The organism is Rubellimicrobium arenae (assembly GCF_017916275.1).
Lineage (GTDB): Bacteria > Pseudomonadota > Alphaproteobacteria > Rhodobacterales > Rhodobacteraceae > Rubellimicrobium > Rubellimicrobium arenae.
Genome location: NZ_JAFMST010000008.1, coordinates 108773 through 217797 on the forward strand (window position 1 = coordinate 108773; position 109025 = coordinate 217797).

General features: G+C 70.5%; 117 protein-coding genes (2 of these 117 running past the window's edge). 46 read left to right on the plus strand and 71 right to left on the minus strand.

Annotated features, from left to right (window positions below; translation table 11 throughout):
• The 3 genes from J3P31_RS14070 to J3P31_RS14080 form a co-directional block, all read right to left on the minus strand.
• A protein-coding gene (locus tag J3P31_RS14070; protein WP_210529112.1) for a tellurite resistance TerB family protein crosses the window boundary here: on the minus strand, positions 1 to 539 show its 5' portion. It extends 136 nt beyond the left edge of the window; the window shows 539 of its 675 coding nt (coding positions 1–539); it begins with the start codon at positions 537 to 539; the stop codon falls past the left edge of the window.
• Positions 540 to 692: 153 nt separating this feature from the next.
• Positions 693 to 1868, minus strand: coding sequence for an elongation factor Tu (tuf, locus tag J3P31_RS14075; RefSeq protein WP_210529113.1), 1176 nt, complete (start codon positions 1866 to 1868; stop codon positions 693 to 695).
• Positions 1869 to 2053: 185 nt separating this feature from the next.
• Positions 2054 to 4396, minus strand: a complete 2343-nt coding sequence (locus J3P31_RS14080; protein WP_210529114.1) for a DNA topoisomerase IV subunit A — start codon at positions 4394 to 4396, stop codon at positions 2054 to 2056.
• A 141-nt stretch (positions 4397 to 4537) separates the two neighbouring features.
• Between J3P31_RS14080 and J3P31_RS14085 the strand changes: the two genes are divergently transcribed.
• Complete coding sequence (locus J3P31_RS14085; protein WP_210529115.1) at positions 4538 to 5137, plus strand: SH3 domain-containing protein; 600 nt, start codon at positions 4538 to 4540, stop codon at positions 5135 to 5137.
• 66 nt (positions 5138 to 5203) lie between these two features.
• Complete coding sequence (locus J3P31_RS14090) at positions 5204 to 6058, plus strand: SDR family NAD(P)-dependent oxidoreductase (RefSeq protein WP_210529116.1); 855 nt, start codon at positions 5204 to 5206, stop codon at positions 6056 to 6058.
• A gap of 3 nt (positions 6059 to 6061) precedes the next feature.
• Here J3P31_RS14090 and J3P31_RS14095 read toward each other — a convergent pair whose 3' ends face one another.
• Positions 6062 to 6817: an O-methyltransferase gene (locus J3P31_RS14095; RefSeq protein ID WP_210529117.1), complete on the minus strand. Its 756-nt coding sequence runs from the start codon at positions 6815 to 6817 to the stop codon at positions 6062 to 6064.
• A 148-nt stretch (positions 6818 to 6965) separates the two neighbouring features.
• Here J3P31_RS14095 and J3P31_RS14100 point away from each other — a divergent pair, with 148 nt between their 5' ends.
• Together J3P31_RS14100 and J3P31_RS14105 are read left to right on the plus strand one after the other, a co-directional pair.
• Entirely contained in the window at positions 6966 to 7175 is a 210-nt protein-coding gene (locus J3P31_RS14100; RefSeq protein WP_210529118.1) for a twin transmembrane helix small protein, read from the plus strand.
• Positions 7176 to 7177: 2 nt separating this feature from the next.
• The gene (locus J3P31_RS14105) at positions 7178 to 7741 is read left to right on the plus strand and encodes a cob(I)yrinic acid a,c-diamide adenosyltransferase (protein ID WP_210529119.1); all 564 of its coding nucleotides are present in this window, start codon (positions 7178 to 7180) and stop codon (positions 7739 to 7741) included.
• A gap of 22 nt (positions 7742 to 7763) precedes the next feature.
• Here the strand turns inward: J3P31_RS14105 and J3P31_RS14110 are convergent, their stop codons facing one another.
• The 15 genes from J3P31_RS14110 to folK all read right to left on the minus strand — a co-directional run bounded on the left by J3P31_RS14110 (position 7764) and on the right by folK (position 20141).
• Entirely contained in the window at positions 7764 to 8945 is a 1182-nt protein-coding gene (locus J3P31_RS14110) for an MFS transporter (RefSeq protein WP_210529120.1), read from the minus strand.
• 86 nt (positions 8946 to 9031) lie between these two features.
• Positions 9032 to 9751 carry a DNA repair protein RecO gene (gene recO / locus J3P31_RS14115; protein ID WP_210529312.1) on the minus strand — a complete coding sequence of 240 codons (720 nt, stop codon included), beginning with the start codon at positions 9749 to 9751 and terminating at the stop codon, positions 9032 to 9034.
• A gap of 108 nt (positions 9752 to 9859) precedes the next feature.
• Complete coding sequence (locus J3P31_RS14120) at positions 9860 to 10195, minus strand: DUF1491 family protein (RefSeq protein WP_210529121.1); 336 nt, start codon at positions 10193 to 10195, stop codon at positions 9860 to 9862.
• Positions 10196 to 10209: 14 nt separating this feature from the next.
• Positions 10210 to 11142 carry a GTPase Era gene (era, locus tag J3P31_RS14125; RefSeq protein ID WP_210529122.1) on the minus strand — a complete coding sequence of 311 codons (933 nt, stop codon included), beginning with the start codon at positions 11140 to 11142 and terminating at the stop codon, positions 10210 to 10212.
• The gene (gene rnc, locus J3P31_RS14130) at positions 11139 to 11813 is read right to left on the minus strand and encodes a ribonuclease III (RefSeq protein ID WP_210529123.1); all 675 of its coding nucleotides are present in this window, start codon (positions 11811 to 11813) and stop codon (positions 11139 to 11141) included. Before rnc ends, era begins: the two co-directional genes overlap by 4 nt.
• On the minus strand, positions 11810 to 12868 hold the full coding sequence (gene lepB, locus J3P31_RS14135) for a signal peptidase I (protein ID WP_210529124.1): 1059 nt from the start codon (positions 12866 to 12868) through the stop codon (positions 11810 to 11812). The genes rnc and lepB (J3P31_RS14135) overlap by 4 nt, the downstream gene beginning before the upstream one ends.
• Before the next feature lie 11 nt (positions 12869 to 12879).
• Positions 12880 to 13776 carry a signal peptidase I gene (gene lepB, locus J3P31_RS14140; protein ID WP_210529125.1) on the minus strand — a complete coding sequence of 299 codons (897 nt, stop codon included), beginning with the start codon at positions 13774 to 13776 and terminating at the stop codon, positions 12880 to 12882.
• Between the two features lie 91 nt (positions 13777 to 13867).
• Positions 13868 to 14275 (minus strand): holo-ACP synthase, encoded by a 408-nt coding sequence (acpS, locus tag J3P31_RS14145; protein ID WP_210529126.1) that lies wholly within the window; start codon positions 14273 to 14275, stop codon positions 13868 to 13870.
• A gap of 107 nt (positions 14276 to 14382) precedes the next feature.
• Complete coding sequence (locus J3P31_RS14150) at positions 14383 to 14877, minus strand: hypothetical protein (RefSeq protein WP_210529127.1); 495 nt, start codon at positions 14875 to 14877, stop codon at positions 14383 to 14385.
• Entirely contained in the window at positions 14858 to 15352 is a 495-nt protein-coding gene (locus tag J3P31_RS14155) for a nucleoside deaminase (protein WP_210529128.1), read from the minus strand. The genes J3P31_RS14150 and J3P31_RS14155 overlap by 20 nt, the downstream gene beginning before the upstream one ends.
• Before the next feature lie 61 nt (positions 15353 to 15413).
• Positions 15414 to 16163 carry a pyridoxine 5'-phosphate synthase gene (locus tag J3P31_RS14160; protein WP_210529129.1) on the minus strand — a complete coding sequence of 250 codons (750 nt, stop codon included), beginning with the start codon at positions 16161 to 16163 and terminating at the stop codon, positions 15414 to 15416.
• Between the two features lie 33 nt (positions 16164 to 16196).
• Entirely contained in the window at positions 16197 to 16802 is a 606-nt protein-coding gene (locus J3P31_RS14165) for a DUF2062 domain-containing protein (RefSeq protein WP_368373086.1), read from the minus strand.
• Between the two features lie 38 nt (positions 16803 to 16840).
• Positions 16841 to 19021: a RelA/SpoT family protein gene (locus J3P31_RS14170; RefSeq protein WP_246849520.1), complete on the minus strand. Its 2181-nt coding sequence runs from the start codon at positions 19019 to 19021 to the stop codon at positions 16841 to 16843.
• 34 nt (positions 19022 to 19055) lie between these two features.
• Positions 19056 to 19409, minus strand: coding sequence for a DNA-directed RNA polymerase subunit omega (gene rpoZ / locus J3P31_RS14175; protein WP_210529131.1), 354 nt, complete (start codon positions 19407 to 19409; stop codon positions 19056 to 19058).
• 123 nt (positions 19410 to 19532) lie between these two features.
• Entirely contained in the window at positions 19533 to 20141 is a 609-nt protein-coding gene (gene folK / locus J3P31_RS14180; protein WP_210529132.1) for a 2-amino-4-hydroxy-6-hydroxymethyldihydropteridine diphosphokinase, read from the minus strand.
• Positions 20142 to 20192: 51 nt separating this feature from the next.
• Here folK and J3P31_RS14185 point away from each other — a divergent pair, with 51 nt between their 5' ends.
• From J3P31_RS14185 to rnhA, 5 genes are all read left to right on the plus strand, one after another.
• Complete coding sequence (locus J3P31_RS14185) at positions 20193 to 20798, plus strand: LabA-like NYN domain-containing protein (protein ID WP_210529133.1); 606 nt, start codon at positions 20193 to 20195, stop codon at positions 20796 to 20798.
• Positions 20795 to 21748 (plus strand): 4-hydroxy-3-methylbut-2-enyl diphosphate reductase, encoded by a 954-nt coding sequence (gene ispH / locus J3P31_RS14190; protein ID WP_210529134.1) that lies wholly within the window; start codon positions 20795 to 20797, stop codon positions 21746 to 21748. The genes J3P31_RS14185 and ispH overlap by 4 nt, the downstream gene beginning before the upstream one ends.
• The gene (locus J3P31_RS14195; protein WP_210529135.1) at positions 21745 to 22179 is read left to right on the plus strand and encodes a DUF3429 domain-containing protein; all 435 of its coding nucleotides are present in this window, start codon (positions 21745 to 21747) and stop codon (positions 22177 to 22179) included. The genes ispH and J3P31_RS14195 overlap by 4 nt, the downstream gene beginning before the upstream one ends.
• A gap of 86 nt (positions 22180 to 22265) precedes the next feature.
• Positions 22266 to 22529 carry a hypothetical protein gene (locus J3P31_RS14200; protein ID WP_210529136.1) on the plus strand — a complete coding sequence of 88 codons (264 nt, stop codon included), beginning with the start codon at positions 22266 to 22268 and terminating at the stop codon, positions 22527 to 22529.
• A gap of 66 nt (positions 22530 to 22595) precedes the next feature.
• Entirely contained in the window at positions 22596 to 23075 is a 480-nt protein-coding gene (rnhA, locus tag J3P31_RS14205) for a ribonuclease HI (protein ID WP_210529137.1), read from the plus strand.
• Positions 23076 to 23111: 36 nt separating this feature from the next.
• Here the strand turns inward: rnhA and J3P31_RS14210 are convergent, their stop codons facing one another.
• Complete coding sequence (locus J3P31_RS14210; RefSeq protein WP_210529138.1) at positions 23112 to 23411, minus strand: AzlD family protein; 300 nt, start codon at positions 23409 to 23411, stop codon at positions 23112 to 23114.
• Positions 23408 to 24136: an AzlC family ABC transporter permease gene (locus J3P31_RS14215; RefSeq protein ID WP_210529139.1), complete on the minus strand. Its 729-nt coding sequence runs from the start codon at positions 24134 to 24136 to the stop codon at positions 23408 to 23410. Before J3P31_RS14215 ends, J3P31_RS14210 begins: the two co-directional genes overlap by 4 nt.
• A 290-nt stretch (positions 24137 to 24426) precedes the next feature.
• Between J3P31_RS14215 and J3P31_RS14220 the strand changes: the two genes are divergently transcribed.
• Positions 24427 to 25038, plus strand: coding sequence for a hypothetical protein (locus J3P31_RS14220; RefSeq protein ID WP_210529140.1), 612 nt, complete (start codon positions 24427 to 24429; stop codon positions 25036 to 25038).
• On the plus strand, positions 25022 to 26047 hold the full coding sequence (locus J3P31_RS14225) for a phytase (protein ID WP_210529141.1): 1026 nt from the start codon (positions 25022 to 25024) through the stop codon (positions 26045 to 26047). The genes J3P31_RS14220 and J3P31_RS14225 overlap by 17 nt, the downstream gene beginning before the upstream one ends.
• Here the strand turns inward: J3P31_RS14225 and fmt are convergent.
• Genes fmt through def (J3P31_RS14245) form a run of 4 tightly spaced genes read right to left on the minus strand, consistent with a single transcriptional unit; the run spans position 26044 to position 28440 of the window.
• Positions 26044 to 26943: a methionyl-tRNA formyltransferase gene (gene fmt, locus J3P31_RS14230; protein ID WP_210529142.1), complete on the minus strand. Its 900-nt coding sequence runs from the start codon at positions 26941 to 26943 to the stop codon at positions 26044 to 26046. The genes J3P31_RS14225 and fmt overlap by 4 nt on opposite strands.
• The gene (def, locus tag J3P31_RS14235; protein ID WP_210529143.1) at positions 26940 to 27428 is read right to left on the minus strand and encodes a peptide deformylase; all 489 of its coding nucleotides are present in this window, start codon (positions 27426 to 27428) and stop codon (positions 26940 to 26942) included. The genes fmt and def (J3P31_RS14235) overlap by 4 nt, the downstream gene beginning before the upstream one ends.
• Positions 27425 to 27886: a peptide deformylase gene (def, locus tag J3P31_RS14240; protein ID WP_246849521.1), complete on the minus strand. Its 462-nt coding sequence runs from the start codon at positions 27884 to 27886 to the stop codon at positions 27425 to 27427. The genes def (J3P31_RS14235) and def (J3P31_RS14240) overlap by 4 nt, the downstream gene beginning before the upstream one ends.
• Positions 27883 to 28440, minus strand: a complete 558-nt coding sequence (gene def, locus J3P31_RS14245) for a peptide deformylase (RefSeq protein WP_210529144.1) — start codon at positions 28438 to 28440, stop codon at positions 27883 to 27885. Before def (J3P31_RS14245) ends, def (J3P31_RS14240) begins: the two co-directional genes overlap by 4 nt.
• A gap of 99 nt (positions 28441 to 28539) precedes the next feature.
• Here def (J3P31_RS14245) and J3P31_RS14250 point away from each other — a divergent pair, with 99 nt between their 5' ends.
• Positions 28540 to 29709: a MalY/PatB family protein gene (locus J3P31_RS14250; RefSeq protein ID WP_210529145.1), complete on the plus strand. Its 1170-nt coding sequence runs from the start codon at positions 28540 to 28542 to the stop codon at positions 29707 to 29709.
• Positions 29710 to 29713: 4 nt separating this feature from the next.
• Positions 29714 to 30217, plus strand: a complete 504-nt coding sequence (locus J3P31_RS14255; RefSeq protein ID WP_210529146.1) for a L,D-transpeptidase family protein — start codon at positions 29714 to 29716, stop codon at positions 30215 to 30217.
• Here J3P31_RS14255 and J3P31_RS14260 read toward each other — a convergent pair.
• The 8 genes from J3P31_RS14260 to J3P31_RS14295 form a co-directional block, all read right to left on the minus strand.
• On the minus strand, positions 30214 to 30570 hold the full coding sequence (locus J3P31_RS14260) for a hypothetical protein (protein WP_210529147.1): 357 nt from the start codon (positions 30568 to 30570) through the stop codon (positions 30214 to 30216). The genes J3P31_RS14255 and J3P31_RS14260 overlap by 4 nt on opposite strands.
• A gap of 123 nt (positions 30571 to 30693) precedes the next feature.
• Positions 30694 to 31476 (minus strand): precorrin-4 C(11)-methyltransferase, encoded by a 783-nt coding sequence (gene cobM / locus J3P31_RS14265; RefSeq protein ID WP_210529148.1) that lies wholly within the window; start codon positions 31474 to 31476, stop codon positions 30694 to 30696.
• Complete coding sequence (gene cobJ, locus J3P31_RS14270; protein WP_210529149.1) at positions 31473 to 33263, minus strand: precorrin-3B C(17)-methyltransferase; 1791 nt, start codon at positions 33261 to 33263, stop codon at positions 31473 to 31475. Before cobJ ends, cobM begins: the two co-directional genes overlap by 4 nt.
• Positions 33254 to 34000: a precorrin-2 C(20)-methyltransferase gene (gene cobI / locus J3P31_RS14275; protein WP_210529150.1), complete on the minus strand. Its 747-nt coding sequence runs from the start codon at positions 33998 to 34000 to the stop codon at positions 33254 to 33256. Before cobI ends, cobJ begins: the two co-directional genes overlap by 10 nt.
• Positions 33997 to 35190, minus strand: coding sequence for a precorrin-6y C5,15-methyltransferase (decarboxylating) subunit CbiE (cbiE, locus tag J3P31_RS14280; protein WP_210529151.1), 1194 nt, complete (start codon positions 35188 to 35190; stop codon positions 33997 to 33999). Before cbiE ends, cobI begins: the two co-directional genes overlap by 4 nt.
• Positions 35187 to 35813: a precorrin-8X methylmutase gene (locus J3P31_RS14285; RefSeq protein ID WP_210529152.1), complete on the minus strand. Its 627-nt coding sequence runs from the start codon at positions 35811 to 35813 to the stop codon at positions 35187 to 35189. Before J3P31_RS14285 ends, cbiE begins: the two co-directional genes overlap by 4 nt.
• Positions 35814 to 35879: 66 nt before the next feature.
• Positions 35880 to 37109: a sirohydrochlorin chelatase gene (locus J3P31_RS21765; protein ID WP_210529153.1), complete on the minus strand. Its 1230-nt coding sequence runs from the start codon at positions 37107 to 37109 to the stop codon at positions 35880 to 35882.
• Positions 37106 to 37327 carry a DUF6732 family protein gene (locus J3P31_RS14295; protein WP_210529154.1) on the minus strand — a complete coding sequence of 74 codons (222 nt, stop codon included), beginning with the start codon at positions 37325 to 37327 and terminating at the stop codon, positions 37106 to 37108. The genes J3P31_RS21765 and J3P31_RS14295 overlap by 4 nt, the downstream gene beginning before the upstream one ends.
• 302 nt (positions 37328 to 37629) lie before the next feature.
• On the opposite strand from J3P31_RS14295, the gene J3P31_RS14300 reads away from it, so the two are divergent.
• The 4 genes from J3P31_RS14300 (at position 37630) to cbiB (ending at position 40953) form a co-directional block, all read left to right on the plus strand.
• Positions 37630 to 38625, plus strand: coding sequence for a glutathione S-transferase family protein (locus tag J3P31_RS14300; RefSeq protein ID WP_210529155.1), 996 nt, complete (start codon positions 37630 to 37632; stop codon positions 38623 to 38625).
• A 125-nt stretch (positions 38626 to 38750) separates the two neighbouring features.
• Positions 38751 to 39125: a DUF1636 family protein gene (locus J3P31_RS14305; protein WP_210529156.1), complete on the plus strand. Its 375-nt coding sequence runs from the start codon at positions 38751 to 38753 to the stop codon at positions 39123 to 39125.
• Positions 39122 to 40063 carry an aminotransferase class I/II-fold pyridoxal phosphate-dependent enzyme gene (locus J3P31_RS14310; protein WP_210529157.1) on the plus strand — a complete coding sequence of 314 codons (942 nt, stop codon included), beginning with the start codon at positions 39122 to 39124 and terminating at the stop codon, positions 40061 to 40063. Before J3P31_RS14305 ends, J3P31_RS14310 begins: the two co-directional genes overlap by 4 nt.
• Positions 40060 to 40953, plus strand: coding sequence for an adenosylcobinamide-phosphate synthase CbiB (cbiB, locus tag J3P31_RS14315; protein ID WP_210529158.1), 894 nt, complete (start codon positions 40060 to 40062; stop codon positions 40951 to 40953). The genes J3P31_RS14310 and cbiB overlap by 4 nt, the downstream gene beginning before the upstream one ends.
• Here the strand turns inward: cbiB and J3P31_RS14320 are convergent.
• The 5 genes from J3P31_RS14320 to J3P31_RS14340 form a co-directional block, all read right to left on the minus strand.
• The gene (locus J3P31_RS14320; RefSeq protein ID WP_210529159.1) at positions 40950 to 41945 is read right to left on the minus strand and encodes an LLM class flavin-dependent oxidoreductase; all 996 of its coding nucleotides are present in this window, start codon (positions 41943 to 41945) and stop codon (positions 40950 to 40952) included. The two genes, cbiB and J3P31_RS14320, sit on opposite strands and share 4 nt — an antisense overlap.
• A 76-nt stretch (positions 41946 to 42021) precedes the next feature.
• Complete coding sequence (locus tag J3P31_RS14325; RefSeq protein WP_210529160.1) at positions 42022 to 42570, minus strand: hypothetical protein; 549 nt, start codon at positions 42568 to 42570, stop codon at positions 42022 to 42024.
• On the minus strand, positions 42567 to 43868 hold the full coding sequence (gene preA, locus J3P31_RS14330) for an NAD-dependent dihydropyrimidine dehydrogenase subunit PreA (RefSeq protein WP_210529161.1): 1302 nt from the start codon (positions 43866 to 43868) through the stop codon (positions 42567 to 42569). Before preA ends, J3P31_RS14325 begins: the two co-directional genes overlap by 4 nt.
• A 3-nt stretch (positions 43869 to 43871) precedes the next feature.
• Positions 43872 to 45197 (minus strand): NAD(P)-dependent oxidoreductase, encoded by a 1326-nt coding sequence (locus tag J3P31_RS14335; protein ID WP_210529162.1) that lies wholly within the window; start codon positions 45195 to 45197, stop codon positions 43872 to 43874.
• A gap of 71 nt (positions 45198 to 45268) precedes the next feature.
• Positions 45269 to 46639: a 1-acyl-sn-glycerol-3-phosphate acyltransferase gene (locus J3P31_RS14340; protein ID WP_210529163.1), complete on the minus strand. Its 1371-nt coding sequence runs from the start codon at positions 46637 to 46639 to the stop codon at positions 45269 to 45271.
• Between the two features lie 212 nt (positions 46640 to 46851).
• Here J3P31_RS14340 and J3P31_RS14345 point away from each other — a divergent pair, with 212 nt between their 5' ends.
• Positions 46852 to 47190: an H-NS histone family protein gene (locus tag J3P31_RS14345; protein ID WP_210529164.1), complete on the plus strand. Its 339-nt coding sequence runs from the start codon at positions 46852 to 46854 to the stop codon at positions 47188 to 47190.
• Positions 47191 to 47220: 30 nt separating this feature from the next.
• On the opposite strand, the gene J3P31_RS14350 is transcribed toward J3P31_RS14345, so the two are convergent.
• Positions 47221 to 47742, minus strand: a complete 522-nt coding sequence (locus J3P31_RS14350) for a DUF4329 domain-containing protein (RefSeq protein ID WP_210529165.1) — start codon at positions 47740 to 47742, stop codon at positions 47221 to 47223.
• Positions 47743 to 47941: 199 nt separating this feature from the next.
• On the opposite strand from J3P31_RS14350, the gene J3P31_RS14355 reads away from it, so the two are divergent.
• From J3P31_RS14355 to J3P31_RS14365, 3 genes are all read left to right on the plus strand, one after another.
• Positions 47942 to 48676: an SDR family oxidoreductase gene (locus J3P31_RS14355; RefSeq protein WP_210529166.1), complete on the plus strand. Its 735-nt coding sequence runs from the start codon at positions 47942 to 47944 to the stop codon at positions 48674 to 48676.
• 49 nt (positions 48677 to 48725) lie between these two features.
• On the plus strand, positions 48726 to 49430 hold the full coding sequence (gene deoD, locus J3P31_RS14360) for a purine-nucleoside phosphorylase (RefSeq protein ID WP_210529167.1): 705 nt from the start codon (positions 48726 to 48728) through the stop codon (positions 49428 to 49430).
• A 165-nt stretch (positions 49431 to 49595) separates the two neighbouring features.
• Positions 49596 to 49952, plus strand: coding sequence for a hypothetical protein (locus J3P31_RS14365; protein WP_210529168.1), 357 nt, complete (start codon positions 49596 to 49598; stop codon positions 49950 to 49952).
• Between the two features lie 19 nt (positions 49953 to 49971).
• Here J3P31_RS14365 and J3P31_RS14370 read toward each other — a convergent pair whose 3' ends face one another.
• The 13 genes from J3P31_RS14370 to chvE all read right to left on the minus strand — a co-directional run bounded on the left by J3P31_RS14370 (position 49972) and on the right by chvE (position 62978).
• Positions 49972 to 50811: a DUF429 domain-containing protein gene (locus tag J3P31_RS14370; RefSeq protein ID WP_210529169.1), complete on the minus strand. Its 840-nt coding sequence runs from the start codon at positions 50809 to 50811 to the stop codon at positions 49972 to 49974.
• A 7-nt stretch (positions 50812 to 50818) separates the two neighbouring features.
• The gene (locus tag J3P31_RS14375) at positions 50819 to 51598 is read right to left on the minus strand and encodes a succinate dehydrogenase iron-sulfur subunit (RefSeq protein WP_210529170.1); all 780 of its coding nucleotides are present in this window, start codon (positions 51596 to 51598) and stop codon (positions 50819 to 50821) included.
• A 52-nt stretch (positions 51599 to 51650) separates the two neighbouring features.
• Positions 51651 to 51944, minus strand: a complete 294-nt coding sequence (locus tag J3P31_RS14380) for a hypothetical protein (RefSeq protein WP_210529171.1) — start codon at positions 51942 to 51944, stop codon at positions 51651 to 51653.
• Positions 51945 to 51956: 12 nt separating this feature from the next.
• Positions 51957 to 52253 (minus strand): hypothetical protein, encoded by a 297-nt coding sequence (locus J3P31_RS14385; protein WP_210529172.1) that lies wholly within the window; start codon positions 52251 to 52253, stop codon positions 51957 to 51959.
• Positions 52253 to 54058, minus strand: a complete 1806-nt coding sequence (gene sdhA / locus J3P31_RS14390) for a succinate dehydrogenase flavoprotein subunit (RefSeq protein WP_210529173.1) — start codon at positions 54056 to 54058, stop codon at positions 52253 to 52255. The genes J3P31_RS14385 and sdhA overlap by 1 nt, the downstream gene beginning before the upstream one ends.
• Positions 54059 to 54069: 11 nt before the next feature.
• Positions 54070 to 54444 (minus strand): succinate dehydrogenase, hydrophobic membrane anchor protein, encoded by a 375-nt coding sequence (gene sdhD, locus J3P31_RS14395; protein WP_210529174.1) that lies wholly within the window; start codon positions 54442 to 54444, stop codon positions 54070 to 54072.
• A 4-nt stretch (positions 54445 to 54448) separates the two neighbouring features.
• Positions 54449 to 54847, minus strand: a complete 399-nt coding sequence (gene sdhC, locus J3P31_RS14400; RefSeq protein ID WP_210529175.1) for a succinate dehydrogenase, cytochrome b556 subunit — start codon at positions 54845 to 54847, stop codon at positions 54449 to 54451.
• Between the two features lie 531 nt (positions 54848 to 55378).
• Positions 55379 to 56293: a Gfo/Idh/MocA family protein gene (locus J3P31_RS14405; RefSeq protein WP_210529176.1), complete on the minus strand. Its 915-nt coding sequence runs from the start codon at positions 56291 to 56293 to the stop codon at positions 55379 to 55381.
• Positions 56293 to 58035, minus strand: coding sequence for an L-arabinonate dehydratase (araD, locus tag J3P31_RS14410; protein WP_210529177.1), 1743 nt, complete (start codon positions 58033 to 58035; stop codon positions 56293 to 56295). Before araD ends, J3P31_RS14405 begins: the two co-directional genes overlap by 1 nt.
• 9 nt (positions 58036 to 58044) lie before the next feature.
• Positions 58045 to 59028, minus strand: coding sequence for an AraD1 family protein (araD1, locus tag J3P31_RS14415; RefSeq protein ID WP_210529178.1), 984 nt, complete (start codon positions 59026 to 59028; stop codon positions 58045 to 58047).
• A gap of 7 nt (positions 59029 to 59035) precedes the next feature.
• Positions 59036 to 60289 carry a multiple monosaccharide ABC transporter permease gene (gene mmsB / locus J3P31_RS14420; protein WP_210529179.1) on the minus strand — a complete coding sequence of 418 codons (1254 nt, stop codon included), beginning with the start codon at positions 60287 to 60289 and terminating at the stop codon, positions 59036 to 59038.
• Positions 60282 to 61844, minus strand: a complete 1563-nt coding sequence (mmsA, locus tag J3P31_RS14425; RefSeq protein ID WP_210529180.1) for a multiple monosaccharide ABC transporter ATP-binding protein — start codon at positions 61842 to 61844, stop codon at positions 60282 to 60284. The genes mmsB and mmsA overlap by 8 nt, the downstream gene beginning before the upstream one ends.
• Positions 61845 to 61913: 69 nt before the next feature.
• Entirely contained in the window at positions 61914 to 62978 is a 1065-nt protein-coding gene (gene chvE, locus J3P31_RS14430; RefSeq protein WP_210529181.1) for a multiple monosaccharide ABC transporter substrate-binding protein, read from the minus strand.
• A gap of 156 nt (positions 62979 to 63134) precedes the next feature.
• Here chvE and J3P31_RS14435 point away from each other — a divergent pair, with 156 nt between their 5' ends.
• On the plus strand, positions 63135 to 64064 hold the full coding sequence (locus tag J3P31_RS14435; protein WP_210529182.1) for a LysR family transcriptional regulator: 930 nt from the start codon (positions 63135 to 63137) through the stop codon (positions 64062 to 64064).
• On the opposite strand, the gene J3P31_RS14440 is transcribed toward J3P31_RS14435, so the two are convergent.
• The 3 genes from J3P31_RS14440 to J3P31_RS14450 all read right to left on the minus strand — a co-directional run bounded on the left by J3P31_RS14440 (position 64061) and on the right by J3P31_RS14450 (position 67252).
• Positions 64061 to 65293, minus strand: a complete 1233-nt coding sequence (locus J3P31_RS14440) for an ABC transporter permease (protein WP_438270301.1) — start codon at positions 65291 to 65293, stop codon at positions 64061 to 64063. The genes J3P31_RS14435 and J3P31_RS14440 overlap by 4 nt on opposite strands.
• A 92-nt stretch (positions 65294 to 65385) precedes the next feature.
• On the minus strand, positions 65386 to 66201 hold the full coding sequence (locus tag J3P31_RS14445) for a taurine ABC transporter ATP-binding protein (RefSeq protein ID WP_210529183.1): 816 nt from the start codon (positions 66199 to 66201) through the stop codon (positions 65386 to 65388).
• A gap of 46 nt (positions 66202 to 66247) precedes the next feature.
• Positions 66248 to 67252 (minus strand): taurine ABC transporter substrate-binding protein, encoded by a 1005-nt coding sequence (locus J3P31_RS14450; protein ID WP_210529184.1) that lies wholly within the window; start codon positions 67250 to 67252, stop codon positions 66248 to 66250.
• 191 nt (positions 67253 to 67443) lie between these two features.
• Here J3P31_RS14450 and J3P31_RS14455 point away from each other — a divergent pair, with 191 nt between their 5' ends.
• Positions 67444 to 68838 (plus strand): aminotransferase family protein, encoded by a 1395-nt coding sequence (locus J3P31_RS14455; RefSeq protein WP_210529185.1) that lies wholly within the window; start codon positions 67444 to 67446, stop codon positions 68836 to 68838.
• A gap of 74 nt (positions 68839 to 68912) precedes the next feature.
• On the opposite strand, the gene J3P31_RS14460 is transcribed toward J3P31_RS14455, so the two are convergent.
• Positions 68913 to 69863: a lytic transglycosylase domain-containing protein gene (locus J3P31_RS14460; RefSeq protein WP_210529186.1), complete on the minus strand. Its 951-nt coding sequence runs from the start codon at positions 69861 to 69863 to the stop codon at positions 68913 to 68915.
• Positions 69864 to 70010: 147 nt separating this feature from the next.
• On the opposite strand from J3P31_RS14460, the gene xsc reads away from it, so the two are divergent.
• Genes xsc through J3P31_RS14490 form a run of 6 tightly spaced genes read left to right on the plus strand, consistent with a single transcriptional unit; the run spans position 70011 to position 77001 of the window.
• Positions 70011 to 71768 (plus strand): sulfoacetaldehyde acetyltransferase, encoded by a 1758-nt coding sequence (gene xsc / locus J3P31_RS14465; protein ID WP_210529187.1) that lies wholly within the window; start codon positions 70011 to 70013, stop codon positions 71766 to 71768.
• Position 71769: 1 nt separating this feature from the next.
• Positions 71770 to 72510, plus strand: a complete 741-nt coding sequence (locus J3P31_RS14470; RefSeq protein ID WP_210529188.1) for a TSUP family transporter — start codon at positions 71770 to 71772, stop codon at positions 72508 to 72510.
• A gap of 28 nt (positions 72511 to 72538) precedes the next feature.
• Positions 72539 to 73504, plus strand: coding sequence for a phosphate acyltransferase (locus tag J3P31_RS14475; protein ID WP_210529189.1), 966 nt, complete (start codon positions 72539 to 72541; stop codon positions 73502 to 73504).
• A complete protein-coding gene (locus J3P31_RS14480) occupies positions 73501 to 74565 on the plus strand; it encodes an acetate/propionate family kinase (protein ID WP_210529190.1) in 1065 nt (354 codons plus the stop codon). Before J3P31_RS14475 ends, J3P31_RS14480 begins: the two co-directional genes overlap by 4 nt.
• 41 nt (positions 74566 to 74606) lie before the next feature.
• Positions 74607 to 75692 carry a cell division protein ZapE gene (gene zapE, locus J3P31_RS14485; protein WP_210529191.1) on the plus strand — a complete coding sequence of 362 codons (1086 nt, stop codon included), beginning with the start codon at positions 74607 to 74609 and terminating at the stop codon, positions 75690 to 75692.
• A 31-nt stretch (positions 75693 to 75723) separates the two neighbouring features.
• Positions 75724 to 77001, plus strand: coding sequence for a 4-aminobutyrate--2-oxoglutarate transaminase (locus J3P31_RS14490; RefSeq protein ID WP_210529192.1), 1278 nt, complete (start codon positions 75724 to 75726; stop codon positions 76999 to 77001).
• 47 nt (positions 77002 to 77048) lie between these two features.
• Here the strand turns inward: J3P31_RS14490 and J3P31_RS14495 are convergent, their stop codons facing one another.
• The 4 genes from J3P31_RS14495 to accD form a co-directional block, all read right to left on the minus strand.
• On the minus strand, positions 77049 to 77303 hold the full coding sequence (locus tag J3P31_RS14495) for a DUF2798 domain-containing protein (protein ID WP_210529193.1): 255 nt from the start codon (positions 77301 to 77303) through the stop codon (positions 77049 to 77051).
• Positions 77304 to 77917: 614 nt separating this feature from the next.
• A complete protein-coding gene (locus J3P31_RS14500; protein WP_210529194.1) occupies positions 77918 to 78442 on the minus strand; it encodes a hypothetical protein in 525 nt (174 codons plus the stop codon).
• The gene (locus tag J3P31_RS14505) at positions 78439 to 79710 is read right to left on the minus strand and encodes a bifunctional folylpolyglutamate synthase/dihydrofolate synthase (RefSeq protein ID WP_210529195.1); all 1272 of its coding nucleotides are present in this window, start codon (positions 79708 to 79710) and stop codon (positions 78439 to 78441) included. Before J3P31_RS14505 ends, J3P31_RS14500 begins: the two co-directional genes overlap by 4 nt.
• The gene (gene accD / locus J3P31_RS14510) at positions 79707 to 80633 is read right to left on the minus strand and encodes an acetyl-CoA carboxylase, carboxyltransferase subunit beta (protein WP_210529196.1); all 927 of its coding nucleotides are present in this window, start codon (positions 80631 to 80633) and stop codon (positions 79707 to 79709) included. The genes J3P31_RS14505 and accD overlap by 4 nt, the downstream gene beginning before the upstream one ends.
• Positions 80634 to 80791: 158 nt before the next feature.
• Here accD and J3P31_RS14515 point away from each other — a divergent pair, with 158 nt between their 5' ends.
• The 5 genes from J3P31_RS14515 to J3P31_RS14535 all read left to right on the plus strand — a co-directional run bounded on the left by J3P31_RS14515 (position 80792) and on the right by J3P31_RS14535 (position 87269).
• Positions 80792 to 81604 (plus strand): cytochrome b/b6 domain-containing protein, encoded by an 813-nt coding sequence (locus tag J3P31_RS14515; protein WP_210529197.1) that lies wholly within the window; start codon positions 80792 to 80794, stop codon positions 81602 to 81604.
• Positions 81594 to 82352, plus strand: coding sequence for a molybdopterin-dependent oxidoreductase (locus J3P31_RS14520; protein WP_210529198.1), 759 nt, complete (start codon positions 81594 to 81596; stop codon positions 82350 to 82352). The genes J3P31_RS14515 and J3P31_RS14520 overlap by 11 nt, the downstream gene beginning before the upstream one ends.
• Positions 82353 to 82404: 52 nt before the next feature.
• Complete coding sequence (ilvD, locus tag J3P31_RS14525) at positions 82405 to 84141, plus strand: dihydroxy-acid dehydratase (RefSeq protein ID WP_210529199.1); 1737 nt, start codon at positions 82405 to 82407, stop codon at positions 84139 to 84141.
• A 90-nt stretch (positions 84142 to 84231) separates the two neighbouring features.
• The gene (locus tag J3P31_RS14530) at positions 84232 to 86247 is read left to right on the plus strand and encodes an NADPH-dependent 2,4-dienoyl-CoA reductase (protein ID WP_210529200.1); all 2016 of its coding nucleotides are present in this window, start codon (positions 84232 to 84234) and stop codon (positions 86245 to 86247) included.
• Between the two features lie 116 nt (positions 86248 to 86363).
• Positions 86364 to 87269 carry a LysR family transcriptional regulator gene (locus J3P31_RS14535; RefSeq protein ID WP_210529201.1) on the plus strand — a complete coding sequence of 302 codons (906 nt, stop codon included), beginning with the start codon at positions 86364 to 86366 and terminating at the stop codon, positions 87267 to 87269.
• A 46-nt stretch (positions 87270 to 87315) separates the two neighbouring features.
• Here J3P31_RS14535 and J3P31_RS14540 read toward each other — a convergent pair whose 3' ends face one another.
• Together J3P31_RS14540 and J3P31_RS14545 are read right to left on the minus strand one after the other, a co-directional pair.
• The gene (locus J3P31_RS14540; protein WP_246849522.1) at positions 87316 to 88233 is read right to left on the minus strand and encodes an OmpA family protein; all 918 of its coding nucleotides are present in this window, start codon (positions 88231 to 88233) and stop codon (positions 87316 to 87318) included.
• Positions 88230 to 88949 (minus strand): competence/damage-inducible protein A, encoded by a 720-nt coding sequence (locus J3P31_RS14545; protein WP_210529202.1) that lies wholly within the window; start codon positions 88947 to 88949, stop codon positions 88230 to 88232. Before J3P31_RS14545 ends, J3P31_RS14540 begins: the two co-directional genes overlap by 4 nt.
• Positions 88950 to 89072: 123 nt before the next feature.
• Between J3P31_RS14545 and map the strand changes: the two genes are divergently transcribed.
• Positions 89073 to 89882, plus strand: a complete 810-nt coding sequence (gene map, locus J3P31_RS14550; RefSeq protein WP_210529203.1) for a type I methionyl aminopeptidase — start codon at positions 89073 to 89075, stop codon at positions 89880 to 89882.
• Here the strand turns inward: map and J3P31_RS14555 are convergent.
• From J3P31_RS14555 to puuE, 3 genes are read right to left on the minus strand one after another with little or no spacing between them, the layout of a single operon-like run.
• Entirely contained in the window at positions 89879 to 90361 is a 483-nt protein-coding gene (locus tag J3P31_RS14555; RefSeq protein ID WP_210529204.1) for an ureidoglycolate lyase, read from the minus strand. The genes map and J3P31_RS14555 overlap by 4 nt on opposite strands.
• A 4-nt stretch (positions 90362 to 90365) precedes the next feature.
• Complete coding sequence (locus J3P31_RS14560) at positions 90366 to 91175, minus strand: bifunctional allantoicase/(S)-ureidoglycine aminohydrolase (protein WP_210529205.1); 810 nt, start codon at positions 91173 to 91175, stop codon at positions 90366 to 90368.
• On the minus strand, positions 91172 to 92572 hold the full coding sequence (puuE, locus tag J3P31_RS14565) for an allantoinase PuuE (protein WP_210529206.1): 1401 nt from the start codon (positions 92570 to 92572) through the stop codon (positions 91172 to 91174). Before puuE ends, J3P31_RS14560 begins: the two co-directional genes overlap by 4 nt.
• A gap of 94 nt (positions 92573 to 92666) precedes the next feature.
• On the opposite strand from puuE, the gene uraH reads away from it, so the two are divergent.
• Entirely contained in the window at positions 92667 to 93020 is a 354-nt protein-coding gene (gene uraH, locus J3P31_RS14570) for a hydroxyisourate hydrolase (RefSeq protein WP_210529207.1), read from the plus strand.
• Positions 93021 to 94244 (plus strand): urate hydroxylase PuuD, encoded by a 1224-nt coding sequence (locus tag J3P31_RS14575; RefSeq protein WP_210529208.1) that lies wholly within the window; start codon positions 93021 to 93023, stop codon positions 94242 to 94244.
• On the opposite strand, the gene J3P31_RS14580 is transcribed toward J3P31_RS14575, so the two are convergent.
• Positions 94229 to 95416 carry a winged helix-turn-helix domain-containing protein gene (locus tag J3P31_RS14580; protein ID WP_210529209.1) on the minus strand — a complete coding sequence of 396 codons (1188 nt, stop codon included), beginning with the start codon at positions 95414 to 95416 and terminating at the stop codon, positions 94229 to 94231. The genes J3P31_RS14575 and J3P31_RS14580 overlap by 16 nt on opposite strands.
• A gap of 50 nt (positions 95417 to 95466) precedes the next feature.
• Here J3P31_RS14580 and smpB point away from each other — a divergent pair, with 50 nt between their 5' ends.
• From smpB to J3P31_RS14595, 3 genes are all read left to right on the plus strand, one after another.
• Positions 95467 to 95940 carry an SsrA-binding protein SmpB gene (gene smpB, locus J3P31_RS14585; protein WP_210529210.1) on the plus strand — a complete coding sequence of 158 codons (474 nt, stop codon included), beginning with the start codon at positions 95467 to 95469 and terminating at the stop codon, positions 95938 to 95940.
• A 163-nt stretch (positions 95941 to 96103) separates the two neighbouring features.
• Positions 96104 to 96949, plus strand: a complete 846-nt coding sequence (sseA, locus tag J3P31_RS14590; RefSeq protein ID WP_210529211.1) for a 3-mercaptopyruvate sulfurtransferase — start codon at positions 96104 to 96106, stop codon at positions 96947 to 96949.
• Positions 96950 to 96959: 10 nt separating this feature from the next.
• Positions 96960 to 98141 (plus strand): amino acid aminotransferase, encoded by a 1182-nt coding sequence (locus tag J3P31_RS14595; protein WP_210529212.1) that lies wholly within the window; start codon positions 96960 to 96962, stop codon positions 98139 to 98141.
• A gap of 150 nt (positions 98142 to 98291) precedes the next feature.
• Here J3P31_RS14595 and J3P31_RS14600 read toward each other — a convergent pair whose 3' ends face one another.
• Both J3P31_RS14600 and J3P31_RS14605 read right to left on the minus strand, forming a co-directional pair.
• A complete protein-coding gene (locus J3P31_RS14600; RefSeq protein ID WP_210529213.1) occupies positions 98292 to 99653 on the minus strand; it encodes an ammonium transporter in 1362 nt (453 codons plus the stop codon).
• Between the two features lie 32 nt (positions 99654 to 99685).
• Positions 99686 to 100024: a P-II family nitrogen regulator gene (locus tag J3P31_RS14605; RefSeq protein WP_210529214.1), complete on the minus strand. Its 339-nt coding sequence runs from the start codon at positions 100022 to 100024 to the stop codon at positions 99686 to 99688.
• A gap of 264 nt (positions 100025 to 100288) precedes the next feature.
• Between J3P31_RS14605 and J3P31_RS14610 the strand changes: the two genes are divergently transcribed.
• Positions 100289 to 102523: a transglycosylase domain-containing protein gene (locus J3P31_RS14610; protein ID WP_210529215.1), complete on the plus strand. Its 2235-nt coding sequence runs from the start codon at positions 100289 to 100291 to the stop codon at positions 102521 to 102523.
• A 4-nt stretch (positions 102524 to 102527) separates the two neighbouring features.
• On the opposite strand, the gene J3P31_RS14615 is transcribed toward J3P31_RS14610, so the two are convergent.
• From J3P31_RS14615 to J3P31_RS14625, 3 genes are all read right to left on the minus strand, one after another.
• Positions 102528 to 102953 carry a hypothetical protein gene (locus J3P31_RS14615; RefSeq protein ID WP_210529216.1) on the minus strand — a complete coding sequence of 142 codons (426 nt, stop codon included), beginning with the start codon at positions 102951 to 102953 and terminating at the stop codon, positions 102528 to 102530.
• Between the two features lie 68 nt (positions 102954 to 103021).
• Positions 103022 to 103624, minus strand: a complete 603-nt coding sequence (locus J3P31_RS14620; RefSeq protein WP_210529217.1) for an MlaC/ttg2D family ABC transporter substrate-binding protein — start codon at positions 103622 to 103624, stop codon at positions 103022 to 103024.
• Positions 103621 to 104355: an MlaA family lipoprotein gene (locus tag J3P31_RS14625; RefSeq protein WP_210529218.1), complete on the minus strand. Its 735-nt coding sequence runs from the start codon at positions 104353 to 104355 to the stop codon at positions 103621 to 103623. The genes J3P31_RS14620 and J3P31_RS14625 overlap by 4 nt, the downstream gene beginning before the upstream one ends.
• A gap of 126 nt (positions 104356 to 104481) precedes the next feature.
• Here J3P31_RS14625 and J3P31_RS14630 point away from each other — a divergent pair, with 126 nt between their 5' ends.
• The 5 genes in view from J3P31_RS14630 to J3P31_RS14650 are tightly spaced (at most 55 nt apart) and all read left to right on the plus strand, a layout consistent with a single transcriptional unit that may run on beyond the window.
• The gene (locus J3P31_RS14630; protein ID WP_210529219.1) at positions 104482 to 106221 is read left to right on the plus strand and encodes a type I secretion system permease/ATPase; all 1740 of its coding nucleotides are present in this window, start codon (positions 104482 to 104484) and stop codon (positions 106219 to 106221) included.
• A complete protein-coding gene (locus J3P31_RS14635; protein ID WP_210529220.1) occupies positions 106218 to 107522 on the plus strand; it encodes an HlyD family type I secretion periplasmic adaptor subunit in 1305 nt (434 codons plus the stop codon). Before J3P31_RS14630 ends, J3P31_RS14635 begins: the two co-directional genes overlap by 4 nt.
• Positions 107523 to 107577: 55 nt before the next feature.
• Positions 107578 to 108039, plus strand: coding sequence for a RidA family protein (locus J3P31_RS14640; protein WP_210529221.1), 462 nt, complete (start codon positions 107578 to 107580; stop codon positions 108037 to 108039).
• Positions 108036 to 108788, plus strand: coding sequence for a glycerophosphodiester phosphodiesterase family protein (locus tag J3P31_RS14645; RefSeq protein ID WP_210529222.1), 753 nt, complete (start codon positions 108036 to 108038; stop codon positions 108786 to 108788). The genes J3P31_RS14640 and J3P31_RS14645 overlap by 4 nt, the downstream gene beginning before the upstream one ends.
• A protein-coding gene (locus tag J3P31_RS14650; RefSeq protein ID WP_210529223.1) for a GNAT family N-acetyltransferase crosses the window boundary here: on the plus strand, positions 108785 to 109025 show its start. 941 nt of this gene lie beyond the right edge of the window; only the first 241 of its 1182 coding nucleotides appear in the window; the start codon lies at positions 108785 to 108787; the stop codon falls past the right edge of the window. Before J3P31_RS14645 ends, J3P31_RS14650 begins: the two co-directional genes overlap by 4 nt.

Here is a 109025-nt window from a genome sequence, read left to right on the forward strand (position 1 = left end):
ACTTCCCGCGCCTCGTGGCCGTTGCGGACGCGGGTCGCCACAACCTCGGGGTTCGACGGCGCGGCGATGGCCTCGCCCAGGAAACCCTTCACGGCCTCGGGCAGGTCCTCGAGTTCGGCGTGGATGGCGCTCTGCTCCTCGTCGTCGATATGGCCGTCGGCCTTCGCTGCGGACACCATGGCGAAGAGAAGCGTCTTGGCGTGCGTCTCGGCGGCGTCCTCGTCCAGGTCCGTTACGCTGCGGCCCGAGGCGCCGCCCTGCGCGCTCCAGGCGTCCATGGCGACCTTGCCCAAGGCGCCGATGCCGCCGATCAGGAGCGCGTTGCGCGGAAGGCTGCCGCGCCGCCGCTGCCCCAGGAGCAGCCCGAGGAGCCCCAGGGCCGCCCCCCCCGCCAGCCCCGTCTGGCGAAGCCGCGCCCGGGCCGATGGATCGTCTCCGATCCCCAGTCGCTGGGCGGCCAGATCCTCGCCGCGCTGAGCGACGGCGCGACCTTCGGTCAGGAGCCGGTCGAGGAAGCTGCGGACGCTGGTGTTTTCCATCTCTGGCCTCACAAGGATCATTTCACCTCAGATAGGGTCCGCTCGGCTGGGCTCCAAGGCTGCGGGCCGGGGATCGGCGGGAGATGGACCGGGCCGAAAACGAAACGGCCGCCCCGAGGGACGGCCGTTCCAGCTTGCGCGGGGCGCGAAGGATCAGGCGATGATCTTCGACACGACGCCGGCGCCGACGGTGCGGCCGCCTTCACGGATGGCGAAGCGCAGGCCGTCTTCCATGGCGATGGGGGCAATCAGTTCGACGTTGAACTTCAGGTTGTCGCCCGGCATCACCATCTCGGTGCCCTCGGGCAGCTGCACGGTGCCGGTGACGTCGGTGGTGCGGAAGTAGAACTGCGGCCGGTAGTTGGCGAAGAACGGCGTGTGCCGCCCGCCCTCTTCCTTGGTCAGGATGTAGGCCTCGGCCTCGAACTTGGTGTGCGGCTTGACCGAGCCCGGCTTGCAGAGCACCTGGCCCCGCTCCACGCCCTCGCGGTCGATCCCGCGCAGCAGCGCGCCGATGTTGTCGCCCGCCTCGCCGCGGTCCAGCAGCTTGCGGAACATCTCCACGCCCGTGCAGGTCGACTTGCGGGTGTCGCGGATGCCCACGATCTCCACCTCGTCGCCCACGTTGATCACGCCCCGCTCCACGCGGCCCGTCACCACCGTGCCCCGGCCCGAGATCGAGAACACGTCCTCGATGGGCATCAGGAAGGGCNGGTCCACCGCCCGCACCGGCGTCGGGATGTACTCGTCCACCGCCGCCATCAGCGCGCGGATCGAGTCCTCGCCGATCTCCTTGGACTCGCCGATCATCGCCTGGTGGGCCGAGCCCTTGATGATCGGGATGTCGTCGCCGGGGAACTCATAGGAGGACAGAAGCTCGCGCAGCTCCATCTCGACGAGCTCGATCAGCTCCTCGTCGTCCACCAGGTCGACCTTGTTCATGTACACGACCAGAGCGGGCACGCCCACCTGGCGGGCCAGCAGGATGTGCTCGCGCGTTTGCGGCATCGGGCCGTCGGAGGCCGCGCAGACCAGGATCGCGCCGTCCATCTGCGCCGCGCCCGTGATCATGTTCTTCACGTAGTCGGCGTGGCCGGGGCAGTCCACGTGCGCGTAGTGCCGGTTCGGCGTCTCGTACTCCACGTGCGCCGTCGAGATCGTGATCCCACGGGCCCGCTCCTCGGGCGCCGCGTCGATCTGGTCGTACGCCTTGAAGTCGCCGAAGTACCGCGTGATCGCCGCCGTCAGCGTCGTCTTGCCATGGTCCACGTGACCAATGGTCCCAATGTTCACGTGCGGTTTGTTCCGCTCGAACTTCGCCTTCGCCATGTTCCCGTCATCCTGTTAGGGCGAAGCCCGAAACGGGCTCCGCGCGTCCGCGCGCCATTTATGGAATTGGCCGGTTGAAGGCAAGAGGGGCGCAATCATGGCCCCCGGTGGCCATTGTCGCCACGCCAGCCCGGCCATTGCAGGGCGGGCCGGCCGTCCGCCCCGCCGAAAGGTGCCGCCCCGGCTCAGGCCGGGGTCACGGGCGCGGCGAACCTGTTGTCCCGCGGGAAGCCGCGCGGAGCCATGCGGCCGGCCTGGCCACGTTTGCCGAGCCATTCGCCCAGGTCCGGCTCGCGACGCGTCTTGCCGCCGTCCAGCAGCCAGGTCAGCCCATCGGCCAAGTTCAGCGTCGTGACATCCGACAGGCCGCCGTCCTTGAAGGCCTGCAGCCGCACGCCCTTGCCGCGCCCCATCTCGGGCAGCTCGGAGACCGGGAAGACCAGCATCTTGCGGTTCTGGCCGATCGCGGCCACGTGGTCCCCTTCCACCGGCACGAGGTGCGCCGCCCTCGCCCCTTCGGGCAGGTTCAGAACCACGCGCCCGGCGCGGGTCTGGGCCAGCGCCTCATCCTCGGACAGGATGAAGCCATCGCCCTGGTCCGAGGCGACGATCAGCTTGCCCCCCGGCCGGTGCAGCCGGACCGCCACCACGGGCGCGTCGAGGTCGATCATCAGGCGCAGCGGCTCGCCCATGCCACGGCCGCCCGGCAGGTTCACCGCCGGCACCGTGAAGATCCGCCCGTTCGCGCCCAGCACGAGAAGCTTGTCGGTGGTCTCGGCCCGCAGAAGGAAGCGCGCCTTGTCGCCGTCCTTGTAGCGGATGCCCTCGCCCTCGACGTGGCCCTTCATGGCGCGGACCCAGCCCATCTCGGACAGGACGACCGTGACCGGCTCCCGCTCGATCATGGATTCGGGCGCGATGTCCGCCGTCTCGGCGGCGATGTCGAGCGTGGTCCTGCGCGCCCCGTTCGGAGCCTTGGCGCCGAACTGCTTGCGGGATTCCTTGAGGGCGCTGGCGATGGCTTTCCACTGGAGAGCCTCGTCGTCCAGAAGGGCCAGCAGGTCGCCCCGCTCGGCCAGGAGGGCGTCGCGCTCGGCGATGAGCTGCATCTCCTCCAGCCGCCGCAGGGACCGCAGCCGCATGTTGAGGATGGCCTCGGCCTGCACCTCGGTCATGCCGACGCCGGGCGGGATCACCGCCTGCCCCTTGGCGGGCAGCGGCGAGACGTAATCGGCTTCGGACCGGGCGCGGGCGCGGGGCTTGTCCCAGTCCTCGGCCTGCAGCGCGGCCTTGGGATCGTCGTCGTAGCGGATGATGTCGATCACCCGGTCGAGGTTCAGGAAGGCGATGAGCAGGCCGCCCAGCACCTCGAGCCGCCGGTCGATCTTGTCCAGCCGGTGGCGCGAACGGCGCAGCAGCACGTCCCGCCGGTGGTCGAGGAAGGCCCGCAGCACCTCGCGGAGCGAGCAGACCTTGGGCGTGAGCCCGTCGATCAGCACGTTCATGTTCAGGGGCACCCGGACCTCCAGGTCCGACTGCCGGAACAGCATGCCCATCAGCATCTCGGGATCGACCGACCGCGACTTGGGCTCGAGCACGATGCGCACGTCGTCGGCGCTCTCGTCCCGGACGTCGGCCAGCGCGGGGATTTTCTTGGTCTGGACGATCTCGGCCAGCTTCTCGATCAGCTTGGACTTCTGGACCTGGTAGGGGATCTCGGTGACGACGATCTGCCGCACGCCGCGGCCGAGCTCCTCAACGGTCCATCGCGCCCGCAGCCGGAAGCTGCCGCGTCCCGTCCGGTAGGCCTGCGCGATCCCCTCGGGCGGCTCCACGAGGATGCCGCCGGTCGGGAAGTCCGGGCCCGGGATCAGCTCCAGCAGCTTCTCGTCCGGCAGGTCGGGCTTCTTGATCAGCTCCAGGCAGGCGCCGATGAGTTCATCGAGGTTGTGCGGCGGGATCGAGGTCGCCATCCCCACGGCGATCCCCGAGGCCCCATTCGCCAGAAGGTGCGGCACGGGCGCGGGCAGCACGACAGGTTCGAGCAGCGTGCCGTCGTAGTTCGGCCGCATGTCGACCGCATCCTCGTCGAGGCCCTCCATCAGGGCCTCGCCCAGGGCGGACAGCCGCGCCTCGGTGTAGCGGGCGGCGGCGGGGTTGTCCCCGTCGATGTTGCCGAAGTTCCCCTGCCCTTCGACCAGCGGGTAGCGGACGTTGAAGTCCTGCGCGAGACGGGCCATCGCGTCGTAGATCGCGGCGTCCCCGTGCGGGTGGTAGTTCCCCATCACGTCGCCCGAGATCTTGGCGCTCTTGCGGAAGCCGCCCGTGGGCACCAGCCGCAGCTCCCGCATGGCGTAAAGGATGCGGCGATGCACCGGCTTGAGGCCGTCCCGCGCATCCGGGAGCGCCCGGTGCATGATGGTGGAGAGCGCATAGGTCAGGTAGCGCTCGCCGATGGCGCGGCGCAGCGGCTCCGTCACGAGGAGAGAAGGGTCGTCGCCTTCGGGGATCAACGCGTCATCGGTCATGGACGCGATGTAAAGGGCGGCGGCCGGTCGCACAAGTCGCGGAACAAAGCGCTAACGCGAACGTTTTCGCCTGCGTTGCGCGGCGGCCTGGTGTAACATGGCCCGGGTCCCCGCACCGGATGGATGCTCGTGGAGGCGGTCGTGAGAATCTTCATCCTGCTGTCCTTTGCGCTTATGGCGCTGGCCTACTGGGCCTTGTCGGGCGGGTCCGACTTCCGGCCCGAAACGCGGGCCGAGGCCACGACGGCGCCAGCCCCGGAGACCGCCGCCGAAGCGGAGCCCTCCCCGGCCGGGCCGGCCCTGGACACCCCGGAGGAGGCGTCCGGCACCCGGATGGCCGACGCGGGCGGGCCTGCGGACATCCAGCTCGACGAGGTGACCGGCGTGACCGCCCTGGCCGCCGAGACGCCATCCGAGGCGGAGGTCGAACCCGGTCCCGACCCCGATGCCGCGCTGGGTCCCGTCGAGGCCCTGGCGGCGATTGCGCCGGAGCTGACCACCCCGCGCGAGGAGGTCGTGGACGTCGCGTCGGCCGACGCGGCAGGCGCCTTGCGCCGGGTCACCGGCGACCGCGTCAACGTGCGGCTCGGCCCGGGGGTCGAGTTCGACGTCGTGGGCCAGGTCGATGCCGGCGACATGGCCGAGGTGGTGGACCGCGACGGCGGCTGGGTCCGCGTCCGCATGCCGTCAGGGGAGCTGGGCTGGATGTCCGCACGATTTCTTGCAGACGCCGAGGGCTGACCCCTCCTTCCGGCCTGCCGGGGGCCGGGCTAAGCAGGCCGGACCTGTCCAGACCGGGAGCTTCCGATGTCCGCCGCCCACGCCCCCGCTGCCGCCCCGCGCCGCAGCATCCTCATCACCGGCTGCTCCTCCGGGATCGGGGCCAATGCCGCCCTTGGCCTCCGGGCGCACGGCTGGCGCGTCTTCGCCGCCTGTCGCAAGGAGGAGGACTGCCAGCGGCTCCGCGCCGAAGGGTTCGAAAGCCCGCGCCTCGACTACACCGATCCGGCGTCGATGGACTCCGCGCTGGCCGAGGTCCTCGCGGCCACGGGGGGCACTCTCGATGCGCTGTTCAACAACGGCGCCATCGCGCTGCCGGGGGCCGTGGAGGACCTGCCCACCGACGGCCTTCGCGCAATCTTCGAGACCAACCTTTTCGGCTGGCACGAGCTGACCCGCCGCGTGATCCCCATCATGCGGGCGCAGGGCCACGGTCATATCGTCAACTGCTCCTCGGTGCTGGGCCTCGTGGGGGTGAAGTGGCGCGGCGCCTATTCCGCGACCAAGTTCGCCCTTGAAGGCCTGTCCGAGGTGCTGCGGCTCGAGATGGCCCCGGCCGGCATCCATGTGTCCCTGATCGAGCCCGGTCCCGTGGCCTCGCGGCTCCGCCAGAACGCGATCCCCCATTTCGAGCGGTGGATCGACTGGGCGTCCTCGCCCCGGAAGGACGAATACCAGACGGTGCTGCATCGCCTCTACGGCCCGGCCGGGCAGGACCGCTGGGAGCTCCCGCCCACTGCTGTGACCGAGCGGCTGGTCCAGATCCTGGATTCCCCCCGTCCGGCGGCGCGCTACTACGTCACGGCGCCGACCCATGCGGTGGGCCTGATGCGGCGGCTCCTGCCCTCGCGCGCCATGGACTGGGTGCTCCGCCGGGCCTGAGGGTCAGGCCAGCTCGACGATGCCCAGGCGGGCGCCCACGGTCGCGCTCGCCCTCAGGTCGGGACGGCGGGCGATGGCGGCCCAGCAGGCCTCCATGTCCGGCGAGAAGTTGATGTCGTCGAACAGGACGAGCGCACCGGGGGCGGCATGCTGCCGGATGACCCCGAACTGGGCGTCGACGAAGGTGCTGGCGTGGATCCCGTCCACGAAGGCGATGTCCACCCCCTGCCCCGGAGCGAGCCTCCGGCCGATCTCCTCCTCGAAAAGGCCGATCGTCGAGTCGAAGGCCGGATGCACGCAGGCGAGGTTCGCACGCGCAAGGGCCGCCCAGTCCCGGTTGGGATCGAAGGTCAGCAGCCTGCCCGACCCGGCGGCCTTGATCCCGGCCAGCCAGTACATGCCCGACACGCCGAAGGCCGTTCCGAACTCGGCGACGATGCCGGGGCGGCGGGTGGCGGCCAGCCAGAAGAAGAAGCACCCCAGCGTCACGCTCGACCGCACCTCGTCCGGGCTCCGCACCCAGCGCAGCTGATTCGCGTAACCGCGCCAGAGCGGCTGGGGGCCCAGGGCCTGGGTGGCGGCGGCCCGCCCCTCGATCAGCCGCAGCTCCGGGGGCCGGGGCGGATGGAACCGCCCTTCGGGCAGGTGCGTGGCCAGCCAGCCGCCCGCGCGATGGACATAGCGGACACGCAGCCCGAGGCCGGCCTCGACCCAAGGCGGCAACCGCCGCCGGAGCATCGCCTTGATCCCTCCGGCCATGAGGACCCCGACCCCGGCCCCGGACCGTCCGGGACGCCTGCCAGACTGAAGGATGTCCCGGATCTGCGCCAGGGGGACCCCGGTGCGGATGGGCTTTCCTTCCGCAACGGCTCAGCTAAACCCTTCCTGACACTGACCGGAGCGGTTCATGGATTTCAGCGATCCCCTGTTCTACCTTGTCGTCGCCGCGGTGCTGATCGTCCTGGGCATCCTGCTCTTCGGCGTGGGCACCTTCGGACGCGGCGGCGACTTCAACCGGCGCAACGCCAACCGGATCATGCGCTGGCGCATCTACGCCCAAGGGATCGCGATCGCCCTGATCGTCCTTTATGTCTTCCTCAGAAGCCGGGGAACCTGAGCATGGTCGTTCTGAGCCGCATCTACACGAAATCCGGGGACGCCGGGGACACTGCCCTGGGCGACGGCACCCGCGTCCGCAAGCACGCGCTTCGGGTCGAGGCCTATGGCACCGTGGACGAGGTCAATGCCACGGTCGGAATGGCCCGCCTTCATGCGCAGGGCGACATCGGCGCCGAACTTGCCGCCATCCAGAACGACCTCTTCGACCTGGGGGCCGACCTGTGCCGCCCCGAAGGCGGGGAGCAGGCCCATGTGCCGCTTCGCATGACCGAGGCGCAGGTGGAGCGGCTCGAGGCCGGGATCGACGCGATGACCGCGCAGCTCGAGCCGTTGCGGAGCTTCGTGCTGCCGGGGGGGTCGGCGCTGGCCGCCCATCTTCACCTGTGCCGCACCGTGGCCCGGCGGGCCGAACGCCTGACCGTCGCCCTTTCCGAGCAGCATGCGGTGAACGGCGCGGCGCTGCGTTACCTCAACCGCCTGTCGGACTGGTTCTTCGTGGCGGCCCGGATGGCGAACGACGGCGGCAAGGCGGACGTGCTCTGGGTGCCCGGCGCGAACCGCTGAGGTCGGTGACGGCGTCGTCCGGCTAGGCCGCCGCCCGGCGCGTGCGGCCCAGCCGGGGATGGACACGTCCCGCGACCGCCCAGGCAGCCGCCATTCCCGCCCCGCACACGGCGAAGGTCGACGCCAGGGGCGCCACGAGCAGCACGAGACCGCCCACGGCGGGGCTGACGATGCCCGACACGTCCCGGAAGCTCGAGTAGATCGCCGACATCTCCGTCCGTTCCGAGGGCTTCACCGCCATGAGGAACGGCAGGGACCCGCAGACGTCCAGCATCACGAGCCCCCCGGCGGCCAGGACCAGGCATCCCACCGTCGCCCAGGGCCAGGGGGAGAGCAGCGCCGACAGCAGGAAGAGCGCCGCGCAATACCCGAAGGTGCCGCGCACCGCCGTCCGGACGGACATCCGGCGGACCAGCCGGAGCATCAGCGGCGTGGCGAACAGAAGCGCGCTCGCCAGTGACACCGCCGCCCCGCCGATCGTCTCGTCCAGGCCGTTCTGGGCGCAGAAGATCGGCAGGTAGACGATGTAGACCCACCAGCCCGCGCTTCGGATCGTCGCAAAGGTCCAGCCCGCGACCAGGCGGGGCCGCCGCAGGAACCGCCCCACGAAGGCCAGGGGATTTCCGTCCACGGCTCCGACGGCCTTGCCGTCGCCGAGCCTCAGCCGCAGGAAGGCTGCCGTGGTCAGGGCCGCGAAGGTGCCCGCGACCAGGAAGGGCGCAGGCCGCCACCAGTCCAGCAGCAGCACCCCCGCATAGGGTCCGACCGTCCAGGCGAGCGCGCCGTACAGGAGCCTCATGGACTCGTTCCGGGGCAGGTCCTCGCGCGGGATGTGGTCGAGCACATAGGCCGAGAGGCAGACCCAGAAGGTCACGGTGGCCACCGCGTTCACCAGCAGGGCCGGCGGCGTGAGCCAGGGGAGTCCGGTCAGCAGAAGCGTCATGCCCGTCAGGTAAAGCATCCCAGACAGGACCATCATCCGCCGCCGGCCCAGCCGGCGCGCGGCCCAGGGGACCAGCAGCCCCGCCAGCAGCGAGCAGACCCCCACCCCCAGATAGAAGCCCGACACCACCGTGCCTTCGCCCCAGGCCCGGTACATGACCAGGGGCATCGCCGACAGGAGCACCCCGCGCACGGCCGATTCGAGACCGAACAGGAGGGCGAAATCCTCGACGCGGGGACGACGGGACGGCAGAGGGGGCATGAGGGCACTCGTGGGCTGCCTGCGCATTCACCGCATCCGCCGCGTCGAGGTCTGTGCCGCCCGCGACGCGGGACGGCCGCTTCGCGTCAGTCCTGTCGCGCCAGCGTCGAAAGCAGCCGGTCGCGGGCCGCCGGAAGCTCCCGGCCCTCGGGCAGGAGCCGCTCCTTGAGGAAATGTTCCGTGACCTGCAGCGCCTCGCCGATGGCCGCCGCGTCGGCCTCTCCTTCGCCCCGCAGCACCGGGGGCAACGGCAGGAGGCGCGGGGCATAGGTCCCGGCCCCGTCCCGGCTCACGGCCCGACCCGTCCGGGGCGAGACATAGGCCAGACCCTCCTTCGCGCCCGTCACCGCGCAGGCGGACAGGTCGAGTCCGAACCCCAGCTCCTCCAGCAGCGCCATCTCCCATTGGAGATAGGCCAAGGGCCACACGTCGCCCTGCCCCAGCAGGTCGAGCAGCGCGTTGGTCTGGTCATAGAACCGGGGATGCGGGGCGCGTTCGGGCAGCACCGCCGACAGCAGCGCGGTCACCGCCCCGATCCCGGCCAGCGACAGCCGGTCGCCCAGCGCCACCGCCGCGCGGTTCCGGATCGGCTCCACGGTGTAGTGGCCCAGATGTTCATCGATGCGCGCGCGCCAGCCAAGCTGGGCAAGAACCCCGGGCTGCAGGAACGGCCGCATCCGGCGCGACACGCCGCCCAGCACGACGCCCGCATGGCGTCCATGCTCCGCACAGAAGGCCTCGACGATGGCCGAGGTCTCCCCATGCGGGCGGACGGCCAGAAGGATGCCCTCGTCGCGCCATTCGATCATGTGCCAGAGTTGGGGCACCGCGAGGGAGAGGGCAAGGGATGGCGGGCCTGCCGCCCGGGCCTTCGACGACCGGAGCGCCGACCCCACCGGAATGTCGGTGGCCAGCTACTCGAGCCCGTCCTCGCCAAGCAGATGCCGGCCGCTCCGGTCCTCGACCTCGATGACCCAAAGGTCCGGGTCATAGCGCCGCTGGCGGGTCACCGCCGAGTCGACCTCGGCCTCGTCGCCTTCGGCCAGGGTCATCCAGGTGCGCGCGCCCGTCATGGGATCGAAGCTCCGCTGGAAGGCCTTGGCCTTGCCGTCCAGCGTGGCGCATTTCACCAGAACCGCGCCTGCGGTCTCGTCCCCTCGCCCGACCAAGAAGGCCGGGATCGCCTCGGCCCGGAGCCGCGCGAGATAGGCCGCCACCCAGACGCCGGCGCGAAGCCGTGGCTCAGTCACGTCGCGGGCCCTGCTCAGGCGCCGTCACGGAAGTCGAGCCCCATCTCGCCATAGCGCTCGGGGTCCTCGAGCCAGTTCTCCTTGACCTTCACGGTCAGGAACAGGTGGACCTTGCGGCCCATGAACTCCTCCAGGTCCTGCCGCGCCGCCTGGCCCACGGCCTTGATGGTCTCCCCACCCTTGCCCAGCACGATCCCCCGATGCCCTTCACGGGCGACGTAGATGATCTGGTCCACGCGGGCGCTGCCGTCCGGACGCTCTTCCCAGGCTTCCGTCTCCACGGTCAGCTCGTAGGGCAGTTCCTGATGCAGCCGCAGGGTCAGCTTCTCGCGGGTCATCTCGGCCGCGATCATCCGCATCGGCAGGTCGGCGATCTGGTCCTCGGGGTAAAGCCACGGCCCCTCGGGCACCATGGAGGCGAGCCAGGCCTTGAGGTCCTCGGTCCCGTAGCCCCGCTCGGCCGAGATCATGAAGGTCCTCTCGAACGGGAACGCCTCATTCATCTCCTGGGACAGGGCGAGCAGGTTCTCGGCCTTGACCCGGTCGATCTTGTTGATGGCCAGGGCGACCGGGCGCTTGCCGATCCGTTCGCGCAGGTTCTCGAGGATGGCGTCCACGCCGGGGGTCTTGCCCCGGTGCGCCTCGATCAGCAGGACGACCACGTCGGCGTCCGCCGCCCCGCCCCAGGCCGCCGCGACCATCGCGCGGTCGAGTCGGCGGCGCGGCCGGAACAGGCCGGGTGTGTCGACGAAGACGATCTGGGCGTCGTCGGCCATGGCCACGCCCCTGATCCGGGCACGGGTGGTCTGCACCTTGTGCGTCACGATCGACACCTTGGCGCCGACCATGCGGTTCAGCAGGGTCGACTTGCCTGCATTGGGCTCTCCGATCAGCGCGACGAAGCCGGCGCGCGTCGGTCCCTTCGGGGTATGGGTCTCGTCCGTCATCCGTCCAGCTTTCCTAGCAATGCCGCCGCCGCCGCATGTTCGGCCGCGCGTTTGGTCGCACCTTCGGCCCGTTCCGTTTCTCCGGTCGGCAGCCGCGCCTCGATCACGAAACGGGGGGCGTGGTCCGGCCCCTCGCGCAGGATGAGGATGTAGTCCGGCGGCGTCAGTCCGCGAGCCTGCGCCCATTCCTGCAACGCGCTCTTGGCGTCGCGCGCATCCTTGGGCGCCGAGGCGATGCGTTCGCCCCAGAGCCGCAGGATCATGCCGCGCGCCGCCTCGAGGCCCGCATCCAGATAGACCGCGGCGATCACCGCCTCCATGGCGTCGGCCAGCAGGGCCTCTTTCTTGCGCCCGCCGCCGATCATCTCGGAGCGGCCCAGCTTGAGCCCGGACCCGAGGTCGACCTCCCGCGCCACCTCGGCACAGGTTTCCCGCCGCACGAGCGCGTTGAACCTGGGGGCGATCCGCCCCTCGTCGGCGGCGGGGTCGGCGTCGAGCAACGCTTCGGCCATGACGAGGCCCAGCACGCGGTCGCCCAGGAACTCGAGCCGCTGGTTGTCCGCCGCGCCGCCCCGGGAACCATGCGTGAGCGCGCGCAGGAGCAGCGCCGGATCCCGAAATTCGTGGCCAAGGCGTTCGGTCAGCAGCTTCATCGATCCTGACAGCTTCACCGCACGATCCTTCCGATCCGTTCCAGGCGCCAGCCCCGGGGGTCCCAGGGGAACCGCGCTTCCGAGGAGGCGATCACGACGTCCACCCGACCGATCACCCGGTCCAGAGCCACGAGCCCCAGCCCGCGCACGCCCACCGCCAGACGGCTGTCCTGCGCCGCGTCGCGGTCGTCCCCCAGAAGATACAGCATCCCCGGCGGCACGGCGACCTCCTCGGCCCGGTCCAGGGGGCGAGGCCCCACGTCCAGGATCGGATAGGCGCGCCCCTGCGGCAGAGTCTCGCGGTGCTGGTGGGTCCTGCACTCGGCCCCGAGCCCCACGGTGCCGTTGCCGCAGACGGGCATGACGCCGAGCGGCCCCTGGCGTCCGAAGGTTTCGGTAAAGAACCCGTCCTCGGACCGCGAGGCCGGCGCCCCGTCGATCACCGGCACGCCGCCCTCGACCGCCACCCTCTCCCCTCCGAGCGAGATGATCCGGCCCAGGCGCGGCGTCTTGCTTCCGGCCACGAGGACGGCGACCACGTCGCCCCGTTCCAGGGCCACCGGCGCACGCCGCACGAGGACGAGGTCACCGGGGAGCAGCGTGGGCCGCATCCCCTGCGCGAGCACGGGCGCGGTCGTCCACAGGAGGCTGCCCGCCACGACAAGCGCCGCGCCGCCGGAGACCCCCAGCCCGAGCACCCGCCATCGGCTGTGGGAGGGCCGTCGCCGCTGCGACGACGGGGCCAGGACCAGGACCGCCAGAAGCGCCCATCGCGCCCAGGGCAGCGCCAGGACCCAGGCCCACCACCCGGACCATCCCATGTCGTTCAGCCGGCGCATCGCATGGCCGGTGCCCGGCACCAGCCCGATCGCAAGGGCAAGGGCGGCGAGAGCCTCGCGCCCGCGGCCCCAGCTGTCGAACAGCAAGGGGCCGAACGACCATGTCGCCCAAAGCACGCCGACCGCCCCAAGGACGATGCCGAACGCCCCGGGCCGCGTCCGGCCCGAGGGATCGAAGCCGTTCAGGAAGAGGCGCGCGGGCGAGAGCGGCTCCGGCGCGGAAGATCGGGCCATGTAGCGGGCCCTTAGTCGATCGCCTTGAAGAAGCGGTCGGGACGCCAGGTCCAGAAGGCCAGCATGGAGCGCCCGGCCGAGGAGAACATCACCCGGTCCGCCCGGCCCACGAGGTTCTCGAGCGGGACGAAGCCCACGCCGCGGGCCGACTGCGGGAACCGCGAATCCGTGGAGTTGTCGCGGTTGTCGCCCATGAAGAAGAAGTAGCCTTCGGGCACCGTGAAGACGCCGGTGTTGTCCTGCGGCAGGTCCCCGATGTCGAGGATGCTGTGGGTCACGCCGGCCGAGACGGTGCCGTCGGGCTGGGGCGTGCCGGGCAGGGTTTCCATGTAGCGGTACGACATGCAGTCGTCGCCCAGCGCCTTGGCTCCCCCGACGCAGGAGGGGGCGAGGCCCTGCGGCCCCTGCGGCTCGTAGACTTCGTGGAACTCGCCTTCGGAGAAGACGGTCACAGGCTCATCGTTGATGTAAAGAAGGCCGTCCTTCATCTGGATGCGGTCGCCGGGCAGGCCGATCAGCCGCTTGATGAAGTCGGTGCCGGTGACGGGGTGACGGAACACCACGACGTCGCCCCGCTGGGGCATATGCCCGAGCAGGCGGGTGTTGTCGCCGTCCATCCAGCCGCAGATGTCCTCGGCGCCGATGTCGAGCCCGATGACCCCGAGCGGGATCGAGGGACAGGAGGCGTAGGAGTAGCCATAGGCCATCTTGTTGACGAACAGGAAGTCGCCGATCAGCAGCGTGTCCTTCATGGAGCCCGAAGGGATCCAGAACGGCTGGAAGAACAGCGTCCGGAAGACGCCCGCGATCAGCAGGGCCCAGAAGATCGTCTTGACCGTCTCCCAGATGCTGGCGACGACGCCCCGATCCTCATCCGCCGCCACGCGGCGGTCACGTCCAAATGCCATGCTGGTCCCCGCCTTCCGCGACGCGCGTTTCCTGACGCTACGGCGGTCTCAAGTCAACCCGCGGCCGCGAGCCCGCCCCATCCCGACCCCATCACGAGAGCGCCAGCGGGAGAGCCTCGATCACGACGAAGGCCTGCGCCCAGGGGTGGTCGTCGGTCAGCGTCACGTGAATGACCGCGCGGTGGCCCGGAGGCGTCATCTCGGCCAGCCGCTCGGCCGCCCAGCCGGTCAGCGCCATGACGGGCTGCCCGGTGGGCAGGTTGGTCACCGCCATGTCGCGCCAGGCTATGCCCATGCGGAGGCCCGTGCCCAGAGCCTTGGAGCAGGCCTCCTTGGCGGCCCAGCGCTTGGCCAGGGTCGCGGCCTCATGGGCCCTCGACCGGGCCTTGCGGAGTTCGACCTCGGTGTAGACCCGGTCCCGGAAACGGTCGCCGAACCGGGCAAGCGTGCCCTCGATCCTCTCGATGTTGCAAAGGTCCGTTCCGATGCCAAGGATCATCGGGCGTCACGCGGCGGGCGGATGGATGGGATGCGGAAGGTCATGGATGCCCCGGACCTAGCGCATCAGGCCAGGGCTGGCGAGAGGGTCCGCACCCGGCCCGCCCCTCAGTCCAGGTCAGCGACAAGGGAGTCGTCCGTCACCCCGAAGGTCAGCGTGAGCGTCCGCTCCTCGAGCTGCGTCGATTCGGGAATGAAGCCCAGCGCCGGGATGGCGGCGGTCAGCGTCGCGGCCTCCGCATCCTCGTCCGTCTCGATCGCCCCGATGTCGAGACCGGCAAATCCCAGCCCGCCTTCCGTCACCAGCCGGCATCGCGGCACCGGGGGCGGAGGAGGCGGTCCCTCGGACGTGGCCGCGGCACCGTCGTCCTCGCCGCCCGGCTCGGGCGGCGGCAGGGTGAGCACGAGAAGGGTCACGCCCTCGTCCTGCGTCCCGTGCAGGAGCGCGAGCCGGATCGCGCCGGCTCCGATGGACAGGCTGGTCTCCTCCCAGGGCTCCACGAGGGACGTGACAGGCGGGATCTCGTCGCAGTCCTGCACCTGCTGGGCCAGGGCGGGACCGGCGAGGGTCGCGGCGAGAAGACTACTCCTGACCATCGGCATAAAGATCGATCACCTCCTCTTCGAGGATGCCGCCCAGATGCACGAAGCCCCGGTCGGCGGCCGCGTGGAAGTCGGCCAGCGTCAGGCCGCCGAACTGGAAGTACTTGGGATGGACGGCCTCCTGCCTCGCTGCGAACACCAGACGGGAGATGCCCGCCCAGCGCATCGCGGCCAGGCACATCTCACAGGGCTGGAGCGTGGTGACGAGCGTGGCGCCGCTCAGGTCCACCCGGTCCAGGGCCTGCGCCGCGGCCGCCATGGCCACGATCTCGGCATGGCGGCTGGGGTCCCCGGATTCCTCGACCTGGTTCGGCCGCATGGCGATGACGCGGCCGCCGGACAGCACCGCGGCGACGATTCCCATGCCACCCGTTTCGGCCACGGCGCGCGCCTGGGCTATGGCGTCGCGCAGGGCCGCGGTCTCGGCCTCGGTCGGGCGCGGGTCGGAGGGCGGCGGGCCAAGAGGGTCGGGCATCGTGACTCCGGAGCAGCGGCACAAGCCCAACGACCGGCCGGCGCTGCCGTTCCCGGATCCGTCAGGCGATTCCCCGAGCCACGTCCATCCGCCGCCGCATTTCGGCGATGGCGGGCGCGAGGCCCAGCATGATGGCTTCGCCGATGAGGAAATGCCCGATGTTGAGCTCGCGCATCGCAGGGATGGCAGCGATGGGTTCGACCGTCTCGTAGGTCAGGCCGTGGCCCGCGTGGACCTCCAGCCCCAAGGATCGCGCAAGGTCGGCGGCCTCGCGGATGCGGGCCAGCTCGGCATCTCTCTCGTCCGGGTGTCCGTCGTGATGCGCGTCGCAATAGGCGCCGGTGTGGATCTCGACCACCGCGGCCCCCACCCGCGCCGATGCTTCGATCTGGCGCGGGTCCGCCCCGATGAAGAGCGAGACCCGCGCGCCCATGTCGCGCAACGGTGCGATGAAGGCGGCGATCCGATCCTCGTCCCGGGCGACGTCCAGCCCGCCTTCGGTCGTCCGTTCCTCGCGCCGCTCGGGCACCACGCAGATGGCGTGGGGGCGGTGGCGGAGCGCGATGGCCCGCATCTCCTCGGTGGCGGCCATCTCGAAGTTCAGGGGCTTCGTCAGCGCCTCCATGAGCCGCTCGATGTCCCGGTCCGAGATGTGGCGCCGGTCCTCGCGCAGGTGGGCGGTGATGCCGTCCGCGCCGGCCGCTTCGGCGATGAGAGCGGCGCGCACCGGATCGGGAAAGGCCGTGCCCCGCGCATTCCTGACCGTTGCCACATGGTCGATGTTGACCCCGAGCCTCAGCCGATCGGTCATCCTCTGCCCTTTCCTGGTCCTTGCCGCCCCAGCCTAGCGTCCCGCCGGACCTGCGCCAGGGGGCTTGCGCAGCTGCGCGAGCTTCTCCTCGAGAGCCTTGCGCCGGGCGGCCTGGTAGGCGGCGACCAGCCGCACGGTGATCCAGTAGAACAGCAGGGAGGCCAGCACGCCCGGGATGAGTCCGCCCACGAAGTACGGCACGAAGACCCGCCGGAAGAAGACGGCCAGACCCGACCATTCCATCTCGGACGAGGTGAACAGGGCCAGGGCGTTGTGCCACAGGTCCGAGCCCGCCTGGCCGAACTGGTGCCCCAGTTCGTGCACGAGCCCCGCGTCCGGCGTCATGCCGAGCATCCAGTAGCCCAGCCCCACCGCCATCGCGCTGATCGGGACCAGGGTCAGGAAGTTGTTGACGAAGGTTCCGATGACGGACGCCAGCAGATTGCCCCGGAGCAGCTTGGCGATCAGCAGCCCGCCGATGAAATGGAACCCGTAAAGCGGCGTGAAGCTGATGAAAACGCCCGCCGCCATGCCGCGCCCGATCTTCTCGGGGCTGTCCGGCAGGCGGCGCAGGCGGTGCTTGATGTATTCCAGCGACCGGCGCCAGCCGCCGCGCGGATAGACGGCTTCGGCCGCCAACCGCCAAGGACTGCGCCTGTCCCGCCTCCGGAAAACCATCAGGCCCTGGGCGGGGTCAGCGTCGCCCGATTGGGGTCGCGGTGGCGCGCGACCGCCGAGACGTTGGTCTCGGCCTCGAGGGCGGTCATGACCCGGTGCAGATGCTCGGCGTTGCGGAGATCCACGTCCACCAGCAGGCGGTAGTAGTCCGGCTTGCGGTCGGTGAACTGGAGGTCCGAGATGTTGGCCGACTGCTCCCCGATCAGGGTGCAGACCCGACCCAGCACGCCCGGGCCGTTGGAGATGGTGAGCTCCAGCGTGACGGTGTTGACCGGCCGGTGGTTGCCCTCCTGCCAGCGGAGGTCGAGCCAGCGGTCGGGCTGTTCCTCGTAGTCGGCCAGGGCGGGGCAGTCGATCGCATGGACCACGACCCCCTGCCCCCGATGGGTGATGCCCACGATCCGTTCGCCCGGGACCGGCTGGCAGCAGAGCGCGCGGCGATAGGCCTGGCCGGGCCCCAGCCCGACCACGGCCCGCTTCTCGTCGACCTCCTCGCCGGGGCGGCGGGCGAGATCGGGGTAGAGCACGCGCACGACCTCGCGGGCGGTCAGCTCGGCCGAGCCGAGGCGGGCCAGCAGGTCCTCCTCGTCCTCGAAGCCGAGCGCCTTGGCGGCGGTCTTGAGAGCCTTGTCGGTGGCCTTCTTGCCCACGTTCTCGAAGGCGACGCGGGCCAGCTCGGCCCCGAGCTTGATGAACCGTTCGCGGTCCTCCTCGCGGAGCGCCCGGCGGATGGCCGCCTTGGCCCGGCCCGTGACGGCGATGCCGATCCAGGTGGCCTGCGGGGTCTGCCCCTCGGCGGTGATGATCTCGACCGACTGGCCGTTGCGGAGCCGCGTGTAAAGCGGCACCCGCACGCCATCCACTTTGGCGCCCACGCAGGCATGGCCGATGCGCGTGTGGATGGCATAGGCGAAGTCGATCGGCGTCGCCCCCTTGGGCAAGGGAATGACGTGCCCCTTGGGGGTGAAGCAGAACACCTGGTCCTGGTACATCTCGAGCTTCACGGCCTCGAGGAACTCGTCGTGGTCCTCGCCGCCCTCGAACCGCTCGGTCATCTGGGCGATCCAGCGCACGGGGTCCACGGCAAAGCGGTTCTCGCTCCGGACGCCGTCCTTGTAGGACCAATGCGCAGCCACGCCGGATTCGGCCACCTCGTGCATCTCGAGGGTGCGGATCTGCACCTCGACCTGCTTGCCGTCCCGGCCCGAAACCGTGGTGTGGATCGACCGGTAGCCGTTCGACTTGGGTTGGCTGATGTAATCCTTGAAGCGCCCCGGCACGGCGCGCCACTTCTGGTGGACGGCGCCCAGGATGCGGTAGCAGTCGGCCGCCGTGCGGCAGATGATGCGGAAGCCGTAGATGTCCGACAGCCGCGAGAAGGCGTGCTCCTTGGTCTGGAGCTTGCGCCAGATCGAATAGGGCTTCTTGGCGCGCCCCGTGACCTCGGCCTCGATCCCTTCCTTGCGGAGCAGGTCGCGGATGTCCTCCACGATCTTCTGGATGACGTTGTCGGCCTCGTCCTGAAGAGTCAGGAAACGGCGGATGACCGATTGCCGCGCCTCGGGCATGAGGACCTTGAAGGACAGGTCCTCCAGCTCCTCGCGCATCCACTGCATCCCCATGCGGCCAGCCAGGGGGGCGTAGATATCCATCGTCTCCCGGGCCTTCTGGGCCTGCTTCTCGGGGGACATGGACTTGATGGTCCGCATGTTGTGCAAGCGGTCGGCCAGCTTGACCAGCGTTACCCGCAGATCGCGCGAGGTCGCCATGAACAGCTTGCGGAAGTTCTCGGCCTGACGGGTTTCGTCGGACCGGATCTGCATCTTGGTGAGGTTGGTGACGCCCTCGACCAGTTCGGCGATCTCGGGGCCGAACTCCTTTTCCACCAGCGCGCGGGAGGCCTTGGTGTCCTCCACGGTGTCATGGAGGAGCGCCGTCACGATCGTGGCGTCGTCCATCTGCTGGTCCGCCAGGATGCGGGCCACCGCGACCGGATGGGTGAAATAGGGCTCTCCGCTCTTGCGGAGCTGGCCCTCGTGCATCTTCTCGCCGAAAGCCCAGGCGCGACGGATCAGCGCCTCGTTGCTGCGGGGGTTGTAGGCCTTGACGAGAGTGACGAGCTCGTCGGGCGTGGCGGTGGTCGCCGCGCCCGGAGCCATTACGATGGCGTGGTCCTGCATGTCGTCCCCCCGCCGCGGGCCGGGGCCCGCGGGCTCAGCGTTGGCCCTGCGCCTCCATGAGCGCGCGAAGCATCCGCTCCTCGCTCATGTCGTCCTGCACGGGACGGTCCATCTCGGCTCCCATGAGGAGCGCCATGGCGTCTTCCTCGGGCTCGTCCACCTCGATCTGGGTCTGGTGAGCGGCGATCATCCGTTCGCGCAGGTCTTCGGCCTGCTGGGTTTCCTCGGCGATCTCGCGCAGCGCCACGACGGGGTTCTTGTCATCGTCGCGGGCGAGGGTCAGGGGGGCGCCGGAGGCGAGCTCGCGCGCACGATGGGCGGCGAGCATGACGAGCTCGAAGCGGTTGGGAACCTTGTCGACGCAGTCTTCGACGGTGACGCGGGCCATGGACACACTCCCGGAAAGGCGGTGGGGCCGGGCGCACGGATTCATCCGGCGGTCCGGCCTCGGAAGCCCTCTAGCTAAACAGTTGCCGCCCGATTGACAAGCGCCAATCAGGTCCTAGCGCGGTCACAGGGGCACGACCCCGTCCAGCGCGCCGGGGGGAAGGTCCCCCAGCATCTCCCGGACCGTCCGCCCGATCAAGGGGTGCCGCCAGTCGGGCGCCGCCTCCGCCAGCGGAGCGAGCACGAAGCCCCGGTCCTGCATGCGGGGATGGGGCAGGATCAGGCGGTCGGGCGCTTCCCGGCCCTGCCGGTCGGGATCGAGTCCGCGCCAGAGCGCCTGCGTCGCCCCGTCGGGCCGGACCGCATCGCCCCAGGCGACCAGATCAAGGTCCAGGGTCCGCGCGCCCCAGCGGAGATCCCGGGTGCGACCGAAAGTCGCCTCGATCCCGTGAAGACGCGCCAGCACCTCCTCGGGGGAGAGGGCCGTCTCGACCATCGCGGCGGCATTCACGTAATCGGGACCGCCCGGGGGCCAAGACGGGCTCTTCCAGAGCCGGCTCGGCCTAGCGGCGCGGCCCAGGTCCGCCAGCAAGGCCATGGCGGCCGCGACCGTTTCGGCCGGCCCTCCGCGCGGCGAGGCCAGGTTGGACCCGAGCGCGACCAAGGTAGGTACAAAGGTCGCAGTTCCCGCACTTGCGCCTTGCGCGCGCGTACTTATGTTCGTGGCATTCATGCTGACCGGTTCGGTTCGGTTGGCTTTTTGAGACATAATGAAAGGCATTTCATGTTTTATCGCGACGACCGGCTGGCTCTCTTCATCGACGGCTCGAACCTTTACGCGGCGGCCAAGGCGCTGGGGTTCGACATCGACTACAAGCTCCTTCGGGCCGAATTCATGCGCCGGGGCAAGCTGGTCCGCGCCTTCTACTACACCGCCCTTCTCGAGAACGATGAATATTCGCCGATCCGTCCCCTCGTGGACTGGCTGAACTACAACGGCTTCACCATGCGCACCAAGCCCGCAAAGGAGTATACCGACTCCCTCGGCCGCCGGAAGGTGAAGGGCAACATGGACGTGGAGCTTTGCGTCGACGCCCTGGAGCTTGCCCCGCACATCGACCATGCCGTGATCTTTTCCGGCGACGGCGACTTCAAGCCGCTGGTCGAGGCCCTGCAGCGCAAGGGCGTGCGCGTGTCGGTCTGCTCCACGATCCGCAGCCAACCCCCCATGATCTCGGACGACCTGCGCCGGCAGGCCGACAACTTCATCGACCTCGAGGACCTGCGCGAGGTCGTGGGACGCCCCCCGCGCGAGCCGCGCCCCGAGGGCACCCGCCCCTGGCCTCGCGAAACCTCCGAGCCCAGCACCCCGGTCGCGGCCGAGGAATGACCCCCCGCCCCGCCCTCGTGCTGCATCTCGCGGCTCCGCGCGGCTTCTGCGCCGGGGTGGACCGCGCGATCCGCATCGTCGAGCTCGCCCTCGAGAAGTGGGGCGCCCCGGTCTTCGTCCGGCACGAGATCGTCCATAACCGGACGGTCGTGGACGCGCTCCGCGCCAAGGGGGCCGTCTTCGTCGAGGAGGTCGCCGACGCGCCCGCGGATCGCCCGATCGTCTTCTCGGCCCATGGCGTCGCCAAGTCGGTCCCGGCCGAGGCCGCGGAACGCGACATGATCCAGGTGGACGCCACCTGCCCCCTGGTGACCAAGGTCCATATCGAGGCCGCCCGGCACCACGAGAACGGGCTCCAGCTCATCATGATCGGCCACGCCGGCCACCCCGAGACGGTCGGGACCATGGGCCAGCTCCCGCCCGGCGAGGTGCTGCTGGTCGAGGATGTGGCCGACGTTGCCACCCTTGGGGTGCGCGATCCCGACCGCCTGGCCTTCGTGACGCAGACGACGCTGTCGGTGGACGACACGGCGGACATCGTGGCCGCGCTTCAGGCCCGCTTTCCGGCCATCCGGGGCCCGGCGCGGGAGGACATCTGCTACGCCACCACCAACCGCCAGATGGCGGTCAAGGCCATGGCTCCGTCCTGCGAGGCGATCCTGGTCGTGGGCGCGCCCAACTCCTCGAACTCCCGCCGGCTCGTGGAGGTCGCGAAGAAGGCGGGCTGCCCCTATGCGCAGCTGATCCAGACCGCGGCCGAGATCGACTGGCGGGCCATCGAGGGCGTGAGCAGCATCGGCCTGACCGCCGGCGCCTCTGCGCCCGAAGAGCTGGTCAACGAGGTCATCGAGGCCCTTCGCGGCCGCTATGACGTCACGGTCCGCCCGGTCGTGACCGCCGAGGAGGACGTGGAGTTCAAGGTGCCGCGCATCCTGCGGGAACCCGCGTGAGGCGAATCCCCCCCGCGCCCCTGATGCTGGGCCTCGCGGGGGTCCTGCCCTTCGCATGGGGCGCGCTCGGTGTCCTGGTTCCGGCCCTGGGCGACTGGAGCCTCGACCTGCTCGGCCCGCGCTTCACGGGGCGCACGCTGCTCCTGCTCTATGGCACGATCATCCTGAGCTTCATGTCCGGGGTCGTGTGGGGGTTCGCGCCCCGCGCCGAGGGACGGCACGCGGCCATCTTGTACGCGCTGTCCACGGTCCCGGCGCTATGGGCCTTTGCCCTGGGCTTTTCGGCGCTGGCGCTGGCCGTGGGATTCGCCGGGCTGCTCGGCCTGGACCTGCACGCCCAGAGAACGGGGCTTGCGCCGTCCTGGTGGATGCGTCTGCGGCTCCTGCTCACCAGCCTCGTGGTGATCTGTCTCCTGACGGCACTGCCCTGACCCCCAACCCCTCCGGGGGTTGACGCAGGTCAAGGACGCCGACCGATTCCCATGCGGGAGTGGGCCATCACTACGGGAGACCCACCATGAACCACAGCCATCGCAAGGTCCTGCACAGCCTCTTTGCCCATCCTATCCCCAGCAACCTCCATCTGAACGACGTGGAGAACGTGCTGCGGGACCTCGGGGCCGAAGTGGGCCACACGGGCCATGGCCGCTTCAGCGCGACGCTGGCAGGCCAGCATGTGACCTTGCACGGCGGCAATCACGGATTGTCCAAGGATGAGGTCGCCCAGGTCCGCAAGGCGCTCGAGGCCGCCGGGGTCGCACCCGCCGACTACCCGGTCTGACCCGGGCGGTTGCACCGCAGGTCCGGGCGGGCTAGGCCACGGCTTCCAGATACAGGAGCCCGCGCCATGCCCGCCCTTTTTGCCTACACCGACGGCGCCTGTTCCGGAAATCCCGGACCGGGCGGCTGGGGCGCCCTCCTCATCGCGTGGGAGGGCGACCAGGTTCTCCGCGAGCGGGAGCTGTCGGGCGGCGAAGCCATGACCACCAACAACAGGATGGAGCTCCTGGCCGCGATCAACGCGCTCGAGGCGCTGGAACGTCCGTCCGTTCTCACGGTCGTGACCGACAGCGCCTATGTGAAGGGCGGGATCACCGAATGGCTCCGTGGGTGGAAGGCGCGCGGCTGGCGCACCTCCTCCAACGAGCCCGTCAAGAACGAGGATCTCTGGCGTCGGCTCGAGGAGGCCGCCGCCCGCCACAAGGTGACCTGGCGCTGGATCAAGGGCCACGCTGGCCACGCCGAGAACGAGCGTGCCGACGCCCTCGCCCGCGCTGGCATGGCGCCTTTCAAGACCAAGGTCCGGCAGGGCGCCAGCCGGCCCTGAGCCGCGCCGGGCGTGAACGCCGGGCCGCCGTCCACCTCAGCCCAGCAGGTGCCGCAACCCTGCCGCGGCCACGATGCCGATCAGCACCGTCGGCAGGAGCGACAGGCGCGTGGCCGCGACCAGCGTGATCGCCAGCGCGGCCAGGTCCGCCGGACGGTCCGACACGAAATGCGGGGCGATGACCGAGATCAGGACGCAACCCGGCGTCGCCTCGAGCACGGCGGCGGCACGCGGGCCCAGGGTGGCGTTGCGCAGCCACAGGTAACCGCCGATCCGCGTCAGATAGGTCGCCAGGGCCATCAGCACGATGGTCAGGAGGGTGGTGGGGTCGATCATCGGGATGCGTCCTCGGCCCAGAACCAGGCGGCCACCAGCCCGGACAGCGCACCGGCCGCGACATACCAGGCCCCCGGCACGAACAGATAGGTCGCCCCCGCGACGAGGAGGCTCACGAGCCACGGACGAGCGGCCCGGGCGCCCTTCCACATGCCCCGGAGCAGCACCAGGAACACCGCCGGAAAGGCCATGTCGAAGCCATAGACCGTCACGTCGCCCATCACGGGCCCGAGCCCGGCCCCCAGGGCGGTGAAGGCGACCCAGGTGGCATAAAGCCCCAGGGACGCGCCCATGTAATAGGGCAGGCTGAAGGACGCCCGCCTTTGCGCGTCCGCAAGGCCCAGGGCCCAGCTTTCGTCGCACATGAGGAACAGCGCGGGCAGGGTGCGGCGCCTGGGCAGATCCCGCAGATAGGGCGCCAGGACGGCCCCCATGAGCAGGTGGCGGCAGTTCACCAGGAGCGCGACCGCCACGATCAGCAGCACGTGGGGCGGCGAACTCCAGAGGCCCACGGCCGCGAACTCCGACCCTCCGCCGAAGTTCAGGCCGGTCATCAGGGGCACCTCGGCGAGGTGGAAGCCCTTCTGCGCCGCCTGCGCGCCCAGGAGAAGGGCGAAAGGCACGAAGCCCAGCATCACGGGAAGCGCATCGGCCAGGCCGCGGACCACCTCGCGCCGGCGCCGGACGAGGGCATCGGCCGGCGTGCAAGGATCCAGGGTGGTCATGCGGCTCTCCTTCCGGCCCGTCGGGGGAGGCGGCGCGCCCAGTTGCGATCAGGGTCCACCCCATCGGGCAGAGCGCCTCGCCTCAGGATCCGGCCGGTCCCATTCCGCCCAGCCCGAGCGATTACCGCATCCTGCGGGCCGCGCAACCGGCCAAGTGGCGACGCCCGTCGTCAGGTGCCGTGCCGGCCGTCACTTCACCGATTCCCGGAGCCCTCATCCGGCCCGTGCCGTCACGGCCCCGTCACATGTGGCTTGCAGAATGAGTCCACCACCACCCCGGAAGAACCGTGATGCGTCACCTCCTCGTCCTATGCCTCCTCCCGCTGCCTGCCTTTGCGCAGGATGGCAGCGCTGCCCTGTCCGGGCCGCCCGCCGCATGGCTCGGCCCCGAGCCGCACCTCGTGCTGATGGGCCAGTTGGCCGGCCACCCGGTGAACATACAGATCCTGGACCTGTCCGCCGCCCCGGACGTCGTCGCCTTTGAGGGCAAGCGCGAATATCTTCCCGGCGCGGCCGGCTGGCGGTTCGGCGATTTCGAGGTTTCGATCCAGGCCGTCATCGACGGGGTGGAAAAGAGCTTCGAGATCGAGGTGGAGAACGACGACTTCGCCCGGCAGCGTCCCCTGCCCGCGAGCTTCGCGCTCGGCCCCGAGAACTTCCCCCAGGGCGCCAAGGCCTTCCTGGAAGCCGCGGCCGAGTGGGAGACCGAGGCTGGTTCAGTCAACGAGGAGATCGGGGGCTGGAGCGGGACGCTGACGCTGTCCGAGGACAAGGGCACGCCGGACGCCGAAGGCCTGATGCCCGATGGCACGATCGGGGGCCACATGGTCGCCGAGAACGGGGCCGACCGCCTTGTCATGTCCTTCACGGTGCCGGTGGTCGAATATGAAAAGGACGACTGACGCGCTCCTGCCGCTGTTCCTCCTGGCGGCGCCCGTCATGGCGGAGCCGCTGGCCATCGCCGTCCCGGCCACGGCCGAAACGGAAGGAACTCGGGGCGACGCCGACGATCCCGCCATCTGGGTCGATCCCGGCGATCCGGCCGACAGCCTGATCCTTGGGACGGACAAGACGGCGGGGCTCTATGTCTACGGTCTGGACGGCGCGGTCCGGGATTTCCTGCCCGGCGGGCATCTCAACAACGTCGATGTCCGCCCCTTTCGGATCGGAGATCGGGAGGTCGGCCTGGCGGGCGCCACGCGGCGCGACGACGACACCCTGGTCTTCTACGTCATCGACGAGGGCGGGGTGCGCCCCGCCACGCCCTGGCAACATGCGGCCATCCCGCCGGGGATCGGGGCCGACGACATCTACGGCTTTGCCATGGGACAGGACTCGGGCGGCACCTACGCCATCGTCAACTTCAAATCCGGCCATGTCGTGCAATGGCGCATTCATGAAAGCCAGGGCACGCTCCGGCTCGAGCCCGCACGCACGCTGCGGGTGGGCAGCCAGCCCGAGGGGATGGTGGTCGACGACCGGGCCGGGCACCTCTACGTGGGCGAGGAGGACAAAGGCATCTGGCGCTTTCCACTCTCGCCCGCAGGCGGGACGGACGGCACCCGGATCGCCGCGATCCCATCGGACTGCCTGCCACGCGATGACGTGGAGGGCCTCGCGATCCTGGATGGGCCTGTCCGATACCTCGTGGCCTCGGCGCAGGGCGTGCATCGCGCGGCCCTGTTCCGGCTCGAGGGCGAGGCCGCGCCCGCCTGCGAGGCGATGGTCGAGATCGCTCCCGGCGCCGTGGATGGCGTGACCGAGACGGACGGCCTCGACGTGACCGCCAAACCCGTGGGACCCGACTTTCCGGGCGGCCTCCTCGTGATGATGGACGACCAGAACGCGGGCTTCACGACCAACTTCAAGCTGATCGCCTGGGATGCGATCCTGGCGCAGTTGCCGAACTAGGCCAGGCGGTCGCCGGGATTCCAGCCACGCAGCGCGTCGGCGGCGGCCAGAGCCCGCGCCCCGGCGCGCTGCACCTCCAGCACCTCTACGGCCCCCTCTCCGCAGGCCACGACCAGATCCCGGAGCACCTGCCCGGGTTCCCCCTGCCCGCCCGCCACGCGCGAACGGAGCAGCTTGATCCGCTCGCCCCCGGCCTCGGTCCAGGCGCCGGGAAAGGGGGCCAGGCCGCGGATCAGGCGGTCCACCTCGGCTGCGGGACGCGTCCAGTCGATCCGCGCCTCGCCCTTGTCGATCTTCCGGGCGTAGGTCACGCCTTCGTCCGGCTGAGACTGCGGCACCAGGTCCGCGATCCGCGCCAGAGCCTCGACCGCCAGCCGCGCGCCAAGCCCGCTCAGCCGGTCGTGCAGGTCCCCGGTCGTGTCCGTCGGGCCGATCGGAAGGGCCTCGCGCAGCAGCACCGGCCCGGTGTCGAGCCCCGCTTCCATCCGCATGATGCAGACGCCCGTCTCGGCGTCTCCGGCCATGATCGCGCGGTGGATCGGCGCCGCGCCCCGCCAGCGGGGCAGGAGCGAGGCATGGATGTTCAGGCAGCCCTGCCGGGGCGCGTCCAGCACCGCCTGCGGCAGGATCAGGCCATAGGCCACGACCACCGCGACGTCGACGTCGAGAGCCGCGAACTCCGCCTGCGCCTCGGGAGTCCGGAGCGAGGTCGGATAGCGCACGGGCAGGCCCCGCCGCTCGGCCTCGGCCTGCACGGGCGAGGGACGCGCCTTCTGCCCCCGGCCAGCGGGGCGGGGTGGCTGGCAGTAGACGCAGGCGATCTCGTGCCCGGCCAGGGTCAGCGCCCGCAGCGGCGCGACCGAGAAGTCGGGCGTGCCCATGAAGGCGATCCTCATCCCTTGCGGGCCTTGCGGATCAGCATGTCGCGCTTCACGCGGGACAGCCGGTCGAAGTACATCCGGCCGGCCAGATGGTCGATCTGATGCTGCACGCTGGTGGCCCAAAGGCCGACGAAGTCGCGGTCCTCGACCTCGCCCCGGTCGTTCAGGAACCGCACGGTGACGGCGCGGGGCCGCGAGACGACCGCCGATACCCCCGGCAGGTTCGGAGAGGCTTCCTCATGGTCGCGCAGTTGCACGCTGGCATGGAGCACCTCGGGATTGGCCATCCGGACGGCCTGGCCCCGCGCCTCCGAGGCGTCCACGACGGCCAGGGCCAGGGACACCCCGATCTGGGGCGCGGCCAGGCCGACCCCGGGCATGGCCTCCATGACCTCGATCATCTCGTTCCAAAGGACGCGAATCTCGTCGGTGACGACGGGCACCGGCTCGGCGGGCCGCCGCAGGATCGGGTGCGGCCAAGGGAGGACGGGACGTGTCATGCGGAGGGCTCCTCCCGGTCGGTGCAAAGGACGCCGTCCAGGTGATCGATCTCGTGCTGGATGCAGGTCGCCGCGACGCCGGAGAAGCGCCCGTCCCGCGCCTCCCCATCGAGGTTCTGCCAGCGCAGGGCGACCTCGGACGGCCGGGACACGCGCGAGGTGCGGCCTGGGATCGAGAGGCATCCCTCCTCGCGCGTCACGCGGTCCTCGGAGACCTCGAGGATCTCGGGATTGACGAAGACCTGCGGCTCGGGCGCGCCATCCTTCCAGGCCACGTCCATGACGAAGAGCCGGATCGGCAGCCCGATCTGCGGCGCGGCCAGCCCCCGGCCCGGCGCGTCGTACATCGTGGCCAGCATGTCGTCGGCCAGGTCGCGCAGGGACGCGTCGAAGGCCTCGACGGGCGCGCAGGACTGGCGAAGGACGGGGTCCGGGATCTGGACGATGGACCGGATCAAAGCCGCGCGGCCTCGTGGCCCTTCTGGGGATGCCCGTCACGGGCGAGGTCGCGCTTCAGCTTCTCCATCTTGCGGGTGATGACCCCGCGCTTGATGGGACCGAGATAGTCGATGAACAGCTTGCCGTTCAGGTGGTCGATCTCGTGCTGCACGCAGACCGCCCAAAGGCCCGCGAACCGCTCCTGCTGGTCGTGGCCGTCGAGGTCGGTCCATTTCACCTCGACCTCGCGCGGACGCACGACATCGGCGAAATGCTCGGGGATCGAAAGGCAGCCTTCCTCGTAGGGGGCGGTCTCCTCGGATCTCCAGAGGATCTCGGGGTTGACGAGAACCAGGGGACGCGGCGGCTCCTGGTCGTCCTTGACGCAATCCATGACGATCAGGCGGCTCAGCACGCCCACCTGCGGGGCGGCCAGGCCGATGCCCGGGGCGTCGTACATCGTGTCCAGCATGTCCTTGGCCAGGCGCCGGACGGCCTCGTCGATGACGGCCACGGGCTTGGCCACCGTCTTGAGACGCGGATCGGGATGCAGAAGGATGGGACGGATGCTCATGGAGCGGATTTAGGCGAGACGGCGCAATCGCGCAACCGCCTGCCCTTGCGGCGCGCCGTTCCGGCTGGCACCCCTTGGCGCGCAGACGGGAGACCCTCCATGACCTTCGACGACCCCATCGACCGGCGCGGCACCCATTGCGTGAAGTGGGACATGATGGAACCGCTCTACGGCGTCTCGCCCCAGGATGGCCTGGCCATGTGGGTCGCGGACATGGACTTCCGCCCGCCCGCCTGCATCCAGCGCGAGCTGGCGGCCATGCTGGACCACGGAATCTACGGTTATTTCGGCGACGACCGGCCCTACATCGCCGCCATCCGGTGGTGGATGCAGACGCGGCACGGCTGGGATCCGGCGCCCGAGGCCATCCACACGACCCACGGCCTCGTGAACGGAGTGGGGCTGGCCGTCGAGGCCTGGACCGCGCCGGGCGATGCCGTGGTGCTGTTCACGCCGGTCTACCATGCCTTCGCGCGGGTCATCCGGTCGGCCGGGCGGGAGGTGACCGAATGTCCGCTCGTCGTCCGGGACGGGCGCTATGCCATGGACTTCGACGGCTACGATGCCCTGCTCACCGGGCGCGAGCGGATGGTCATCCTCTGCTCGCCTCACAACCCCGGCGGCCGCGTCTGGACGCCTGACGAACTGGAGCAGGTGGCCGACTTCGCCCGTCGTCACGACCTCGTCCTCGTGTCCGACGAGATCCACTGCGACCTCGTGATGCCGGGCCAGCGGCACACGCCCATGGCCCTGATCCCGGGGATCGAGGACCGTCTGGTGATGATGACGGCCACCACCAAGACCTTCAACATCGCCGGGGCGCATATCGGCAACGTCATCGTGCCCGACGCCAGCCTGCGTGCGCCCTTTGCCCAGAAGGTCGCGGCGCTCGGCATCTCGCCCAACTCCTTCGGGATGCGGATGGCGACGGCCGCCTATTCCCCCGAAGGAGCGGACTGGGTGGACGCGCTCTGCGCCTATCTGGACGGCAACCGCAGGCTCTTCGACGACGGGGTGAACGCCATCCCGGGCGTCCGATCCATGCCGCTCGAGGCCACCTACCTCGCCTGGGTGGACTTCCGCGGCCTCGGGATGCCGCCCGAGGAGATCACCCGACGCATCGCGCAGGAGGCGCGCATCGCCGTCAACGCCGGGCCGAGCTTCGGAACCGGAGGCGAAGGGTTCGCGCGGGTCAACATCGCCGCCCCCCGCGCCGTGGTGGCCGAGGCGGTGGCCCGGCTCCAGCGCGCCTTCGCGGACGTGCAGTAAAGGGATGCACGGGCTCCTCGCCACCGTCCTGGCCATCGGGCTGGCGCTCTGGCACCTCGTTGCGCCCCAGCCCCCGGCCCCGCTCAGGGGCGAGGTGGACCGCATCCTGGTGGACAAGTCCGCCCGGACGCTTTCGCTGATCCAGGACGGGCGGACCGTCCGCCTCTACCCGATCGGGCTGGGCTTCGCGCCCGACGGCGACAAGCAGCGGCAGGGGGACGGGCGGACGCCCGAGGGCATCTTCCGCATCGACCGACGGAACGACCGGAGCCGCTTTCACCTGTCGCTCGGCCTCGACTACCCGCAGGCCGACGATATCGAACGGGCGGCCCGGGGCGGCTACTCCCCGGGTGGCGACATCTTCATCCACGGCCAGCCCCCCGGTATCCAAGGGCGCCGGCGCCTGGCCGGCGACTGGACCGATGGATGCATCGCCGTCACCAACGCCAACATCGAGGAAATCTGGCGCGTGACCCCGGCGGGCACCGAGGTCGAGATCGTTCCCTAGAACGCGTTGGGGATCAGTGCGGCAGGGGCCGTCTCGGTGCGCTCGAAGTCGGCGGGGGGCGCATCGATGACCGGCATCTGGATCTTGAACTCGTAGACCCGCTCGCCGCTCCCCTCCTCGGGGAGGGCGACGATCAGGCAGGACGACAGGTGCCGGGGTCCGTCGTACAGGTCCACGTAGCCCCGCAAGGGCGGGGCGTCCGAGGCGGCAAGGGCGAAGCCCCCCTCCCACATCCGAAGGACGCGGTGCACCTTGCCCTGGTCGTGGATGCACAAACGGTTGGAACGCTTCATGGCGGCCGCGCGGGCGGCTTCCAGGCCAAGGCGAACAGCTTCCGGCAGGTCTTCGGTCATGGAGTCGGGGCCTCCTCCCCTCAAGCGAAGAATGAAGGAAGCCCGGCTGAAATCAAGTGATTGGATGGACTAGCCCGGCCAGACAGCGGGCCGGGTCGCGCGGGCCACGGTCCCGCCGGGCCGCTAGTCCGAGACGCTGGCCGACCGGGCCCGCGGGCGCAGGACATGCGGGCGCGCAGGGTCGTAAAGCGCGCTGTCCGGAAAGTCCGCCGATTCGCCCAGCGCGGGCCCCACGAGGATTAGCGCCGTGCGGGTCACCTTGGCCTCGCGCACCTTGGCGTGGATGTCGGCAAGCGTCCCGCGCAGGATCATCTGGTCCGGCCAGCCCACGCGCACGCAGATCGCCACCGGGCAGTCCTCCCCGTAGAAGGGGCCGAGGCGGCGCACGATGTCCCGCAGCGCCCGGACCCCCAGATGGATCGCCAGGGTCGCGCCCGAGGCCGCGAAGGCTTCCAGCGTCTCGCCCGGCGGCATCGCGGTGCTTTGCATCGACATGCGGGTCAGGACGATGCTTTGTGCGATGCTGGGCACGGTCAGTTCCTGCCCCAGCGCGGCGGCGGCGGCGGCATAGGCCGGCACCCCCGGCGTGATGTCGTAGGGAATTCCGTCCGTCCTCAGCCGCCGGATCTGCTCGGCGATGGCGCCATAAAGGGACGGGTCCCCGGAATGCACCCGCGCCACATCCTGGCCCCTGGCATGGGCCTCCAGAATCAGGGCGTGCGTCTCGTCCAGCGTCAGCGGCGCGGTGTCGAGCACGAGCGCCCCCTCCGGCGCCCCCGCGACCACCGCCTCGGGCACGAGGCTCCCGGCATAAAGGCAGACCGGGCAGGAGGCGATCAGCCGCTGCGCCTTGAGCGTCAGCAGCTCGGGGTCGCCCGGGCCCGCGCCGATGAAATGGACCGTCATGCCGTCACCACCTTCCTGGCATAGCCGCGCGGCGTGTAGAGACGCGGCCCCTCGCCCCGCTGCACGATCCGGCTCTGGGACGAGCCGATGAGGACCACCGTCAGCATGTCCACCTCGTCCACCTGAAGGTCCGCGAGGCGGCGGTAGGTGATCCGCTCCTCCGGCCGTCCCAAGTTCGAGGCGAGCAGCACCGGCGTATCCGCCGGCCGGTGCTTCAGCAGGATCTCCCGCGCTTCGGCCAGCAGCGTCCGGCGCGTCCGCGAGACGGGGTTGTAGAGCGCCATCACGAAGTCCCCCTCGGCCGCTGCGCGCAGCCGCCGGAGGATGTCCTCGCGCGGGGTGAGGAGGTCTGACAGCGACACCGCGCAGAAGTCGTGGCCCAGGGGCGCCCCGGCCCGCGCCGCCGCCGCCTGCAGCGCCGAGATGCCGGGCGTGACCACCACCTCGGCCCGCCGCGCCGCATCGCTCACGCCATTCTCGCGCCGGTCGAGGAGTTCGAACACCAGCGCCGCCATCGCATAGATGCCGGCATCGCCCGAGCAGACAAGCGCCACGTTCCGCCCCTCGCCCGCGCGCTCGAGCGCGTAGCGGCATCGATCCTCCTCGCCGCCAAGGGGGAAGTCGGCGCGCGGCTTGCCCGCCGCCAGTGGCCCGAGAAGGTCGATGTAAAGCCCGTAGCCCACCAGCTCCTCGGCCTCGGCGACGAGCCGCGAGGCTTCGGGCGTCCGCCAGGCCGCCTGCCCCGGCCCGAGGCCCACGACCGACAGCCGCCCGCGTGGCCGCCCGGCCAGGGACGTGACCGGCGCCGGGGCCAGCGCGACGGCACAGGTGGCGTTGCGCGTCTTGCGCTTTGCCACGGTCAGGTGCCCGGCAGGTCCGGCCAGGGCCAGGGCCGCCCCTTCCGACACGCCATGGCAGCCTACCTCGGCAAAGACGGTGTCGGACGGCGTAGCGAGGCGGGGCGCCTCCGCCTCCAAGGCGGCGGACGTGAACAGCCGCAACGGCGCGTCCAGTTGCCGGACGAGGTCGAGGATTGCCAGTTCGTCGGCCTTGAGGTCCAGCGTCCCGATGGCGGCCACGGCCGACGGCGCGATCCCGGCCTCGTCCAGGGTCGCGCGCACGAGGTCGATCAACTCGCCGGGCGGGCAGCCGCGGGACGCGCCCACGCCCAGCACCGCCCGCTGCGGCGCAAAGTGCAGGTCCGCCCCCGGCGCCGGCGCAAGGGAGCAGTCGATCCTCACGCCATCCCCCCTCGGCAGGGGATCGAGCCAGGCGGCCTCCTCGGAGGCGTCGCCCCCGATCCGCGCGCCGGCCCCGGACAGGAGCGCCGCCATCGCCGCTCCGGCCTTCTCGGGCTCCGCGAGGCGCCATCCGTCCGGCGGGTCGTCGAGCGCGAGCCCCAGCGCCGCATCGCCCGCCGTGGTCACGGCGGCGGCGATGCCCAGGCCTTCGGCGATCTGCCGGGCCAGACGGTTGGCGCCCCGATGCCCGCCAAGCAGAGGCACCACGGCGCTCCCGTCCTCGGCCACGGCCACCAGGGGCGGCTCCGCCCGTTTGTCGGACAGGAGCGGCGCCACGGCGCGGATCAGGATCCCGGCCGCGCAGACGCCCACCACCGGCACCCCGGCGGCAAAGAGCGTGCGCACATGCTCCAGTGTGTCGTCGAAGCTCACCTCGGCCTCGGGCACGCGCCCGGCACGTCCATGGAGGGGAACGCCCAGCAGTCCGGCCACGCGGGCCGCCACCGGAGACGGGGTCAGGGCGAGGACCGCCGGAGTCAGAGCCATGGATCGGAGTCCTTCGACACAAGGAGGAGCGAGAAGTAAGGGGCGTCGGCCGGGGCCTCGGCCAGGGGGACGACCACCTCGCCGTCCAGGGTGGCACGGGCGACGAAGACCGCGCGCCCGGTGAGCCCGAGGGCCTCGACCAATGCGCGGACCCGGGGGAAGTGGCGGCCGAGCTTGAGCACGGCCACGGTCTCGTGCGCCCCGAATCCCGCCGCGAGGGCGTCGTCCGGGAGCGTCGCGGGCAAGACCGCGATCCGGCCGTTCCGCGCGCCCAAGGGGAGGCGGGCCAGCGCGGCGGCGGCGGCCATCGAGGTGACGCCCGGGACCACCTCGGTCGCGAAGCGCGGGGCGAGGCGGGCCTGCAGGTACATGAAGGAGCCGTAGAACATCGGGTCGCCTTCGCACAGGCAGACCACGTCGCGCCCGGCTTCCAGATGGGTGGCGATGCGCGCGGCGCCAGCGTCATAGGCTCGTTGCGCCGGCTCGCGGGCGGGGGTCATGGGAATGTCGATGGCGATCTCCTCGGCCCCGCCATGGATATGGGCCGCGGCGATGGACCGCGCGAAGGAGGGCGCGCCAGCCAGGGTCGGATAGGCCAGCACCTCGGCGTCCTCGATGAGCCGGGCCGCGCGAAGCGTCAGGAGGTCCGGGGCCCCCGGCCCCACGCCGACGCCCACGAGCCGCCCGCCGCCCTGCCCCGCGGTCCTGCGGTCGTCCTCGGTTCCAGGCTGCGTCATGACTTGAGAAGGCTCCATTGCATCACTTCCATCGCCGGGCGCCAGCCGGTCAGCCGCCCGACCGGCTCGGCCCGCTGCACCGAGATGCGGGCGAGGTCCCCGCCATGCTGGCGGTGAAGGGCCAGCATCACGGCCTCGGCCTCCAGCGTCACCGCGTTCGCGACCAGCCGGCCCCAGGGCCGGAGCGCCGCCCAGGCCGTCTCGAAGGCGGCTGCGCTGAGGCCGCCGCCCAGGAACACCGCATCCGGGGCCGGCAGGCCCGACAGCGCCGCAGGAGCCTCGCCTGCGACGATCTCCAGGTCGGGAACCCCCAGCGCCAGCGCATTGGCGGCTGCCATGGCCCGACGTTCCGCCCGAGGCTCGATGCCGATGGCGCGTGCCCCCCGGGCCGCGCGCATCCATTCGATGGCAATCGATCCCGCGCCCAGGCCCACATCCCAGAGCAATGCGTCCGGCACCGGCGCCAGCCGGGCCAGCGTCACGGCCCGCACCTCGCGCTTGGTCATGGTCCCATCGGTGGCGAAGGCGTCGTCGGGCAGTCCCATGCGGGGCAGCACCCGCGCGCCCGGCCCGGCCACGCAGTCCACGGCCAGCGTGGTCAGGGGCGGCACATCCTCGACCCAGGCCGCGGCCGTGGCCTCGAGCCGCGTCTCGTCCGGCCCGCCCATGTGCGACAGCGCCGAGATCCGGCTCGCCCCATAGCCCCGGGCCACGAGAAGCGCCGCGATGTCGCGCCCCGACCCCGGGCCGTGCCCCAGCACCAGGAGCCGGGCGCCGGGCACGAGATGGGGCAGGATGCGCTCGACCGGGCGGCCATGGATGGTCAGGCACTCGACCGCGTCCATGGGCCAGCCCATCCGCGCCGCCGCAAGCTGGAAGGCCGAAGGATGCGGATGGACCCGCGCCTCGCCGGGGAAGGCCGCGACGATCTTTTCCCCGCCCGAGAACCAGAGCGGGTCGCCGGTCACGAGCACGACCACGCGCCGCCCCCGAAGATTGCGGAGCCTGTCCAGCAGGGCGTCCCAGGGCGACGGCCAGGGGATGCGCTCCCCTCCGGCCTCCGGGGTGAGCCGGTGGTGGCGGGCGCCGCCGATCAGCACCTCGGCCTCGATCACGAGGGCGCGCGCGGCGGGGGACAGGCCCGCCGTCCCCTCCTCGCCCAAGCCCACGACATGGAGCCAAGGCGTCACCGAGGCTCGCCCCCGAGGGCGTTCACGGCCGCCGCCGCCATGGCCGATCCGCCGCGCCGCCCCTTGAGCGCCACGAAAGGCACGCCGCGCGGGTCGGCCGCGATTTCGGCCTTGCTTTCGGCGGCGCCGACAAAGCCCACCGGGAACGCCAGGATGAGCGCCGGCTTGGGCCAGCCCGCGTCCAGGCGGTCGAGCAGATGGAACAGCGCCGTCGGGGCGTTGCCGATGGCGATGACCGCGCCCTCGATGCGCCCTTCCCACAGCTCCACCGCCGCCGCGGACCGCGTCGTGCCAAGACGCCGCGCGAGTTCCGGGACGCCCGCCGCGTTGAGCGTGACCAGCACCTCGTTGCTGGCGGGCAACCGGGCGCGCGTGATCCCCGCGGCCACCATCTCGCAGTCGCAGATGACCGGGGCGCCTGCGGCCAGGGCCTCGCGCCCGGCCGTGCCCGCGTCCGGCGAGAAGGCGAGCCGGTCCGCGATCTCCACCATGCCGCAGGCGTGGATCACGCGGGTGACAAGCGGCCTCAGGCTTTCGGGAAACCGATCCAGCCGCGCCTCCCGCTCCACCGTGGCGAAGCTTTCGGCATAGATCGCCGCGGGGTCCTTGAGATAGGGGCGCATGAGCAAGCCTTGTCGGGAGCGATGGCGCCCCCGAGCAGGTGTTCCGGGGTGCGCGGGTCGGGCGGTCTAGCGCTTCTTCAGCGTGGCCAGCGCGCTGAGCGGCCCCAGCGGGTGATCCTCGTGCGGGTAGCGCGCGTGGTGGTGATCGTGGTCATGCCCATGCGAGTGGCCGTGCGCATGGGAATGCCCGTGCCCATGGGAATGCCCCTGCGCGGGCCCATGGTCGTGCGAATGCCCCTGGGCCGGGCCATGCCAGTGCATCTGGCCGTCGCCGTGGTCATGGAAATGACCGCCCCCGGCATGCGACACATGGCCGAACGGCTCGACCGCGGCGACCTTGAGCCGGCACAGGCCGGTGCAGAAGTCGTCGCAGAGCGTGCAGTCCGCCACGTTGGAGCCGGGCGCCGAGGCACCCTGCCCTTCGACGTGGTGGTGGTGGCTTTCCTGCGGGCTGCCGACCTCGGCCTCGAAGCCCAGGACCTGCGTGCGGTATTTGCACATCTGGCAGTTGGGCGGCGGCACGCCGTCGATCTGCTCGGTCGCGCGTTCCGCGAAGGTCCGCAGCACGTCCGGGTGCAGCCCCAGGTAATCGGCCTTGATCCATTCGATGCCGGGATGCGCGGCAGCGACGCGATCGGTGAAGCCGTAGATGCGGTCCACCAGCACGCCCGAGAACAGGAAATAGGGGAACACCACGACCCGCCGGTAGCCCAGGCGCGCGACATGCGTCAGGCAGGGCTCCACGAGCGGGAAGGTGACGCCGGAATAGCCGACCTCGCACCAGCCGAGGCCCAGTCCCTCCCAGAGCATCCGGGCGACCTTGGACACGTTGGCGTTGGCGTCCGGGTCCGACGCCCCACGCCCGATCACCACGAGGCAGGTCTCGTGCAGCGGCACGGGACCGCGCTCCGCATCGGCGCGGGCCAGCGCCTCGCGCACGCGGGCGGCGGCGGCGGCGATCATCTTGGGGTCCACGCCCAGCTCGCGCCCATAGGCCACGGGCAGGCCCGACTTGGCCGACCAGGTCGAGAGCACGGTCGGGATGTCGTTCTTGGCGTGCATCGCCGCAAACAGCATCCCCGGAACGGCCAGGATGCGCGTGGCGCCCTTGGCCCTCAGCGCCTCGAGCCCGTCACGCAGGACGGGATTGGCGAATTCCAGGTAGCCATGCTCGACCAGCCAGTCCGGCGGCAGATGGGCGGGCAGCGCGGCAGCAAGCTCCGCGAACTCGGCCACGGCGCCCGCATCGCGCGAGCCGTGGCCGCAGAGAAGGACGCCGATGCGATCGGGGCTCACGCGCCGGCCTCGTCGTCCTCCGCGCGCTTCAGCTTGGTGGCCTTGGGGCTGGGCGCGCGCAGTTCGGTCCAGATCAGCCAGGCCGACCCCGCGATGGCCGCGAGCAACGCCCAAGCGGCGATGTAGTGGCTGTGCCCGTCGACGTCCGACAGGTGGCCCGGATGCGCCAGCGCGGCGGAAGGCAGCAGAAGGGCGAGAAGAAGGAGGGTCTTGCGCATAAACAGGCTCCCGGGCCGGGTTGGGAGCGGGATGCCGGCCCCGGGGGCTGCCCCCCGTTCGACGATGCGCGCCGGGATCCCCGGTCTGGGTCGATCCCCCTCGCGCCACCTGTCCGGCCCCGCGGGGCTTCGTCCAGGCTCCCTCCTATCCTGCGCTGGCGCAGACGCAAAGGGGGAAGCGGCATCCTGCGCCCAACTGCGACATCCGCGACCGTGCTGTGCGCGGCTGCTGACCTTGCTGCGCCTTTTCCCGGCCCATGGACCGGCTAGGTCGGATCAGGAACCAGGCAGGGGAACGCGCGATGGGCCAGCTCGAGAACGGCAGATGGGTCGAGGCCCCGGTGGCCCGGGTCAAGGACGGCGCCTTCGACCGGCCCGACTCCGTCCTGCGCAACTGGGTGACGGCGGACGGAGCCCCGGGCCCGACCGGCGACGGCGGCTTCGCGGCCGAGTCCGGGCGCTACCACCTGTATGTCAGCTACGCCTGCCCCTGGGCGCATCGCACCCTGATCGTGCGGGCGCTGAAGGGGCTCGAGGAGCACATCGGCGTTTCGGTGGTCCACCCGGACATGCTCCGGGACGGCTGGACCTTTTCCACCGACTTTCCGGGCGCGACAGGGGACCGGCTTCACGGCCTGCCGTTCCTGCGCGACATCTACACCAGGAGCGATCCCACCGTGACCACCAAGGTCACCGTCCCCATACTCTGGGACGCAGGGCAGGGGCGGATCGTGTCGAACGAGTCCTCCGAGATCATCCGGATGCTGACCTCGGCCTGGGACGGGATCACGGGCAACACGCTGGACCTTTGGCCCGCCGACCTGCGCGACGCCATAGAGCCGGTGAACGCCCGGATCTACGACACCCTGAACAACGGCGTCTACAAGGCGGGCTTCTCGGAGTCGCAGGCCGCCTACGAGGCCGCCGTCCTGCCCCTCTTCGAGACGCTCGACTGGCTCGAGGAGCGGCTGTCGGGGCAACGCTACCTCATGGGCGGCCGGCTGACCGAGGCCGACATCCGCCTGTTCACCACGCTGATCCGCTTCGACACGGTCTACCACGGGCACTTCAAGTGCAACCGGCGCAAGCTGATCGAGTATCCCAACCTTTGGGCCTACACGCGCGACCTTCACCAGACCCCCGGCGTGGCGCCGACCGTGCACCTCGACCACATCGCGCGGCATTACCATTACAGCCATGACCGCATAAATCCGTTCCGGATCGTGCCGATCGGGCCGATCCTCGACCTCGACGCCCCCCATGGGCGCGAGGCGCTGGGCGGTCCCACCCCGGCCTGAGGATCGGCCTCCGGCCCCCCCTGGGCCGCAGGCCCCGGCCCGCGCGGGCGCCTTGCGGATAGGGAGGCCCTTGCCGGGCCGCGCGGAATCCGGTTCAACGCGCCCTTGTACCATTCAGGGGCATCATGGCGAGCTGGATCACCATCTGCGACACCTGCAAGCGCGAGGGCTGGCCCGGCCCGGCGGAGGGCGCGGCCCCGCCCGGAGCCAGCCTGGCCGAACTGGTCGAGACGGCGGCCGAAGGGACGGCGCTTCGCACCCGGCGCACGGCCTGCCTGATGGGATGCGACCACGGCTGCAACGTCGCCGTGCAGGCGAAGGGCAAGCTCAGCTACACCCTGGGCCGCTTCGAGCCCACGGCCGAGGCGGCGGAGGCCATCGTCGCCTGGGCCCGGCTCCACGCCGAGAGCGCCTCGGGGCAGGTGCCCTACAAGCTCTGGCCCCAAGGGGTGAAGGGGCACTTCGTGACCCGCCACCCGCCGCTTCCGGAGGAGGCATGACCGGCCGGGACCACGGCGGCGGCGTCGATGCCGCGCGGGCGATCCACGGCGGCCGGCGGGAGGACTGGCTGGACCTGTCCACCGGCATCAACCCGGTGCCTTACCCGCTTCCGCCGATCCCGCCCCATGCCTGGACCGCCCTGCCCGACCGTGCGGCGCAAGCCGGGCTCCTGGCGGCGGCCCGCAGTTTCTGGGACATCCCGGACGACGCCGAAGTAATCGCCGCCCCTGGCCTCTCGGCGATCATCGCGCGCATCGCGCCGGCGCTCGGGGCCAGGTCGGTCCATGTCCCGGGGCCGACCTACAACGAATACGCCGCGAGCTTCGCCCAGGCGGGGGTGCCCCTCACGGATGCGGGGTCCGCCCCAGGGGTCTTCGTCCATCCCAACAACCCGGACGGGAGGCTCTGGACCGCCGAGGCCATGGGGACCCGTCCCTTCGCCGTCATCGACGAAAGCTTTTGCGACACCTTGCCGGACCACAGCCATGTCGCCCGCGCCGCCCGCCCTGACACCCTCGTCCTCAAGAGCTTCGGCAAGTTCTGGGGCTTGGCCGGGGTGCGCCTGGGCTTTGCGATCCTGCGGCCCGGGCCGGTCGCGGCGGCGCTGCGCGACGCCCTCGGTCCTTGGGCCGTCTCGGGCCCAGCGCTCGCCATCGGCACGGCGGCGCTGTCCGATCGGGACTGGGCCGTGACGACCCGCGAACGTCTGACCACGGACGCACGACGGCTGGACGAGCTGATGCAGGGACGCGGAGCACGAGTCGTGGGCGGGACGACGCTCTTCCGTCTCTACGAGGTCGATGACGCGCAGGCCTGGCACGACCGCCTGGCCCGGGGACGGGTCCTCAGCCGCATCTTCCCCTACTCCGCCACCTGGCTCCGGCTGGGCCTTCCGGCTCCGGACCGCTGGAGCCAGCTCGAGGCGGCCCTGGCGTGACGCTCGTCCTGGCCCTCCTGCTCGACGCCCTCCTGGGCGAGCCGCGCGCGCTCTGGAGCCGCTGGCCGCATCCGGCCGTCCTCATGGGGCGGGCGGTCGCCTGGGCCGAGCGGACCTTCAACCAAGGCAACCATCGCCGGCTCAGGGGCCTGCTGTCGCTGCTGCTGCTTGTCGCGGGGGCGCTGGCGCTGGGGCTGGCGCTCCGTGCCCTGGCCGGCGGCCTGGCCGAGGTGATCGTCGCCGCCATCCTCCTGGCCCAGCGGTCGCTGGCCGACCATGTCCAGGCGGTGGCGCGCGGGCTGCGGCTGTCCCTGGCCGAGGGGCGCCGCGCCGTGGCCATGATCGTGGGGCGCGACACGGCGACGCTGGATCAGCCGGCCGTCGCCCGCGCCGCGATCGAGTCCGCCGCCGAGAACTTCTCGGACGGCGTGGTGGCACCGGCCTTCTGGTTCGCGGTGGGGGGCCTGCCAGGGATCCTCGTCTACAAGCTCGTCAACACCGCCGACAGCATGATCGGCCACCGAACCCCCCGCTACGAGCAGTTCGGCTGGGCCGCCGCACGCCTGGACGACCTGCTGAACCTGATCCCGGCCCGCCTGTCGGCGCTGCTGATCTGGATCACGCGGCCCCGCGGCACATGGCGAAGCCTGATCCGCGACGCGCGGCTGCACCGCTCTCCCAACGCCGGCTGGCCCGAGGCCGCCATGGCGCAGGTCCTCGACGTGGCGCTGTCCGGCCCCCGCTCCTACCACGGGGAGGCCAGGGACTTTCCCTGGGTTCATCCGCGCGGCCGCAAGGTCATCGGCCCCGAGGAGATCGGGGCTGCGGTGCGGGTTCTCTGGCAGGCCTGGGCCGTCCTTCTGGCGCTGGCCGTCCTCCTCGCGCTCTAGGCCGCGGCCTGCATCTCCTGCGCGGCCTCGGCCATGATGCGGAGCGAGGTCAGCCGCGCCTCCAAGTCGTAGATCATGCCGGCCAGGATGATCTCGTCGGGCTTGTAGCGGGCCGCCACCTCGGACAGCCTCCGCCGCACCGTCGAGGGGCTCCCCACCGCCGACATGGACAGCGCCTGCTCCACGCCGGCCATCGCGCCAGCCGGCACCTCGTCGAGCGGACCCGGAGGGGGCAGCTTGCCCGCCTTGCCGGTCCGCATCCGCACGAAGGACAGGACTTGGGACGACCGGAGCCGCTCGGCCTCGGCATCGGTGGCGGCGGCGCAGGCGCCCATGGCGACCATGGCATAGGGCGCATCGAGCCATTGCGACGGGCGGAAGGTCGTCCGGTACGCTTCCAGCGCTTCCTCGAGGTAGGTGGGCGCGAAGTGGCTGGCAAAGGCATAGGGCAGCCCCAGATAGGCCGCGAGCTGCGCGCCGTAAAGCGAGGAGCCCAGGATCCAGATCGGCACCTCGGTCCCTGCGCCGGGCACCGCCTGCACGCGCGCGCCCTCGCCCTCCCGGGACAGGTAGCCCAGCAACTCCACCACATCGCGCGGGAAGCTGTCCTCGTCCTCGCCCGAGAGGTGGCGCCGCAGGGCACGGGCGGTCAGCATGTCGGTCCCGGGCGCACGGCCGAGCCCCAGGTCGATCCGTCCCGGGAACAGGCTGGCCAGCGTGCCGAACTGCTCGGCCACGACGAGGGGGGAGTGATTGGGCAGCATGATCCCGCCGGCCCCGACGCGGATCGTCCGGGTGTTCGCCGCGACATGCTGGATCGCCAGCGGCGTCGCCGCCGAGGCCACGCCGGGCATGTTGTGATGCTCGGCCAGCCAGAAGCGGTGGAACCCCAGACGCTCGGCCTCCTGCGCGAGGGCCACGGATTCCTGGAAGGCGCGCGCGGCATCGCCGCCTTCCACGATGGGGCAAAGGTCGAGAACGGAAAGTTGCATGACGGGCCTTCCTCGCGCAGGGGACCCTAAAGGTGGCGCTCCTGTCGCGCATCCGCAACCCCGGGGCGCCGTGCCGTCACATCGGAGGGAGCCACCCCCCGGCGGCGTGCCCCGCCCCGACCACGCCCAGGGCGACCAGGGCGGACAGGAGCGACTTCTCCCGCACGATCCCATACCCCACGGCCGCCACCACGCCGACGGCCCCGACCACGAGCCGCCAGTTGTCCCCCGGCGGCAGGACCGCGACGGCGAGCCAGGCCGCGCCCAGCGCATTCAGCATGATCCACAACGGGCTCCAGCGGCCCAGGCTGACCTGGAACGGTTCCGGCAGCCAGATCTGCCCGAAGCCCCGCGCCGGCGACAGGAGGTCGGCCGCGAGGTGCACGGCCACGCCGAGGAACGCCCCCGCCGCCCCCGCCGGGCCAAGCCCCGGCAGCAGCCAGAGCACCAGGAACGGCAGCAGGACCGAATGGGTCAGGATCGAGCGGTGGTGCAGGAGCCGGAGCGCCAGCAGGTCGATGTCCGGCGCGGCCACGAAGACGGCGGCCGACCCGGCCAGGATGATCCCCTGGCCGGGCGCCGAAAGTCCGAGGCGGCCCAGAAGGTCGAACGCCTCGGGGTTCACTCGGCCGCGCGGGCCATCGGGTTGTTCGGGTGCGTGGTCCAGTTGGCGTAGTCGCCGACCACGACCCCCGTCCGCGGGTCCATGGTCCCCTTCGGCAGCTCGACCATGCTGATGCAGTTCTGCACGGGGCAGACGTCCACGCACAGGTTGCAGGCCACGCATTCCTCGTCCTTCACGGTGAAGACCCGGCCCGGGTTCATCGCGATGGCCTGGTGGCTCGTGTCCTCGCAGGCGGCGTAGCAGCGGCCGCACTTGATGCAGAGGTCCTGGTCGATCCGCGCCTTGGTGACGTAGTTGAGATTCAGGTACTGCCAGTCGGTGACGTTGGGCACCGCGCGCCCGACCAGTTGGTCCACGCTCGTGAAGCCTTTCTGGTCCATGTAGGCGGACAGGCCGGTGATCATCTCCTGCACGATCCTGAAGCCGTAGGTCATGGCCGCCGTGCAGACCTGCACGGAGCCCGCGCCCAGCGCCATGAACTCGGCCGCGTCGCGCCAGGTGGTGACCCCGCCGATGCCGCTGATGGGCAGCCCCCGCGTCTCGGGCGACCGCGCGATCTCGGCCACCATGTTGAGAGCGATGGGCTTCACCGCCGGGCCGCAGTAGCCGCCATGCGTGCCCTTGCCGTCGATCTTGGGCTCGGGCGCAAAGTCGTCGAGGTCGACGCTGGTGATCGAGTTGATGGTGTTGATGAGGCTGACCGCATCCGCCCCGCCCCGCTTCGCCGCCTCGGCGGGCTTGCGGATGTCGCTGATGTTCGGCGTCAGCTTCACGATGCAGGGCATGCGCGAGTGCGTCTTGACCCAGCGCGTGACCATCTCGATGTATTCGGGCACCTGCCCCACCGCCGAGCCCATGCCGCGTTCGGCCATGCCATGCGGGCAGCCGAAGTTGAGCTCCACCCCGTCGGCGCCGGTGTCCTCGATGCGGGCAAGGATCGCTTTCCACGAGTCCTCGTCGCAGGGCACCATGAGCGAGATGATCAGCGCCCGGTCCGGGTAGTCGCGCTTGACCGACTTGATCTCGCGCAGGTTCACCTCGAGCGGGCGGTCGGTGATGAGCTCGATGTTGTTGATGCCCATCACGCGGCGGTCGGCGCCGTAGATCACGCCGTAGCGCGGGCCGTTCACGTTGACGACCGGCGGCCCCTCCGAGCCCAGCGTCTTCCAGACGACGCCGCCCCAGCCCGCCTCGAAGGCGCGGCGCACGTTGTATTCCTTGTCGGTGGGCGGCGCGGAGGCCAGCCAGAACGGGTTCGGCGAACGGATGCCGATGAAGTTGGTCGCGAGATTGGCCATCGTTCAGTTCCTTCCCATCAGCGCCGCATGGATCGCCTCGGCCGCGTCGCGACCCTGCGCCGCGGCCGTCACCGTCAGGTCCTCGCCCCCTGGGGCGCAGTCGCCGCCCACCCAGACGCCCGCGGGCAGGCTGGTCGGGTCGATCTTGCCGCCCATCGCCGACGCGCCGTCCGGCAGGGCGCCGAGGGTCTGGCCAATGGCCTTGAACACCTGGTCCGCCTCCAGCCGGAAGCCGTTCCCGGTGACCCGCAGCCCCTCGGGCGTGGTCTCGGTATAGGCGAACTGCACCTCGTGGACGGCGCCGTTGCCCTTGATCTCGACGGGTGCGGCCTCGTGGACGATGCGGACGCCCACATGCTTGGCGTGGTCCTGCTCGTAGCCCGAGGCGCTCATCTGCGACTGGTCGCGGCGGTAGACGATGGTGACGTTCTCGGCGCCCAAAGCCTTGGACTGCACGGCGGCATCGATGGCGGTCATGCCGCCGCCGATCACCACGACGCTCCGCCCGATCGGAATCGCGCCCTTGTCCCCGGCCTGGCGCAGTCCAGCGATGAACTCCACCGCGTCGCGGACCTCGGCCTTGTCCTCGCCGGGCGCGCGCAGGGCGTTCACCCCCTGGAGCCCGACCCCCAGGAAGACCGCGTCGAAGTCCTGCCGGAGCTGATCCAGCGTCATGTCGCGGCCCAGCTCCACGCCCATCCGCAGCTCGATCCCGCCGATCCAAAGGAGCCAGTCCACCTCGGCCTGCGCGAAGTCGTGGGGCACCTTGTAGGCCGCGATGCCATATTCATTGAGGCCGCCGGGCTTGGGCCGCTTGTCGAAGACCACGACGTCATGCCCGTGCATAGCCAGCCGGTGCGCGCAGGACAGGCCCGCCGGGCCCGCCCCCACGACGGCGATCCGACGCCCGGTCGAGGGCGCACGCGTGTAGGGATGCGCGTTGGTGGCCATCCCGGCGTCCGTGGCAAAGCGCTGGAGCCGCCCGATCTCGACCGGCTTGCCTTCGGCGACCTCCCGGACGCAGGAGCCCTCGCACAGCTGCTCGGTCGGGCAGACGCGCGCGCAGGCCCCCCCGAAGATGTTGGAGTCCCAGATCGTCCTGGCCGCGACCTCCGGGTTGCCGGCCAGGATTTGGCGGATGAACAGCGGGATGTCGATCGCCGTCGGGCAGGCCGTCACGCAGGGCGCGTCATAGCAGAAGTAGCAGCGGTCGGCGGCCACCCGTGCCTCGTGGGGGTCGAACGGCAGTTGCGCGTCCGAGAAGTTGGCGGCGATCTGCCCGCCATCGAGACGGTGCGGAACGACGCCGGGCGTCTGCGGGCTGGTCATCTGGGGCTCCCCGTTGAGCTATGTTTTCAGGGAGCCTGCCACAGGGCCAAAATTTTACCAAACGGAAAAAATCAGCCGGGTTCCCCCTTCGCGAAGTGGTGAGCGATACTGCCCGCGTAATAGGCGAAGAGATCCGCCTCCTCGGGGCGCCGGGCCACGCCGGCCAGGCCCCGCAGAATCACGTCCCGCTCGGCCAGAAGCTCCAGCGCATCCTCGACGATCCGGTCGGGCGCCCGGCCCGGAAGTTCGATGCCGCGCCGGGCCAGCCAGGCGAGATCGTCGCGGATGCCCGCCTCCAGGGCCTCGGGGGTCCGGAAGGCGCCGTCCAGCAGATGGCGCGCCACCAGGGGAACGGGAAGGACCGGGATCGCCCCGGTGACCCGCTCCATCAGTTCGGCCGCCAGGCTCTCGGTCGGGTGGTCCGCGCAGGTTTCCAGGAAGGCCCCGAGCGACAAAGGCGGCCCCAGCAGCACCTTGGCCGTGCCGAAGCCATGGAACCGCAGGGTCACGCGGCGCCAGAGATGCACGGCCAGGCCGCCCAGCACCTGGCGGAGGGGCGGACGGAACCGGCGCACCCCGGTCACGTGGGCGCGGATCAGGAACCTGTCCTCCAGCACGCGATCGTAGTTGATGCCCACCGGCACGAAGATCACGTCGCGCGTCCGGTCCGGCGCGCCTTCCACGATGTAGCTGAGAAGGCCCAGGCGCGGCTCTCCGGGCCGGCCGTCGATGCTGAGCCGCCCTTCCGGGAAGATCGCCTGGGTCACCCCTCCCGCCGTCGCCATCTGCACATAGCGCGCGAGCACCCGCCGATAGAGCGCGCCCCGGTCCCGCCGCCGGATGAAGTAGGCCCCCATCATCCGGATCATCGAGGACAGCGGCCAGACCCTCGCCCACTCGCCCACGGCGTAGGACAGCGCGCCCGCCCCGGACACGAGCCAGGTCACGAGCACGTAGTCCATGTTGGACCGGTGATTCATGACGAAGACCACCGCCGCGTCCGGCGGCAGGCGGTCCAGGGCCGCCAGGTCGATCTCGGACAGGCGGATGCGGTAAAGCGACCGGCTCAGCCACCGGGCCAGCCGCGCGCCCCACCCGAAATAGATGGTCGCGGAGAACGCCGGCACGATTTCCCGGGCGAACTCGCGGGCCCGTTCGAAGGCCACGCTTTCGGGGATGCCCCGGGAATGGGCCTCGTCGGCGACCGCGCGGGTCACGGCGGGATCATAGATCAGCCGCTGGATCATGTCGTAGCGCCGCGCGAGCTTGAAGGGCTCGATCGGGCGCTTGAGGCGGGTGTTGAGCCGCGCCACCACCCGTTCCATGCGGCGGCGGAAGAACCAGCGCACCGAAGGAAACAGGAAATGCGAAGCGAAGGTCACCCCCGCGAAGAGCAGGATCAGGATCAGGAGCCAGAGTGGAATGGCGACGGTCCGGGTCATGGCCGGACCCATGACAGGGAAGGCGCGGCGGGACAATCCCACCCGGAGGCGCCGCCGGGCCGCCGTTTCCGGATCGGCATATTTCGGCAAAATGCCGTGAGACCGGTGATTGCGCGATTGAATTGGCTTGGATAAGCACTAACAATCCTCCCTGCAAAGGGCGATGATTGTGTGTGTGCTGGCGGTTTCCGGAAACAACAAGGAAATCAGGAATGACGGATTACGAGAAGATGTCCCGCAAGGAGCTGATGCAGCTCCGCGCCAATATCGACAAGGCGATCGCCACTGTGGGCGATCGTGACAAGCGCAACGCCCTGAAGGCGGCCGAAGACGCGGCACGCGATCATGGGTTCACGCTGAACGACCTGATGCCGCTGATCGGTCAGGTGCGCGGCCGCCGCAAGGCGACCTCGTCCGGCGAAGGCGGCGAGCCGCGTTATCGCAACCCGGAAAACCCGGAGCAGACCTGGTCCGGTCGTGGCCGGCGCCCGCGCTGGGTCCACGAGGCCGAGGCGGCCGGACGTCCGCTTGAGGATCTGCTGGCAAGCTGACCTTAAGGAAGGACAAAAGCTGAGGAGCGCCTACCGACTGAGGCGCTCCACCAGTTCGTCATACGTATAGGCCTTGGCGACATCGCCGGCCTGCGACTTGTAGAAGTTCGGCGCGATCGGCAGGCAGCCGACTCCGCAGACCTGCTTGGTCACCATTCTCTCCCAATCGACGAACCACAGCCGCCCCCCTGGGGTCGCGATCCAGCCATCGATCTGCAGGCTCTGGTCGCTGAGCATGTCCACGTCCGAGGGAAGCTCATTGTAATAAGCAAAATCAAAGGCTCCATGGGTGTGATAGCTCGCGATCACGTCCATGCCCTGCGGCCAATCAAGCGGGCAGGAATCCATATTCCCGGGAGCGGGCTCCGTCGCGTCAAGTTGACCATCCGATCCAAATCCAACAAAGCCGCAGTATTCACGATGCTTGGCAAACGAGAGGGGCTGTAATCTTTCGAACAGGTTAATCATGAACTGCACCTCATCACGTGATTGCGCCAGGGCCGCCCCCGGCAGGAGGATGGCGGCGGCGACGCAGGCAACGAAACGGTGCATTCCAGCACTCCCTGACCATTCCCGCGAAACGTAGCACGATCGCAACGAGCCGGAAATGTCGCCCGCCTGCCTTGCCGCGCGGCAGGGGGACCGCTAGCGTCCGGGCCACGGGCCGCCTTGGAAGGCCCGCCCTGCGGCGACAGTCCCCTTGAACCCGATGACGACCCTGGAACTTGGGCAAAGGCCCGGGAGACCCGACATGGCGAACGACACCATTCTGATGACCGGCGCCGGAACAGGGATCGGCCTTGCCATGGCGCGCCTCTTCCTTGCCGAAGGCCATCGGGTGATCGGCATCGGCCGCAGGCCGGACGTGCTGGAGGCGGCCCGGGCCGCGGCGCCCGGGCTGGTGACGCGTCCCTGCGACATCACCCGACCCGGGGATCGCGTCGCGCTCGTCCACTGGCTCGGGACCGAGCACGCCGACCTTTCCATGCTGGTCAACAACGCGGGCATCCAGCGGGCGGCCGACTTCGCGAATGCGCCCCCCTCCGACGACGCCGTCACGGCCGAGATCGCCGTGAACCTTGCGGCGCCGATCCAGCTCACCGCGGCGCTCCTGCCCCTGCTCCGCCGCCAGCCCCGCGCGCGCGTGGTGAACGTGACATCCGGCCTCGCCTTCTGCCCGCTGGCCTCGGTCCCGGTCTACTGCGCGACCAAGGCCGCCCTGCATTCCTTCACGCTTTCGCTCCGGCACCAGCTCCGCGCCACTCCGGTCCGCGTGATCGAGATCGCCCCGCCGATCGTGGACACCGAACTGGACCAGGGCCGCCGCGGACCGGCCGACCGCCCAGGCATGACGGCCGAGGCCTTCGCCGAAGCCGCCCTCGCCGGATTGCGCGACGGGCAGGAGGAGATCGTGGTGGGATTCGCGCAGGGCCTGCGCACGCAGGGGGAGGCGATGTTCGGCCGCCTCAATCCTTCGGGCGTTTGACTTGCCTCCGGCGGCCGGGCGACAACCGGCGCAGCGACAGGGGGACAGCATGACCATCCATATCGGGGCCGAGCCGGGCGCGATCGCGGACACCGTCCTCCTGCCCGGCGATCCCCTGAGGGCGCAATGGGCGGCCGAGACCTTCCTGCAGGATGCGGTCTGCGTGAATCGCGTGCGGGGGATGCTGGGCTTCACCGGCACATGGCGGGGGCACCGGGTGACGATCCACGGGTCCGGCATGGGGATGCCCTCCCTGTCGATCTATGCGAACGAGCTGATCCGCGACTATGGCGCGCGGACGCTGATCCGCGTGGGCTCGGCGGGCGGCTTCCAGCCCCACACCCGGTTGCGCGACGTGGTGCTGGCGCAGGCGGCCTGCTCCGTCTCCACGCCGTCCTCGACCCTCCTGCGGGAGCTGAACGTCGCCCCCATCGCGGACTGGGGGCTGCTGGCCGCCGCGCACCGTGCGGCCGTGGCGCGGGGGACCCGCGTCCATGTGGGCAGCATCCACTCCTCGGACACCTTCTACACCGAACGGCCCGATCACACCGAGCAGTTGATCCGTCACGGCGTCCTGGCCGTGGAGATGGAAGCGGCGGAGTTGTACCTCGTGGCCGCCCGGCACGGCGCACGGGCTCTCGCGGTTCTCACCATCAGCGACCATGTCGTGACCCACGAGGCCCTGGGCGCCCCCGAGCGCGAGCGGAGCTTTGGCGACATGATCGAGATCGCCCTTCAGGCCGCCTTCGCCTGACGCCCGCCTGGAGGGCAGCTGACGGGATTCCCGCATGGCCGCATCGCGTCCTGATGCGATCCGATCAGGAAGGATCGGCAGATTGCGGGGACCTTTGATCTGGGTCAAATCAACGCGCCCCGATCCGCCTAGGTTCATCCCAGCTTCCAGCAAGGAGTCCCAGGGATGACCCACCTCACCGAACGCCTCGACGCCTGGCGCGAGCGCCGCCAGCGCGAACGCGAGATCGCCAACATCACGCCCGAGGAGATCGCCGACTATGGCCTGAGCCGGGCCGAGTTCCGCGACCTCGCCCTCATGCCGTCCGAGCAGATCGCCCGGATGGGGACGATGGCCCGGGTCAACGGCCTCGCGCCCGAGCGGCTGGACGACGACCGCGCGCTCCAGATCGCGGCGGCCCTGACCTGCGCCCATTGCCACGAGCAGCGGCGCTGCCGCGATGCGATCCGCGACGGCGCCACGCGCGAGGACACGGACTTCTGCCCCAACGCCGAAACCTACCGGATGCTCGCCGCCGAATAGGCGGGTTCTGCACCGCCGATCACGCCGTTCCGCGCCGTGGAAGCCGATCCAGCACATCGGGATCGGCCATCCACCCTTCGGACAGATCCAGCCGGGCCAAACGGAGCGGATCGGCCTCCATGAGCCGGACGGCCCAGGCCGCCTGCACGGCGCACAGGAGGGCGTCCAGAGCGTCGCCGGACGGATCCTCGGCCAGCGCCTCCGGAGCCTCGATGCGGAGCCCGAACCGCCGTTGCCCCGCCTCTCCCACGAGGTTGCCCAGCAGCCTCTGGCGCGCCTGCGCCTGGGCCGGGGTCTGCTTGGCCTTCTGGTCGTTCTTGTAAGGCGCGCGGCCGATCAGGGCGCGGGCCGCGACGCCGGGATAGGCCTCCAGGGCGACCCTGTCCGGATCGCCGTCGCAAAGCCCGGGCAGATGGACCCCCGCCCGCCTGAGGTGCCGCACCCCCTCGTAGTGCATGAGCGCCACCGGCACCCCATAAAGCTTCTGCGGGCTCACTGCCCCGGTGCCGCGTTCGTAGCCGCGCGCGTGCTCGCGGTCGCCGGGGGCCCGGTCCGCCTTGTAGGCCTCGAGGGCGTGGCGGAACTCGGCCCGGGTCAGGCTCTCCAGGCGGTCCGCATGGGCGGCCCAGGTCAGGGCCCACCCCATGTTGGTGAGGAACGTGCGGGACTGGGTGAAGGGAAAGTCGAAGCCCGCCACCCAGGGTCCGGGCCTTCGGAGCCAGCCCTGGAATTCGTCCAGGGACCCGATCCCCTCCAGCCTCAGGAAGATCAGGCGGTCGCCGTCCAGCCGGCAGTCCGCCACGCAGATCGGCTTGCGCCGGCCGGGCGCGCTCGTGAAGTCGACGCCCTGGACGAGCACGGGCCCGTCAGACCACCCGCTCCAGCATGAGCCGACGGATGTCCATGATCGCCTTGGCCGGGTTCAGCCCCTTCGGGCAGACCTTGGCGCAGTTCATGATCGTGTGGCAGCGGTAGAGCTTGAACGGATCTTCGAGGTCGTCCAGCCGCTCGCCCGTGGCTTCGTCGCGCGAATCCACGATCCACCGATAGGCGTGCAGGAGCGCCGCCGGGCCAAGGTACCGGTCGCCGTTCCACCAGTAGGAGGGACAGGCCGTCGAGCAGCAGGCGCACAGGATGCACTCGTAGAGGCCGTCAAGCAGCTTGCGGTCCTGCGGCGACTGCCGCCATTCCTTCTCGGGCGGGTTGGTGTAGGTTTCGAGCCAGGGGCGCACGCTCGCGTGCTGGCCGAAGAAGTGCGACAGGTCCGGCACCAGGTCCTTGATCACCGGCATGTGCGGCAGCGGGTAGATGCGGACGTCGCCCTTCACCTCGTCGATGCCGGTGATACAGGCCAGCCCGTTCACGCCGTCGATGTTCATCGAGCACGAACCGCAGATCCCCTCGCGGCAGGAGCGCCGGAAGGCTAGGGTCGGATCGACGAGGTCCTTGATGTAGATGAGCGCGTCCAGGATCATCGGCCCGCAGTTGTCCAGGTCGACGAAGTAGGTGTCGACCCGCGGGTTCGCCCCGTCCTCGGGGTCCCAGCGGTAGATGCGGAACGTCTTGAGGTTCGTCGCGCCCTCGGGCTTGGGCCAGGTCTTGCCCACGCTCATGCGGCTGTTCTTGGGAAGGCGAAGCTGGACCATCTCTCGTTCCTCGGGCTGTCGGGCCAGGCGGCGATCCGCCCGGGCCGGAATCTTATTGCTTCAGGGTGGCCTCGACGCAGCCGATCGTCTCCTGCCGCGCGAGGACGTTGGTGACGATCGAGCCGATCTCCTGGGAGGGTCCGGGAGCGCTGGCCATGGCGGACCGCTCCTCGGGCGTGGCATGCGCGACGACGCAGGCGGCCAGGACCTGACCATGGTAGCCCGGCGCCAGTTCCTGGAGCATCGGCGTGATCAGGGCGTTGGCGCGGGTTGCCTCCTCGTCCGTGGACTGGGCCAGGGCCGGGGCGGCCAGCAGGCCGAGCGTCAGGATCAGGACAGGCTTCATGCGGGGCTCCCTTCAGGATCGCAGTCGGGGCGGACGGATCGGCGCGGCGCCCGTCCTTTGATAGACGCAGTCGGTGTAGACCTGGATCGGATCGCGCCCGGCCAGGTAGTCGCCCGTGACACCAATCGCGACCCCACCGAACGGCCCGTCGTCGGAGTTCGCGCCGAGCACGACCGATCCGGTGGGCCCCTGCGCCCCCCGTGCGCGCTGCTCGCAGACCTGAGCGGCGCGTTCGGGATCGACCGGGGTGGGTTCGCACGCCGCCAGGACCAGGGTCCCGGCGACCAGTGTCAGGGCGGCTCGCAGCATCAGTAGACCCTCGCCTTGGGGGCAATCTTCTTCGGGTCGATGCCGCCCTGCTCGGGCTGGGTGAGAGGCTCGGTGTGCACCGGGCGGTAGGCCAGCGTGACCCTCGTCCCATCCACATAGGACAGGGTGTGCTTGCGCCAGTTCACATCGTCGCGTTCGGGGAAGTCCTCGTGGGCGTGGGCCCCCCGGCTTTCCTTCCGCGCCTCGGCCGAGACGATGGTAGCCAGCGCGTTCGGCATGAGGTTGGTGAGCTCGAGCGTTTCCACCAGGTCCGTGTTCCAGATCAGGCCACGGTCCGACACGCGCAGGTCGTCCATCCTGGACGCCACGGCGGTCATGCGCTCCACGCCCTGGGCCAGGGACTTGGAGTCGCGGAACACGGCCGCGTCCTCCTGCATCGTGCGCTGCATCTGCTGGCGCAGGTCGGCGGTGCCGACGCTGCCCTTGGCGCGGCGCAGCGCGTCGAAGCGGCCCAGCGCGAAGTCGATCGCCTCCTTGGGGATGTCCGCGTTCGCGGTGCCGGGCTTCACGACCTCGGCCGCGCGGATCGCCGCGGCCCGCCCGAAGACCACCAGGTCGATGAGAGAGTTGGACCCCAGGCGGTTGGCCCCGTGCACGCTGGCGCTGCCGGCCTCGCCCACGGCCATGAGGCCGGGCGACACGCGGTCGGGGTCGTCCGCCGTCGGGTTCAGCACCTCGCCCCAGTAGTTCGTGGGAATGCCGCCCATGTTGTAGTGGACCGTGGGCAGGACCGGGACCGGCTCCTTGGTCAGGTCCACGCCGGCGAAGATGCGGGCCGATTCGGTGATCCCCGGCAGCCGCTCATGCAGGGTCTCGGGCGGCAGGTGGCTCAGGTTCAGGTGGATGTGGTCCTTGCGCTTGCCGACCCCCCGCCCTTCGCGGATTTCCAGCGTCATGCAGCGCGAGACCACGTCGCGCGACGCGAGATCCTTGTAGGTCGGCGCGTAGCGCTCCATGAACCGCTCGCCCTCGCTGTTCGTGAGGTAGCCCCCCTCGCCCCGCGCGCCTTCGGTGATGAGGCAGCCCGCGCCGTAGATCCCCGTCGGGTGGAACTGCACGAACTCCATGTCCTGGAGCGGCAGGCCCTGCCGCGCGACCATGCCGTTGCCGTCGCCCGTGCAGGTGTGGGCCGAGGTCGCCGAGAAGTAGGCCCGCCCGTAGCCGCCCGTGGCCAGCACCACCATCTTGGCGGTGAAGACATGCAGCGTCCCGTTGGCGAGATCCCAGGCCACAACGCCCCGGCAGTCGCCCTCGGGCCCCATCAGCAGGTCGGTTGCGAAGTACTCGACGTAGAACTCGGCCTTCTGCTTCACGCTCTGGCCATAGAGCGTGTGCAGGATGGCGTGGCCCGTCCGGTCGGCGGCGGCGCAGGTGCGCTGGACCGGCGGGCCTTCCCCGAACTCGGTCGTGTGGCCGCCGAAGGGCCGCTGGTAGATCTTGCCTTCCTCGGTCCGGCTGAAGGGCACGCCATAATGGTCCAGCTCGTAGACCGCCTTGGGCGCCTCGCGGGCGAGGTACTCCATGGCGTCCATGTCGCCCAGCCAGTCCGACCCTTTCACGGTGTCGTACATGTGCCATTGCCAGTGGTCCGGCCCCATGTTGCCCAGCGAGGCGGCGATGCCCCCCTGCGCCGCGACGGTGTGGGAGCGGGTCGGGAACACCTTGGTGATGCAGGCGGTCTTGAGCCCGCGCTCCACCATGCCGAGCGTCGCGCGAAGGCCCGCGCCCCCGGCGCCGACCACGACCACGTCGTAGGCATGCGTCTCGTAAGGATAGGCGGTCATGGGAACCCCGATCAGAGGGCGATCCGCGCCACGGCGAACAGGCCGGCGGCAAGGATCGCGTAGGTGACACAGATGGCGGCGATGATCATCACGCGGCGCGGAGTGCCGTGGGCATAATCCTCGAGCACGACCTGCACGCCATGGCGGAAGTGCACGAGCCCGACGAGCAGCGTCAGCCCGAACAGGATGGCGACGAAGGGATTCCGCAGCGCCGCCACGGCCTGCTCGTAGGGACGGCCCAGGATCACGCCGAAGGTGAAGATGAACAAGGGGATCAGCACGACCAGCGCCACCGAGGTGACGATGTTGGTCCAGTGATGGTGCGTGCCGTCCCCGGAGGCCCCCAGGTTCTCGGCGCGCTTGCGGGCGGTGGTGTAGGAGGCCATGGCGTCACACGCTCCAGAGGATGACCACGGTGAGGGCCGTCAGGACGAAGGACAGGCCCACGATGATCTTGCCGAAGGTTTCCGCCTGATGGATCTCCATGAAGCGGCCGGTGGACCAGACGAGGTGCCGGATGCCCGCCAGCGTATGGTACCAGAGCGCCCAAAGGCTCCCCAGTAGGACGAGGTCGCCGAACCAGCTCCGCAGCACGGCGTCGGCCGTGGCGAAGGCCCCGGGGCCGGTCGCGGCGGCCAGCAGCCACCACACGATCAGCACGGTCCCGACGATGAGGGCGTTGCCGGTGATCCGCGTCAGGATCGACGTCATGGAGGTCCACTGGGGCCGGTAGTACGGCCCGATCATGAACGGCGAAAGCGGACGGTTGCCGCGCGGGATTTCAGGCATGTCTGTCCCTGAGCTTTGGCCTCGGAGCTATGCTCCCTTGACCGATTTTCCAGGCGCTGTCACGCGCCTGTGCAGCGGAAAATGCCGCAAGAGCGAATGGTTTCGCTAACATTCGACTGCTTGTGATCGCAGCCCGCAAGGGCGTGATCACAACGCTGGAACAACGAAGGGCGGATGATTCTCGCCCCTCCGGTTCCTCGGACCAGCCTCTGCATGGCTGGCCGCGTTGCCACCCTGCTCCATGCCGACCGTCTTTGCCCGGCACCCCAGAGGCTGGCGCAGCCCCTCTAGGCGCTCCGGACCCTGGCCCTTGCGCCGTCCAGGGAGGGTTCGCGTCCTCAGCCCCGCAGGAGACCCCCTCGGCGTGGCTCGACGGCGCACAGTGCCATGCCCGGCGCCTGCCCGAGCGGGTCGGCCAGGGACCTGACCGGCGCGCTCGCGTCGGTCAGGGTCCTGCTGAAACGAGGATCACCGGTCAGCGCGGTCCCGTTGGGCTGGCCGCCCGGACCCCGCGCCATCCACGAGGTCAGCCTAGAAGGCGAAGGGCGCCACGGAGACGCGGCGTCCAAGGGTCATCGCATCGGCCACATGGGTCAGCGGCGAAAGATCCACGTCCGACTCCCCCCGCTCGACCAGTTCGGCCATGCGGGCGTAAAGAGCAGGGTATTCCTCGATCTCAGCCGCGGGCTGCGCCTGCCCGTCGATCCAAAGCTCGTTGCCGCCGAACTTCAGCACGGCCGAACCTTCGGTGGTGTGGATCTCCATGTCCCAGGTCTGCGGCCCGGTCTGGAGCCAGTCGAGCTCCATCGACACCCCACGCGAGAATTCCACCCGTGCGGCGATGGGGGTCTGGCGGCCCTCCGGGAAGGCCAGCTCGGCCCGGATCACATGGACGGGCTTGGGCAGGACCTCGGTCAGGATCGACAGCGCGTTGATGCCCGGGTCGAAGACGCCCAGGCCGCCGGGCTCGAAGACCCATTCCTGGCCGGGATGCCAGTGGCGGACATCCTCCTTCCAGGTGATCTTGCCTCCCGTGACCTCCTTGCCGGCGAGGAAGGCCTTGGCCCCCGCGACCCCCTTGCCCATCCGGCTGTGCCAGGTGGCGAACAGGGTGACGCCCGCCTCGGCGGCGAGCCGCTGCAACTCGTGCACCTCGGACAGCGTCTGCCCCGGCGGCTTTTCCAGCATGACGTGGCGGCCCGCCTTCAGCGCCTTGCGGGCGTACTGGAACCGCGGCTGCGGCGGCAGGCACAGCGAGACGACCTCGATGTCCGGCCGCTCGGACAGCAGCACGTCGAAGTCGCGGAAGGTCGGGATGCCCTCCACGCTCCCCTGTCGGCTGACGGTCGCCGCCAGCTCCCAGTCCGGCGAGGCGTCGATCGCCGGGACGTGCTGGTCCCGTGCGATCTTGCCCACGCCGACGATGCAGACCTTGCGGTTCGCCATCAGTGGGAGTCCTTGCCCACGGGCGCGCCGCGGCAGCCCTTGAGGAAGTCGAGGTCCGCCCCGGTGTCCGCGCCGCCCACATGCAGGTGGTGGAGCATCGCGTAGCCGCCCTCGGGCGCGGTGGCCTGCGGCACCCACTCGGCCAGCCGGCGCGCGATCTCCTCGGCCGGAAGGTCAAGATGCAGGCGCCGGTTCGGCACATCGAGCTCGATCATGTCGCCGTCCCGCACGATGGCGAGCGGTCCGCCCGCCGCCGCCTCGGGCGAGGTGTGCAGCACGACCGTCCCGTAGGCCGTCCCCGACATCCGCGCGTCCGAGATGCGCACCATGTCGGTGATGCCCTTGCGCAGCACCTTGGGCGGCAGGCCCATGTTCCCGACCTCGGCCATGCCCGGATAGCCCTTGGGCCCGCAGTTCTTCAGGACCATCACGCAGGTCTCGTCGATGTCGAGCGCCTCGTCGTTGATCTTGCGCTTGTAGTCGTCGATGTCCTCGAACACGACGGCGCGGCCCCGGTGCGTCATCAGCGCCGGCGTCGCGGCCGAGGGCTTCAGCACGGCGCCGTTGGGCGCGAGGTTGCCCTTGACCACGACGATCCCGCCCGACTGGGTCAGGGCCTTGTCATTCGACAGGATCACGTCGTCGTTGTGGTTCTCGACGTCCTTGACCTGCGCCCAGGCGGTCTCGCCCGAGACGGTCAGCGCGTCGTTGTGCAGGAGGCCCATCTCGCCCAGCCGCTTGATGACGACAGGCAGGCCGCCCGCGTAGAAGAACTCCTCCATCAGGTACTTGCCCGACGGCATCAGGTTCACGATCGTCGGCACGTCCCGCCCGCAGCGGTCCCAGTCGTCGAGCGTGAGGTCGATCCCGACCCGCCCCGCGATCGCCAGGAGGTGGATCACCGCGTTGGTGGACCCGCCGATGGCCGCGTTGGTGCGGATCGCGTTCTCGAAGGCCTGCTTCGTCAGGATGTCCGAGGGCTTCAGGTCGTCCTTGACCATCTGCACGATCCGCCGGCCCGACAGCTGCGCCATGGTGCGCCGCCGCGAATCCACCGCCGGGATGGCGGCGTTCCCCGACAGCGCCATCCCCAGCGCCTCGGCCATGGAGGCCATCGTCGAGGCCGTCCCCATCGTGTTGCAGGACCCCGCGGACCGGCTCATGGACGCCTCGGCCTCCAGGAAGTCCTCGGCGGTCATCTGCCCGGCCTTCACCATCTCCGAGAACTTCCAGAGATGGGTGCCCGAGCCGACCCGCTCGCCCCGGAAATGGCCGTTCAGCATCGGCCCGCCGGTCACGACGATCGAGGGGATGTCGCAGGAGGCCGCGCCCATCAGCAGCGACGGCGTGGTCTTGTCGCAGCCCACCAGCAGCACGCAGCCGTCGATCGGCTGGCCACGGATCGTCTCCTCGACTGCCATGGCAGCGAGGTTGCGAAACATCATCGCCGTCGGGCGGAAGGTCGACTCGGACACCGAGAACACCGGCACTTCCACCGGGAAGCCGCCCGCCTCGTAGATGCCGTTCTTCACCTTCTGCGCCAGGATATCGAGGTGCGCGTTGCAGGGGTTCAGCTCGGACCAGGTGTTCAGGATGCCGATCACCGGCCGCCCGTCGAACATGTCGTGCGGGTAGCCTTGGTTCTTCATCCAGCCGCGGTGGTAGATGTTGTCGCGGCTCGTGCCGCCCCACCATTCCTGCGAGCGCAGTTTCCGGGGCCAGGGGGCTGGGGTGAACGCCATGATGGACCTCTAGAGCTGACGGACGGTGGCGACGCCCCGGTCGGCGTCGATGGCAAGCGGATTGCGCAGCGCCAGGCCGAAGGCCGGGGCCTCGATCTCGAAAACGTCGCCGGGCTCGGGTTTGATCCCATCCGCGAAGGACAGGGTCGCCGTCCCGAACATGTGCACGTGCACGTCGCCCGGCTGGCAGAACAGCGGGTACTTGAAGTGATGGTGCTCCAGGTTGGCGAAGCTGTGGCTCATGTTCGCCTCGCCCGACAGGAAGGGCTTCTGCCAGATCACCTGCCCGCCGCGGCTGATGCGGCTCGCGCCCTGGATGTCCTGGGGCAGTTCGCCCACGAGGATCTCGGGCCCGAAGCTCGCCGGACGCAGCTTGGAATGGGCGAGGTAGAGGTAGTTGATCCGCTCGGTCACGTGGTCTGAGAACTCGTTGGCGAGAGCCCAGCCCACGCGGGCGGGGGCGCCATCCTCGCCGATCACGTAGATCCCCGCGATCTCCGGCTCCTCGCCGCCGTCCAGCGCGAAGGCCGGGCTGACCAGCGGTTGCCCGGGCGCGACGACATGGATGCCGTTGCCCTTGTAGAACCACTCCGGCTGGACGCCCGGAAGGCTGGCCGGCTTTCCGTCCTCCAGACCCATGCGGAACATCTTCATGGAATCGGTGGCGTCGTCCGCGCTGGCTTTGGCGTGCATCGCACTCCGGGTGGACGCGCTTCCCAGGTGGGTCAGGCCCGTCCCCGTCAGGTGCAGGTGCGCCGGGTCGGGGTGGTGGATGGGCGCCAGCAGACGCCCTTCCTCGGCCATGACGACCAGGTCCACGGCCTCGCCCAGGCCGTGCGCCGCGACCGTCTCCGCAAGCGTGCGCCCCGAGGCGATCGCCTCGAGCGCGAGGTCGCGCACGGAGCTCGCCCCCTTCACCAGCGCCGCCTCCGAGCCATCGCGCGCGACGACTCCGACCCCTCCCTCGGGCCGCTTGATCTGGGACAGGAGCATTATGTCCTCACTTGGATTTGTTGTAGACGTCGAAGATCACCGCGGCGAGGAGCACGAGCCCCTTGATCACCTGCTGGTAGTCGATGCCGATCCCCAGGATCGACATGCCGTTGTTCATCACGCCCATGATGAAGGCGCCGATGATCGCCCCCACGATGCGGCCCGAGCCGCCCGCCGAGGAGGCGCCGCCGATGAACACGGCCGCGATCACGTCGAGCTCGAAGCCCGTGCCCGCCTTGGGCGTGGCCGAGTTCAGGCGCGCCGTCACGATCATGCCGGCCAGCGCCGCCAGGACGCCCATGTTCACGAAGGTGAAGAAGGTCAGCCGGTCGGCGTTGATCCCCGACAGCCGCGCCGCCTTGAGGTTGCCCCCGATCGCGTAGATCCGGCGGCCCAGCGTCGTCGATTCGGCCAGGAAGGCGTAAAGGATCGTCAGCACGGCCATCGAGACGGCCACGTTCGGGATGCCGCGGAAGCCGGCGAGCTTCCAGCCCACGAAGACCAGGGCCGCGGCCATGATGCCGTTGCGGATCCAGAAGATGGCCCCGGGCTCGGCCTCCATGCCATGGGCGATGTTGCGCGCCCGCGACCGGACTCCCATGAAGAGGATGGCGACGGCCGCGACCACCGCCACCACGAGGGCGAGGTAGTTCGGCCGGTCCGGCCCGAAGATGTCCGGCACGAAGCCGGTCGAGAGCGACTGGAACGAGTTCGGGAACGGCCCGATGTTCTGGCCGCCCAGCAGCCAGAGCGTGAGCCCCCGGAACACCAGCATCCCCGCCAGCGTCACGATGAAGGACGGGATGCGCCAGTAGGCGATCCAGTAGCCCTGCGCCGCGCCGATGATGCCCCCGACCACGAGGCCGGCAGGGATCACGGCATAGATGGGCCAGTCCATGTTGACGGTCAGCACCGCGGCCACGGCGCCCACGAAGGCCGCCACCGATCCCACCGACAGGTCGATGTGCCCCGCCACGATGACGAGCAGCATCCCCAGAGCCATGATGATGACGTAGCTGTTCTGGAGGAACAGGTTGGTGATGTTCTGCGGGTTGAGGAAGTCCACCCCGATCATCGCCCGCACGAGGATGACGAAGAATGCGACGATGGCGATCAGCGCCAGCAGCATCCCGTATTCCCGGAGGTTGTCCTTGAGGTAGGCCGCGCCCGAGCGTCCGTTGACGCTCAGGCCCTCGCCTTCGCGCAGGCCGCCGACCCCGCGCTCGCCCGGGCCGAGCCGGGTGTTGTTCACGTCAGCCATGCGCGGCCTCCATCTCGATGTGTTCCTGCGCCTCGTGCTCGCGCACGATGAGCGACATGATCTTTTCCTGGCTCGCCTCGGCGGCCGTCAGCTCGCCCACGAAGGCGCCCTCGGCCATGACGTAGATGCGGTCGCACATGCCCAGGAGCTCGGGCATCTCCGAGGAGATCATCACGACCCCCCTGCCCTCGTCAGCCAGCTTGTTCATGATGCCGTAGATCTCGAACTTGGCGCCCACGTCGATGCCGCGCGTGGGCTCGTCGAGGATCAGCACCTGCGGCTCGGTGAACAGCAGCTTCGACAGCAGCACCTTCTGCTGGTTGCCCCCCGACAGGTTCACCACCCGCTGGAAGACGTTGGGCGTGCGGATGTTCATCGCGGCCTTGTAGCGCGTGGCCACCCGCTGCTCCGCCGCCTCGTCCAGCACCCCGCTCTTCGAGACGCCCCTGAGGTTGGCGAGGCTGATGTTCGTCACGATGGGCTCGTCGAGGATCAGGCCCAGCGCCTTGCGGTCCTCGGTCACGTAGGCGAGCCCGGCCCCGATCGCGCGCGGCACGGTCGAGACGTCCACCTCGCGCCCGCCGATCCGGACGCTGCCGCGGATGTCCTTGCCCCAGCTGCGCCCGAAGAGCGACATGGCGAACTCGGTCCGGCCCGAGCCCATGAGCCCCGCGATGCCCACGATCTCGCCCTTGCGGACGCTGAAGCTCACGTTGCGGACAAAGTCGCGGTCCATGTGCTCGGGATGCTTGGCGGACCAGCCCTTCACCTCCATGAGCACCTCGCGCGGGTTCCTCACCCGCTCGGGGTAGCGGTGCGCCATGTCGCGGCCCACCATGTCCCGCACGATCCGGTCCTCGGTCACCTCGCCCGCATGGGCGTCGAGCGTGGACACCGTGGCGCCGTCGCGGATCACCGTCACCCGGTCCGCCACGCGCCGCACCTCGTTGAGCTTGTGCGAGATGATGATCGACGTCACGCCCTGCGCCTTGAGCTCGAGCAGGAGGTCGAGCAGCTTCTGGCTGTCGTTCTCCTGGAGCGCGGCGGTGGGCTCGTCCAGGATCAGCAGGCGCACGTTCTTCGACAGCGCCTTGGCGATCTCGACGAGCTGCTGCTTGCCCACGCCCAGGTCGCCGACCGGCTTGGTCGGGGCCTCGCGGAGGCCGACCTTGGCCAGCAGCCCCTCGGTCAGGCGATAGGTTTCGCGCCAGTCGATGACGCCGCCCCGGGCCTGCTCGTTGCCCAGGAAGATGTTCTCGGCAATGCTGAGGAGCGGCACCAGCGCCAGCTCCTGGTGGATGATGACGATGCCGGCGGCCTCGGAGTCGTGGATGCCGCGGAACCGCGCCTCCTGCCCGGCAAAGCGGATCACGCCCTCGTAGGTGCCGTGCGGATAGACGCCGGACAGGACCTTCATCAGCGTCGATTTGCCCGCGCCGTTCTCGCCGCAGATGGCGTGGATCTCGCCCTCGCGGACCTGCACCGTCACGTCGTCGAGCGCGCGCACGCCCGGGAATGTCTTGGAGATGCTCTGCATCTCAAGGAGGACGCTCATCGCCGCACCCTTCTCACGGATGAAAATGGGGGCGCCCGCAGACTCGCGGGCGCCCCCGGACAGGTCAGATCACTGGATCTGGTCGGCGGTGTAGTAGCCGGACCCCACGAGGATGTCCTCGTAGTTGGTGGCGTCCACCGAGACGGGCTCGAGCAGGTAGGACGGAACGACCTTGACGCCGTTGTTGTAGGTCTCGGTGTCGTTCACCTCGGGCTCCTGGCCCTGCAGGACCGCGTCCACCATCTTGACGGTGACGCCGGCCAGCTCGCGGGTGTCCTTGAAGATGGTCGAGTACTGCTCGCCCGCGATCATGGACTTCACGGACGGAACCTCGGCGTCCTGGCCGGTCACGATCGGCATCGCCATGTCGCCCGAGCCGTAGCCCACGCCCTTGAGCGAGGACAGGATGCCGATGCTGAGGCCGTCATAGGGCGACAGCACGCCGTGGATGGTCTTGTCGCCGTAGTTGGCCGACAGGAGGTTGTCCATGCGGGACTGGGCGGTCGCGGGGTCCCAGCGCAGGGTGCCGACCACGTCCATGCCCATCTGGCCCGACGGGATCACGACGTCGCCCGCGTCGATCAGCGGCTGGAGGACCGACATCGCGCCATCGTAGAAGAAGTAGGCGTTGTTGTCGTCCGGCGAGCCGCCGAACAGCTCGACGTTCCAGGGCTTCTGGTCGGCAAAGCGCTCGTTCAGGCCCTTCACCAGCGACTCGGCCTGCTGCACGCCGACCTGGAAGTTGTCGAAGGTGGCGTAGTAGTTCACGTTCTCGCTGTCGCGGATCAGGCGGTCGTAGGCGATGACCGGGATGCCCGCGGCGGCGGCGTTCTCGAGGGCGGACGACAGGGTGGTCCCGTCGATGGCCGCGATCACGAGGGCGTCCACGCCCTGCGAGATCATGTTCTCGATCTGCGACAGCTGGGTCGGGATGTCATCCTCGGCGTATTGCAGGACGGTGCCGTAGCCGGCCGCCTGGAACTGCTGCTCCATCGAGTGGCCGTCCGAGATCCAGCGGGCCGAGGACTGCGTCGGCATCGCGATGCCGATCGTGCCCTTGTCCTGGGCGAAGGCGGGGGCGCCGAGACCCACGGCAAGGGTGCATGCGGCCAGGGCCGCGGAGACGATCTTCATTACTTTCCTCCCAATGCGCCGCGCCCTCTTGCGCGGCCGCAACGAAACGCCGGCAGGCCCTCGTCCAGGGCTCCGTGGCTGACGCGCAAGATGGCGAGGCTTGCTGTCACCGTCAAAGCGCAATATCGCCGGATCGTCATATCAGGGCTGGTATATATGGACGCGACAGTTAACGCTAACGGTCGCCTGCTGCGGCGGGGGCTCAAGCTCGGCCACCTCCGCCTGATGGCCGCCCTGGGCGAGACCGCCGCCATCGGCGTCGCCGCCGCGCGGCTTGGGATCACCCAGCCCGCCGCCTCGCGCCTGATGGCCGAGATCGAGGAGATCGCCGGACGGCCGGTGCATCTGCGGGCCGGGCGGGGGATCCAGCTCACCCCCGAGGGCGAGGCGCTGTCCCGCCGCGCCGTCCGCGCCCTGGCCGAGCTTGGCGCGGCCGAGCGGGAGATGGCCGACCTGGGCCACGGGCTGTCCGGCCATGTCCGCCTGGGTTCGGTCACCGGCCCGGCGCTCGACCGCGTGCTGCCGGCCCTGCGCGCCGCGCGCGTGGCCCTGCCCAACGTCACCACCGAGGTCGTCGTCGCCCCCTCCGAGCCGCTGGGCGACCTGCTGCTGTCCGGCCAGATCGACTTCGCCCTGGCCCGCCTGCCCGATGGCCGCGACCCGGCTCTCTTCGACCTCGACCCCATGGGTGACGAGCCGGTGTCCATCGTCGTGCGGCCCGGGCATGCCCTCCTGCGCGCGGAGCAGCTCCAGCCCGAGGACCTGATGGCCTATGACTGGGTCCTGCCCGAGCCCGGAACCCTTCTGCGCCGCACGGTGCTGGAGCGGCTGGCGGCGCTGGGCCTGCCGCCCCCGCCGGGCCGGCTGTCGACCTCGTCCTTCCTGCTGACCCTGGCCATGCTGCGCGAATCCAACGCAATCGCCCCTCTCGCCGAGGCCGTGGCGCGGCGGTTCGAGGGGCTGCTGACGCTGCCGCTCGACCTGGGGATCGTGGTGCCCACCTACAGCCTGATCCGGCTGCGCGGGGCGCGGCTCACCCCGGCGGCCGAACGGCTGCGGGACCTCGTGCGGTCGCAGACGGACTAGGCGCGGCCCTTCCAGGGCACCAGCGTCCGCTCGCCCCAGCGCATCAGGAGGTCGATGGCGAGGCCGATCACGCCGATCAGCACGATCCCCATGATGACGATGTCGGTCTGCTGGAACTTGGACGCCGCCATGATCATCATGCCGGCCCCCTGGTTCGCGGCGACCAGCTCGGCCGCGACGACGGTGCCCCAGCAGACCCCCATGGCCACCCGCGCGCCCGTGAAGACGTCCGGCAGCGAATTGGGCACGATCACGTGCCACAGCACCTGCGCCCGCGACGCCCCCAGGCTGTAGGCCGCGTGGACCTTGCTCAGCCGCACCCCCGACACCCCCGACCGCGCCGCGATGGCCATGATCCAGAGCGAGGCCAGGAACAGCAGCACGATCTTCCCGGTTTCCCCGATCCCCGCCCAGATGATGACGAGCGGGATGAGCGCGAGCGGCGGGACCGGGCGCATGAACTCCACGATCGGGTCGAACCAGCCCCGGAACCACCCCGACAGGCCCATGGCATAGCCCAGCGGGATGCCCACGATCGCGCCCAGCAGGAACCCGGTCACGACCCGGAACAGCGAATAGCCCAGGTGCTCCCAGAGCGAGGCGTCGCGGTAGCCGCCCTGCGCGATCTCGACCAGGCGCCGCGCCACGGATTCCGGCGGCGGCAGCCAGAGCGGCTCCATCCGCCAGCCGGGGTCGGGCGCGACGTTAAGCGTGCCGCGCGCCGTGACGTTCACCCGGCCCCAGCCCAGGTCCAGCCCCGGGCCGCCCGGCTCCATCGCCGTGCCGTCCACCGCGACGATCCGGGCGCCGTCCGCCGCCGTCACCTCGTCGTTGTCCTGCACCTTGACCAGCGTCGCGCGGCCCGCCCGGATCAGCACGGCGTCGTCCTTGGCAAAGCCCTCGCCCGGCGTTCCGGAGGCGATGTCGGGGGTCTCGCCCTCGGGTCGGACGGCCACGGTCACCGTGGCCTCGTCGCGCGCGCCGTCCGGCGCCTCGGCGGTGTAGGCCAGGCGCCCGTCCCCCACGAAGGGACCCGGCGCCCTGAGCCAGGACGGCACGAGGACCGATCCGGTGAAGGCCGCCCAGAGCAGGAAGATCGCGGCGATGGACAGGACCGACGCCAGGGGCGAGGCGCGCACCGCGCCCGCGTCCCCGAAGGTGACCGTCCGCCGCATCGCGTCCTGCGGCCCGCGGCCGAACAGCCGCCGCGCCCCGCGCCACAGCGCCAGGAGCAGAAGGATCAGCGCCACATAGGCGACGATCCACGGCAGCGCCTTGGCGGCCGCGGACAGCACGCCGCCCACCTCGTTCCAGAATTCGTTCACGCCGGGACGGCTCCGTTCGGGGCGCGCCCCATGATTTCTTCCTCCATGTCCCAGATCATGGACAGGATCTCCTCGCGGCGCAGGGCAAAGTCCGGGTCCCGCTTGACGGCCCGCAGGTCCTGCCCGGCCCCCATCGCCGCGAAGGGCAGCCTTTCGTCGCGGAACACCCGCCCCGGCCGCGGCGCCATGACGACCAGCCGCGCGCCCAAGAGCAGCGCCTCCTCCACGGAGTGCGTGATCAGCACGATCGTCTTCCCCGTCTCCTGCCAAAGCTTCAGGACCAGGCCTTGCATCTTCTCGCGCGTCAGCGCGTCCAGCGCGCCCAGGGGCTCGTCCATGAGGATCACCTCGGGGTCGTTGGCCAGGCACCGCGCCAGCGCCACGCGCTGCTGCATCCCGCCCGACAACTCGTAGACCGCCTTGTCGCCGAAGCCGCCCAGGCCCACGGTCTCGAGCAGGTGGTCCACGACCCCCGCCCGCTCCCGCGCCCGCATCCCCTTCATGCGCGGCCCGAAGCCCACGTTGTCGCGCACGCTCATCCACTCGAAGAGGGCGCCCTGCTGGAACACCATGCCCCGCTCGGCGCCCGGGCCCCTGACCTCGCGCCCGTCCAGCGCCACGCGTCCCTCCGAGGGCGCGAGGAACCCCGCGACGATGTTGAGGAGGGTGGTCTTCCCGCAGCCGGAGGGGCCCAGGATCGACAGCAGCTCCCCCCGCTCCAGCGAAAGGTTGATGTCGCGCAGGGCCTCGACCGTTCCGCCCCCGGGGGGACGGAATCGCATGGACAGGCCGTCGATGACGAGATGGGTCATGGGATCCGTTCGCATGGGGCCGGGGTCGCCCCCGGCCCGCCTGGGCTCAGTTGCCGGTCGCCGCCTTCAGCGGCTCCAGGTCCACGGTCGCGTCGTAGCTGTCCATGGCCGCCGGGATGTTGCCCGACGACTGGAACACGTCCGCCACGCCCTTCATGTACTCCTGCACGCCGCCGCCCAGCCACTTGGCGGACAGCTGGTCCTGCACCGACGGAAAGACGAACCCCGCGAGCGTGTCCTGGACCGAGGCCTCGTCCATCCCCGAATCCTGCGCGATCACCGGGATCATCGCCTCGGCGTCGCCGCCGCCGGCGTTCCAGCGGTCGTTCATCTCGTGCGTGACCTTCAGGAACCCTTCCACGAGGTCCGGATGCTCCTGCACGAAGGCGCGCGGGGCCGAGGTCACGTCGAAGACGAGGATGCCCAGCTCCTCCTTTTCCGGCCCGGTCAGGAGCACGTTGCCCGTTTCCAGCGCCTTGCGCAGGTGGCCGCCCCAGCCGCAGAACATGTCGATCGAGCCTTGGGCAAAGGCCGCGGCCGCGTCCGGCGGCGCCATGTCCACGATGTTCAAGGAGGCGAGATCCACCCCGAAATGCTCCATCTGCTTGAGGAACCCGTAATAGGGCGCGGTGCCCAGCGGCACGCCGACCTTCTTGCCCGGAAGCTCGGTCGCGGCGTTCGACGCGTCGATCTCCAGCGCGTTCTGGACCACGCAGTTGTCGTTGTCCGAATAGGACACCGCGATGTCCAGCGCCACCAGGTCCTGCCCCGCCGAGGTCGCGACCACGAAGGGCGGCAGCCCCTGGCTGATCGAGATGTCCACGTCCCCCGAGGCCATCGCCGCCGACATGGCGGTCCCGGTGTCGAAGGTCACCCACTTGACCGGCACACCCAGCGCCTCCTCGTAGAGGCCCTGCGCCTTCGCGAACTCGAAGGGCATCGGCCATTCGAGGAAGTAGCCCACCGTCAGCCCGTCCTCCTGCGCGGCCGCCGGTCCGGCCAGCGCCGCGACCCCGAGCATCAGCCCGGCCAGCATCGATCCCTTGGTCATCTTCGTCTCCCTGTTGTGGGCCTGTCCGCCGCGTAGACCTCAGCACGGTTTCTGCGGCGGCGAAAAGCATCTTCCGCTCGCAAAAGACGACAAAACAGATCGTGTTACAAGGGGGGACTGCCTCGGGGTTGAAGGACGCCTGCCGCGCGGGCAGGATGCCCAGCGAAACGCCATTCCCGAAGGGCCCGCTGATGGACACGCTCTACGACCGCACCAACGACCCCCGCGCCGTCATCGAGGCCGATCGGGCCCATGTCTGGCATCACCTCGCCCAGCACAAGCCGTTCGAGCCCGGCCCGAACGCCATCGACCCGCGCATCATGGTCGAAGGCCGTGGCCTGCGCATCTGGGACATCAAGGGCAAGGAGCATCTCGACGCGGTCTCCGGCGGCGTCTGGACGGTGAACGTCGGCTACGGGCGCGAGCGCGTCGCCAACGCCGTCCGCGACCAGATCCTCCGGATGTGCTTCTGGGCCGGCGCCCAGGGCACCATCCCCGGCGCCCTTTTCGCCGAGAAGCTGATCGAGAAGATGCCGGGCCTCAGCCGCGTCTATTACGCCAACAGCGGATCCGAGGCCAACGAGAAGGCCTGGAAGATGGTCCGCCAGATCTCCCACAAGCATCACGGCGGCAAGAAGTCCAAGATCCTCTACCGCGACCGCGACTACCACGGCACCACGCTGGCCTGCCTGTCCGCCGGCGGCCAGCAGGAGCGGAACATGCAGTACGGGCCCTTCGCGCCCGGCTTCGTGCAGGTGCCCCACTGCCTCGAATACCGCGCGGGCGACGCCGGCGGCGAGGGCTACGGCGAACGGGCCGCCAACGCCATCGAGGAGGTGATCCTCCGCGAAGGCCCCGACACCATCGGCGCGCTCTGCCTCGAACCCATCACCGCCGGCGGCGGCATCATCGTGCCGCCCCGGGGCTACTGGGAACGCGTGCAGGAGCTTTGCCGCAAGTACGACATCCTCCTCCACATCGACGAGGTCGTCTGCGGCTTCGGGCGCACCGGGACCTGGTTCGGCTACCAGCAGTACGGCGTCCAGCCCGACATCGTGACCATGGCCAAGGGCGTCGCCTCGGGCTACGCCGCGATCTCGTGCTGCGTGACCTCCGAACGGGTCTTCGACATGTTCAAGGACGACACGGACAAGCTGGGCTACTTCCGCGACATCTCGACCTTCGGCGGCTGCACGGCCGGCCCGGCGGCCGCGCTCGAGGTCCTGGCCATCACCGAGGAAGAGGACCTGCTGGGCAACTCCGCCCGCATGGGCGACTACCTGCAGGGCAAGCTCCAGGCCCTCATGGACAAGCACGCGGCCATCGGCGAGGTGCGCGGCCTCGGCCTCTTCCAGGGCGCCGAGCTGGTCGCGGACCGCGAGACCCGCGAGCCCCTGGAGGAGAAGAAGGTCCAGGCCATCGTCGCCGACTGCCTGGCGCAGGGCGTCATCATCGGCGCGTCCAACCGCTCCATGCCCGGCTTCAACAACACGCTGCTCTTCGCGCCCTCGCTGATCGCGACCAAGGACGACCTGGACCAGGTCGTGGCGGCCGTGGATTCGGCGATCGCCAAGGTCACGGCCTGACCCCAGCGGCGCCGGGCGGGGTCCGCCCCGTCCGGTCCGCGCGTTGCCCGCCTGTCCAGCCGTCGGCCCGCGCCTCAGTTCCGCCGCACGAGGCATCCTACCCCCGTCGCGCGCAGATCCCTGCACAGGGTCTCCGCCGCCGCGCGGCTGTCGCGCCCGACCTGCGCGAAATGCCGCGCGCTCCGCATCCCGGGATAACGGGCGCGGCTCACGTCGATCCGCTCCCCGTCCAGCAGCGCCGCATGGGCGCGGACCACGCGTCGCGCCTCCAGCTCCGCCGCGTCCCGGCTGTCCCGCCCGGCCAGGACCACGGCCCAGGGCCGCAGGCGGGGCTCGAAGCCCGGCAGAGCGCGCGCCTCCGCCCGCGCCCGGCAGGCCTGCGCGAACGGCACCCCCGGAGAAAGCGCCAGATCCGGCTCGGGCGTCGGCCCGTCGCGCCACTCGTCCACCCCATGCCCGGTGATCGCGACGACATAGGCGCGCGTCTCGCCCGGGAGGCCGCCGCCCGAGAGGTAGCGGGCCACGCGCTCCTCCCCCGCGTTGTAGGCCGCCGCCGCCAGACCCAGGTTGCCGAACCGCTCCCGCAGGTCGCCCAGGTAGGCGGCCGAGGCCAGGATCGCCTCGGCCGGGTTGAACGGGTCGGCCAGGCCCCGCAGCGCGGCGGTGGCGGGCATGAACTGCGCGATGCCTTGCGCCCCGGCGGGGCTGACCGCCGCCGAATCGAACAGGCTTTCGCGCCAGAGCAGCCGGGCGACGAACCCGGGATCCAGCTGCACGGCCCCGGCCGCGACCTCGATGGTGCGGCACACATCGGCGGCATAGCTGGCCAGGGCGATGCAGGCCCGTCCATCGCCGCTGCACCGCCGCCCGCCCCCTTCCAGCGGCCGCGCCCGCGGGCGAAGCAGTGGCGCCGCGGCCACGGCTGGAACCGCCTCCGCGACCGGCGGCGCGGCCAGCACGACCCCGCCCGGCCCAGGGGCCGCCACGGCAAGCAGAAGAACGGACAGGAGCAGGCGCCGGATCATCCGCCCGGAACCTAAGCCGCCTCCCCCCTGCGGCCAAGCGGGCGGCGGCCCGACCGCGTTGCGCGACCCGGGGGCGACCGTTCGGTGCCCTCTGGAGTCCCCGGCCGGTCCCCCGCTATGGTCCCGCGCGAACAAGGGACCACCTCCATGCGCCTCACCACCGAAGAAGCCTTCGTCAAAGTCCTCCAGGCCCACGGCATCCGCGACGCCTTCGGCATCATCGGCTCGGCCTTCATGCCGATCTCGGACCTGTTTCCCAAGGCGGGCATCCGCTTCTGGGACTGCGCCCACGAGGGCTCGGGCGGGATGATGGCCGACGGCTACACCCGCGCCTCCGGCCGGATGAGCCTGATGATCGCCCAGAACGGCCCCGGCATCACCAACCTCGTGACCGCGGTCAAGACCGCCTACTGGAACCACACGCCGCTCCTCGTGGTGACGCCGCAGGCCGCGAACCGCACCATCGGCCAGGGCGGCTTCCAGGAGGTGGAGCAGATGGCCCTCTTCAAGGACATGGTCGCCTACCAGGAGGAGGTGCGCGACCCCGCCCGCATGGCCGAGGTGCTGAACCGCGTCATCCAGAACGCCTACCGCCTTTCCGCCCCCGCCCAGATCAACGTCCCGCGCGACTTCTTCACCCGCGAGATCGACGTGGACCTCCCCGCGATCCTCGAATTCGAGCGTCCCGCCGGCGGCGCCCAGGCCCTGGACGAGGCCGCCCGCCTGCTGGCGAACGCCAAGCGCCCCGTGATCCTGAACGGCGCGGGCGTGGTCCTGGCCGGCGCCATCCCCGCCACCGCCCGCCTCGCGGAACGCCTGTCAGCCCCCGTCTGCGTGGGCTACCAGCACAACGACGCCTTCCCCGGCTCGCACCCCCTTTTCGCGGGTCCCTTGGGCTACAACGGCTCCAAGGCCGCCATGGAGCTGATTGCCGAGGCCGACGTGGTCCTCGCCCTCGGCACTCGGCTCAACCCGTTCTCGACGCTGCCGGGCTACGGCATCGACTACTGGCCCAAGGACGCGGCCATCATCCAGGTGGACATGAACCCGTCCCGGATCGGCCTCACCAAGCCGGTCAGCGTCGGCATCGTCGGCGACGCCGGGCTCGTGGCCGAGGGGCTGCTGCAACGCCTGCCCGAGCGGGAGCCCGACCGCGACCGCCTCGGCCGGATCGCGCAGGTCAAGTCCGCCTGGGCCCAGCAGCTCGCCTCCATGGACCACGAGGACGACGACCCCGGCACCACCTGGAACGCCCGCGCCCGCGCCGCCAAGCCCGACTGGATGAGCCCCCGCATGGCCTGGCGCGCGATCCAGGCGGCGCTGCCGCGCGAGGCGATCATCAGCAGCGACATCGGCAACAACTGCGCCATCGGCAACGCCTACCCCTCCTTCGAGGAAGGGCGGAAGTACCTTGCCCCCGGCCTCTTCGGCCCCTGCGGCTACGGCCTTCCCGCCATCGTCGGCGCCAAGATCGGGCAACCGGACGTGCCCGTGGTGGGCTTCGCGGGCGACGGCGCCTTCGGCATCGCGGTCAACGAGCTCACCGCCATCGGCCGCCCCGAATGGCCGGCGATCACCATGGTCGTCTTCCGCAACTACCAGTGGGGCGCGGAAAAGCGGAACTCGACGCTCTGGTACGACGACAACTTCGTCGGCACGGAACTGTCGGACCGGGTGAGCTACGCCGGCATCGCCCAGGCCTGCGGGCTCCAGGGCGTCCAGGCCCGCAGCATGGACGAGCTGACCGAGGCCCTTCGCACCGCCATCCGCGACCAGATGGAGCACGGCAAGACAACCCTCATCGAGGCCCTCATCAACCAGGAGCTGGGCGAGCCCTTCCGCCGCGACGCGATGAAGAAGCCCGTCGCCGTCGCCGGGATCGACGCCGCCGACATGGCGGTCTGAGGTGCCCATCCACCTCGGGGCCGGCGGCTGGGCCTGGATGGCCCTCCTGGTCTTTGCGGCCTCCTTCATCCGGGGCTACTCCGGCTTCGGCTTCGCCGCGCTGATCGCGGCGGGGGCGGCGCTCGTCACCGACCCGATCGAGCTCGTGCCCGTCCTTCTCCTCAGCGACATGGTCCTGACCGGGGCGCAGGTCCCGACGATCCGGGGCCACATCGCCTGGCGGCGGGTCGCGTCCCTGCTCCTCGGGGCGGCGGTCGGCGTGCCGCTCGGGCTCTGGCTCTTCGCCCGGCTTTCGCCGGACGCCGGGCGGCTGGCGGTGTCGGGATGGGTGCTGCTCATGTGCCTGGGCCTCTGGGCGGGATGGAGGCTCCACCGCCCCCCGGGCCTGGCGGCCAACGCCGGCGTGGGCGTCCTGTCCGGCCTCGCCAACGGCGCGGCCATCGGCGGCCTCCCGGTCGCGGTGTTCTTCGCCGCCCAGCCGATCCCGGCGGCCACGCTGCGGGCGACGCTGGTGACCTACTTCGCCGTGCTCGACCTTTGGACGCTGGGCCTCCTCGCCTGGGCCGGGCAGGTCACGCTCGCCGACCTCCGGCTCCTCGCCATCGGCCTGCCGCTGATGATCGCGGGCGTGCTTCTCGGCTCCCGCCGCTTCCTCGCCGCCCCGCCCGAGGAGTTCCGCCGCTTCGCCATCTGGACGCTGATGGCGCTGTCCCTGCTTGGCATGGTCCGCACCCTGCTCTAGCTCTGCCGCGATCCCCAGGACGGCCCACATGACCCTTTCCGACGACCACCCCTTCCTGTCCAAGGTCGCCCCCCATCCGCCCGAGGCCCTGCTGGCCCGCGCGCGGACCTGCGGCGCCCCCCGCGTGGCCCTTGTCAACGCGGGCGCCCCGACCCCGCTCGAAGGCCTGCGCGAGGCCCATGAGGCCGGGCTCGCCCAGCCGATCCTGGTGGGCGACCCCCTCAAGATCCATGCCGCGGCCGAACAGATCGGCTGGGACATCGCGCCGTTCCGCCTCGTGGCTGCCCCGGGCGACACCGCCGCCCCCCGCGCCGCCGCCCTGGCCGTGGCGGGCGAGGCCGACGCCATCATGAAGGGGCAGGTGCACACCTCGGCCTTCCTCAAGGGGCTCCTGCCCTCGGCCATGGGGCTGCGGGACAAGGGCGCGGTCTGCGGCCATGTGTTCCATATCACGGTCCCGAACTCGGACCGCCCGCTGCTGCTGACGGACGCCGCGCTCAACGTGGCGCCCGACGTGGCGACGCGGCAGCACTGCCTGACCCACGCCGTCCGGCTGGCCGGCCTCGTGGGCATCGACCGGCCCCATGCGGGCCTCCTCGCCCCCTCCGAGGACGTGACCGCCAGCATCCCGAGCACCGGCGACGCCGCCGTGATCGCGGCCTGGGCCAAGGGGGCGCTCCGCAACGCGGTGGTCGAAGGCCCCCTCGCGCTCGACCTGATCCTGTCCCGCGCGGCGGCCGAGGTGAAGGGCGTGGCCTCGCAGGTCGCGGGGCGGGCCGACATCATCGTGGTGCCCGACCTCGGCACCGGCAACGCCCTGTTCAAGATGATGGCGCTGGGCATGGGAGCCTGCGCCGCCGGGATCGTGATGGGGGCCAGGGTGCCCATCCTGCTCACCTCCCGCAGCCAGGAGGCTCCGGCCCGCATCGCCTCGGCGGCCCTGGGGGCCATCCTCGCCGCCGAAACACGCGACCGCCGAAGGGTCGCTGCATGATCCTCGTCGTCAACGCCGGCTCCTCCTCGGTCAAGGTCGTCCTGTTCGACATGGAGCTGCGCGAGGTGCTCCAGGGCGCCGTCACCGAGATCGGCGCCCTGGGCCAGCTCACGCTCGGCCCCTGGCGGCAGCCCGTGCAGGCCGCCGACCACGCCGCCGCGCTGTCCCTGCTCCTCGCGGTGCTCCGGGCGCAGGATCACCCGCCCGAGGGCCTGCGCGCCGCCGCCCACCGCATCGTGCATGGCGGCGCGGCCCTGACCGCGCCCTGCCGCCTCGACGCCGCGACCCTCGCCGCCATCGAGGCCTGCGTACCCCTGGCGCCCCTCCACAACCCGGGCAACCTCGCGGGGATCCGGGCGCTCCAGGCCCTCGCCCCGGACCTGCCCCAGTTCGCGAGCTTCGACACCGCCTTCCACGCCACCGTGCCGGAGGTCGAATCGACCTACGCCCTTCCCGCCGATCTCCGGGCGGAGGGGCTGCGGCGCTACGGCTTCCACGGGCTCAGCTACTCCTCCCTGGCGTCGTCCCTGGCCGAACAGGGGCAGCTGCCCCGTCGCCTGCTCGCCTTCCACCTGGGCAACGGCGCGTCGGCCTGCGCCATTCTGGACGGGCGGTCCGTGGCGACGACCATGGGCTATTCCCCTCTCGACGGCCTCGTGATGGGCACGCGCACGGGCAGCATCGATGGCATGGCGGTGCTCGCGATCGCGCGCCGCAACGGGATCGAGGCCGCGGAACGCCTGCTGAACCGCGACAGCGGCCTCCGGGCGCTGGCCGGAACCTCGGACATGCGGGCGCTGCTGGCGCGCGACGACGCCGAGGCCCGCTTCGCGGTGGACCACTTCTGCCATTGGGCGATCCGGCATGGCGGCGCTCTGGCCGCGGCGATGGGCGGGGTGGACGACCTGGCCTTCACCGGCGGCATCGGGGAGAACGCCACCCCGGTCCGCGACCGCATCCGCGACGGCCTGGCCTTCCTGTCGCCGGCCCGCGTCCATGTCGTCCCCGCCCAGGAGGAACGCCGGATCGCCGCGGACGCCCTGCCGCTTCTCGGGCCGTGACGCTTTCCTTCGCCGGGTCGGCGCGCTAACTCGACGGCGCCATGGACCTCCGCACCCTTTACGAGAGCCGCGCCCGCGACGGGCGCCTCAAGGCCGATCCCGCGCAGCAGGACCTCCTTCCCCGGCTGGAGCGCCTGCGGGCGGAGATGCTCGACCCGCCCCGCCGCGGCCTTTTCCGCAAGCCGCAGCCGGTGCAGGGGCTCTACCTCTGGGGCGGCGTCGGGCGGGGCAAGTCCATGCTGATGGACCTGGTCCTCGACAGCCTGGACGGGGCGGTCCCCGTCTGCCGCCAGCACTTCCACGCCTTCATGCAATGGGTCCAGGCCGCGCTGAACCGCGCCCGCGCCACGGGGACGGACGACGCCATCCTCCCCGTCGCCGACGAGATCGCGGGCGAGGCGCGCCTCCTCGCCTTGGACGAGATGCAGGTGACGGACATCGCCGACGCGATGATCCTGGGCCGCCTGTTCCAGCGGCTCTGGGCGCAGGGGGTGACGCTGCTCACCACCTCGAACCGCCCCCCCGCCGACCTTTACAAGGACGGCCTCAACCGCGCGCTCTTCCTGCCGTTCATCGCCATGATCGAGCAGAACTGCGAGGTGGTCGAGCTCGCCTCGCCCACCGACCATCGCCAAGGCCGCCTCACGGGGTCCCAACGGTACTTCTGCCCGGTCGACGCCCAGGCCCGCGCCGCGATGAACGCGCTCTGGACCGACCTGTCCGAGGGACGCTCCCAGCCCGCCGCCCTGCGCGTCTACGGGCGCGAGGTCGAGATCCCGGCCTTCCACAACGGCTGCGCGCGGGCGACCTTCTACGACCTCTGCGGACGCCCCCTCGGGCCGGCCGACTACCTCGCGCTCGCCGCCGCCGTGCGCGTCCTCCTCATCGACGAGATTCCCCGGCTCTCGGCGTCGAACTTCAACCAGGCGCGGCGCTTCGTGACCCTGGTGGACGCGCTCTACGAAGGCCGGGTGACGCTCTTCGCCTCCGCGGCGGCGGCGCCGGACAAGCTTTACGTCGAGGGCGAGGGCAGCTTCGAATTCGCACGCACCGCGAGCCGCCTCATGGAGATGCAGGCCGCGGACTGGGGCCGGGGGGTGGCGGACGCCTCCGCGCCCGCAGTATAGAAGGACCGCCAACGCCAAGGAGCCCTCCCCCATGCAGAACGCCGAGATCGCCGAGCGCCGCAAGACCGCCATCGCGCGGGGCGTGGGCATGCAGACCCAGATCTACGTCGAGCGCGCCGAGAACAGCGAGGTCTGGGACGTCGAGGGCAACCGCTATATCGACTTCGCCGCCGGCATCGCCGTGGTGAACACCGGCCACCGCCACCCCAAGGTCATGGCCGCCGTCCAGAAGCAGCTCGACAGCTTCACCCACACCTGCCACCAGGTCCTCCCCTACGAGAACTACATCCGCCTGGGCGAACGCCTGAACGCCCTCGTGCCCGGCGACTTCGAGAAGCGGACCCTGTTCGTCACGACCGGCGCCGAGGCGGTGGAGAACGCCGTCAAGATCGCCCGCTTCGCGACGGGGCGGAACGCCGTGATCGCCTTCGGCGGCGCCTTCCACGGGCGCACCTTCATGGGCATGACGCTCACCGGCAAGGTCCAGCCCTACAAGGCGGGCTTCGGCGCGATGATGCCGGACGTCTTCCACGTCCCGTTCCCCATCGGGCTCCACGGCATCTCGACCGATGACGCGATGGCGGGCATCCAGAAGCTGTTCAAGGCCGACCTCGACCCCTCGCGCGTGGCCTGCATCATCCTGGAACCCGTGCAGGGCGAAGGCGGCTTCTACCCCGCGCCCGCCGAGCTGATGCGCGCCCTGCGCCAACTCTGCGACGACCACGGCATCGTGCTCATCGCCGACGAGGTGCAGACCGGCTTCGCCCGCACCGGCAAGCTCTTCGCCATGGAGCATTACGACGTGGCCCCCGATCTCGTCTGCATGGCCAAGGGCCTGGGCGGCGGGCTGCCCATCGCCGCCGTGACCGGCAAGGCCAGCATCGTCGACGCGGCCAACCCCGGGGGCCTCGGCGGCACCTACGGCGGCAACCCCCTGGGCATCGCGGCGGCCCACGCCGTCCTCGACGTCATCGAGGAGGAGGACCTGTGCAACCGCGCCAACGTCCTGGGCTCGCGGCTGCGCCAGCACCTCGAATCGCTCCGCGACCGCGTGCCCGAGATCGCCGAGATCCGCGGCCCGGGCTTCATGGTCGCCGTGGAGTTCAACCTGCCCGGCACCCACACCCCCGACGCCGACTTCACCAACCGCGTGAAGGCCGAGGCGCAGAAGCGCGGCCTCATCCTCCTCACCTGCGGCGTCTACGGCAACGTGGTGCGCTTCCTCGCCCCCATCACCATCCCCGACGACGTCTTTGCCGAGGCGATGGCCATCCTCGAGGACTCGGTGCTCGCGGCCCGCGCCGCCTGAGGCGGTCGGCCCCGGGACTCCGATCGGGGTCCCGGGGCCTCCTCCCCTCACCAGGTCGCGCCGCGTCCCGGGCGTCGCGCCAGCCGCGTGGCGACCGCGGCCAGCCGGAACGCGACCGGCCCCACCCCCAGCGACAGCACGAAGGCCACCGGCCAGGCCAGGACAAAGCGGGCCAGCCACTCCGCCACCCAGCCGGGCTGGAACCGCAGGGGGATCGCCGTGAAGATCCCGGTCATCAGAAAGGCCATCATGCAGGAAATGAACACCTGCGCGGTGATGATCGTGGCCTTGGATTGGGTCATCTCGTCTCCTTTCAGGAGGACGGGCGACCAAGGGACGCGCGATCCCACGGCCCCCGTCCGTTCGGGGTCCGCCGTGGGTTCGTCGATGCGACTAACTCCCGCGATCTGCGCGGGGGCCGGGCTAACCTGACCGGCCTGACGTTTTTCGGCCCGGGGCACCTAGCCGGGCCCGGCGCCCGGCACAAGCCCCATCCCCCTTGGCGGGGCGTTGCGCGCCGGCGGACCGACCGCGCGGTGCCGTCACCCTTCGTCAACCTCCCGCCGCCATCCTGCCCCGCATCCGGAGCGCGTCGCCCCGCCGGACCCGCCCCTGGAACGGGCGGCCCGCCGGGGCTGATGTCGGTCGCGCTCCCCTACCGGCCGCCCTGGACGACGGCGGCCCGGCGGGATCCAAGGTCGGTCCAGGCCCGGGGCTCCTGCGGGAGAAAGGCTCCACGGGCACCAGCTCTTTGAGGGACGCGCGAGCCCCGTCCCCCTGGGAGATTCGGCCTTCGCGGGCCGGGTCGCTGCCACCTAGCCGCCGCGCGTCGAGACCGCGCCCCCCGCGCCGTGGACTGGCAGCCCGGCGCGGCCTCGGAGGCCGTCCCCCTGGCCGGGGAAACGCTCCGTCGTTCCTACTGATCCCGCCGCCGCTTGCTCAGCAGCGCCGGACCCGCGCAGGCCGGATCGGTCGGCGCGGTGGTCTGGGCGATGAAGGGCTTCTGCGGCTCCACGCCCGATTCCTCGATCCAGACGCCGTCCAGGCAGAAGTCCTGCGCGTAGTTGCCGGCGTTGAAGCCGAACTCCCCCTCGTCGCAGTCCGCCGCCGTGCCGTCCGCGTTCCAGCCCTGGTCGAAGGGGCCCGGGATCTCGCTGTTGGTCGGGAACTGCATGAGCCTGGGCCAGTAGCGCAGGTACCAGGTGTCGTTCTCCCCCCGCGAGCCCATGTCCCAGGTGCCGATCAGGTTGCCATCCTTGAAGCCCGCGATGCGGAAGCGCGTCACCTCGGCCTCGGTGATGACGTCGGCCTGGGCCAGCGAATCGGGATACTCCATCGACCCGGTCATGGTGTAGCCGTCCGACCCCGCCCAGCAGAAATGGACCAGGGCGGCCTGCGAGGGTTGCGCCCAAAGGGCGATCAGGAGCGTGGCGCGGATCATGCGCCCTGTCGTAGCACGTGCCCCGCCAGATACAGCGACCCGCAGATCAGGATTCGGTGAGCCCCCATCCCCGTCGCCGCCGCGATCGCCTCGCGCACGCCGTCGGCGACGTCGGCCTGCAACCCGGCGTCCTGCGCGTGCCGGGCGGTCTCCTCGGCCGGAAGGGTGTTGGCCTCGCCCGGGATCGACACGGCCCAAAGCCGCTCGGCCACGCCCGCCAGCGGCCGCATGAAGCCCGCCACGTCCTTGGTGTTGAGCATCCCGCACACGAGATGCGTCCGCGCCGCCGGCATGGCCCGCAGCGTCGCCGCGATCGCCTCGCCCGCCGCCGGGTTGTGCCCGCCGTCGAGCCACAGCTCCCCCGGGGCGGCCATCTCGGCCAGCATCCCGCGCAGCCGCTGCATCCGCGCCGGCCACTCGGCCCGGGTCACGCCCGCCTCGCAGGCCTCGTCGTCCAGCCCCAGCTCCCGCATCGCCGCCAGCGCGGCCCCCGCGTTGACGATCTGGTGCGGCCCCGGCAGGTTCGGCAGCGGCAGGTCCAACAGGCCCCGCTCGTCGCGGTAGATCAGCCGCCCGCCTTCGACATCCGCGTGCCACTGCTGCCCATGGGCCAGCACCGGCGCCCCCAGACGCGCGGCCCGGTCCTCGATGACCTCCAGCGCCTCGGGGTGCTGGCGGGCCACGACGACCGGCACGCCGCGTTTGATGATGCCCGCCTTCTCGCCCGCGATCTTGGCCAGCGTGTCGCCCAGATACTGCTGGTGATCGAGGTCGACGGGCGTGATCACCGTCAGGCGGGGCCTGTCCACGACGTTGGTCGCGTCCAGCCGCCCGCCCAGCCCCACCTCCAGCAGCGTCCAGTCCGCCGGCGTGTCCGCGAAGGCCACGAACGCCGCGGCGGTGGTGATCTCGAAGAAGGTGATCGGGTCCTCGCCGTTGGCCGCCATGCAGCGGTCCAGCACCGCCATCAGGTGATCCTCGGAGATCAACTCGCCGGCCAGCCGGATGCGCTCGTGAAACCGCGCCAGATGCGGCGAGGTGTAGGCGTGGACGGTGCCGCCCGCCGCCTCCAGCCCCGCCCGGATCATCGCCTGCGTCGAGCCCTTGCCGTTGGTGCCCGCGACGTGGATCACCGGCGGCAGCCGCCGCTCCGGATGGCCCAGCGCGGCGCAAAGCCGCTCCACCCGCGCCAGCGTCAGGTCGATGATCTTGGGATGGAGCCGGGTCATCCGCTCCAGGAGGATGTCGGACCCCTGCGGCGCGCTCATTCGGCGGCGGCGGCCGGCGCGTCGTCGACCGGCTCGGACTGGGCCGGGGCGGGCAGGTCGGCCATCACGGCCGGCGGCTCGCGCAGGAGCATCCGCAGGATGCAGACGATCTCGTCCTTGAGCTTGCCGCGCGGCGTCACCCGGTCCAGCATCCCGTGGTCGAGCAGGTATTCGGCCCGCTGGAACCCTTCGGGCAGCTTCTCGCGGATCGTCTGCTCGATGACGCGGGGACCGGCAAAGCAGATCAGCGCCCCCGGCTCGGCGATCTGCACGTCGCCCAGCATGGCATAGGAGGCCGTGACGCCCCCGGTCGTCGGATGCGTCAGCACCACGACGTAGGGAAGCCCCGCCTCCTTGAGCATCTGCACCGCCACGGTCGTGCGGGGCATCTGCATCAGCGACAGGATCCCTTCCTGCATCCGCGCGCCCCCGGCGGCGGCGAACAGCACCAGCGGCCGCTTCAGCTCCACGGCTCGTTCGGCGGCGGCGATGATGGCGTTGCCGACATACATCCCCATGGAGCCCGCCATGTAGGAGAAGTCCTGCGCCACGGCGACAATCGGGGTCCGCCCGACCTCGCCCTCGGCCACCAGCATGGCCTCCTTCTCGCCGGTGGTCCGGCGCGCCTCCTTGATGCGGTCCGCGTATTTCTTCTGGTCGCGGAACTGCAGCGGGTCCTGGATCGGCTCGGGCACCTTCACCTCGGTGAAGATGCCGCCGTCGAAGAAGTGGCGGAACCGCTCGCGCGGCTTGATGGCCATGTGGTGCCCGCAGTTGGGGCAGACGTTCTGGTTCTCGGCCAGCTCGCGGTGGAACAGCATCTGCCCGCACTCGTCGCACTTGGTCCAGAGATTCTCCGGCACCTCGCGCCGCGAGAAGATCGAGTTGATCCGCGGGCGGACGTAGTTCGAGATCCAGTTCATGCGCGCGCCCTCCGAGGCTTTGACGGGGGGAAATAAGCCGCGGAACCCCTGAATGCAATCGGCGTGGGGCCAGGGCCCATCCCCGGGCGGGGGACGCCGCTGAAACTTCCGGCGCCGCCGCTCCGTGTCTCCCGGTGCCGCAACCCGGAGGAGCCGCCATGGCCGACACCGCCCCAAGGGGTCCGCTCGTCTACCGCCAGCGACTCGCGACCCGGCTGACCCATTGGGCCTGGGCCTTGTCGCTGTTCGTGCTGCTGCTGACGGGCCTGCAGATCTTCAACGCCCACCCGGGGCTGTATCTGGGCGACCAGTCCGGCTTCGAGTTCAACAACGCCGTCCTGGCTCTCAGCGCCCGCGACACGCCCGAAGGCCTGCGGGGCGTCACCTGGGTCCTGGGGCACGAGTTCGACACCACCGGCCTTCTGGGCGCCTCGGGCGGGGAGATGCGGGGCTTTCCGTCCTGGGCCACGATCCCGAGCTACCACGACCTCGCCACCGGGCGGGTGATCCACTTCTTCTTCGCCTGGCTGCTGACCGGGACGCTGCTCCTGTGGCTGCTGGCAAGCCTCCTGAACGGCCACTGGCGCGAGCTGATCCCGACGGGGCGCGACCTGCGCGCCCTGCCCGCGGACGTCGCCGATCACCTGCGGCTCCGGCTGCATCACCGCCGCCGCTACAACGTGCTGCAGAAGCTGAGCTACGCGGGCGTGCTGTTCGTCCTCCTGCCCGGGATGATCGTCACCGGCCTTTGCATGTCGCCGTCCTTCAACGCCGCCGCGCCCTGGCTTCTGGACCTGCTGGGCGGACGGCAGACGGCGCGGACGCTGCATTTCCTCGGCATGTCGCTCCTTGTGCTGTTCTTCGTCGTCCACCTGCTGATGGTCGTCCTCGCCGGTCCGCTGAACGAGCTTCGCTCCATCCTGACCGGGTGGTACCGCCTGAGCCCCGGGGAGTCCTCCGATGCCCGCTGACCCGACCCGCCGCCGCCTCCTGCTGGCCGCCCCCGCCCTCCTGCTGTCCGGCTGCAAGGTCTTCGACGGGATGACCGGTGACAGCCCGGCCCGCAACCTCCTCGAGGGCGCCAACGCCCTGACCCACGCGACGCAGAAGTTCGTGGCGCGCGACGCCCTCGCGCCGGAATACAGCCGCGCCGACATCCGCCAGGGGATGCGCCCCAACGGCGTCACCGCGCCGCAGGACAGCGATTACCAGGCGCTGGCCGCCAGCGGCTGGGCGGATTGGCGGCTGGCCGTGACCGGCGCGGTGGAGCGGCCCCTGTCCTTGTCCCTGGCCCAGCTCATGGCCATGCCGCCGCGCACCCAGATCACACGGCACGATTGCGTCGAGGGCTGGTCCTGCATCGCCGAATGGACGGGGGTCCAGCTGTCCCGCGTGCTCGCCGAGGCGCGGCCCCTGCCCCAGGCCCGCTTCCTCTACGTCCGGTCCATGGACACCATCGAACGGGGCCTCGCCGGCGGGATCCGGTATTGGGAAAGCCTCGACCTGCGGGACGCCCTGCACCCGCAGACGATCCTGGCCTACGGCATGAACGGGAGCCCCCTGCCCGTGGCCAACGGCGCGCCCCTGCGCCTGCGGGTCGAACGGCAGCTCGGCTACAAGATGGCCAAGTACCTCCATGCCATCGAAGTCGTCCCCGCCCTGGCCGACAAGGGCGGCTACTGGGAGGAACGGGGCTACGACTGGTACGCGGGCATCTAGACACCCGGCCCCGGCTGCGCGACGCTTCCCCGAACCGCAGAGGGACGATCCCATGACGATCAATACCCGCTTCGACAAGTCCCGGCTCCCGAGCCGCCATGTCACCGAAGGCCCCGCCCGCGCGCCCCATCGCAGCTACTTCTACGCCATGGGCATCACCGAGGAGGAGATCCACCAGCCCTGGGTCGGCGTCGCCACCTGCTGGAACGAGGCCGCGCCCTGCAACATCGCCCTGAACCGGCAGGCGCAGGTCGTGAAGCACGGCGTCAAGAAGGGCGGCGGCACGCCCCGCGAGTTCACGACCATCACCGTCACCGACGGCGTCGCCATGGGCCACGAGGGGATGCGCTCCTCCCTCGCCTCCCGCGAGGCCATCGCCGACACCGTCGAGCTCACCATGCGCGGCCATTGCTACGACGCGATCGTGGGCCTTGCGGGCTGCGACAAGTCGCTGCCGGGGATGATGATGGCCATGGTGCGGCTCAACGTGCCCTCCGTGTTCATCTACGGCGGCTCGATCCTTCCGGGCCGCCTCAATGGCCAGGACGTGACGGTCCAGGACGTCTTCGAGGCCGTGGGCAAGCACCAGGCCGGCGTCATGTCCGACGCCGAGCTCGAGATCCTCGAACGCGTGGCCTGCCCCTCCTCCGGGGCCTGCGGCGCGCAGTACACCGCCAACACCATGGCCTGCGTCTCCGAGGCGATCGGGCTGGCGCTGCTCAACTCCTCCTCGGCGCCCGCCCCCTACGAGAGCCGCGACCAGTTCTGCGAAGCCTCGGGCGTCGCGGTCATGAACCTCATCGAGAAGAACATCCGCGCCCGCGACATCGTCACCCGCAAGTCGCTCGAGAACGCCGCCCGCGTGGTGGCCTGCACGGGCGGGTCGACCAACGGCGCGCTGCACCTGCCCGCCATCGCCCACGAGGCCGGGATCGAGTTCGACCTCTTCGACGTGGCCGACATCATGCGCGACACGCCCTACTTCGTGGACCTGCGCCCGGGCGGCAAGTACGTCGCCAAGGACCTGCACGAGGTCGGCGGCGTGCCCGTGGTCCTCAAGGAACTCCAGAAGATCGGCCTCCTGCACGAGGACTGCGTCACCGCCTCGGGCCGCACGCTCGGCGAGGAGCTCGACGACATCCGGGCCGAGGCCGACGGCCGCGTGATCCACCCCGCCGCCACGCCGCTCACCCGCACCGGCGGCGTCGTCGGCCTGCGCGGCAACCTCGCCCCCGACGGCGCCATCGTGAAGGTCGCCGGCATGACCGAGGCCGAGCAGGTCTTCACCGGCCCGGCCCGCGTCTTCGACTGCGAGGAGGACGCCTTCGCCGCCGTGAAGGCCCGCGCCTACCAGGAGGGCGAGGTCCTCGTCATCCGCAACGAAGGTCCCGCGGGCGGCCCCGGCATGCGCGAGATGCTGGCCACCACCGCCGCCCTCTCGGGCCAGGGCATGGGCAAGAAGGTCGCGCTGATCACCGACGGGCGCTTCTCGGGCGCGACGCGGGGCTTCTGCGTGGGCCATGTCGGCCCCGAGGCCGCGCATGGCGGCCCGATCGCGCTGCTGCGGAACGGGGACGTCATCACGATCAACGCCCTGACCGGCGAGATCTCCGTCGCGCTGTCGGACGAGGAACTCGGACAACGCCGCGTCGAATGGGCCGGCCCGCGCGTGACGCAGTACACCTCGGGCGCACTGTGGAAGTTCGCCAGGCTGGTGGGCAGCGCCCGGCACGGGGCCGTGACGCATCCCGGCGCGCAGGCCGAAAGCCACGTCTACATGGACCAGTGACCGCGCGGACCGGCCGCTGCGGCGCGGCCGGTCTCCGTCTGACGCGGCGTCCTGCGTGATCCGTTCGATCGCTCGGGGCATGATCGGGCCATGAGACCCTTTCCCCGGCTCCTGTCCCCTGTCCAGATCGGCGCGGTCCGGCTGCCCAACCGGGTCCTGATGGGGTCCATGCACACGGGGCTCGAGGAACGGGGCGACTGGGACCGTGTCGCGGCCTTCTATGCCGCCCGCGCCTCGGCGGGGCTCATCGTCACGGGCGGAATGGCCCCGAACCGCGAAGGCGGCGTGTTCCCCGGCGCGGCGGGCCTGTTCAGCGACGAGGACATCGCCAACCACCGTCGCGTGACCGATGCCGTGCACGCGGCGGGCGGAAGGATCGCCATGCAGATCCTCCATGCCGGGCGCTACGCCTACGGACCGGACTGCGTGGCCCCTTCGGCCCTGAGATCCCCGATCAGCCCCTTCGCCCCGAAGGAGCTGGACGCCGCAGGCATCGATGCGCAGGCCGCGGCCTTCGCCGTCGCGGCGCGGCGGGCGGTCCTTGCCGGCTACGACGGCGTCGAGGTGATGGGGTCCGAGGGCTACTTCCTCAACCAGTTCCTCGCTGTCCGCACCAACCGCCGCCGCGATGCCTGGGGCGGCTCGCCCGAGGCGCGCCGGCGCCTGCCCCTGGACGTGGTCCGCCGGGTCCGCGCCGCCCTCGGCCCCGACCGGGCGCTCATCTACCGGATCTCGCTCATCGACCTCGTGGAGGGCGGGCAAAGCTGGGACGACGTGGCCGCGCTCGCCCGCGAGGTGCAGGAGGCGGGGGCGGACGCCCTCAACTCGGGGATCGGCTGGCACGAGGCGCGGGTGCCCACCATCGCCACCTCCGTGCCGCGCGCCGCCTGGGCCTGGCTCACGGCCCGGCTCCGGCGCGAGGTCTCGATCCCGGTGATCGCGTCGAACCGCATCAACGCGCCCGAAACCGCCGAGGACCTCCTGGCTCGCGGGGACGCCGACCTCGTGAGCCTCGCGCGCCCGTTCCTGGCGGACCCCGACTTCGTCGCCAAGGCCGCCCGGGGCCGCGCGCGGGAGATCGCGCCTTGCATCGCCTGCAACCAGGCCTGCCTCGACCACACCTTCTCGGGCCGGGTCGCGACCTGCCTGGTCAACCCCCGCGCCGCCCACGAGACCGAGTTGGCCATCGTCCCGGCCCCCCGGCCCAAGCGGATCGCCGTCGTCGGGGCCGGGCCCGCCGGGCTCTCGGCCGCGCTCACCGCCGCCGAGCGGGGCCATGACGTGACCCTCTTCGAGCGGGAGGCCGCGATTGGCGGCCAGCTCAACCTCGCCCGCGCCGTTCCCGGCAAGGAGGAGTTCAGCCCTCTCGTCCACTGGTTCGAGACGATGTTGGAGATCCGTCGGATCGACCTACGTCTTGGGCGGGCGGCGACCGCGGCGGACCTCGCATCCTACGACGAGGTGGTCGTCGCCACTGGCGTCCGGCCGCGCGATCCGCGGATTCCGGGGCAGGACCTGCCCCATGTGGCGACCTATGCCGACATCCTGACGGGCCGCGTGGTGGCCGGCCCCCGCGTGGCCGTGATCGGAGCGGGCGGGATCGGCTTCGACCTGTCCGAATTCCTCGTGAGCGGCGGGCCACCGCCCCCGGACCTGGCCGGCTGGACCGCCGAATGGGGCGTGGGCGACCCGGCGCTGTCGCCCGGTGGCCTGGCCCCCGGCGGGCCTGCGCCCCACCCTCCCCTGCGGGAGGTGACGCTGCTCCAGCGCAGGGGCGGGACGCCGGGGCGCAATCTCGGGCGCACGACGGGCTGGATCCACCGCGCCTCGCTCAGGATGAAGGGGGTGAGGATGCTGGGCGGCGTCAGCTACGAGCGGATCGTTCCCGAAGGGCTCTGGGTGCGGCTGGGCGACGCGGGCGAGGCGCAGCTCATCCCGGCCGAAACGATCGTGCTGTGCGCGGGCCAGGAATGCGAGCGGACGCTGGCCGACGAGCTGATCGCGCGGGGTCGGCCGGTCCATGTGATCGGCGGGGCGGAGCTGGCGGCCGAGCTCGATGCGAGACGCGCCATCGACCAGGGCACGCGTCTGGCCGCCATGCTCTGAGCCGTTCCAGACCGCCGAACAATACCTCACCAATTCCCTGATTTGTCAGGTGCCGGCCTCAATTGTGCCGGAATTGGAGACAAGAAAGCGGCCAAAGGGACAGATGAGGAAACGACATGGACCGCCTGACCGAAATGGAGGCCTTTGCCACAGTGGTGGACCAAGGAGGCTTCACGGATGCCGCCAAGAAGATGGGCATCTCGAAGTCCGCTGTCTCGAAGCATGTATCCGCTCTCGAGGCGCGGCTCGGCGCGCGGCTCCTGAACCGCACCACCCGGCGCGTGTCGCCGACCGAGATCGGCCTCGCCTACTACGACCGCGCACGCCGCGTGCTCAATGACGCGGGCGAGGCCGATGCCCTCGTGACCTCCATGCAGACCGCCCCGTCGGGGCTGCTGCGGATCTCGGTCGCGACCGACTTCGGCGTCAACCTGCTGAGCCCCGTCCTGGGCGAGTTCCTCCAGGAGTTTCCCGGCATCACCGTCAACATGGTGCTGAACAACCGCTACGTGGAGCTCATCTCCGAAGGCTTCGACATGGCGATCCGCATCGGGGAGCTCGAGGACTCGACGCTCCGCGCCCGCAAGATCGCCGAAACGACCAAGAAGATGATCGCGTCGCCCGCCTATTTCTCCCAGTATGGGCGCCCCAAGTCGATCGACGACCTGAACGAGCACAAGCTCCTGCATTATTCCAACCAGGCCAATTCCGCCGTGTGGAAGATCACCGCTCCGTCCGGCGAGAAGCGGCAGGTCCGGACGGCCGGCTGGCTCACCGTGAATGACGGCCAGTCCCTGCTGAACGCCTGCGTGTCGGGCCTGGGCATCGCCTACCTTCCCTCCTTCCTCTACTCCGAGGCGATGGAGAAGGGCCTCGTCGAGGAAGCGATCCCCGGCCTGCCCCACGAGGTGCAGGGCATCTACGCCGTCTATCCCCCCGGGCGCTTCACCCAGCCCAAGGTCCGCGCCTTCATCGACTTCCTGGTCGACGCGTTCGAGAACAAGGGCCCGGACGCCTGGTGAGGGAACGGGGCGCGGGAGGCGGGCCATGGGTCCGCCGCCCGCTCCATCAGGGAAGCACGACGGCCTCGACGCGCCGGTTCGCCTCCCGCCCCTCGGGGGTGAGATTGCTGGCCCGGGGGGCGAGCCAGCCCATCCCCTGCGCCGAAAGCTGGCCGCGGTCGACCCCCTGCGACGACACCAGGCGGTCGGCCACCGCCTGCGCCCTTTGCCGCGACAGCGCGATGTTGGCCTCGAGCGATCCTTGCGCATCCGTATGCCCGACCAGCGCCACGCGCCGGCTCGGGTTGGTCCGCAGATAGGCCGCGAGAGCCCCCAGCACGGCATCGCCGCCCGGGGCCAGACGCGACGAGCCCGTCGCGAAGTCGAGCCCCTCGAGCACCACCCGCCCTTCCCCTTCGAGCCGCGCGGCGAAGTCTCCGCCAGCCGCCGGGGGGGACGCCGGGACCTGGCCGGACGACGCGGGCGGACGGGCCTCCGGGTCGACCGGCAGGACGCGGATGAGCTGGACGAAGCCCATCTCGTCGCTGCGGCTGACCAGGATGCTCAGCGCCTCGCCGTCCTTCTCGGCCGACAGGTAGCGGTAATCTACCAGATCGACGAACATCGCGGGCGGGGGCAGCACCTCGATGTCGTTGCGGAAGTCAAAGCCGCCGCAGGCCTCCGCCGCGCAATCGAGGAGGGGGCGAAAGCCCTGGGCCGCGATCTGGTCGCGCAATGGCCCGAAGAGTTGCAGGGTCGTCTGTCCCGGCGAGGCCACCTGCCAGACCTGCCGCGTCACCTCCCCCTCCACGACGCGCGCCGGAAGGTAACCCTCGGCCCAGGGTCCCGTCGCGATGGCATGGCTGGCGAGGGGCTCCGCGCCCTCGAACGCCAGATGCGCCGCGGCCGGCAGGTCGAAGGTCAGCGCCGGGGCGGGCGTGCCCAGGACGGCCAGAACGACGACCCAGCGTTTCGGTGAGCTCATTCAGGAAAGAGGGTGGCGAGGCGCGTCATGGCTTCGTTGACCCGGGCGCCGTCTGTCCCCCGGATCACGATGTTGGCCCCGTAGGCGCCATTCTGCTGGAACGGATAGGAGCCCATCGCCAGGTCCGGATAGGTGGCCGCCAGATCGGCCAGCGGACCGGCGATCTCCCCCTCGCCGCGTTGGATGCGATAGCTCTGCGACAGGAGCGGCGTGCCTCCGGTCAGCCGCGGCAGCAGCCCGGCCACCATCGCCTCGAAGATGCGCGGCACGCCCGCCATGACATGGACGTTGCGGACCGAGAACCCAGGGGCGGAGCTGACCGGATTGTCGATCAGCGTCGCGCCCTCGGGGATGCGGGCCATCCGGAGCCGCGCGTCGTTCATCTCCACGCCCATGCGGTCGTAGTGGGCCTGGAGGATCGCGCGGGCGTCGTCGCGCACGTCCAAGGGCACGCCCATGGCATCGGCCACCGCATCGGCCGTGATGTCGTCGTGGGTGGGCCCGATGCCACCGCTCGTGAAGACGTGATCGTACTGGCCCGACAGCGCCTGCACGGCGGCCACGATCACGGCGTGGCGGTCCGCGACGACGCGCGCTTCCTGCAGGTCGATGCCCACGCGGGCCAACTCCTGGGCCAGGAAATGCATGTTGGAGTCGCGCGTGCGGCCCGAGAGGATCTCGTCCCCGATGACGAGGATCGCGGCCGTGGGATTCATGAAAGCCCTCGCATTGGTGCTGACGCCAAGGTATAGGCCCCGCTTCCCTTCCGATCCAGTCTCGCGTCTGGAACTCCCGGACGGGATCGCCTATTTCCCCCTAGTACACGAAAGGGCACGCAGGTGGACGAACGCAGGGGCCGGCTCACGCGCGATGGAATCCGCATCCATGAAGCGGCGGATTATGCCGGGATGCGCGCGGCGGGGCGCATCGCGGCCGAGATCCTGGACGACATCGGCCCCCACGTCTTTCCCGGCCAGACCACCGGAGAGATCGACCGCCTGATCACCGCCATGGTGGCGGCCCGGGGCGCCGTGTCGGCCACGATCGGCTACAAGGGCTACCAGCACGCGTCGTGCATCAGCGTGAACCATGTCGTCTGCCACGGGATTCCGGGGGACAAGGTGCTCAAGGATGGCGACGTCCTGAACATCGACGTCACCGTGATCCTGGACGGCTGGTACGGCGACACGAGCCGGATGTACGTGGCCGGCGCGCCCAGCCGCAAGTCCGAGCGGCTGATGCAGGTCACGCATGACGCGCTGATGCTGGGGATCGAGGCCGCCAGGCCAGGCGCCACCTTCGGCGACATCGGCCATGCGATCCAGACGCATGTCGAGGCGAACCGGATGTCGGTCGTGCGCGACTTCTGCGGCCACGGGCTGGGGCGGGTCTTCCACGCGCCGCCCAACGTCCTCCACTACGGCCGCCCCGGCACCGGGCCGCGGCTCGAAGAGGGCATGTTCTTCACCATCGAGCCCATGGTGAACCTGGGCCGCCCCGAGACCAAGGTGCTGGCCGACGACTGGACCGCCGTGACCCGCGACAAGTCGCTGTCCGCGCAGTTCGAGCATTCGGTCGGCATCACCGGGACGGGCGTGGAGATCTTCACATCCTCGCCCGGCGGAAAGTTCTTCCCGACCTGGGGCTAGTCCCGAACGGTCACGGGCTCGGGCAGCCAGTACTCCTCGAGGTTCTGTCCCTCTCCGATCCGGTCCACCACGGCAAAGAGGCCGGGCGCGTGGAGCGGCGTCAGGACCCCATGCCAGATGCCCCGGTGCAGGTTGATCCCCTGCCCCGGCGCGGTCAGGAAGGCGCGGATGCGGCCCGGGGCCGCGTCGTGTCCCTCGGCCACGATCACCAGGAACGGATGCTGGGTCATGGGCAGGAACGCCTGCGAGCCCAGCGGATGTCGTTCCACCATCTCGAGCCGGTAGGGCAGTTCGCGGGGCTGGGCGTCGAACAGGCTGATCCCGGCGCGACCTCCGTCGAAATCCAGCCGCGCCCGGTCGTGGAAACGGCCGCAGAGCCCCTGGTTGATGAGGCGGTCGGGGGCGCCGGCCACCTCCAGCAGGTCCCCGAAGGGGGCGAAGGCCGCGGCGGTCAACGGTTCGGGGCGAATCTCGGCCATCGGATCAAAGCACCAGCGCGGGATGCCGGTTCACGTCCTTGTAGAGCAGGTAGCGGAACGTGCCGTCCCCGGTGACCACGCAGGCCTGCGGGCAGAAGGCGCGCAGCCACATGAAGTCTCCGGGCCCCACATCGACCCAGTCGGTGTTGAGCAGGTAGCGCGCGGTCCCTTCGAGGACGTAGAGCCCATGCTCCATGACATGGGTCTCGGCAAAGGGGATGCGCCCCCCGGCCCGGAAGGTCACGATGTTGACGTGCATGTCGTGGCGCAGGTCCTCTGGGTCCGCGAAGCGCGTCGTGCCCCAAAGGTCCGTGTTCGGCATCCAGCGGATCGGCGTGTCCTGGTCCGAGGTCACGAAGGCCTCGGGCGCCGGGACGCCCTGGGCAGGGATGTAGCGGCGGCGGATCCAATGGAAGCGCAGGAGCGACGTGGCCCGCAGGCTCCAGGCCTGACCGGCGGGAAGATAGGCGTACCCCCCCGGCCCGAGGTCATGGTCCGAGCCATCGACCCGCAGCCGGCCCATGCCCTCGGCGATCAGGATCACGCCCTCGGCGCCCGCGTCGGGCTCGGGCGCGTCGCTGCCGCCGCCGGGTTCGACCTCCATGGCGTATTGCGCGAAGGTTTCGGCAAAGCCCGAGAGCGGGCGCGCGAGGATCCAGGCGCGGGTCCCGTCCCAGCCGGGGAAGTAGCTGGTGACGATGTCCCGTTGCACCGAAGCCGGGATGAAGGCGTAGGCCGTCGTGAACACCGCGCGATTGGCGGCCGGGTCCTGGGACTGGTCCGGCAGGCCGCCGGGTGGGAAGGCATATGTCATGGCAGGATCGCTTTCAGGCGCAGTTCGGCGATGCGTTCGACCTGGGCCAGGGCCTCGGCGAACTCGGTGGCGCGGTCATGGGTCAGGCGACGCTCGAAGGCGGCGAGGATCGACGCCTTGGTGTGGTCGCGCACCGCGATGATGAAGGGGAAGCCGAAGCGGTCGGTGTAGGCGGCATTGAGCGCCGTGAACCGTTCCCTCTCCTCGTCCGTCAGGGCGTCGAGTCCGGCGCTGGCCTGCTCGGCGGTGGAATCCGCGGTGAGGCGCCTGGCCGCGGCCAGCTTGCCGGCGAGATCCGGATGGGCGCGCAGGACACCCAGTTGCTCGTCCCGGGTGGCGGTGCGGAGGACACGGGCCAGAGCGTTGGCGAGCCCCGCAGCCGAGTCATGGCCCGCCCCCAGCTCCAGCGCCCAGGCGCGCTCGGCGACCCAGGACGAATGCTCGACGATGCCGCCAAAGCGGGCGACGAAGGCCTCGAGCGGCATCTGCGACGGGCGTTCACGCCGCTGGTGGGGATGATGCGTGGCCCAATGCGCGGCGATCTGGCCGCGGGTGGCGAACCAGGCCCCGCCCTTCTGGCCGGCATGCTCCAGGAACTGCCGAAGGCCCGACGCCTTGCCCGGACGGCCCACGAGGCGGCAGTGCAGCCCCACCGAGAACATGCGGCCCCCTTCGTCATGGAGGGTGTTGAAGGTATCGCAAAGGTAGTCGCCGAAGTCGCGGCCCGTGACCCAGCCGGGGCTGACCGCAAAGCGCATGTCGTTGGCCTCGAGCGTGTAGGGGATCACGAGCTGGTCGCGCCCGCCGATCTCCCGCCAGTAGGGCAGGTCGTCGTCGTAGGTGTCGCTGATCCAGTCGAACTGCCCGGTTTCGGCCGTCAGGCGGACGGTGTTGGCCGAGCAGCGCCCCGTGTACCAGCCGCGCGGGGCCTCGCCCACGACCTCGGTGTGCAGGCGGATCGCCTCGGCGATCTGCGCCCGCTCGACCTCCTCGGGCATGTCCTTGTGCTCGACCCATTTCAGCCCGTGCGAGGCGATCTCCCAGCCCGCCTGCTTCATGGCGGCGACCTGCTCGGGGGAGCGGGCGAGCGCGGTCGCCACGCCGTAGATCGTCACCGGCAGGTCGCAGAGCATCCGGTGGAGCCGCCAGAAGCCGGCGCGGGCGCCGTATTCGTAGATCGACTCCATGTTCCAGTGCCGCATCCCCGGCCACATCGCCGCCCCGGCGATGTCCGACAGGAAGGCCTCGGAGGCGGCGTCGCCATGGAGGACCGAGTTCTCGCCACCCTCCTCGTAGTTGAGGACGAGGCTCACGGCGACGCGCGCGCCGCCGGGCCAGTTCGCCGGCGGCGGGGCTGCTGCATAACCGCGCATGTCGCGGGGATAACGGTCGGGCATGGGCGTCTCCTGTTCACTGATGAGTAGGCCGGGGCCGGGCGGGGTTGCAAGCCGGGCGGGCCGAGCCGAAAAGGGATCAAACCGGGGGACGAGGATGGTAGACGGCTTTCTGACCACGCATGTGCTCGATACGGCGCGGGGCGTGCCCGCGGCGGGGCTCCGGATCACGTTGGACCGGATCGACGGCCCGGCGCGCGAACGGCTCGCGGAGATGGAGACGAATGCCGATGGACGGACCGACGGGCCGATCCTTTCCAGGGACCGGTTCGCGCCGGGCCTTTATGAGCTGACCTTCCATGCGGGCGATTACCTGCGCGGGAGCGGCGCCCCCCTGACCAGCCCCGCCTTCCTGGACGAGGTGCCGGTGCGCTTCGGCATGGAGGCGGGCCATTACCATGTCCCCCTCCTGCTTTCTCCCTTCGGCTATTCGACCTATCGGGGCTCCTGAATGTACGACCTTGCCGTCCTGGCGCACTGGGCCGAGTTCGCGGTCCGCTGGCTTCATGTCATCACCGCGGTCGCCTGGATCGGGTCGAGCTTCTACTTCATCGCGCTGGACCTGGGGCTGCATCGGGACCGCAACCTGTCCACCGGCGCGGACGGGGAGGAATGGCAAGTCCATGGCGGCGGCTTCTACAACATCCAGAAGTACCTCGTGGCGCCCAAGTCGCTTCCCGACGACCTCGTGTGGTTCAAGTGGGAAAGCTATTCGACCTGGCTTTCGGGGTTCTCGCTGCTCGTGCTGGTCTACTGGCTCGGCGGCGAGCTGTACCTGATCGACCCGCGCGTGCTCGACATCCCGGCCTGGCAGGGGGCGCTGATCTCGGCGGCGTCGCTGGCGGCGGGGTGGATCGTCTACGACCGGCTCTGCCGGACCCGCTTCGGCGACGAGCCGGTGCGCCTCATGCTGGCGCTGTTCGGGATCATCGTGCTCATGTCGCTGTTCTACACGCACGTCTTCTCGGGACGGGCGGCGCTCCTGCACCTGGGCGCGTTCACGGCCACGATCATGACGGGGAACGTCTTCTTCACGATCATGCCGAACCAGCGGATCGTGGTGGCGGACCTCAAGGCGGGCCGGAAGCCGGACCCGAACTACGGCAAGATCGCCAAGCAGCGCAGCACCCACAACAACTACCTGACGCTGCCGGTCATCTTCCTGATGCTGTCGAACCATTACCCGCTGGCCTTTGCCGGGCAGAACACCTGGATCATCGCCAGCCTCGTGTTCCTGATGGGGGTGACGATCCGGCACTGGTTCAACACGGTCCACGCCCGCAAGGGCCACCCCCACTGGACCTGGTTCGCCACCGCGCTGATCTTCCTGGTGATCGTCTGGCTTTCGGCGCCCCGGGCCTTCACCTACGATGAATCGGCCGAGCTGCCCATGACACCTTACGCCGAACGCTACGCCCAGGCGGCGGGCTTCGAGGAGGTGCACGACATCGTCCAGGGCCGCTGCTCCATGTGCCACGCGGCCGAGCCGGCCTGGCCCGGCCTTTACTGGCCCCCCAAGGGCGTGATGTTCGAGACCGAGGCCCAGATCGCCTCCCGGGCGCGGGACATCTACCTTCAGGCCGGGATCAGCCATGCCATGCCGCCGGGCAACCTGTCCGAGGTCACCGACGAGGAGCGGGCGGCGATCCGGGCCTGGTTTCAGTCCGCCGGCTGACGAAGCCAGCCCTCCAGGAGATCGATCCGCCCCGCCCCGGCGAACCGGGCCACGCGTTCGAGCTCGGCCAGCAGGCGGCCCGTGCGTCCCTTGCCCCAGCGCAGCCCGGCCTCGGGCCAGAGCGCGCGCAGCGTGAGGACGCCCCCCTTGGCGTCGAGGTCGGCGCGGGCCACCATCCGGACGCCTTCAAGGATCGGGAACACGTAGTAGCCATAGGTCCGCTGGGCGGCGGGCACGAAGATCTCGATCCGGTAGCGGAAGCCGAACAGCCGCTCGGCCCGGTTGCGGTCCCGGAGAGCGGGATCGAACGGCGACAGCAGCCGCATCCGGTCGCCGGGATCGGACAGGGCCAGTGCCTCGTCGACAGCGCCCGGACGGGCCAGGCTGCGGCGGAGGGTTCCGTCGGCGTTCTCCACCCGGATCTCCTCGACCTCGCCGCGGGCCAGCGCGGCCTTGGCCCAGGACTGCGCCTCCGCGGGCTCCAGCAGGTCCCAGAAGGCGGCGATCTCGCCCGGCGTGGCGAAGCCCAGGCGGTCGAGCGCGGCCGTGGCGGCCCAGTCGATCGTCGCGTCCAGCACAGGCGTCGCGGCGCGGGCCGAGTCGGGGATCACCCGCTCGGTCAGGTCGTAGACCTTCTGGAAGGCGTCGCGCCGGGTCACCGACAGCTCTCCCACGCGCCAAAGGTATTCGAGCGCCACCTTGGACGGGTGCCAGTTCCACCACCCGGGCTCCTTCCGGGGACCGTCGGCGAGGTCGGCGCTCCGGGTCGGGCCGTTGTCCGCGATGTGGCGGAGCGTCCGGTCGATCTGGCCCCGGAAGTCGGAGCCCTGCCAGGCGTCCCAGCGCCGGTCGAGCCGGGCCCGGTCCCGCTCGAAGCGGTGGCGCCAGTGGGGCCAGAACGCCATGGGGATCACGGATGCATCGTGGGTCCAGTGCTCGAAGGCGTGGCGCTGCCGGACCTGCTCCATGAGATCGGCGGGGCGGTAGCCGGGATGCCGGCTCCAGAGGATCATGTCGTGGGCGCGGGCGAGCGTGAGGACCGAATCAACCTGCACGAAGCCCAGTCCGGCCACGAGGTCGCGCAACTTCCGGACCCGGGGCCGGTCGAGAAGGGCGTGCCGCGCCAGGAAGAGCTTGCGGGCCGCCTCATTGGGCAGAATCGGCAGGGCCATCGGGTCTCCTCATGGACAGGGGGCCGGCGAGAACCTATCTCGGGCGGATCATGGCCCAAGAGAAGAATCCCAACCGCAAGCTCATCTCCGAGAACCGCCGCGCGCGGTTCGACTACCACATCGAGGAGGACCTCGAGGCGGGGATCATCCTGATGGGCTCCGAGGTGAAGTCGCTGCGGACCGGGCAGTCGAACATCGCGGAAAGCTACGCCTCCGTCGAGAACGGGGAACTGTGGCTCACCAACGCCTACATCGCCCCCTACGAGCCCGCCAAGACCTGGGGGCACGAGGAACGGCGGCGGCGCAAGCTGCTGGTCAAGAAAAAGGAGCTGGCCCGGCTCTGGTCCGCGACCGCGCGCGAGGGCATGACCATCGTGCCGCTGTCCATGTACTTCGACGACAAGGGGCGCGTGAAGCTCAAGCTCGGCGTCGCCAAGGGCAAGAAGCTCCACGACAAGCGCGCCACCGAGGCCGAGCGCGACTGGAACCGCCAGAAGGGGCGCCTGCTCAAGCAGGGGCTCTGAGCCCAGGCCCGGATCTTATGAGGACGGCTCGCCCCGGATCAGCAGGGCGAGATCCTCAGCCCGGGAAAGAGCGACCGGACGGAGCCTCGTGCCGGCGCATGGGGCAGGCCCTGCATCGCGCGACGGCTTGCGCCCGCGCGCGCCTGCCCTTACGGAGCGCGCCATGCGCGACGACCCCCGGACCCTCGTCTCGACCGAGTGGCTGGCCCAGCGGCTGGGCCGGAGCGATCTCGTCGTCCTCGATGCCTCCTGGCACCTGCCGACCGCGGCGCGCGACCCCGACACCGAGTTCGAGGCCGCGCACATTCCCGGCGCGCGGCGGTTCGACATCGATGCCCTGTCCGACCGCGCGAGCCCCCTGCCGCATATGCTGCCCCCGCCCGACGCCTTCGCGGCCTGGATGGGTGCTCAGGGGATCGGCCCGGACACGCAGGTCGTGGCCTATGACAGCCTGGGGATCTTTTCGGCGCCGCGCGCCTGGTGGACCTTCCGGGCCATGGGACACGCGGCGGTGGCGGTCCTCGATGGCGGGCTGCCCAGATGGCGGGCCCAGGGTCGGCCGGTGGAGGCCGGCGAAGCCAAGGCGACGCCGGGAGCCATCCCCATGCTGACGCCGGCCCCGTCGCTCGTGCGGTCGGCCGAGCAGGTGCGGCAGGCCCTGGACGACGGGACGGCGACGCTCCTCGACGCCCGCCCGGCCGCCCGTTTCCGTGGCGAGGTCCCCGAGCCCCGGCCAGGGCTGCGGTCCGGCCACATGCCGGGGGCGCTGAACCTGCCATTCGCCGAGGTGCTGAACCCCGACGGCACCCTGAAGACGCCCGAGGCGCTCTTGGAGGCCTTCGCCGGGCTGGACCCGTCCAGGCCCGTCATCACGACCTGCGGGTCGGGCGTCACCGCCGCGATCCTTTCGCTCGCCCTCGAACGGCTGGGACGGGCCCATGCGCTCTATGACGGCTCCTGGGCCGAATGGGGCGGGCGGGCCGACCTGCCGGTCGAACCCTCCTCCTGAAGGACTTTCCATGCTCGACCAGTTGAAGGACCAGCCCGCCGACAAGATCCTGAGCCTGATGGCCGCCTTCCGCGCCGATCCCCGGCCCGCGAAGATCGACCTGGGCGTCGGCGTCTACAAGGACGCGGAGGGCCGGACCCCCGTGATGCGCGCCGTGCGCGAGGCGGAAAAGCGCATCTGGGAGGGCGAGACGACCAAGACCTACACGGCGCTGGCGGGCGACCCGGCCTTTGCCGATGCCCTGGTGCCGCTGGTCCTCGGCGACTCGGTCCCCCGCGCGAACGTGGCCGCCGTCGCGACGCCCGGCGGGACCGGCGCGGTCAGGCAGGGGTTCGAGCTGATCCGGCTGATGGCGCCGCTCGCCACCATCTGGGTGCCCGATCCGACCTGGCCCAACCACCTTTCGATCCTGAAGCACCTCGGGATGCCGGTGCGGACCTACCGCTATTTCGACGCCGCCACGCTGGGCGTGGATGTGGACGGGATGCTCGCCGACCTCGCCGGCGTGCAGCCGGGGGACGCGGTGCTGCTCCATGGCTGCTGCCACAACCCCACCGGGGCGGACCCGGATGCGGAGACCTGGGGCAAGGTCGCGGCGCTCCTGCGCGATCGGGGGGCCTTCCCCTTCATCGACCTGGCCTATCTGGGCTTTGGCGACAGCCTCGAGGCGGATGCCGCGGCGACCCGGATGATCGCGGCGGCCGGCGAATGCCTGATCGCGGCCTCCTGCTCCAAGAACTTCGGCATCTACCGGGAGCGGACGGGGCTTCTCATGGCCGTGGCCGGCGACGAGGCGGTCGCCAAGGTCGCGCAGGGCAACCTTGCGCACCTGAACCGGCAAAACTTCTCCTTTCCGCCCGATCATGGCGCCCGGGTCGTTTCGACCATCCTGGGCGACGAAGGCCTGCGCGCCGACTGGGCGGCGGAGCTGGAGGAGATCCGGGCCGGGATGCTGTCCCTGCGGGAGATGCTGGCGGCGGAACTGCGGCGGCTCACGAACTCGGACCGGTTCGACTTCCTGACGCGGCACAAGGGCATGTTCTCGCGCCTGGGCGCCACGCCCGAGCAGGTCGAGGCCATGCGGCGGGACCACGGCATCTACATGGTGGGCGACAGCCGGATCAACGTCGCGGGGCTGAACGCCCGGACGGTGCCGGTGCTGGCGCAGGCGATGGTGGCCGCGGGTCTCTGATCCAGCCCGATTCGGGAATGACGAAAGGGGGCCGTGCGGCCCCCTTTCTGTTGGCTGGAACGGGGGCGGCCCGCGCGGGAGGAGACGCGCGGGCCGCAGGTCCGGACCAGGGGCGGAGGGGAGAAGAACCCCGCCCGCCGGTCCGGGTGGTCACATGTTGTACGCCGTCTCGCCGTGTTCGGTGATGTCGAGGCCCTCGCGCTCCACGTCGTCGCGGACCCGCAGCCCGGTGATGGCTTTCACGATGAAGAGCAGGATCACCGAGGCGATGCCGCTCCAGAGCAGGGTGATGACCACGGCGGTGATCTGCGCCATGACCTGCCCGCCCATCGTGCCGGATTCCACCAGGAAGCCGGTGCCGCCGAGCGAGGGCGAGGCCAGGATGCCGGTGCCGACGGCGCCGATGATCCCGCCGACGCCGTGCACGCCAAAGACGTCGAGGCTGTCGTCATAGCCGAAGCGGTGCTTCACGGTGGACACGAAGAAGTAGCAGACGCAGGACGCGACCGCGCCCAGCACGATGCAGGCGACCGGGCCCGAGGTGCCGCAGGCCGGGGTCACGGCCACGAGGCCCGCGACCATGCCCGAGGCGGCGCCCAGCATCGAGGCCTTGCCGCGGAACACGGCTTCGATCAGGCACCAGGCCAGGATCGCGCCGGCGGTGGCGACGAAGGTGTTGATCATCGCGAGGGTCGCGCCGGCGGTCGCCTCGAGGTTGGAGCCGGCGTTGAAGCCGAACCAGCCGACCCAGAGCATGGCCGCGCCGACCAGCGTCAGCGTCATCGAGTGCGGGGCCAGCATGTCACGGCCGTAGCCGATGCGGGGTCCGACCACGATCGCCGCCACCAGCGCCGCGATCCCGGCGTTGATGTGCACCACGGTGCCGCCCGCGAAGTCGATGGCGCCCAGGTTGTAGATGTAGCCCGACGCGTCCCAGACCATATGGGCCACGGGGAAGTAGACCACGGTCACCCAGAGCGCCGCGAAGAGCAGGACCGCCGAGAACTTCATCCGTTCGGCGAAGGCGCCGATGAACAGCGCGGGGGTGATGGCGGCGAAGGTCATCTGGAAGCAGATGAACACGTATTCCGGCAGGACCACGCCGTCGGTGAAGGTCGCGGCGGTGGAGTCGGTCGTGACGCCGGCCAGGAAGACCTTGCCCAGGCCGCCCCAGAAGGGCGAGGTGCCGCCGCCGAAGGCCACCGAGTAGCCGTAGACCACCCAGATCACCATGACCATCGCGCCGATCAGCGTGCACTGCATCAGGATCGACAGCATGTTCTTGGTCCGCACGAGGCCGCCGTAGAACAGCGCGAGCCCGGGAACCAGCATGAACAGCACGAGCAGCGAGGAGGTCATCATCCAGGCGACGTCGCCCTTGTCGATGATGGGAGCGGCTGCGGTGGCGGCATCCTCGGCGGTGCCCTGCGCCACGTCCTGCGCCCAGGCCGGCACGGCGGCGAGCGCGGCGCCCAAGGCCAACAGGCTGGCCACTGTCTTGAGGTTCTTCATCTTACTGTCCCGTTTCCCTTGCCCCATGCCGCTCAAAGCGCGTCCTCGTCGGTCTCGCCGGTGCGGACGCGCAGGGCGGCCTCCACGTCGAGCACGAAGATCTTGCCGTCGCCGATCTTGTCGGTCCGCGCGGTGCGCGCGATCGTTGCCGTGACCTGATCCACGAGGACGTCCGGCACCACGATCTCGAGCTTGACCTTGGGCACGAAGGCCACCGCGTATTCGGCGCCCCGGTAGATCTCGGTGTGACCCGACTGCGCCCCGAAGCCCTTGATCTCCGTCACCATCATCCCGCGGACGCCCACGGCGGTGAGCGCCTCGCGCACCTCCTCGAGCTTGAACGGCTTGATGGTCGCGATGATGAGTTTCACGTCCCTGTTCCCCTGCGAATGTCCGCTCAGGGGCACAAGGGCGCGGTAAGCGCCGCAGGAGCAAGAAATTGCGGCGCTGCGGTCTTGGCCCATAAACCAGTATCGGTCCGCGGAACGCACATTTTGTGCGCAATGCTTCTTTTGCGGGCATACGGTGAATCATCACGAGGCGGTGACCGCGCGGTGCCCCTTCGACACCCGCCCGGATCCGGGTTATGGTCCCGCTTCAAAACGAGGGCGGTCCCGGCAAGGGGCCGGAGGCGCATGGGCAGACAAGGATCAGGCAAGCCGCCCCTGGTGGCGGATCGTCGTTACGGTGGGGCTCCGCCCAAACCCGCTCGGCCGGCGCCGAAGCGGCGGGCCGCAGCGCCATCGCGGCGGCCCAGGGGGCCGGTCCGCTGGGTGCTGGGCGCGCTGGGCGGACTGCTGCGATTCCTCTTCGGCGTGATCTGGGCCGTCGGCTGGCGTATGGGAGCTGTGGCCGTGCTCGTGCTCGGGCTGGCCGTCGCCTACGACGCGATGAAGCTCCCCCGCGTGAGCGCGCTCGTGGATGGCCGGGCACGAGGCTCGGTCACGCTGCTTGACCGGTCGGGCCAGCCCTTCGCCTGGCGCGGCGACCAGTTCGGCGGCATGATCACGGCGGACGAGGTGTCGCCCCATCTGGTGAACGCCGTGGTCGCGACCGAAGATCGACGCTTCTGGTGGCATCCCGGCATCGATCCCCAGGGCGTCGCAAGCGCCATCCGCATCAACCTGAGCGAGGGGCGCGGCCCGCTGTCGGGCAACGGCGGCTCGACTATCACGCAGCAGACGGCCAAGCTTCTCTGCCTCGGGCGGCCCTTCGACCCGTCCCAGTGGAAGGACGAGGCGGCCTATGAGGCCGATTGCCGCCGCACGACCCTGACCCGGAAGGTTCAGGAGGCCATCTACGCCATGGCCATGGAGTTGCGCTACTCCAAGGAGGAGATCCTGACGATCTACCTCAACCGGGCCTACCTGGGCGCGGGCACGCGCGGCTTCGAGGCGGCGGCGCAACGCTACTTCGGCGTGTCGGCACGGGACGTCACGCCCGCCGAGGCGGCGATGCTGGCGGGCCTGCTCAAGGCGCCCACGACCTACGCGCCCACCAATAGCCTGGAACGCGCCCGCGACCGGGCGAACGTGGTCGTGGGGCTGATGGCCGAGCAGGGCTACCTCGACGCGGCCCAGGTCGCCGAGGCGCGCGAGCATCCCGCCGAGCTGTCGGGCGCGGCCGCGACCCGCACCGGCGGGGCCTTCGCCGACTGGGTGATGGATTCGGGGCCCGAGTTCTTCACCCGCGACACCACCGAGGACGTGACCATCCGCACCACGCTCGACCCCCGGATCCAGCGGGCGGCCGAGGATGCGCTGACCTCGGTCTTCGCGAATCAGGTCCGGGCCGGCAGCAAGGCCGAGGCCGCCATCGTGGTCATGAGCTCGGATGGCGCGGTGCGGGCCATGGTCGGCGGCCGAGAATCCGGCGCGGGGCAGTTCAACCGCGCCACGATGGCTCTGCGGCAGACCGGATCGAGCTTTAAGCCCTTCGTCTATGCGGCGGCCCTGGACCTTGGCATGCATCCGGCCGACGTGATCGAGGACACGCCGCTCTGCATGTCGATCGCGGGGTCGGGCAACTGGTGCCCCGACAACTACGATCATCAGTTCAAGGGTCCGATCACCCTCATCCAGGCGCTGGCCGAAAGCCGGAACATCCCCGCCGTGCGGCTGAGCGAGCTGGTCGGGCGCGAGAACGTCCGCAACGTGGCCGCCCAGTTCGGCATCCAGGGCGACCTCGCGCTCGGGCCGGCGCTGGCGCTGGGGGCGTCGGAATCGACGCTGATCCAGATGACCGGAGCCTATGCAGGCATCCTGAACGGCGGCTCGGCGGTGACGCCCTATGGGCTGGTCGACCTCACGCTCCAGGGCGAGGAGGAGCCGCTGATGGGCGTGGGCGGCGGCATCCGGGAGCGGGTGATCCGCGAGGATGCGGCCCGCGAGCTCATGTGGATGATGTGGCGCGTGGTCGAGGACGGAACGGGCCAGCGCGCCCGCATCCCGGGCTGGCAGATCGCAGGCAAGACCGGCACCACCCAGGCCGCGCGGGACGCCTGGTTCATCGGCTTCTCGGCCGACTACGTGACCGGCGTCTGGATGGGCTACGACGACAACACGCCGCTCAAGGGCGTGACGGGCGGCGGGCTTCCGGCCGACATCTGGCGCGAGACGATGACCCGCGTGCTGGACGGCGAGGCGCCCAGGCCCCTGCCCATGGCGCCCCCGGCGGGCGGCGGCGGCGGCTTCGTCCAGCCCAACGGGCTCCTGGCGGACGGCTCGGGCGAGCCGTTCCAGTCCACCGGCGACCCGGCCACCGACGCGGCGCTGGCGGCCGCCTTCGGCGCCCCGGCTCCGGCCGGCGCGAACGACGAGGAGAAGAACGCCGTGCTGGATACCCTGCTGTCGATCCTGTCCGGGCAGTAGGCCGTCAGTCCGCGGGGGCGTCCGGTCCGCCGGGCGTCTCCGTCCCGTCCTCGGACCCGGGCGGCGAGGCGTCGGCAGGGTCCGGGCATCGATCGTAGCGGAAGGCGTAGCCGCGCCAGAGCAGGAAGATGCCCTCCCCTTCGGCCGTGCCCATGATCATGGCGCGTTCGGTCCAGGTCTGCCCTTCGCCGGTGCATTCCATCACATAGAGCGTCGCGTCGAGGTCGAGGACGTCCACCGGCTGCGTCATCCGGCAGGACGAGCCGACTCCCTGCAACTGCCCCCCGGCGATGCGGAGCGCCCCGCCCTCCTCCCCGACCTTGCCGCAATCGGCGTCGGCGGACAGACGGTAGGTCCCGTCCCAGGGCAAGGCCACGGCCAGGCCGGGGATCAGGGCGGCTGCGAGAAGGGGGAGGAAGCGGGCGGACATGCGATGGCCTCCGGACACATCTGCCGGAGGTCATATGGATCGCAAGGGGCGGCAGGAAAGCCGCCGGCTCACATGCGCGACAGGTCCGAGATCAGGCGGTCGAGGTCGCCGCCCCGCTGGTCGAGCATGGCCTGCACCTCGGTCCGCTCGGACAGGAGCATGTTCACGCCTTCGATGATGATGTTGAAGAACTTCGGCTGGCCGGTCGCCTCGGAAACCCAGAAGTCCACCCGGAACGGCGCTTCGTTGACGAAGATGGCGGTGGTCTGCACCTCGACGCCGTTCGGCACGGCGCGGGCGTCCTCCACCTGCACGGCGCCGCCGATGAACTCCCGGAACCGGGAGCCGTACTTCTGGGCGACGTAGTTCGAGAAGGCCTGCGTGTAGCGGGCCAGCTGGTCAGGCGTCGCAGCCCGGGCATCGGCGCCCAGCGAATACCGCGCGATGGTGGGCGCGTCGGCATAGGCCTGGAAGATCTGGGCGAACTGGCCGATCATCGCGTCCTCGGGCTGGCCCGAGGCGATGACGGCGTTCACGTCGGCCACGAGCCGGTCTACGAGCGCGCGCGAGGCGGTCAGGTCCTGCGCAAGCGCCGGGGCGGCCGCAGATGCCGCCAGGGCCAGCGCGGCACCATGGGCCAGGAAGGCGCGGCGGGTGGTCAGGACGGTCATTGGCTTTCCTCGTAGGGATTGAAGTAATAGTCCTCGTCCGTGGCCGAGGGAGTCTGCCCCAGCTCGTAGCGGCGGTTCTGGAGGTAGATCAGCCGGGCCTGCGCATAGCTGTCGGCACTGTTGTAGAGCACGTCGTCCATCACGTCGCCAAGCTGGCCGCGTTCGACCACCTGCTCGCCGACCTTGGCGGGGAAGGCGTAGTCCTGCACGGGCCCGGGCACGTCGCCCAGCCGGTCGAGGGGGTCGAGCACGAAGTCCACGACACGGCCCGCAGCGTCCCGTTCGGTCGAGGGACCAAAGGCAGGAAGCTCCAGGTAGGCGCCTTCGGGCACGCCCCAGACGGCAAGCGTTTCGCCGAAATCGGTCTCGGCCTCCTTGAGGCCGATGGCCCCGGCCGGATCGAGGAGGCCCAGCACCCCCACCGTCGTGTTGACGACGAAGCGCAGCGTGTTCGTCCCTGCACCGCCCAGATCGCCCTGGAGAAGGTTGTTCACCACGGCCCCCGGGAGGCCCGCGTTGTTCGAGAAGTTGACCACGGGCTGGAGGCTGCCCTCGGGGGCCGTCGCCGCGGCGCGGCCCAGCGGGCGCAGCACGGCGCGGTCCATGCTCTTGTTCAAGGCGTGGACCTGCCGGTTGAACCCTTCGTAAGGGTCGTTGATTCCGGTCGGCGGAGGCGCGGCCGTGCATCCGGCCAGAATCGGAAGCACGAGGAGTTGAGCAAGACGTCTCATGGAATGACCGGGGCTTACGGGATAGGGCTTCTCTGGTATAATGTCGGGAACCTCGCGGACGGAACCCCCCGAGGCATCACGATTGGCATCTTGCGCGGACAATGCGCAAGTTTGGTTGAGGGTGAAATGGCCAAGGACGACAGCGCGGCGCGCGGCGCAGCGGAGCTTCGGGCGGCGCGGGCCGAAAGCCGCTGGCTTTATTGGGCGGTCGCCATCTTCAGCTTCTTCGTGAACATGCTGATGCTCACGAGCCCGCTCTACATGATGAACGTGTACGACCGGGTGCTGGGCTCGCGATCCGTCGAGACCCTCATCGCGCTGTCGGTGCTGATGGCGTTCCTTTACGCCTGCATGGGCATCCTGGACTATGTCCGCGGTCGCGTGATGGGACGGATCGGGGCACGGTTCCAGTCCCGGCTCGACCGTCGGGTCTTCTCGGCGGCGCTGCGGGCTCCCACCCTGGCCCGCGCCCCGCGCGAGGCGCAGTCGGGGATGCGCGACCTCGAGGCGGTGCAGAAGGCCCTCACCTCGCCCGCGATGATGTCGATGTTCGACCTGCCCTTCGCGCCCATCTTCTTTGCCGGGATCTTCATCTTCCATCCCTGGCTGGGCTACCTGGCGCTGGGTGGGGCGGCGCTGCTGATCCTGCTTGCGCTGGCCAACCAGGCCGCGACCCGGCGTCCCCTGGAGATCGCGGCGCAGACGACCATGATCTCCGAAACCATGGGCCAGCAGGTCCGCCACGAGGGCGAGACGATCCAGTCCCTGGGCATGCGCGACGCCGCCTTCAACCGCTGGCAGCTCGCGCGGGGGCGCTCGCTCGAGACCTCGATCGCGGCGCAGGACGCGGGCGGCACCTTCTCGGCGGTGATCAAGGCCGTGCGGATGCTTCTGCAGTCGGCGATGCTGGGCCTCGGCGCGTTCCTGGTGCTCGAGGGCTGGGCCACCGGCGGGGTCATGATCGCCAGCTCGATCCTCCTGGGCCGTGCCCTGTCGCCCATCGAGACCATCGTGGGCCAATGGGCGATCATCCAGCGTGGCCGGGAAGGCTGGCGCAACCTGTCCGTCCTTCTGGGCGAGATCCCGGAAGAGCAGAAGCGCACCGCCCTGCCCCGCCCCAAGGGCCGGCTCGAGGTGGAGCAGGTCACGGTGATCCCCCCCGGGGAGCAGCAGGCCACCCTGCGGATGGTGTCCTTCCGGGTCGAGCCGGGGCAGGCCGTGGGCGTGATCGGAACCTCCGGCTCGGGCAAGTCCACGCTGGCGCGCGCGATCACCGGGACGTGGCGCGTGGCCGCAGGCAAGATCCGGCTGGATGGCGCGGCCCTGGACCAGTACGATGCGGACGTGCTGGGCAAGTACGTGGGCTACCTTCCGCAGCGGGTGGCGCTGTTCGACGGCACCATCAAGGAGAACATCGCCCGCCTGTCCTCGAACCCCGACGATGCCGAGGTGGTGCGCGCGGCCAGGGCCGCGGCGGCGCACGACATGATCCTTCGACTGCCCGACGGCTATGACACGCGGGTGACGGCGAACGGCGGTCGGCTGTCGGGCGGCCAGATCCAGCGGATCGGACTGGCGCGCGCGCTTTATGGCGACCCTGTCGTCGTGGTGCTCGACGAGCCCAACTCGAATCTCGACAACGACGGGTCGATGGCCCTGAACGCCGCGATCAAGTCGCTCAAGGAAAAGGGGGCGGCGATCCTGATCATGGCGCACCGTCCGGCCGCCATTCAGGAATGCGACATGCTGCTGATGATCGAGAACGGCGCACGGCGCGCCTTCGGCCCCAAGGAGGAGGTCCTGCGCGAAATGGTCGCCAACCATCGTCAGATCGCGGTCCAGGGCCAGACCGGAGGCGTGACGTGAGCGCCGTGTCGGATGTCCGCTGGTCGGCGCGCGCGCCCCTGACCACGGGGTTCCTTTGCCTTGCGCTGCTGGTCGGGGGGTTCGGGGCCTGGGGCGCCACCACCCACATCATGGGCGCCGTGATCGCCCATGGGCGCGTCGAGGTGGCGCAGAACCGCCAGGTCGTCCAGCATCCGGACGGCGGCGTGGTCGCCGAGATCCTGGTGAAGGAGGGCGACCGCGTCGAGCAGGGCGACCTGCTCATCCGGCTCGACGCCGACCAGCTTCATAGTGATCTTGCGGTCGTCGAGGGACAGCTCCTCGAGGTGCTGGCGCGGAAGGCACGCCTCGAGGCCGAGGAAGGCGACGCCACGAGCCTGAGCTTCGACCCGCTGCTGCGCGAGTCGACGAACCCCGTGGCCGCCGATCTCATGGCCGGGTCGGAGCGGCTGTTCCGGGCGCGGCTGGAAACGGCCGAGCGCGAGGCCGAGCAGCTGGCCCGTCAGCGGGACCAGATCTCGGACCAGATCGAGGGCATCAAGGCCCAGCAGAGCGCCATCACCACCCAGCTCGGCCTCATCGAGCGGGAACTGGCGGACCAGCAGTCCCTCTTGGACAGGGGGCTCGCGCAGGCCGCACGGGTGCTCGAGCTCGAGCGGGAGGAGGCGAACCTCCAGGGCCGGCAGGGCGAGCTGACCGCCGCCGTGGCCCAGGCGGAAGGACGGATCACGGAGATCGAGATCAACATCCTCCGCATCCAGTCGCAGCGCCGCGAGGAAGCCTCGTCGGCCCTGCGCGACCTGGGCTACAACCTGATCGAGCAGTCCGAAAAGCGGCAGGCGCTGCTGACGCGGCTGGACCGGCTCGACATCCGGGCGCCTGTGTCGGGGGTGATCTACGGGCTCACGGTCTTTGCGCCCCGGTCGGTGATCCGGCCGGCGGACCCGCTCCTTTACCTCGTGCCCCAGGACCGGCCGCTGGTGATCTCGGCGCAGGTGGAGCCCATCCACGTCGACGAGGTGCATGTCGGCCAGGAAGTGACGCTGCGGTTCTCGGCCTTCAACCAGCGGCAGACGCCCGAGCTCAAGGGGCGGATCATGTCGGTGTCCGCCGACGCCTTCCAGGACCAGACCTCGCGGGTGTCCTATTACCGCGCCGAGGTGGAGATCGAGGAAGGCGAAACCGCCAAGCTGCCCCAGGGCATGACCCTGATCCCCGGCATGCCGGTCGAGGCCTTCGTGCGGACGGGCGATCGGACGCCGCTGTCGTTCCTGACCAAGCCGCTCACCGACTACTTCGCCAAGGCCTTCCGCGAGACGTGATGGACGGTCCCCCCACCCCGGGCTAGCTTGCCCGCCGGACAGACGGGGAAAGATCATGAACGACATCGAGGAGCGGCTGCGCGGGATGGGCTTGGAACTGCCCGAGCCCGCCGCGCCGCTGGCCGCCTATGTGCCCTTCGTGCAGGCGGGGAACCTGCTTCATGTGTCGGGCCAGATCGCGCGCGACGGAAGCGGCGTGATCCGGGGCACGCTGGGCCAGGACATGGAGGCCGAGGCCGGAGCCCGCGCGGCCCAGGCCTGCGCGCTTCATCTGCTGGCTCAGGTCCGCGCCGCCTGCGGCGGTGACTGGGATCGGCTGCTGCGCGTGGTCAAGCTCACGGGGTTCGTCGCCTCGGTTCCCGGGTTCTTCGACCAGCCCAAGGTGGTGAACGGCGCATCCGAGCTCCTCGTCGCGGTGCTGGGCGACCGGGGACGGCACGCCCGGTCGGCGGTGGGCGTCACGGCGCTGCCACTGGGTGCGGCTGTCGAGGTCGAAGGGGTGTTCCTGCTGCGATGACCCTGCCCCCAGCCTTTCTCTCGCGCCCCATCGCACACCGGGCGTTGCACGACACCGCCGCCGGACGGCCCGAGAACAGCCGCTCCGCGATGCGGGCGGCCATTGCGCAGGGCTACGGCATCGAATGCGATCTCCAGCTGTCGGCCGACGGCGTGCCGATGGTCTTCCATGACGAGGCGCTGATGAGGCTGACCGGGCAGGACGGGCTGGTCGCGCAGAGGACGGCGGAGGAGCTGGGGCGCATCCCGCTCCGGCACGGCGACGAGGGCATCCCGACGCTGGCCGAGGCCCTGGAGCTGGTCGGGGGCCGGGTGCCCTTGCTGATCGAGCTCAAGGACCAGACCGGCGTGCTCGGACCGGGGGACGGGCGACTGGAGGAGGCCACGGCGGCGGCGTTGAGGGGCTATGAGGGGCCGGTGGCGCTAATGTCCTTCAACCCGCATTCGGTGATCGCCCTCCGGGAGATCGCCCCCGGGCTCCCACGCGGGCTCACCACTGAGGAGTACCAGCCCAAGGACTGGCCGGGCCTGCCCGGGGAGGTCTGTGCCCGCCTGCGCGGGATTCCCGACTATCAGGCGGCGGGCGCCTGCTTCATCAGCCATCACGCGCCGGACCTAGGCCGCGCGCGTGTCGGCGAGCTCAGGGCGGAGGGGGCGGCGGTGCTCTGCTGGACGATCCGGTCGGCCGAGGCGGAGCGGGAGGCGCGGCGGCTCGCGGACAACGTGACCTTCGAGGGTTACCTGGCGTGACGACGTTGGAGGTGAGCGTCCACGAGCGCATCGCGGAGATCGCACCCGAGGTCTGGGACGCCTGCGCCTGCCCCGAGGTGGCGGATGGCGGACGGCCGCGCGACCCCTTCACCACGCACCGGTTCCTCCAGGCGCTGGAGGACAGCCGCAGCGTCGGCGGCCGGTCGGGCTGGCAGCCGCGGCACCTTTCCGTGCAGCTGGACGGCGCGACAATTGCCGTGGCCCCCCTTTACGCCA

Excerpts from the sequence above, each read along its gene's own strand:
- J3P31_RS14645 (WP_210529222.1), top strand. The coding sequence starts at position 108,036 with ATGACCCTGCCCCCAGCCTTTCTCTCGCGCCCCATCGCACACCGGGCG.
- sdhD (WP_210529174.1), bottom strand. The coding sequence starts at position 54,444 with ATGGCCTCCTACACCACCGCCCGCAAGCGCGCCGAGAACCTGGGGGCC.
- J3P31_RS14260 (WP_210529147.1), bottom strand. The coding sequence starts at position 30,570 with ATGACCGAAGACCTGCCGGAAGCTGTTCGCCTTGGCCTGGAAGCCGCC.
- J3P31_RS14535 (WP_210529201.1), top strand. The coding sequence starts at position 86,364 with ATGGACCGCCTGACCGAAATGGAGGCCTTTGCCACAGTGGTGGACCAA.
- araD1 (WP_210529178.1), bottom strand. The coding sequence starts at position 59,028 with ATGCTCCTGTCCCAGATCAAGCGGCCCGAGGGAGGGGTCGGAGTCGTC.
- J3P31_RS14540 (WP_246849522.1), bottom strand. The coding sequence starts at position 88,233 with ATGAGCTCACCGAAACGCTGGGTCGTCGTTCTGGCCGTCCTGGGCACG.
- J3P31_RS14220 (WP_210529140.1), top strand. The coding sequence starts at position 24,427 with ATGCGTCACCTCCTCGTCCTATGCCTCCTCCCGCTGCCTGCCTTTGCG.
- chvE (WP_210529181.1), bottom strand. The coding sequence starts at position 62,978 with ATGAAGATCGTCTCCGCGGCCCTGGCCGCATGCACCCTTGCCGTGGGT.
- sdhC (WP_210529175.1), bottom strand. The coding sequence starts at position 54,847 with ATGCCTGAAATCCCGCGCGGCAACCGTCCGCTTTCGCCGTTCATGATC.
- J3P31_RS14295 (WP_210529154.1), bottom strand. The coding sequence starts at position 37,327 with ATGCGCAAGACCCTCCTTCTTCTCGCCCTTCTGCTGCCTTCCGCCGCG.
- J3P31_RS14345 (WP_210529164.1), top strand. The coding sequence starts at position 46,852 with ATGACGGATTACGAGAAGATGTCCCGCAAGGAGCTGATGCAGCTCCGC.
- J3P31_RS14520 (WP_210529198.1), top strand. The coding sequence starts at position 81,594 with ATGCCCGCTGACCCGACCCGCCGCCGCCTCCTGCTGGCCGCCCCCGCC.
- preA (WP_210529161.1), bottom strand. The coding sequence starts at position 43,868 with ATGGCCAATCTCGCGACCAACTTCATCGGCATCCGTTCGCCGAACCCG.
- J3P31_RS14480 (WP_210529190.1), top strand. The coding sequence starts at position 73,501 with ATGATCCTCGTCGTCAACGCCGGCTCCTCCTCGGTCAAGGTCGTCCTG.
- J3P31_RS14555 (WP_210529204.1), bottom strand. The coding sequence starts at position 90,361 with ATGGCCGAGATTCGCCCCGAACCGTTGACCGCCGCGGCCTTCGCCCCC.
- J3P31_RS14490 (WP_210529192.1), top strand. The coding sequence starts at position 75,724 with ATGCAGAACGCCGAGATCGCCGAGCGCCGCAAGACCGCCATCGCGCGG.
- J3P31_RS14350 (WP_210529165.1), bottom strand. The coding sequence starts at position 47,742 with ATGCACCGTTTCGTTGCCTGCGTCGCCGCCGCCATCCTCCTGCCGGGG.
- J3P31_RS14445 (WP_210529183.1), bottom strand. The coding sequence starts at position 66,201 with ATGACCCATCTCGTCATCGACGGCCTGTCCATGCGATTCCGTCCCCCC.
- era (WP_210529122.1), bottom strand. The coding sequence starts at position 11,142 with ATGACGGACGAGACCCATACCCCGAAGGGACCGACGCGCGCCGGCTTC.
- ispH (WP_210529134.1), top strand. The coding sequence starts at position 20,795 with ATGACCCCCCGCCCCGCCCTCGTGCTGCATCTCGCGGCTCCGCGCGGC.
- J3P31_RS14450 (WP_210529184.1), bottom strand. The coding sequence starts at position 67,252 with ATGACCAAGGGATCGATGCTGGCCGGGCTGATGCTCGGGGTCGCGGCG.
- J3P31_RS14080 (WP_210529114.1), bottom strand. The coding sequence starts at position 4,396 with ATGACCGATGACGCGTTGATCCCCGAAGGCGACGACCCTTCTCTCCTC.
- cobI (WP_210529150.1), bottom strand. The coding sequence starts at position 34,000 with ATGACGCAGCCTGGAACCGAGGACGACCGCAGGACCGCGGGGCAGGGC.
- acpS (WP_210529126.1), bottom strand. The coding sequence starts at position 14,275 with ATGATCCTTGGCATCGGAACGGACCTTTGCAACATCGAGAGGATCGAG.
- J3P31_RS14515 (WP_210529197.1), top strand. The coding sequence starts at position 80,792 with ATGGCCGACACCGCCCCAAGGGGTCCGCTCGTCTACCGCCAGCGACTC.
- J3P31_RS14185 (WP_210529133.1), top strand. The coding sequence starts at position 20,193 with ATGTTTTATCGCGACGACCGGCTGGCTCTCTTCATCGACGGCTCGAAC.
- J3P31_RS14210 (WP_210529138.1), bottom strand. The coding sequence starts at position 23,411 with ATGATCGACCCCACCACCCTCCTGACCATCGTGCTGATGGCCCTGGCG.
- deoD (WP_210529167.1), top strand. The coding sequence starts at position 48,726 with ATGACCATCCATATCGGGGCCGAGCCGGGCGCGATCGCGGACACCGTC.
- J3P31_RS14460 (WP_210529186.1), bottom strand. The coding sequence starts at position 69,863 with ATGATCCGGCGCCTGCTCCTGTCCGTTCTTCTGCTTGCCGTGGCGGCC.
- J3P31_RS14580 (WP_210529209.1), bottom strand. The coding sequence starts at position 95,416 with ATGGCCCTGCCGATTCTGCCCAATGAGGCGGCCCGCAAGCTCTTCCTG.
- J3P31_RS14170 (WP_246849520.1), bottom strand. The coding sequence starts at position 19,021 with ATGCAGGACCACGCCATCGTAATGGCTCCGGGCGCGGCGACCACCGCC.
- J3P31_RS14250 (WP_210529145.1), top strand. The coding sequence starts at position 28,540 with ATGACCTTCGACGACCCCATCGACCGGCGCGGCACCCATTGCGTGAAG.
- uraH (WP_210529207.1), top strand. The coding sequence starts at position 92,667 with ATGGTAGACGGCTTTCTGACCACGCATGTGCTCGATACGGCGCGGGGC.
- J3P31_RS14500 (WP_210529194.1), bottom strand. The coding sequence starts at position 78,442 with ATGATCCGCGCCACGCTCCTGATCGCCCTTTGGGCGCAACCCTCGCAG.
- def (WP_210529143.1), bottom strand. The coding sequence starts at position 27,428 with ATGACACGTCCCGTCCTCCCTTGGCCGCACCCGATCCTGCGGCGGCCC.
- mmsA (WP_210529180.1), bottom strand. The coding sequence starts at position 61,844 with ATGAGCGTCCTCCTTGAGATGCAGAGCATCTCCAAGACATTCCCGGGC.
- smpB (WP_210529210.1), top strand. The coding sequence starts at position 95,467 with ATGGCCCAAGAGAAGAATCCCAACCGCAAGCTCATCTCCGAGAACCGC.
- J3P31_RS14255 (WP_210529146.1), top strand. The coding sequence starts at position 29,714 with ATGCACGGGCTCCTCGCCACCGTCCTGGCCATCGGGCTGGCGCTCTGG.
- J3P31_RS14340 (WP_210529163.1), bottom strand. The coding sequence starts at position 46,639 with ATGACCCGGACCGTCGCCATTCCACTCTGGCTCCTGATCCTGATCCTG.
- J3P31_RS14495 (WP_210529193.1), bottom strand. The coding sequence starts at position 77,303 with ATGACCCAATCCAAGGCCACGATCATCACCGCGCAGGTGTTCATTTCC.
- J3P31_RS14095 (WP_210529117.1), bottom strand. The coding sequence starts at position 6,817 with ATGGCCGGAGGGATCAAGGCGATGCTCCGGCGGCGGTTGCCGCCTTGG.
- sdhA (WP_210529173.1), bottom strand. The coding sequence starts at position 54,058 with ATGACCGCCTATCCTTACGAGACGCATGCCTACGACGTGGTCGTGGTC.
- J3P31_RS14545 (WP_210529202.1), bottom strand. The coding sequence starts at position 88,949 with ATGAATCCCACGGCCGCGATCCTCGTCATCGGGGACGAGATCCTCTCG.
- J3P31_RS14575 (WP_210529208.1), top strand. The coding sequence starts at position 93,021 with ATGTACGACCTTGCCGTCCTGGCGCACTGGGCCGAGTTCGCGGTCCGC.
- accD (WP_210529196.1), bottom strand. The coding sequence starts at position 80,633 with ATGAACTGGATCTCGAACTACGTCCGCCCGCGGATCAACTCGATCTTC.
- J3P31_RS14305 (WP_210529156.1), top strand. The coding sequence starts at position 38,751 with ATGGCGAGCTGGATCACCATCTGCGACACCTGCAAGCGCGAGGGCTGG.
- mmsB (WP_210529179.1), bottom strand. The coding sequence starts at position 60,289 with ATGGCTGACGTGAACAACACCCGGCTCGGCCCGGGCGAGCGCGGGGTC.
- J3P31_RS14200 (WP_210529136.1), top strand. The coding sequence starts at position 22,266 with ATGAACCACAGCCATCGCAAGGTCCTGCACAGCCTCTTTGCCCATCCT.
- J3P31_RS14620 (WP_210529217.1), bottom strand. The coding sequence starts at position 103,624 with ATGACCGTCCTGACCACCCGCCGCGCCTTCCTGGCCCATGGTGCCGCG.
- J3P31_RS14365 (WP_210529168.1), top strand. The coding sequence starts at position 49,596 with ATGACCCACCTCACCGAACGCCTCGACGCCTGGCGCGAGCGCCGCCAG.
- rpoZ (WP_210529131.1), bottom strand. The coding sequence starts at position 19,409 with ATGGCCCGCGTCACCGTCGAAGACTGCGTCGACAAGGTTCCCAACCGC.
- lepB (WP_210529124.1), bottom strand. The coding sequence starts at position 12,868 with ATGGCCCGATCTTCCGCGCCGGAGCCGCTCTCGCCCGCGCGCCTCTTC.
- J3P31_RS14160 (WP_210529129.1), bottom strand. The coding sequence starts at position 16,163 with ATGACCGATCGGCTGAGGCTCGGGGTCAACATCGACCATGTGGCAACG.
- J3P31_RS14560 (WP_210529205.1), bottom strand. The coding sequence starts at position 91,175 with ATGACATATGCCTTCCCACCCGGCGGCCTGCCGGACCAGTCCCAGGAC.
- J3P31_RS14310 (WP_210529157.1), top strand. The coding sequence starts at position 39,122 with ATGACCGGCCGGGACCACGGCGGCGGCGTCGATGCCGCGCGGGCGATC.
- araD (WP_210529177.1), bottom strand. The coding sequence starts at position 58,035 with ATGGCGTTCACCCCAGCCCCCTGGCCCCGGAAACTGCGCTCGCAGGAA.
- J3P31_RS14155 (WP_210529128.1), bottom strand. The coding sequence starts at position 15,352 with ATGCCCGACCCTCTTGGCCCGCCGCCCTCCGACCCGCGCCCGACCGAG.
- cobM (WP_210529148.1), bottom strand. The coding sequence starts at position 31,476 with ATGACGGTCCATTTCATCGGCGCGGGCCCGGGCGACCCCGAGCTGCTG.
- J3P31_RS14475 (WP_210529189.1), top strand. The coding sequence starts at position 72,539 with ATGACCCTTTCCGACGACCACCCCTTCCTGTCCAAGGTCGCCCCCCAT.
- J3P31_RS14455 (WP_210529185.1), top strand. The coding sequence starts at position 67,444 with ATGGACACGCTCTACGACCGCACCAACGACCCCCGCGCCGTCATCGAG.
- J3P31_RS14610 (WP_210529215.1), top strand. The coding sequence starts at position 100,289 with ATGGGCAGACAAGGATCAGGCAAGCCGCCCCTGGTGGCGGATCGTCGT.
- puuE (WP_210529206.1), bottom strand. The coding sequence starts at position 92,572 with ATGCCCGACCGTTATCCCCGCGACATGCGCGGTTATGCAGCAGCCCCG.
- sseA (WP_210529211.1), top strand. The coding sequence starts at position 96,104 with ATGCGCGACGACCCCCGGACCCTCGTCTCGACCGAGTGGCTGGCCCAG.
- J3P31_RS14640 (WP_210529221.1), top strand. The coding sequence starts at position 107,578 with ATGAACGACATCGAGGAGCGGCTGCGCGGGATGGGCTTGGAACTGCCC.
- folK (WP_210529132.1), bottom strand. The coding sequence starts at position 20,141 with ATGAATGCCACGAACATAAGTACGCGCGCGCAAGGCGCAAGTGCGGGA.
- J3P31_RS14505 (WP_210529195.1), bottom strand. The coding sequence starts at position 79,710 with ATGAGCGCGCCGCAGGGGTCCGACATCCTCCTGGAGCGGATGACCCGG.
- xsc (WP_210529187.1), top strand. The coding sequence starts at position 70,011 with ATGCGCCTCACCACCGAAGAAGCCTTCGTCAAAGTCCTCCAGGCCCAC.
- J3P31_RS14215 (WP_210529139.1), bottom strand. The coding sequence starts at position 24,136 with ATGACCACCCTGGATCCTTGCACGCCGGCCGATGCCCTCGTCCGGCGC.
- J3P31_RS14150 (WP_210529127.1), bottom strand. The coding sequence starts at position 14,877 with ATGCCGATGGTCAGGAGTAGTCTTCTCGCCGCGACCCTCGCCGGTCCC.
- J3P31_RS14110 (WP_210529120.1), bottom strand. The coding sequence starts at position 8,945 with ATGCCCCCTCTGCCGTCCCGTCGTCCCCGCGTCGAGGATTTCGCCCTC.
- ilvD (WP_210529199.1), top strand. The coding sequence starts at position 82,405 with ATGACGATCAATACCCGCTTCGACAAGTCCCGGCTCCCGAGCCGCCAT.
- J3P31_RS14300 (WP_210529155.1), top strand. The coding sequence starts at position 37,630 with ATGGGCCAGCTCGAGAACGGCAGATGGGTCGAGGCCCCGGTGGCCCGG.
- J3P31_RS14375 (WP_210529170.1), bottom strand. The coding sequence starts at position 51,598 with ATGGTCCAGCTTCGCCTTCCCAAGAACAGCCGCATGAGCGTGGGCAAG.
- J3P31_RS14380 (WP_210529171.1), bottom strand. The coding sequence starts at position 51,944 with ATGAAGCCTGTCCTGATCCTGACGCTCGGCCTGCTGGCCGCCCCGGCC.
- J3P31_RS14335 (WP_210529162.1), bottom strand. The coding sequence starts at position 45,197 with ATGACCAGCCCGCAGACGCCCGGCGTCGTTCCGCACCGTCTCGATGGC.
- J3P31_RS14530 (WP_210529200.1), top strand. The coding sequence starts at position 84,232 with ATGAGACCCTTTCCCCGGCTCCTGTCCCCTGTCCAGATCGGCGCGGTC.
- J3P31_RS14405 (WP_210529176.1), bottom strand. The coding sequence starts at position 56,293 with ATGGCGAACCGCAAGGTCTGCATCGTCGGCGTGGGCAAGATCGCACGG.
- J3P31_RS14385 (WP_210529172.1), bottom strand. The coding sequence starts at position 52,253 with ATGCTGCGAGCCGCCCTGACACTGGTCGCCGGGACCCTGGTCCTGGCG.
- J3P31_RS14630 (WP_210529219.1), top strand. The coding sequence starts at position 104,482 with ATGGCCAAGGACGACAGCGCGGCGCGCGGCGCAGCGGAGCTTCGGGCG.
- J3P31_RS14100 (WP_210529118.1), top strand. The coding sequence starts at position 6,966 with ATGGATTTCAGCGATCCCCTGTTCTACCTTGTCGTCGCCGCGGTGCTG.
- def (WP_210529144.1), bottom strand. The coding sequence starts at position 28,440 with ATGAGCATCCGTCCCATCCTTCTGCATCCCGATCCGCGTCTCAAGACG.
- lepB (WP_210529125.1), bottom strand. The coding sequence starts at position 13,776 with ATGGCATTTGGACGTGACCGCCGCGTGGCGGCGGATGAGGATCGGGGC.
- zapE (WP_210529191.1), top strand. The coding sequence starts at position 74,607 with ATGGACCTCCGCACCCTTTACGAGAGCCGCGCCCGCGACGGGCGCCTC.
- J3P31_RS14600 (WP_210529213.1), bottom strand. The coding sequence starts at position 99,653 with ATGAAGAACCTCAAGACAGTGGCCAGCCTGTTGGCCTTGGGCGCCGCG.
- rnhA (WP_210529137.1), top strand. The coding sequence starts at position 22,596 with ATGCCCGCCCTTTTTGCCTACACCGACGGCGCCTGTTCCGGAAATCCC.
- J3P31_RS14285 (WP_210529152.1), bottom strand. The coding sequence starts at position 35,813 with ATGCGCCCCTATCTCAAGGACCCCGCGGCGATCTATGCCGAAAGCTTC.
- J3P31_RS14615 (WP_210529216.1), bottom strand. The coding sequence starts at position 102,953 with ATGTCCGCCCGCTTCCTCCCCCTTCTCGCAGCCGCCCTGATCCCCGGC.
- J3P31_RS14090 (WP_210529116.1), top strand. The coding sequence starts at position 5,204 with ATGTCCGCCGCCCACGCCCCCGCTGCCGCCCCGCGCCGCAGCATCCTC.
- J3P31_RS14105 (WP_210529119.1), top strand. The coding sequence starts at position 7,178 with ATGGTCGTTCTGAGCCGCATCTACACGAAATCCGGGGACGCCGGGGAC.
- J3P31_RS14320 (WP_210529159.1), bottom strand. The coding sequence starts at position 41,945 with ATGCAACTTTCCGTTCTCGACCTTTGCCCCATCGTGGAAGGCGGCGAT.
- J3P31_RS14435 (WP_210529182.1), top strand. The coding sequence starts at position 63,135 with ATGGACGCGACAGTTAACGCTAACGGTCGCCTGCTGCGGCGGGGGCTC.
- J3P31_RS14225 (WP_210529141.1), top strand. The coding sequence starts at position 25,022 with ATGAAAAGGACGACTGACGCGCTCCTGCCGCTGTTCCTCCTGGCGGCG.
- J3P31_RS14625 (WP_210529218.1), bottom strand. The coding sequence starts at position 104,355 with ATGAGACGTCTTGCTCAACTCCTCGTGCTTCCGATTCTGGCCGGATGC.
- J3P31_RS14595 (WP_210529212.1), top strand. The coding sequence starts at position 96,960 with ATGCTCGACCAGTTGAAGGACCAGCCCGCCGACAAGATCCTGAGCCTG.
- J3P31_RS14355 (WP_210529166.1), top strand. The coding sequence starts at position 47,942 with ATGGCGAACGACACCATTCTGATGACCGGCGCCGGAACAGGGATCGGC.
- cobJ (WP_210529149.1), bottom strand. The coding sequence starts at position 33,263 with ATGGCTCTGACTCCGGCGGTCCTCGCCCTGACCCCGTCTCCGGTGGCG.
- fmt (WP_210529142.1), bottom strand. The coding sequence starts at position 26,943 with ATGAGGATCGCCTTCATGGGCACGCCCGACTTCTCGGTCGCGCCGCTG.